This is a genomic window from uncultured Pontibacter sp., assembly GCF_947502515.1.
In the GTDB taxonomy this organism is placed as follows: Bacteria; Bacteroidota; Bacteroidia; order Cytophagales; family Hymenobacteraceae; genus Pontibacter.
This window is the reverse complement of sequence record NZ_CANNAI010000002.1, coordinates 230,686-346,028: the sequence shown is the minus strand read 5'-3', so window position 1 is coordinate 346,028 and position 115,343 is coordinate 230,686. Positions and strand designations below refer to the sequence as shown.

100 protein-coding genes and 1 tRNA gene (2 of these 101 only partly in view) are annotated in these 115,343 nt (G+C 49.4%); 30 read left to right on the top strand and 71 right to left on the bottom strand.

Annotated elements, in window-relative coordinates:
- The 8 genes from argH to Q1A54_RS06185 all read right to left on the bottom strand — a co-directional run.
- A protein-coding gene (gene argH / locus Q1A54_RS06220; protein ID WP_299985936.1) for an argininosuccinate lyase crosses the window boundary here: on the bottom strand, positions 1 to 883 show its 5' portion. Its footprint begins 449 nt before the window's first position; only the first 883 of its 1,332 coding nucleotides appear in the window; it begins with the start codon at positions 881 to 883; its stop codon lies off the left edge, out of view.
- 189 nt (positions 884 to 1,072) lie between these two features.
- Positions 1,073 to 2,137: a M20 family metallo-hydrolase gene (locus tag Q1A54_RS06215; RefSeq protein ID WP_299985934.1), complete on the bottom strand. Its 1,065-nt coding sequence runs from the start codon at positions 2,135 to 2,137 to the stop codon at positions 1,073 to 1,075.
- Positions 2,130 to 2,927, bottom strand: coding sequence for an acetylglutamate kinase (gene argB / locus Q1A54_RS06210; RefSeq protein ID WP_299985932.1), 798 nt, complete (start codon positions 2,925 to 2,927; stop codon positions 2,130 to 2,132). Before argB ends, Q1A54_RS06215 begins: the two co-directional genes overlap by 8 nt.
- Before the next feature lie 300 nt (positions 2,928 to 3,227).
- Positions 3,228 to 4,178, bottom strand: coding sequence for an acetylornithine carbamoyltransferase (locus Q1A54_RS06205; protein WP_299985930.1), 951 nt, complete (start codon positions 4,176 to 4,178; stop codon positions 3,228 to 3,230).
- Complete coding sequence (locus tag Q1A54_RS06200; protein ID WP_299985928.1) at positions 4,178 to 5,326, bottom strand: aminotransferase class III-fold pyridoxal phosphate-dependent enzyme; 1,149 nt, start codon at positions 5,324 to 5,326, stop codon at positions 4,178 to 4,180. Before Q1A54_RS06200 ends, Q1A54_RS06205 begins: the two co-directional genes overlap by 1 nt.
- A 333-nt stretch (positions 5,327 to 5,659) precedes the next feature.
- Positions 5,660 to 6,661: an N-acetyl-gamma-glutamyl-phosphate reductase gene (gene argC / locus Q1A54_RS06195; RefSeq protein WP_299985927.1), complete on the bottom strand. Its 1,002-nt coding sequence runs from the start codon at positions 6,659 to 6,661 to the stop codon at positions 5,660 to 5,662.
- Positions 6,661 to 7,857 (bottom strand): argininosuccinate synthase, encoded by a 1,197-nt coding sequence (gene argG / locus Q1A54_RS06190; protein ID WP_299985925.1) that lies wholly within the window; start codon positions 7,855 to 7,857, stop codon positions 6,661 to 6,663. The genes argC and argG overlap by 1 nt, the downstream gene beginning before the upstream one ends.
- Positions 7,858 to 7,864: 7 nt before the next feature.
- A complete protein-coding gene (locus Q1A54_RS06185; protein ID WP_299985923.1) occupies positions 7,865 to 8,533 on the bottom strand; it encodes a GNAT family N-acetyltransferase in 669 nt (222 codons plus the stop codon).
- A 551-nt stretch (positions 8,534 to 9,084) separates the two neighbouring features.
- On the opposite strand from Q1A54_RS06185, the gene Q1A54_RS06180 reads away from it, so the two are divergent.
- Positions 9,085 to 9,363, top strand: a complete 279-nt coding sequence (locus Q1A54_RS06180) for a hypothetical protein (RefSeq protein ID WP_299985921.1) — start codon at positions 9,085 to 9,087, stop codon at positions 9,361 to 9,363.
- 1 nt (position 9,364) lies between these two features.
- Here the strand turns inward: Q1A54_RS06180 and Q1A54_RS06175 are convergent, their stop codons facing one another.
- The 7 genes from Q1A54_RS06175 to Q1A54_RS06145 form a co-directional block, all read right to left on the bottom strand.
- Positions 9,365 to 10,612 (bottom strand): aspartyl protease family protein, encoded by a 1,248-nt coding sequence (locus tag Q1A54_RS06175; RefSeq protein WP_299985919.1) that lies wholly within the window; start codon positions 10,610 to 10,612, stop codon positions 9,365 to 9,367.
- Positions 10,613 to 10,849: 237 nt separating this feature from the next.
- Positions 10,850 to 13,471 (bottom strand): DUF5686 and carboxypeptidase regulatory-like domain-containing protein, encoded by a 2,622-nt coding sequence (locus tag Q1A54_RS06170; protein ID WP_299985917.1) that lies wholly within the window; start codon positions 13,469 to 13,471, stop codon positions 10,850 to 10,852.
- Between the two features lie 333 nt (positions 13,472 to 13,804).
- Complete coding sequence (locus tag Q1A54_RS06165; protein ID WP_299985915.1) at positions 13,805 to 14,539, bottom strand: acetolactate decarboxylase; 735 nt, start codon at positions 14,537 to 14,539, stop codon at positions 13,805 to 13,807.
- Between the two features lie 73 nt (positions 14,540 to 14,612).
- Complete coding sequence (locus tag Q1A54_RS06160) at positions 14,613 to 15,176, bottom strand: DUF4256 domain-containing protein (protein WP_299985914.1); 564 nt, start codon at positions 15,174 to 15,176, stop codon at positions 14,613 to 14,615.
- A gap of 23 nt (positions 15,177 to 15,199) precedes the next feature.
- Complete coding sequence (locus Q1A54_RS06155; RefSeq protein ID WP_299985912.1) at positions 15,200 to 15,682, bottom strand: hypothetical protein; 483 nt, start codon at positions 15,680 to 15,682, stop codon at positions 15,200 to 15,202.
- A 103-nt stretch (positions 15,683 to 15,785) separates the two neighbouring features.
- A complete protein-coding gene (locus Q1A54_RS06150) occupies positions 15,786 to 16,220 on the bottom strand; it encodes a hypothetical protein (protein WP_299985910.1) in 435 nt (144 codons plus the stop codon).
- Positions 16,221 to 16,309: 89 nt separating this feature from the next.
- Positions 16,310 to 16,825 (bottom strand): hypothetical protein, encoded by a 516-nt coding sequence (locus tag Q1A54_RS06145; RefSeq protein WP_299985908.1) that lies wholly within the window; start codon positions 16,823 to 16,825, stop codon positions 16,310 to 16,312.
- A 470-nt stretch (positions 16,826 to 17,295) separates the two neighbouring features.
- Between Q1A54_RS06145 and Q1A54_RS06140 the strand changes: the two genes are divergently transcribed.
- The 4 genes from Q1A54_RS06140 to Q1A54_RS06125 all read left to right on the top strand — a co-directional run bounded on the left by Q1A54_RS06140 (position 17,296) and on the right by Q1A54_RS06125 (position 21,804).
- Positions 17,296 to 18,903, top strand: coding sequence for a sodium:solute symporter (locus Q1A54_RS06140; RefSeq protein WP_299985906.1), 1,608 nt, complete (start codon positions 17,296 to 17,298; stop codon positions 18,901 to 18,903).
- On the top strand, positions 18,843 to 19,295 hold the full coding sequence (locus tag Q1A54_RS06135; protein WP_299985904.1) for a GNAT family N-acetyltransferase: 453 nt from the start codon (positions 18,843 to 18,845) through the stop codon (positions 19,293 to 19,295). Before Q1A54_RS06140 ends, Q1A54_RS06135 begins: the two co-directional genes overlap by 61 nt.
- A gap of 4 nt (positions 19,296 to 19,299) precedes the next feature.
- Positions 19,300 to 20,373, top strand: coding sequence for an alanine/ornithine racemase family PLP-dependent enzyme (locus Q1A54_RS06130; protein ID WP_299985902.1), 1,074 nt, complete (start codon positions 19,300 to 19,302; stop codon positions 20,371 to 20,373).
- Between the two features lie 84 nt (positions 20,374 to 20,457).
- On the top strand, positions 20,458 to 21,804 hold the full coding sequence (locus Q1A54_RS06125; protein ID WP_299985900.1) for a Na+/H+ antiporter NhaA: 1,347 nt from the start codon (positions 20,458 to 20,460) through the stop codon (positions 21,802 to 21,804).
- Between the two features lie 53 nt (positions 21,805 to 21,857).
- On the opposite strand, the gene Q1A54_RS06120 is transcribed toward Q1A54_RS06125, so the two are convergent.
- Positions 21,858 to 22,781 carry a universal stress protein gene (locus tag Q1A54_RS06120; protein ID WP_196114785.1) on the bottom strand — a complete coding sequence of 308 codons (924 nt, stop codon included), beginning with the start codon at positions 22,779 to 22,781 and terminating at the stop codon, positions 21,858 to 21,860.
- Between the two features lie 160 nt (positions 22,782 to 22,941).
- Here Q1A54_RS06120 and Q1A54_RS06115 point away from each other — a divergent pair, with 160 nt between their 5' ends.
- The 7 genes from Q1A54_RS06115 to mnhG are packed head-to-tail and all read left to right on the top strand — an operon-like array spanning position 22,942 to position 28,851.
- Complete coding sequence (locus Q1A54_RS06115) at positions 22,942 to 25,257, top strand: putative monovalent cation/H+ antiporter subunit A (protein WP_299985896.1); 2,316 nt, start codon at positions 22,942 to 22,944, stop codon at positions 25,255 to 25,257.
- Entirely contained in the window at positions 25,254 to 25,796 is a 543-nt protein-coding gene (locus tag Q1A54_RS06110; protein ID WP_299985894.1) for an MnhB domain-containing protein, read from the top strand. Before Q1A54_RS06115 ends, Q1A54_RS06110 begins: the two co-directional genes overlap by 4 nt.
- Positions 25,797 to 25,800: 4 nt before the next feature.
- Positions 25,801 to 26,163, top strand: a complete 363-nt coding sequence (locus Q1A54_RS06105) for a Na+/H+ antiporter subunit C (protein WP_007661047.1) — start codon at positions 25,801 to 25,803, stop codon at positions 26,161 to 26,163.
- Positions 26,164 to 26,172: 9 nt separating this feature from the next.
- Positions 26,173 to 27,681 (top strand): proton-conducting transporter membrane subunit, encoded by a 1,509-nt coding sequence (locus tag Q1A54_RS06100; protein ID WP_196114782.1) that lies wholly within the window; start codon positions 26,173 to 26,175, stop codon positions 27,679 to 27,681.
- A gap of 1 nt (position 27,682) precedes the next feature.
- Positions 27,683 to 28,180, top strand: coding sequence for a Na+/H+ antiporter subunit E (locus Q1A54_RS06095; protein WP_196114781.1), 498 nt, complete (start codon positions 27,683 to 27,685; stop codon positions 28,178 to 28,180).
- Entirely contained in the window at positions 28,177 to 28,446 is a 270-nt protein-coding gene (locus Q1A54_RS06090) for a monovalent cation/H+ antiporter complex subunit F (protein WP_076421763.1), read from the top strand. The genes Q1A54_RS06095 and Q1A54_RS06090 overlap by 4 nt, the downstream gene beginning before the upstream one ends.
- 3 nt (positions 28,447 to 28,449) lie before the next feature.
- On the top strand, positions 28,450 to 28,851 hold the full coding sequence (gene mnhG / locus Q1A54_RS06085) for a monovalent cation/H(+) antiporter subunit G (protein ID WP_196114780.1): 402 nt from the start codon (positions 28,450 to 28,452) through the stop codon (positions 28,849 to 28,851).
- A 5-nt stretch (positions 28,852 to 28,856) separates the two neighbouring features.
- On the opposite strand, the gene Q1A54_RS06080 is transcribed toward mnhG, so the two are convergent.
- On the bottom strand, positions 28,857 to 29,663 hold the full coding sequence (locus tag Q1A54_RS06080) for a metallophosphoesterase (protein WP_299985887.1): 807 nt from the start codon (positions 29,661 to 29,663) through the stop codon (positions 28,857 to 28,859).
- Between the two features lie 194 nt (positions 29,664 to 29,857).
- On the opposite strand from Q1A54_RS06080, the gene Q1A54_RS06075 reads away from it, so the two are divergent.
- Entirely contained in the window at positions 29,858 to 31,636 is a 1,779-nt protein-coding gene (locus tag Q1A54_RS06075) for a chloride channel protein (RefSeq protein WP_299985885.1), read from the top strand.
- Positions 31,637 to 31,644: 8 nt separating this feature from the next.
- Here the strand turns inward: Q1A54_RS06075 and Q1A54_RS06070 are convergent, their stop codons facing one another.
- Positions 31,645 to 33,348 (bottom strand): hypothetical protein, encoded by a 1,704-nt coding sequence (locus tag Q1A54_RS06070; protein WP_299985883.1) that lies wholly within the window; start codon positions 33,346 to 33,348, stop codon positions 31,645 to 31,647.
- 229 nt (positions 33,349 to 33,577) lie between these two features.
- Here Q1A54_RS06070 and Q1A54_RS06065 point away from each other — a divergent pair, with 229 nt between their 5' ends.
- The 3 genes from Q1A54_RS06065 to Q1A54_RS06055 all read left to right on the top strand — a co-directional run bounded on the left by Q1A54_RS06065 (position 33,578) and on the right by Q1A54_RS06055 (position 35,677).
- The gene (locus Q1A54_RS06065) at positions 33,578 to 34,132 is read left to right on the top strand and encodes a TetR/AcrR family transcriptional regulator (RefSeq protein ID WP_299985881.1); all 555 of its coding nucleotides are present in this window, start codon (positions 33,578 to 33,580) and stop codon (positions 34,130 to 34,132) included.
- A gap of 25 nt (positions 34,133 to 34,157) precedes the next feature.
- On the top strand, positions 34,158 to 35,015 hold the full coding sequence (locus tag Q1A54_RS06060) for an alpha/beta fold hydrolase (protein ID WP_299985879.1): 858 nt from the start codon (positions 34,158 to 34,160) through the stop codon (positions 35,013 to 35,015).
- Positions 35,016 to 35,080: 65 nt separating this feature from the next.
- A complete protein-coding gene (locus Q1A54_RS06055) occupies positions 35,081 to 35,677 on the top strand; it encodes a hypothetical protein (protein WP_299985877.1) in 597 nt (198 codons plus the stop codon).
- 51 nt (positions 35,678 to 35,728) lie between these two features.
- Here Q1A54_RS06055 and hisIE read toward each other — a convergent pair whose 3' ends face one another.
- The 4 genes from hisIE to hisH form a co-directional block, all read right to left on the bottom strand.
- Positions 35,729 to 36,346, bottom strand: a complete 618-nt coding sequence (hisIE, locus tag Q1A54_RS06050) for a bifunctional phosphoribosyl-AMP cyclohydrolase/phosphoribosyl-ATP diphosphatase HisIE (protein WP_299985875.1) — start codon at positions 36,344 to 36,346, stop codon at positions 35,729 to 35,731.
- 72 nt (positions 36,347 to 36,418) lie between these two features.
- The gene (gene hisF, locus Q1A54_RS06045) at positions 36,419 to 37,177 is read right to left on the bottom strand and encodes an imidazole glycerol phosphate synthase subunit HisF (protein ID WP_299985873.1); all 759 of its coding nucleotides are present in this window, start codon (positions 37,175 to 37,177) and stop codon (positions 36,419 to 36,421) included.
- Complete coding sequence (gene hisA, locus Q1A54_RS06040) at positions 37,171 to 37,893, bottom strand: 1-(5-phosphoribosyl)-5-[(5-phosphoribosylamino)methylideneamino]imidazole-4-carboxamide isomerase (RefSeq protein WP_299985871.1); 723 nt, start codon at positions 37,891 to 37,893, stop codon at positions 37,171 to 37,173. Before hisA ends, hisF begins: the two co-directional genes overlap by 7 nt.
- Complete coding sequence (hisH, locus tag Q1A54_RS06035; RefSeq protein ID WP_299985869.1) at positions 37,890 to 38,471, bottom strand: imidazole glycerol phosphate synthase subunit HisH; 582 nt, start codon at positions 38,469 to 38,471, stop codon at positions 37,890 to 37,892. Before hisH ends, hisA begins: the two co-directional genes overlap by 4 nt.
- 307 nt (positions 38,472 to 38,778) lie before the next feature.
- On the opposite strand from hisH, the gene Q1A54_RS06030 reads away from it, so the two are divergent.
- On the top strand, positions 38,779 to 40,827 hold the full coding sequence (locus Q1A54_RS06030) for a S9 family peptidase (protein ID WP_299985867.1): 2,049 nt from the start codon (positions 38,779 to 38,781) through the stop codon (positions 40,825 to 40,827).
- A gap of 232 nt (positions 40,828 to 41,059) precedes the next feature.
- On the opposite strand, the gene Q1A54_RS06025 is transcribed toward Q1A54_RS06030, so the two are convergent.
- The 9 genes from Q1A54_RS06025 to Q1A54_RS05985 all read right to left on the bottom strand — a co-directional run bounded on the left by Q1A54_RS06025 (position 41,060) and on the right by Q1A54_RS05985 (position 50,082).
- The gene (locus tag Q1A54_RS06025; RefSeq protein ID WP_299985865.1) at positions 41,060 to 41,806 is read right to left on the bottom strand and encodes a hypothetical protein; all 747 of its coding nucleotides are present in this window, start codon (positions 41,804 to 41,806) and stop codon (positions 41,060 to 41,062) included.
- 516 nt (positions 41,807 to 42,322) lie between these two features.
- Positions 42,323 to 43,333, bottom strand: a complete 1,011-nt coding sequence (aroF, locus tag Q1A54_RS06020) for a 3-deoxy-7-phosphoheptulonate synthase (RefSeq protein ID WP_299985864.1) — start codon at positions 43,331 to 43,333, stop codon at positions 42,323 to 42,325.
- On the bottom strand, positions 43,330 to 44,118 hold the full coding sequence (gene trpA / locus Q1A54_RS06015; RefSeq protein ID WP_299985862.1) for a tryptophan synthase subunit alpha: 789 nt from the start codon (positions 44,116 to 44,118) through the stop codon (positions 43,330 to 43,332). The genes aroF and trpA overlap by 4 nt, the downstream gene beginning before the upstream one ends.
- A complete protein-coding gene (gene trpB, locus Q1A54_RS06010) occupies positions 44,108 to 45,298 on the bottom strand; it encodes a tryptophan synthase subunit beta (protein WP_299985860.1) in 1,191 nt (396 codons plus the stop codon). Before trpB ends, trpA begins: the two co-directional genes overlap by 11 nt.
- Before the next feature lie 164 nt (positions 45,299 to 45,462).
- The gene (locus tag Q1A54_RS06005) at positions 45,463 to 46,104 is read right to left on the bottom strand and encodes a phosphoribosylanthranilate isomerase (protein ID WP_299985858.1); all 642 of its coding nucleotides are present in this window, start codon (positions 46,102 to 46,104) and stop codon (positions 45,463 to 45,465) included.
- Between the two features lie 39 nt (positions 46,105 to 46,143).
- Positions 46,144 to 46,968: an indole-3-glycerol phosphate synthase TrpC gene (gene trpC, locus Q1A54_RS06000; RefSeq protein ID WP_299985855.1), complete on the bottom strand. Its 825-nt coding sequence runs from the start codon at positions 46,966 to 46,968 to the stop codon at positions 46,144 to 46,146.
- A 44-nt stretch (positions 46,969 to 47,012) separates the two neighbouring features.
- Positions 47,013 to 48,023, bottom strand: a complete 1,011-nt coding sequence (gene trpD / locus Q1A54_RS05995; RefSeq protein WP_299985853.1) for an anthranilate phosphoribosyltransferase — start codon at positions 48,021 to 48,023, stop codon at positions 47,013 to 47,015.
- A gap of 84 nt (positions 48,024 to 48,107) precedes the next feature.
- The gene (locus Q1A54_RS05990) at positions 48,108 to 48,671 is read right to left on the bottom strand and encodes an aminodeoxychorismate/anthranilate synthase component II (protein ID WP_299985851.1); all 564 of its coding nucleotides are present in this window, start codon (positions 48,669 to 48,671) and stop codon (positions 48,108 to 48,110) included.
- A 1-nt stretch (position 48,672) separates the two neighbouring features.
- Positions 48,673 to 50,082 carry an anthranilate synthase component I family protein gene (locus tag Q1A54_RS05985; RefSeq protein ID WP_299985849.1) on the bottom strand — a complete coding sequence of 470 codons (1,410 nt, stop codon included), beginning with the start codon at positions 50,080 to 50,082 and terminating at the stop codon, positions 48,673 to 48,675.
- Between the two features lie 573 nt (positions 50,083 to 50,655).
- Between Q1A54_RS05985 and Q1A54_RS05980 the strand changes: the two genes are divergently transcribed.
- Complete coding sequence (locus Q1A54_RS05980; protein WP_196114761.1) at positions 50,656 to 51,063, top strand: hypothetical protein; 408 nt, start codon at positions 50,656 to 50,658, stop codon at positions 51,061 to 51,063.
- Between the two features lie 86 nt (positions 51,064 to 51,149).
- On the opposite strand, the gene hisB is transcribed toward Q1A54_RS05980, so the two are convergent.
- The 4 genes from hisB to hisG all read right to left on the bottom strand — a co-directional run bounded on the left by hisB (position 51,150) and on the right by hisG (position 55,497).
- Positions 51,150 to 52,244 (bottom strand): bifunctional histidinol-phosphatase/imidazoleglycerol-phosphate dehydratase HisB, encoded by a 1,095-nt coding sequence (hisB, locus tag Q1A54_RS05975; RefSeq protein ID WP_299985847.1) that lies wholly within the window; start codon positions 52,242 to 52,244, stop codon positions 51,150 to 51,152.
- Positions 52,245 to 52,317: 73 nt separating this feature from the next.
- Positions 52,318 to 53,364 (bottom strand): histidinol-phosphate transaminase, encoded by a 1,047-nt coding sequence (gene hisC, locus Q1A54_RS05970; protein WP_299985845.1) that lies wholly within the window; start codon positions 53,362 to 53,364, stop codon positions 52,318 to 52,320.
- Positions 53,357 to 54,646: a histidinol dehydrogenase gene (gene hisD / locus Q1A54_RS05965; protein WP_299986909.1), complete on the bottom strand. Its 1,290-nt coding sequence runs from the start codon at positions 54,644 to 54,646 to the stop codon at positions 53,357 to 53,359. Before hisD ends, hisC begins: the two co-directional genes overlap by 8 nt.
- Positions 54,646 to 55,497 (bottom strand): ATP phosphoribosyltransferase, encoded by an 852-nt coding sequence (gene hisG / locus Q1A54_RS05960; RefSeq protein WP_299985843.1) that lies wholly within the window; start codon positions 55,495 to 55,497, stop codon positions 54,646 to 54,648. Before hisG ends, hisD begins: the two co-directional genes overlap by 1 nt.
- 559 nt (positions 55,498 to 56,056) lie before the next feature.
- Between hisG and Q1A54_RS05955 the strand changes: the two genes are divergently transcribed.
- The gene (locus tag Q1A54_RS05955) at positions 56,057 to 56,926 is read left to right on the top strand and encodes a DUF2911 domain-containing protein (protein WP_299985841.1); all 870 of its coding nucleotides are present in this window, start codon (positions 56,057 to 56,059) and stop codon (positions 56,924 to 56,926) included.
- A 65-nt stretch (positions 56,927 to 56,991) separates the two neighbouring features.
- Here the strand turns inward: Q1A54_RS05955 and Q1A54_RS05950 are convergent, their stop codons facing one another.
- Genes Q1A54_RS05950 through mnmA form a run of 5 tightly spaced genes read right to left on the bottom strand, consistent with a single transcriptional unit; the run spans position 56,992 to position 63,654 of the window.
- Complete coding sequence (locus Q1A54_RS05950; protein WP_299985839.1) at positions 56,992 to 59,421, bottom strand: carboxypeptidase-like regulatory domain-containing protein; 2,430 nt, start codon at positions 59,419 to 59,421, stop codon at positions 56,992 to 56,994.
- 21 nt (positions 59,422 to 59,442) lie between these two features.
- Positions 59,443 to 60,096 carry a ribulose-phosphate 3-epimerase gene (gene rpe, locus Q1A54_RS05945; RefSeq protein WP_299985837.1) on the bottom strand — a complete coding sequence of 218 codons (654 nt, stop codon included), beginning with the start codon at positions 60,094 to 60,096 and terminating at the stop codon, positions 59,443 to 59,445.
- A 56-nt stretch (positions 60,097 to 60,152) separates the two neighbouring features.
- Positions 60,153 to 61,787: a S8 family serine peptidase gene (locus Q1A54_RS05940; RefSeq protein WP_299985835.1), complete on the bottom strand. Its 1,635-nt coding sequence runs from the start codon at positions 61,785 to 61,787 to the stop codon at positions 60,153 to 60,155.
- A 5-nt stretch (positions 61,788 to 61,792) separates the two neighbouring features.
- The gene (locus tag Q1A54_RS05935) at positions 61,793 to 62,527 is read right to left on the bottom strand and encodes a hypothetical protein (protein ID WP_299985833.1); all 735 of its coding nucleotides are present in this window, start codon (positions 62,525 to 62,527) and stop codon (positions 61,793 to 61,795) included.
- The gene (mnmA, locus tag Q1A54_RS05930; protein WP_299985831.1) at positions 62,527 to 63,654 is read right to left on the bottom strand and encodes a tRNA 2-thiouridine(34) synthase MnmA; all 1,128 of its coding nucleotides are present in this window, start codon (positions 63,652 to 63,654) and stop codon (positions 62,527 to 62,529) included. The genes Q1A54_RS05935 and mnmA overlap by 1 nt, the downstream gene beginning before the upstream one ends.
- 227 nt (positions 63,655 to 63,881) lie before the next feature.
- On the opposite strand from mnmA, the gene Q1A54_RS05925 reads away from it, so the two are divergent.
- A complete protein-coding gene (locus tag Q1A54_RS05925; protein WP_299985829.1) occupies positions 63,882 to 64,505 on the top strand; it encodes a hypothetical protein in 624 nt (207 codons plus the stop codon).
- A gap of 239 nt (positions 64,506 to 64,744) precedes the next feature.
- Here the strand turns inward: Q1A54_RS05925 and trmB are convergent, their stop codons facing one another.
- The 9 genes from trmB to holA all read right to left on the bottom strand — a co-directional run bounded on the left by trmB (position 64,745) and on the right by holA (position 75,929).
- On the bottom strand, positions 64,745 to 65,398 hold the full coding sequence (trmB, locus tag Q1A54_RS05920; protein ID WP_299985827.1) for a tRNA (guanosine(46)-N7)-methyltransferase TrmB: 654 nt from the start codon (positions 65,396 to 65,398) through the stop codon (positions 64,745 to 64,747).
- Between the two features lie 2 nt (positions 65,399 to 65,400).
- Complete coding sequence (locus tag Q1A54_RS05915; RefSeq protein WP_299985825.1) at positions 65,401 to 66,648, bottom strand: folylpolyglutamate synthase/dihydrofolate synthase family protein; 1,248 nt, start codon at positions 66,646 to 66,648, stop codon at positions 65,401 to 65,403.
- Between the two features lie 59 nt (positions 66,649 to 66,707).
- Positions 66,708 to 67,628, bottom strand: a complete 921-nt coding sequence (locus tag Q1A54_RS05910) for a hypothetical protein (protein ID WP_299985824.1) — start codon at positions 67,626 to 67,628, stop codon at positions 66,708 to 66,710.
- A gap of 13 nt (positions 67,629 to 67,641) precedes the next feature.
- The gene (locus Q1A54_RS05905) at positions 67,642 to 68,037 is read right to left on the bottom strand and encodes a biopolymer transporter ExbD (protein WP_007656468.1); all 396 of its coding nucleotides are present in this window, start codon (positions 68,035 to 68,037) and stop codon (positions 67,642 to 67,644) included.
- 2 nt (positions 68,038 to 68,039) lie between these two features.
- Entirely contained in the window at positions 68,040 to 68,744 is a 705-nt protein-coding gene (locus tag Q1A54_RS05900; protein ID WP_230391963.1) for a MotA/TolQ/ExbB proton channel family protein, read from the bottom strand.
- A 1-nt stretch (position 68,745) separates the two neighbouring features.
- Positions 68,746 to 69,867 carry an HU family DNA-binding protein gene (locus Q1A54_RS05895; protein WP_299985821.1) on the bottom strand — a complete coding sequence of 374 codons (1,122 nt, stop codon included), beginning with the start codon at positions 69,865 to 69,867 and terminating at the stop codon, positions 68,746 to 68,748.
- A gap of 6 nt (positions 69,868 to 69,873) precedes the next feature.
- Positions 69,874 to 71,598: a hypothetical protein gene (locus Q1A54_RS05890; RefSeq protein WP_299985819.1), complete on the bottom strand. Its 1,725-nt coding sequence runs from the start codon at positions 71,596 to 71,598 to the stop codon at positions 69,874 to 69,876.
- On the bottom strand, positions 71,598 to 74,648 hold the full coding sequence (locus tag Q1A54_RS05885) for a tetratricopeptide repeat protein (protein ID WP_299985817.1): 3,051 nt from the start codon (positions 74,646 to 74,648) through the stop codon (positions 71,598 to 71,600). Before Q1A54_RS05885 ends, Q1A54_RS05890 begins: the two co-directional genes overlap by 1 nt.
- 231 nt (positions 74,649 to 74,879) lie before the next feature.
- On the bottom strand, positions 74,880 to 75,929 hold the full coding sequence (gene holA, locus Q1A54_RS05880; RefSeq protein WP_299985816.1) for a DNA polymerase III subunit delta: 1,050 nt from the start codon (positions 75,927 to 75,929) through the stop codon (positions 74,880 to 74,882).
- 148 nt (positions 75,930 to 76,077) lie between these two features.
- Between holA and Q1A54_RS05875 the strand changes: the two genes are divergently transcribed.
- From Q1A54_RS05875 to tyrS, 4 genes are all read left to right on the top strand, one after another.
- Positions 76,078 to 76,797, top strand: coding sequence for a 3'-5' exonuclease (locus tag Q1A54_RS05875; protein WP_299985815.1), 720 nt, complete (start codon positions 76,078 to 76,080; stop codon positions 76,795 to 76,797).
- On the top strand, positions 76,794 to 78,698 hold the full coding sequence (locus Q1A54_RS05870; RefSeq protein WP_299985813.1) for a DUF294 nucleotidyltransferase-like domain-containing protein: 1,905 nt from the start codon (positions 76,794 to 76,796) through the stop codon (positions 78,696 to 78,698). The genes Q1A54_RS05875 and Q1A54_RS05870 overlap by 4 nt, the downstream gene beginning before the upstream one ends.
- Before the next feature lie 26 nt (positions 78,699 to 78,724).
- Positions 78,725 to 81,301, top strand: coding sequence for a cellulase family glycosylhydrolase (locus Q1A54_RS05865; RefSeq protein ID WP_299985812.1), 2,577 nt, complete (start codon positions 78,725 to 78,727; stop codon positions 81,299 to 81,301).
- A gap of 70 nt (positions 81,302 to 81,371) precedes the next feature.
- Positions 81,372 to 82,676 (top strand): tyrosine--tRNA ligase, encoded by a 1,305-nt coding sequence (gene tyrS / locus Q1A54_RS05860; RefSeq protein ID WP_299985810.1) that lies wholly within the window; start codon positions 81,372 to 81,374, stop codon positions 82,674 to 82,676.
- Between the two features lie 78 nt (positions 82,677 to 82,754).
- Here tyrS and Q1A54_RS05855 read toward each other — a convergent pair whose 3' ends face one another.
- A complete protein-coding gene (locus tag Q1A54_RS05855; protein ID WP_196114741.1) occupies positions 82,755 to 82,946 on the bottom strand; it encodes a histone H1 in 192 nt (63 codons plus the stop codon).
- Between the two features lie 106 nt (positions 82,947 to 83,052).
- Positions 83,053 to 84,291: a pyridoxal phosphate-dependent aminotransferase family protein gene (locus Q1A54_RS05850; RefSeq protein ID WP_299985807.1), complete on the bottom strand. Its 1,239-nt coding sequence runs from the start codon at positions 84,289 to 84,291 to the stop codon at positions 83,053 to 83,055.
- 208 nt (positions 84,292 to 84,499) lie between these two features.
- Between Q1A54_RS05850 and accC the strand changes: the two genes are divergently transcribed.
- A complete protein-coding gene (accC, locus tag Q1A54_RS05845) occupies positions 84,500 to 86,002 on the top strand; it encodes an acetyl-CoA carboxylase biotin carboxylase subunit (RefSeq protein WP_299985805.1) in 1,503 nt (500 codons plus the stop codon).
- Between the two features lie 76 nt (positions 86,003 to 86,078).
- Here the strand turns inward: accC and bshB1 are convergent, their stop codons facing one another.
- The 8 genes from bshB1 to Q1A54_RS05805 all read right to left on the bottom strand — a co-directional run bounded on the left by bshB1 (position 86,079) and on the right by Q1A54_RS05805 (position 94,772).
- Complete coding sequence (gene bshB1 / locus Q1A54_RS05840; RefSeq protein ID WP_299985803.1) at positions 86,079 to 86,798, bottom strand: bacillithiol biosynthesis deacetylase BshB1; 720 nt, start codon at positions 86,796 to 86,798, stop codon at positions 86,079 to 86,081.
- Between the two features lie 13 nt (positions 86,799 to 86,811).
- Positions 86,812 to 87,711, bottom strand: coding sequence for a M23 family metallopeptidase (locus tag Q1A54_RS05835; protein WP_230391960.1), 900 nt, complete (start codon positions 87,709 to 87,711; stop codon positions 86,812 to 86,814).
- Between the two features lie 286 nt (positions 87,712 to 87,997).
- Positions 87,998 to 88,936 carry a thioredoxin-disulfide reductase gene (gene trxB / locus Q1A54_RS05830; protein WP_299985801.1) on the bottom strand — a complete coding sequence of 313 codons (939 nt, stop codon included), beginning with the start codon at positions 88,934 to 88,936 and terminating at the stop codon, positions 87,998 to 88,000.
- A gap of 171 nt (positions 88,937 to 89,107) precedes the next feature.
- Positions 89,108 to 89,971 (bottom strand): sigma-70 family RNA polymerase sigma factor, encoded by an 864-nt coding sequence (locus tag Q1A54_RS05825; RefSeq protein WP_007656436.1) that lies wholly within the window; start codon positions 89,969 to 89,971, stop codon positions 89,108 to 89,110.
- A gap of 192 nt (positions 89,972 to 90,163) precedes the next feature.
- On the bottom strand, positions 90,164 to 92,302 hold the full coding sequence (locus Q1A54_RS05820; protein ID WP_196114735.1) for a polyribonucleotide nucleotidyltransferase: 2,139 nt from the start codon (positions 92,300 to 92,302) through the stop codon (positions 90,164 to 90,166).
- A gap of 147 nt (positions 92,303 to 92,449) precedes the next feature.
- Positions 92,450 to 92,725, bottom strand: coding sequence for a 30S ribosomal protein S15 (rpsO, locus tag Q1A54_RS05815; protein WP_007656434.1), 276 nt, complete (start codon positions 92,723 to 92,725; stop codon positions 92,450 to 92,452).
- A gap of 117 nt (positions 92,726 to 92,842) precedes the next feature.
- Positions 92,843 to 94,270, bottom strand: coding sequence for an LptF/LptG family permease (locus Q1A54_RS05810; protein ID WP_196114734.1), 1,428 nt, complete (start codon positions 94,268 to 94,270; stop codon positions 92,843 to 92,845).
- Positions 94,271 to 94,370: 100 nt separating this feature from the next.
- Complete coding sequence (locus Q1A54_RS05805) at positions 94,371 to 94,772, bottom strand: START-like domain-containing protein (RefSeq protein WP_196114733.1); 402 nt, start codon at positions 94,770 to 94,772, stop codon at positions 94,371 to 94,373.
- A 135-nt stretch (positions 94,773 to 94,907) separates the two neighbouring features.
- Here Q1A54_RS05805 and Q1A54_RS05800 point away from each other — a divergent pair.
- Together Q1A54_RS05800 and Q1A54_RS05795 are read left to right on the top strand one after the other, a co-directional pair.
- Positions 94,908 to 94,981: transfer RNA gene (locus Q1A54_RS05800), tRNA-Met, on the top strand.
- A 230-nt stretch (positions 94,982 to 95,211) separates the two neighbouring features.
- The gene (locus Q1A54_RS05795; protein WP_299985800.1) at positions 95,212 to 95,697 is read left to right on the top strand and encodes a DUF4168 domain-containing protein; all 486 of its coding nucleotides are present in this window, start codon (positions 95,212 to 95,214) and stop codon (positions 95,695 to 95,697) included.
- A 59-nt stretch (positions 95,698 to 95,756) separates the two neighbouring features.
- Here the strand turns inward: Q1A54_RS05795 and Q1A54_RS05790 are convergent, their stop codons facing one another.
- The 9 genes from Q1A54_RS05790 to Q1A54_RS05750 all read right to left on the bottom strand — a co-directional run bounded on the left by Q1A54_RS05790 (position 95,757) and on the right by Q1A54_RS05750 (position 107,209).
- Positions 95,757 to 97,031 carry an alginate export family protein gene (locus Q1A54_RS05790; protein WP_299985798.1) on the bottom strand — a complete coding sequence of 425 codons (1,275 nt, stop codon included), beginning with the start codon at positions 97,029 to 97,031 and terminating at the stop codon, positions 95,757 to 95,759.
- A gap of 229 nt (positions 97,032 to 97,260) precedes the next feature.
- Positions 97,261 to 97,605, bottom strand: coding sequence for a 50S ribosomal protein L20 (gene rplT / locus Q1A54_RS05785; protein ID WP_007656428.1), 345 nt, complete (start codon positions 97,603 to 97,605; stop codon positions 97,261 to 97,263).
- A 97-nt stretch (positions 97,606 to 97,702) separates the two neighbouring features.
- Entirely contained in the window at positions 97,703 to 97,897 is a 195-nt protein-coding gene (gene rpmI, locus Q1A54_RS05780; protein WP_007656420.1) for a 50S ribosomal protein L35, read from the bottom strand.
- Positions 97,898 to 97,920: 23 nt separating this feature from the next.
- Positions 97,921 to 98,445, bottom strand: a complete 525-nt coding sequence (gene infC, locus Q1A54_RS05775; RefSeq protein WP_007656418.1) for a translation initiation factor IF-3 — start codon at positions 98,443 to 98,445, stop codon at positions 97,921 to 97,923.
- Between the two features lie 119 nt (positions 98,446 to 98,564).
- Complete coding sequence (thrS, locus tag Q1A54_RS05770; protein ID WP_196114730.1) at positions 98,565 to 100,505, bottom strand: threonine--tRNA ligase; 1,941 nt, start codon at positions 100,503 to 100,505, stop codon at positions 98,565 to 98,567.
- A 20-nt stretch (positions 100,506 to 100,525) separates the two neighbouring features.
- Positions 100,526 to 101,605, bottom strand: coding sequence for a tetratricopeptide repeat protein (locus Q1A54_RS05765; RefSeq protein WP_299985795.1), 1,080 nt, complete (start codon positions 101,603 to 101,605; stop codon positions 100,526 to 100,528).
- 148 nt (positions 101,606 to 101,753) lie between these two features.
- Complete coding sequence (locus Q1A54_RS05760) at positions 101,754 to 102,545, bottom strand: hypothetical protein (protein ID WP_299985793.1); 792 nt, start codon at positions 102,543 to 102,545, stop codon at positions 101,754 to 101,756.
- Between the two features lie 61 nt (positions 102,546 to 102,606).
- On the bottom strand, positions 102,607 to 105,354 hold the full coding sequence (locus Q1A54_RS05755; RefSeq protein ID WP_299985791.1) for a DNA gyrase/topoisomerase IV subunit A: 2,748 nt from the start codon (positions 105,352 to 105,354) through the stop codon (positions 102,607 to 102,609).
- The gene (locus tag Q1A54_RS05750) at positions 105,347 to 107,209 is read right to left on the bottom strand and encodes a DNA topoisomerase IV subunit B (RefSeq protein WP_196114726.1); all 1,863 of its coding nucleotides are present in this window, start codon (positions 107,207 to 107,209) and stop codon (positions 105,347 to 105,349) included. The genes Q1A54_RS05755 and Q1A54_RS05750 overlap by 8 nt, the downstream gene beginning before the upstream one ends.
- A 346-nt stretch (positions 107,210 to 107,555) precedes the next feature.
- On the opposite strand from Q1A54_RS05750, the gene Q1A54_RS05745 reads away from it, so the two are divergent.
- The 3 genes from Q1A54_RS05745 (at position 107,556) to fbaA (ending at position 111,426) form a co-directional block, all read left to right on the top strand.
- A complete protein-coding gene (locus tag Q1A54_RS05745; RefSeq protein ID WP_299985788.1) occupies positions 107,556 to 108,704 on the top strand; it encodes an AI-2E family transporter in 1,149 nt (382 codons plus the stop codon).
- A gap of 137 nt (positions 108,705 to 108,841) precedes the next feature.
- On the top strand, positions 108,842 to 110,251 hold the full coding sequence (locus tag Q1A54_RS05740; RefSeq protein WP_299985786.1) for an exonuclease domain-containing protein: 1,410 nt from the start codon (positions 108,842 to 108,844) through the stop codon (positions 110,249 to 110,251).
- 104 nt (positions 110,252 to 110,355) lie between these two features.
- On the top strand, positions 110,356 to 111,426 hold the full coding sequence (gene fbaA, locus Q1A54_RS05735; RefSeq protein WP_299985784.1) for a class II fructose-bisphosphate aldolase: 1,071 nt from the start codon (positions 110,356 to 110,358) through the stop codon (positions 111,424 to 111,426).
- A gap of 55 nt (positions 111,427 to 111,481) precedes the next feature.
- Here fbaA and Q1A54_RS05730 read toward each other — a convergent pair whose 3' ends face one another.
- From Q1A54_RS05730 to otsB, 3 genes are all read right to left on the bottom strand, one after another.
- A complete protein-coding gene (locus Q1A54_RS05730) occupies positions 111,482 to 112,420 on the bottom strand; it encodes a hexose kinase (protein WP_299985782.1) in 939 nt (312 codons plus the stop codon).
- Between the two features lie 62 nt (positions 112,421 to 112,482).
- Positions 112,483 to 114,885, bottom strand: coding sequence for a glycosyl hydrolase family 65 protein (locus Q1A54_RS05725; RefSeq protein WP_299985780.1), 2,403 nt, complete (start codon positions 114,883 to 114,885; stop codon positions 112,483 to 112,485).
- Positions 114,878 to 115,343 carry the 3' portion of a trehalose-phosphatase gene (otsB, locus tag Q1A54_RS05720; protein WP_299985778.1) on the bottom strand. Its footprint extends 356 nt past the window's final position, so only the last 466 of its 822 coding nucleotides appear in the window; its start codon lies off the right edge, out of view; its stop codon occupies positions 114,878 to 114,880. Before otsB ends, Q1A54_RS05725 begins: the two co-directional genes overlap by 8 nt.

Sequence of the window (115,343 nt, the reverse complement as noted above, 5' to 3'; positions counted from 1 at the left end):
TGCCACGCATGATCTCAAACACGTCCGGGTTCTTCTTATGCGGCATGATGCTGGAGCCCGTGGTGAGGTTATCCGGCAGACGCACAAAAGCGAAGTTCTGGCTCATGTACAAGCACAGGTCCATGGCCATGCGGGCCAGCGTCGCGGCAACTGAGGCGATAGCTGTACTGACAACACGTTCAGTTTTACCACGGCCCATCTGCGCATACACCACATTGTAATTCATCGTGCTGAAACCTAATAAGTCAGTTGTCATCTGGCGGTTGAGCGGGAAAGATGAGCCATAACCGGCGGCTGAGCCCAGTGGGTTTTTGTCAGTCACTTTGTAAGCCGCCTGCAGCAAAAGCACATCATCTACCAGACTCTCGGCATAAGCACCAAACCACAAGCCGAAAGAAGATGGCATAGCCACCTGCAGGTGGGTATAGCCAGGTAAAAGCTTGTCTTTGTGACGCTCGCTCTGCTCCTGCAGCACATCAAAAAGCGACTTCACCTCTCCTACCAATTGCTGCAGTTCATAGCGTAGGTATAACTTCAGGTCAACGAGTACCTGGTCGTTACGTGAGCGGCCACTGTGGATCTTCTTTCCGGCTTCCCCCAGCTTGCGTGTCAGTTCCAGCTCTACCTGGGAGTGAATGTCCTCTACTCCCGACTCAATCTCAAAATCACCTGCCACGATGCGGTGGTAGATCGCCTTCATCTCCTGCTGCAGGGCATCCAGATCATCCTTCTCCAGCAAGCCTACCTGCTCCAGCATACGCGTATGCGCCAAAGATCCCAGCACATCAAAAGCAGCCAGCTGCATGTCAAATTCAGGGTCACGCCCCACGGTAAACTGCTCGATCTCTTTTTTGACGTCGGTGTTCTTTTGCCAGAGTTTCATGTTTTTGATTGAGTGAATTGGTGAATGAGTGAATTAGCGATTGGTTTTATTAATGCTTAGAACTGCCACTATTAATAGCGCGAGTCATAAATACCTGGTTTGATTTGGGTCGCTCAGACTCCTATTTATTTCTATAATCGAGTATATGGCCCTTAGTTGGTAGTAGGTTTGATTCCCGCTCCTGGTAATCTACTTAACTACTTTTTCAAGGATGTCAATGTATAAGCTTATACCCACTTCTATTTCATTTAGGTAGATATATTCATCCGCCATATGTGAACGGGCAGAGTCGCCGGGACCGAGTTTGAGAGAAGGTATAGAAAGTAGCGCCTGGTCAGAAGTGGTAGGTGAACCATAGGTGCTGCGACCGAGGGCTATACCTGTCTGTACCAGCGGGTGCTCCATCGGTATAGAGGAAGGCTTCAGCCGCATGGAACGGGGCGTCACTTCAGCTTTCACATGCTGCCGGATTACCTCCAGCACTTCTTCCATGCTATAGGCATCGGTCAGGCGCACGTCTACAGTGAACCTGCACTTGTCTGGTACCACGTTATGCTGTGTGCCCGCCTCTATCATCGTCACTGACATTTTCACCGGTCCCAGATGCTCAGACACTTTCGGGAAACGATAGGTCTGGAACCAGGTGATATCCGGTAAGGCTTCGTAAATGGCGTTCAAACCTTCTTCACGGGCAGCATGGCCGGAACGACCTTTGGCTTCACAGTCGAGTACTAACAAGCCTTTCTCGGCCACGGCCAGTTGCATCAAAGTCGGTTCGCCCACGATGGCTGCTTCCAATTCTCCCAGTTCAGGTAGTACCAGCTCCAGACCATTTCTGCCTGATATCTCTTCCTCAGCAGTAGCGGCATACACCAGGTTATATCGAAGCCCTTCCTGCTCATTGAAGTATAGAAAAGTCGCCAATAACGACACAAGGCAGCCCCCGGCATCATTGCTTCCTAAACCGTACAGTTTCCCATCATCTATAGTAGCTGCAAATGGATCGCGGGTATAACCGGTGTTGGGTTTTACGGTATCGTGGTGTGAGTTAAGCAGCAGCGTAGGCAGTACCGGATTGAAATGTTTGTTAAAAGCCCATACATTGTTGTGCTTCCGGTGCACCTCCACTCCTCTTAATTCCATGAAAGCAGCAATCGCATTAGCTGTTTTGTCTTCTTCTCTACTAAAAGAAGGTATAGCGATCAGCTGCTGCAACAGGTCCAATGCCTCTAGGTATAGGTTCTTCTTATCCATGTTTCAAAGCGATAGTCGTGCCTGTGAATCCTTGAGCTGTAGCAAGTGAGGGTAAAGCTTCTGCCTCCCCGATCAGTACCGCACTGACGCCATGTTGCAAGGCAGCAAAAGCGTTGTCGAGTTTTGGGATCATCCCGTCTTTCACCACACCATCGGCCTTCAGGCTGCTATACCTGTGCTGATCGATGTGCAGAATAACAGCATCATCATCTTCGGCATCAGCCAGTACACCCTTTTTCTCAAAGCAATATACCAGCTTCACCTCATAGTGTGGGGCCAGTGCCGTAGCTAACACGGAGGCGATGGTGTCGGCATTGGTGTTGAGCAAACTGCCTTGACCGTCATGTGTGAGCGGAGCAAACACAGGCGTGAGACCTGCCTGTAAAAGCGCTTTTATCGCATTTGCGTTTACAGTCTCCGGACCTGCTATGTCACCGGCAAAACCATAGTCTACCGTTTTAACAGGGCGCTTGGTAGCAGGTATAGCATTGGCATCGGCACCGGTCATACCGATGGCGTTGCAGCCGAGCGCCTGCAGTTGGGCTACCACGTTTTTATTGATGAGCCCAGCATAAACCATCGTCACCAACTTGAGTGTTTCGGCGTCGGTCAGGCGGCGGCCCTCTACGTATGCGGGCTGTATACCCAGTTGCAGTCCAATCGTAGAGGCAATTTTGCCGCCGCCATGCACAAGTAGTTTTGGACCAGGCAGCGAAGCGAAATCAATCAAAAAACGCTGCAACCGCTCCGGGTTATCCAAAACATTTCCGCCAATTTTTATGATGTACATATTGTAATTGAGTGATTTGGTGAATGAGTGAGTTTGTGATTTAGTGAATGAGTGATTAGGCGAATTAGTGATTGAAGGGTTTCCAATCTGTTCATGGAATAAAGCCGTGTATTACCTTATACCCTCGCTCGCGTCCCGCGAGTGTGAGCTATCCGGTGGCGTCCCGCCACATATGCCTTCGGACACAGATAAAAGCGACCAGAGTCAGCCCTATAGCTCAGACTCGCCAGAGGCGAGCGAGGGCTATAGGGTGAGTGTAAAGCCTATAATCACTCAACCACTCAATCAAAAACCACTAAATCATTTCCCCTCCAGCATCCGCTTCAACACAGCCTGCGCCGCATATAATCGGTTGTTCGCCTGCTCGATCACCAGTGAGTTCGGTCCATCAAGTACCTCGTGGCTCAGTTCCAGACCGCGGCGCACCGGCAGACAATGCATAACTTTGGCGTTGTTCGTCAGGGCAAGCTTTTCGTTGGTGATCATCCAACCTTCGCCGTCTGACAACACTTTGCCATACTGCTCGTAGCTTGACCAGTTTTTCACATACACAAAGTCCGCACCCTGCAGCGCTTCATCTTGATTGTGTAGCACCTGTGCGCCTTTTGTAAACTCGTCTGCCAAATCATAGCCTTCTGGGTTTGTGATCACAAGTTCCACATCCGCCTGCTGCATCCACTCTGCAAAAGAGTTGGCCACGCAGTGCGGAATGGGCTTGATGTGCGGTGCCCAACTGAGCACAACTTTTGGTCTTTTCCCAGCCGCAGCCTGCTCTTTGATGGTTACCAGGTCGGCCAGACTCTGCAGCGGGTGTCGCGTGGCCGACTCCAGGCTCACGATCGGAACGCCGGTCAGCTCAATGAATTTGTTTAACAGATCTTCGCTATAGTCCTCTTCTCTATCCTGCAGTTTTGGGAAAGAGCGGATGCCGATGATGTCGCAGTACTGTCCCATCACAGCAGCGGCCTCCCGGATGTGCTCCACCGTGGTGCCGTCCATGATCACGCCATCACGGGTTTCGAGTGCCCAACCCTCTTTGTCGAGGTTCATCACCATCACATTCATGCCCAGGTTCATACCTGCCTTTTGGGTACTCAGGCGGGTGCGCAGACTTGGATTCATGAAGATCAACCCGAGGGTTTTATCCTGACCAAGTGCTTTATGCGCGTAGGGATTCTTTTTGAGTTCGAGTGCTTCGTTCACCAGGGCGGCTACGTCCTGCACATCGTGTACGGAAGTGAATTGCTTCATTAGGCGGTTACTTTTTTACTAAGGATCGTAGAAAATGCTTTCAGAAATTGGTCGGCTTCTGATTTGCTGATGGTGAGTGCCGGCAACAAGCGTAGGGTATTCTTATTAGAAGAACTGCCCGTAAAGATGCCGAACTCATTCAGCAACAGCTTGCGTATACCTGCACAAGGCTCGTGCAGTTCTATCCCGATCATCAGACCCATTGCACGCACTTCTTTCACGCCCGTCATACCTTCGAGTTTCTCAAGTAGGTAATGCCCCATGATGGTCGTATTATATAGTAACTCTTCCTTCTCAATTACCTCCAGCACTGCTATGGCAGCCACACAAGCCAGATAATTGCCACCAAAGGTGGTACCCAGAAATCCATGACGCGCCTCTATTTCCGGGCTGATGAGCACACCACCCACTGGGAAACCATTGCCCATGCCTTTGGCTACGGTGATCAGATCTGGCTTGATGCCTGCATGCTGGTGTGCGAAGAATTTACCGGATCGGCCGTAGCCTGACTGCACTTCATCCAGAATCAGCAGCGCGCCCATCTGCTTGCAGCCGGCTTCCAATGCTTTCAAAAAATCCACACTTGGGATGTTTACCCCTCCTACGCCCTGTATACCTTCCACAATCACGGCAGCCAGTTCCTGTCCATGCTGCTGCAAGGCCTCATTCAAGGCAGCCACATCATTGAAAGGAAGGAAAATGATATTCTCGGTCTGGTTGATCGGCGCTACGATGCTCGGGTCATCAGTGGCAGCAACGGCAGCTGAGGTGCGGCCATGGAAAGATGCCTTAAAGGCGATGACCTTTTTGCGACCAGTCTGGAAGGAGGCCAGTTTCAGGGCGTTTTCATTCGCTTCGGCGCCGGAATTGCACAGGAAAAGGCTATAGTCTACGTAGCCGCTGAGCTTGCCCAGTTTCTCTGCCAGTTCTACCTGCAGCGGATTCTGAACAGCGTTGGAGTAGAAACCAATATCGTATAGCTGACGCGCGATGCGCTTCACATAGTGCGGGTGAGAGTGACCGATGGAGATAACAGCGTGACCGCCGTATAGGTCGAGGTATTTGCGGCCTTCTTTGTCCCAAACAGAAAGACCGGCGGCTCTTACAGGTTCGATATCGAAGAGCGGGTAAACATCAAAGAGGTTCATGGCTATGGAATTAGATGTAGGATGTTAGAAAATAGATGTAAAACAGGGTTCTTGGGTATTGTAGCATGGTTGCTTAAAGTGTTGATGGTTATTTTTTATTGTTAAAGGGTGCTTTTAAAAACAGCTCCCTTAGATTCTGACCCTCGCTCGCGTCCCGCGAGTGTGAGTTATTCAGTGGCGTCCCGCCACATATGCCTCTTGGCATAAATAAAAGCGTCCAGTTGAAAATCCCGAATACTTTCGGGAAGTCCGCCGCATAGCTCACACTCGCGGGACGCGAGCGAGGGTATTATAGAGAGCACGCGAAAGACGCTCGCGCTATAAAATTTACTTTTAAAACGCTGTAGCTTTCAGCTTCAATCCCGTCGTTTCCTCCAGCCCAAACACCAGATTCATGTTCTGCACGGCTTGACCGGCTGCTCCTTTCATCAGGTTGTCGATCAGGCTGGTGATGACAAGCATTTGGCCGTGTTTCTGCAGGTGTAGCACACATTTGTTTGTGTTCACTACCTGCTTCAAGTCCGGGTTCTGGTCTGTAACTAGCGTGAAAGGATGTCCTTTGTAATAGTCCTTGTATAAACCTTGGGCTTCCTCTAGCGATAGGTCCGTCTGCAAATAGGCCGTGATAAAAATGCCTCTTGCAAATGGCCCGCGGTAAGGTATAAAGTGAATCTCCGGCTGACCTTCTTCCTGCAAGCTTTGCAGACTGCGCTTGATCTCGCGCAGGTGCTGATGCTCCATCACTTTATAGGTCGAAATATTCTCAGTGCGCCAGCTGAAATGCGATGTCGCGCTCAGGCTCTGTCCGGCACCCGTTGAGCCCGTAATGCCACTTACATGTACATCAACGTTTAGCAGATTCTGCTTGGCAAGCGGCAGCAAAGCCAGCTGTATACCTGTGGCAAAGCAACCCGGATTGGCAATGTGCTGCGCCTGCTGTATCTGCTCTCGTTGCAATTCTGGCAAGCCGTACACAAAGCTTCTTTCTCCAGCTTCAACCATATCACTTGAAGTATTTTCATTCCAGCGGAAATCCTGACTTAAATCAATGATCTTGGTATCGGCAGGCACTTCGTTTTCAGCCAAAAACTTAGCAGCCTCCCCGTGACCGGCGCACAGGAAAAGCACGTCGACAGGTATAGTCGCATCAGCCGAGAACTTCATTTCGGTTTCGCCCAGCAGATCCGAGTGCGCGGCGTATACCGGCTTGCCCGCCTGACTTCGGCTCTGCACAAAGGCCAGCTCTACGTTCGGGTGCAGCAAGAGCAGACGCAGCAGCTCGCCACCGGCGTAGCCCGCCCCGCCTACTATACCTGCTTTTATCGTGACTGCCATTATAATTCGGTGTTGTTGATCTTGTGGTACATCATGGCCTGGTTGCCGAAAATCTTCGAGAAGCCTTTCACGTCCTCACCCGACCAGGCATTGTTCATCTCCCCGTAGCTGCCAAACTTCGACGACATCAGGTCATACTCTGATTCTATACCTTCTACTTGGAAGCGGTATGGCGCCAGCAGTACGTGCACTTTCCCGCTCACGTTCTCCTGCGTTTCCTGCAGGAAGGTTTCGATGTTGCGCATGGTTGGGTCAATAAACTGTCCCTCGTGCAGCCAGTTGCCGTACCAGGTCGCCAGTTGATCTTTCCAGTAAAGCTGCCACTTGGTGAGCACGTGCTTCTCCAAGGTATGGTGGGCCTTGATGATCACCATTGGGGCCGCGGCCTCAAAGCCAACTCGGCCCTTGATACCGATGATCGTGTCGCCCACGTGGATGTCACGGCCAATGGCAAAGGGGCCGGCTATACCTTGCAGCGCCTGAATTGCCTGTACCGGACTCTCGTATACCTTATCATTTATACCTGTCAGTTCACCTTTCTCAAAATGCAACGTCACACGCTCCGGCTGCTCTTTGGTCAGCTGCGTAGGGTAAGCTGATTCAGGCAATGGCTGATGCGAAGTCAGTGTCTCTTTGCCACCAACCGATGTGCCCCAGATACCTTTGTTGATGGAGTACTGCGCTTTCACGAAGTCGTATTCTACGCCATGCTGCTTCAGGTACTCAATCTCCTCCTCACGGGACAGTTTCATGTCACGGATCGGCGTGATGATCTCAATTTCCGGGATCATCACATGAAAGATCATATCAAAGCGCACCTGATCGTTACCGGCTCCTGTGCTGCCATGCGCCACGTAGTCTGCACCAAGGGCTTTGGCGTGACGGGCGATGGCCATAGCCTGCGTCACACGCTCAGCGCTCACCGACAGCGGATAAGTGTTGTTCTTCAGTACGTTCCCGAAGATCAGGTACTTGATGCAGCTCTGGTAGTAGTACTCCGTCTCGTCCAGATTTGTGTGCTGCGTTACGCCCAAGTCATAGGCACGCTGCTCGGTCTGCTGCAACTCCTCTTCTGAAAAACCTCCGGTGTTCACCAGAACGGAATGTACTTCCAAGCCCTTTTCCTCTTTCAGGTACTTTACACAGTAAGAAGTATCAAGGCCGCCACTAAAGGCTAAAACAACTTTCTTTTTCATGCTATCTTTAAATGCTTGTCGGGTTACTATTAGGATTAGAGTGGCTTTGCGCAAAGGTGCCGTAGCCAACAGGTATAGCCGGTTCTTCAATTGGCGTCAGGATCTGCAGTTGCTCGCGGGCGATCGGCTTTTGCTCACGCGCCGGATCGTAGAGCATGGCGGTGCAAAGGCAGTTGCTGCGGTTTTTCATCACCAGAATCTCGTAGTTTATACAGCTCTTGCATCCACTCCAGAAAGCGTCGTCGTCAGTCAGTTCCGAATACGTTACCGGACGGTAGCCAAGGTCAGAGTTGATCTTCATCACGGCCAAGCCCGTAGTCAGACCGAAGATCTTGGCATCCGGGTACTTGGTGCGCGACAATTCGAATATTTTTTGTTTGATCAGTTTGGCCAGTCCGCTTTTGCGAAGTTCAGGCGACACAATCAGACCAGAGTTAGCCACATACTTGCCATGGCTCCAGGTTTCGATGTAGCAGAAGCCCGCCCAAACACCGTTCATGTCCAGGGCGATCACGGCTTTGCCTTCCAGCATTTTCTGGGCGATATACTCCGGGGTACGCTTGGCAATACCTGTTCCTCTGGCTTTGGCAGATGACTCCATTTCGTCGCAGATCTGCGCCGCGTAGCCAGTATGTTGCACATCGGCAACGGTAATGATAAAAGGTGATGGATTCATTTTGGAAAATATATACCCCGGCTATGGCTGTGCATAACCAGCTGATACAGAACTAAAACAATCGGAAACAATGCTGTGGAAAGGTTATGCAGCTACGCATACCTTCGTCAGGCAACATGTTATCACTATAAGAAATGGGGAAGAATGACCACCACGTAAGCAGTCGGGAAGCACGTCGGCCTAGGGCCTGTAGCGGACCACGGCGTTAATAGCCCTCAAAACTATCCTGGCAGACAGGATAGAAAAAGACGCACCCTTCGGAGAAAGGTGATTTACCATCGCTGATGATAAAGTCGGCTTTTTTTTCATTTTAAAAATTCGGTTCGATCTGTTAAACAGGCCTCTGCCTGTTATGGAAAGCAAAGGTTTTGAAATAATATCGAATTAAACAACAAAGAGTTGTAGTTTATTGTAAAATTTACACAATCTGATAAAATGTTACAACATTTACCTCCCATAGTACTTTGACTCCACCTTAAATCCGGAATATTCAATCAACAGTGAGGTAAGGGCACCTGTGAAAAGACGGGTTTTGTGTATCTTGCGGCACCATGAAAAATCTGTCTTTAAGTGTCATCATCGGCATCCTTTTCTCTGCTATTGGCACTGCCTCCCTTTTCCTGACCCGTGACCCGCTCATGGCTGCCATCTGGCTCAGCTTCGGTAACGGACTTATCTTGTCGAATTTGCGTTTCAGCAGACCTGATGCAGCTGGCAATATGGTAGCAGTACCTGTCCCTAAGATTCGGTTCTATGTCGGCATTGCCCTGATCGTGATGGCTGTGGTGTTGCTAGGAGTACAGGTATACACGGATATGCAGCAGGCCTAAATCAGATCCTGCTCTGCAGAACCATTTCCACGTTTACTAATTTAGAGTCGCGCTTCAGCCTCATTCTCAGCTTGCGACCTGGCTTGGTGTCAAAGAGTTCGAGCAGTTCATCCAGCGCCAGTTCTTTGCAATCGCGGCCGTTGATGTTGATAAGCTGATCGCCGGGCAGCAGTCCGCTCTCCTTGGCCGGGGAGTCGTCTATCACATGCGACACAATGTAAAAGTTAGCACCAGGCAAAGGTGTACTAATCTCGAAACCTGTCATGTTGTAGTAGAACGGGTCGCGATATTTGCGGTTAGGAACGAGTATCATGCGCTCGTGCGGATAGTCAAAAATCACGGTGAATCGTTTCAGAATGTCGGAGCCCAGGTTACCATTGCGGTTCGCAAGGTTGAGCGCTACTTTGATCGACTCCTCGTCCGGAAAGGAAGCAGGCAGATCCTGCAGCTCATACTTTCCAAGTGAAAAACTATTGATCCGCCCGATCTTACCGTTGATGTCGCCGCTTAATCCGCGCCCCAGATAGGCCTCCATCACTTTGGGCGGCAATTGCAGGCGATCGTTCGTGGGTAGGTAGAGCGAAACCGAATGGCTTGCCCCCGTATCGATCACCAGCTTCACTTTAATCGAATCACCATTGTGCTGCCGCACCCCCGCCTCCACATAGGCTTTGGTATTTTCGATGTGGAGCGGGTATACTTCCCCTTTTTTCGGAATTTTGAGCTTAATGTCGGGTCGGTAGAGCGTTAGTGTTTTGCTGCTGTAGTTGATCTTGACAATAAAATTGCGGAAGATATCATACCCGATGATACCGTGTATGGACATACCCATACGGGTCGACAAATTGAAAACATCTTCCATCAGCACATATACCTCGTGGTTCATTCCCATGATGCCCGGCATGCGCATGAAGTTTCCTTTTGAGTAAAGCGCTTCTATCTCGTGCCCGGTGCCCAATCCCTGTATTGTAATTCGACCAGCTTCGTGCAGGCTGAGGGAATCAGAGTAATGCAGGCGTGTAATCAGTGTATTTTTCACACCGGAGTCCAGTATGAAGTTGAGCTGTTTGGAGTCGTTGATCTGCACCGGAATGATGATCAGATTGTGAACCAGCTTGAAGGGAATGGTAATGCTCTTGCGCTTTGATGTAAAGTAAACCGTATCGCTGGCAAAGGCCTGCCCTATTGCTTCGGAAAACAACAGACAGAAGCAAAGACAAAGCAGGATGAAGCGGGAAAACCTTGTCATGATAAAATATACATAAAACACAGACAATCAGTCTTATTAGTATACGTAGATTTTAGATCAAGATGGCATGGATACTGAATAATATTACTTTAGTGCAATATGGCGCAGATTTTTTCTTCCCTGAAAGCACTTTTACAAGGCAGATCGTAACAGAGAAGCGCTGTTATAGCTGTAGGTGACAAGTGGTGTAGCTTCACTTTACAGGTATAGCCAGCGCTTCAGTTCCTATTACGTTGCTTAATTCTGGTTAAACTTCAGAAGCGTAGCTATACCTATCCTGAAACCCATTTCCTGGAAGCTGCGGTCATTGAAAGAGGCCGCCGTTTCGATGCGGAACACCCTGAACACATTATCCAGCGAATAGCCAACTTCATAGTAGTGTGGAGATTGCTGCGTTTTGAGGTAGTTAAAGAAGATGTTCTCTTTTATACCTGTGAAACGCACCTCCGGTATCTGGGTGAGCAGGAACTTGCGGAACTGGTAGTGCGTGTGCGCCGAAAGGTAGCTGCCGTTAGTGCTGTACTGGTAGTAGTCGAGTAGGCGGAAAGATCCGGCCGGTTTGAGGCTACTCAGGATGGTGCGGTTGCCGTCGAAGTGGTTGTAGTCCATGAAGTACATGCTCTTGTTGTTGAGGAACGTGCCCCCGCGCAGCTCAAACTCCAGCTTGCCCCGCACCCCAAAGGCCAGCGCATGGTTGATGCCTAACTGCACCTGGTCAAAGTTCACGTCGCTTCCCAACACCCCTGACACGCCCTTGCGGTACATCAGCAACAGCTCTGGCGATCGCTCCATGATCGGAATTTTGCGGCCGTTGTACAGACGGTAGCGCTGCACAGGACGGTAGCTCACATTGGCCTGCAGCACCAGTGCCTCGTGCTTCGGAAATTCGGTACTTTCCAGCTCAATGTTGTCTGGTGTGCTGGGTGTAAAGAACCTGTCAGCATCGGAATAGAAGAAGCTGCGGTCGGTGTTGTTGTAGAGCTGATTGCGCTGCGACCACTCCAGATTGCCGCTTACTTTCAGCCATACCGAAGGCTTGTACTCAAAGCCGGTTTCGACAAAACTCTTCTCGTAGATCTTCATGTAATTGCGGCGGAATAGCAGCGTGCTGAGTGTGTTGATGTGCGGGTGGATCGGGTTCTCGCTGTTGAACTGCTCCACAAACTGCCCACCTTCTAGGTATAGCAGATGCGATTTACCTTTGTTCCTGACCGTATGCGTCAGCCTTGTCTTGGCATAGAACGTTTCGCTGTCGAAGCCATACCGGAGGGTTGGTGACACCTCAAAGCTGCGGCGCAAACTATCGTACTGGTGACGCAGTTTGCCACTCAGGTTCACGTTCCATCCCTCCACGGTATTGTAATACACGTTGGTGAACGTCGGATCGATGTTGAGGCGCGTGCGCGGCGAAAGCCTGTAACCGCCACCTGTCACGAGGTCCAGCGGCTTGAATTTCCGCTTTTTGATCACCTTGGTAGAGTCCTTGCCCGTCAGCTCAGCCGACCTGATTTGTGCCAGGGAGTCGTCGCGCTGATAACCTCTGAGTTCCTTTTCACTCAAGGGTACCGGACGCACGGAATCCCAGTAGGCGGAGTCACGCTTGGTAGCCAGCTTGTCAACCGTATACCTGCGCTCCGATACCACTTCCGGGTCTTTACGCTCTTTCAGGGCCTCCTTTTCCTGTTCCACGATCAGCTGCCGGAACTGCTTGCGCGTCAGTTTGTCCTGGTTAGCCAATGCTTCCAGATTTGGGTTTCTGTTGTTTGACTTGATAGCGGCAATCGCCTCCGGCACTTCCTCTACTTTCTCGTCGATGATCTCTTTTGGTGCCACCAGTTTTTTGTTGAGCACCACCTGGTAATCAGAGATGGAAGCCAGGTAGCGGAATTCTCCTCCGAAGCCCATCACTTTGCCCGAGAAATGAAACTGGTGCGTGGTCGGCATCCAGACGGCCGGGGCCACTTCGGCATAGTTTTGCTTCACCTTGATCGGGAAGCCCATCATGCTGGTTTTGAGGTCGAGGCTGTGAATGGCCCAGTAGCCCTCGATGATGTAGATGTAACCCTCAAACACATTGTCACCACGTGAACGCGGGGTAACCTTGATCTTGTTGACATCAATGTTGCCTTCCTGAAAACTGCCCTCGTACTGAAACTTGTAATAGGCAAAAGCAGAACGCGACAACGGTGATACCATCTCTACTACTTTATCATCATAGAAACTCGCACTCACAAACGACATCGGCGAAATGGTGCCCTTGTTGTCGCCGGATGTGCGGATGGAAATCACCTTCTCTTCAAACTTGTTCGGCTGCGCAAACTTGATCTCGCTCACCGATTCCATAGTATAAGCTTCGTTCAGCTTCACGCCTTCTTCTTTGAGCTTATTCTTGAGGAAGAAAGGTGCATTGGTCAGTTCGCCCGTACCCTTCACGTATACCTTCATTTTGTAACTGTCGTACTGCAGCTGGTGGTATTTTTTCTTGGAGATAGCCTTGCGCATGATGGTGTAGGCCGGGTCTTCCCCTTTTCCCTTTACCTGCACTTCTTTCAGCGCAAAGGACTGCTCTCCCAGTTTAAAGTCACGCTGCACCCAACTATCGGTGATCTCGACCTGCACCTGCTGTGCTTCGTAGCCAATGTACTTGACTACCACGGTATGCTTTCCTGCCGGCAGCTTGATCTCAAAGTCACCATTGGCATTACTCGAGGAACCGTTGTTGAGGTTCGTGATGTAAACCGAGGCAAAAGGCAGCGCCTCGCCTTGCTGGTTCTTAATGCTGCCGCGTATACCCTGGGCAGAAAGCGAAAGTTGTGACAGCAACAAGAAGAGGATAAGCCAACAGGATAATAAACGCATAGAAATGACGGTCAAATAAATAAGTTTGATTTAGAAGAGACAGATTGGAATCTAGTACCGCGTACAGTAACCGGAACAGATTGCAATACAGGCTTTGGAAAGAGAATAATGCAGAAGGGGCTTAAAGTTAGTTTTCATAAAAAGGGATTAGGGTAGAAGCAGCGCATAAAAGAATACTTACTGCAATATATAGTTAAGATGCTATTTAACCCCAACTGGTTGCATGATTTTCTGAAAAAAATTGAGGAAACACATAAAAAAAACAGCTGCTATACCTGAGGAGAAGCCCCAGGTATAACAGCTGTTATGAAAGCCATGGATTAGTGTGTCTTGTTATACCTCCGGCAGGTATAGCTTCAGCGTTCCGGGCTTGAATGTCACTGCATCCAGGTGCCCCATGTGGGAACGGTCTTTTGTGGTCAGATGCAGGTGCATGTAGGTGTCGTGGTGTGTGAAGACGGCTTTGTGCTCTGTGGAGAAAAAGCCCACCAGATCCACCTCCACCTGATGCAGTTCGTAATTTACCTGTCCCTGGTGCGCTTCGTCTGGTGAGCTGACCGTTGAGCCAGCCGGCAAATTCACGATGTGGATGGTAGCCTGTTCTACTTCGCCACTTACTCTGAATGCAAATGGCCGCTTGCTGTGCTGCGTCTCGCTGTCCAGGTATAGCTCCAACTGTTTAAGCGTGCGGATGGAGTCCGGCAGCATGCGCTCCCGCCAACTTGATACCTGCGCATAAACAAAAAACGGGGCTTTAACATCAAAAGTCTCCTCTACCCGCATACTTTTGTCGCTCGTCACCACCGATTTATAGGACTTGCCATCCAGGATTAGGAGTTCGCCAGCCAGGTACTCTACCGGTCCCAGTCCGTACAGGTGTGTTTTGTCTGAGAGGGAGTCCAGGTCAATGGTTCCGGCCAGTTCGCCTTTCCACATGACGTTGCGCATGGCACCCACTACCTGCACGTCACTTGTGGTAGCTGCATCATGCTGGGCAGCATCAGTCGTGCAGCTGCTCAGGTATAGCATGGCCAGCAGGCTGATCGTTGGAAGAAGTAGCTGTTTCATGATCAAATATAGAATATAACAACGGGTAATTCACAGAAAGTACAGTTCAGCTTTATGTTCTCAAATTTTCGGATCAAACTCTTAGGGAGCCCCGAAAAGCTCGGGCGGCATAGTACGATTGTGCTCCGTTGTGATACACGAAAACATGATCATAGCGTCGGTCGCAAAAAAGAGCACCTCCTAGCTTTCTGATCTCAGCAGGTGTTTGGATCCAGCTCGACGTCTTTAGATCGAATTTCCCAAGCTTTTGCAGCTCCCGGTATTGAGCCTCTGTTAACAGTTCAATACCCATCTCTGACGCCATATCTACGGCGTTATTTTCTGGCCGGTGCTCCTTTCTCGACTCCAAACCTTCGCGGTCATAGCACACGCTTCTGCGCCCTTTGGGACTCTCCGCTGCGCAGTCGTAAAAGATGTACTCTCCAGTCTGCTGATCGTGCCCTACCACATCCGGCTCACCTCCTGTGCGCTCCATTTCGTGCAGCGACCATAGTTTAGCGGGATTCGCCTCCAGTCTGGCTAGCACATCGGTCCAGGCTATACCTACATGGCGTTGCATGTTTTTTTCAAAGCGTGTTTTCAGGGTGCTGAGCAATTCCTCCTGTTGTTCTGGTGATAATCCTTTTGTATTCGCCATGGTTATATCTACTTGATTACTACTTACTTTTTCAAGGTAAAACCAACCGGTACTTTCAGTTTGGCAGAATCATACATGTTGATGTACAGTATGATTGGCTCAGCCAGTCCTTCGTAAGTGATGCTGTACTTGTCGAGCAGACCGCCACCCATCATGCCGTTTTTTGACTGGAAACTGCAGCAGCTCCCAAGCCGGTGATAACTGATGACCTCCCCGTCAGGACCTGCCAGCGCGTTCAGGAATCGTCTTTCATTAAGTGGTCCTTCCGATTTATCAGCACCTCCGACCATGATCGGATTTTTGCTGTCATAGCCGTAGGTTTTGTCCTCGCTAACTTCTGCTATCACGAAAGTAGTTTCATTCAGTAGCTTTTGCTCGTGCACCGGACTACCGTAGTCAACCATACCTTTGGCGGAGGCAGTATTTGAAGTGGAGCCGGTATTTTTGGAGGCGCTACAAGATATAGCCAGAAAAGCGATGGGAATGAGGTAATGTTTTAGCTTCATGTGATTTATGTGGGAGGGTTGTCTTTATGGGAACGGCCTCGTGCATGCGGAGCCTAAAGCGTTAGCGAAGGTTGAGCATGCATTGTGTTGGCAAATGTGATTCTTATTTTATTAGCTTAAAGTAGGTAATGAAGTTAATTGCATAATAGACTAAAAACATAGCAACTCCTATTCCTATACTTTCAATCACATCTTTGATTCCTAAGCGCATATCCCCAAAGAGTATTCCGCCAAAAAGTCCTGTTGAGATACTAAGGACAAGCCAAGTATAAACAAAGTTCTTTCTACTTAAGCTACCTTGATTTGTCAGGTAACTGAAAACAGGCCTTACTAAAATAAACTGTATAAAAGCGAAAGCTGCAAAAAACAGAATTAAAAGAACAATATCTGAAATCATGAATTCAGCAAGCTCTTGTAACTCTTCATTATAGCTTTCATTTCTAATCCTGTATATAAAACTTTCAAGTTTCAACAGCCCGTAAATCACAAGCGTGCCTAACAAGCAAGCAACTATATGTGAGCCTATTTTACTTTTCATACTTTACATATTTGCTAACGGCTCGTGCATAGTGTGGGCAAGGCATTGCCGAAGCCTAAACTATGAACTTTGTTGGTGTTTGTTTTTCTTTAGTCTGCTTGATGTATCCAAACGTACTTTCCTTCTTTCCAAGCTACCGTTGCACCGCCTTCTTCTTCCGTTCCAATATAAAAAGCTGGATTTTTTAGTTTGACTTCTTTTCCACCGTCAATATCTCCGTTTTCCATAAAAGTGACTTCATAAGTTACACTATCTGTAACGATGTTCCAGTTCTTTACCCAATCAAAGTCATCTCCACCATTTCCAAAATCATTGCCGGCACCAATCAGGTATTCTTTATTAGTGTTCCCGTGCTTGATTCTGATGCCCTTCTTATCATTGATGATAACAGCAAATGCCGTATCAATATATCCGTCACCGTTGAAGTCAGCAGATATGTATTTTGGATTGAGCCAGCTTGCTACTTTATCTGATGCCATTGCTTCTGTACTTCCTTCCATTTTAGTTGGTTCTGCTTCTGTTTTTGCAGCTTCTATTTTATTCTCCTGCTGTTCACAGGAAAGTAGGGCACCTAAGGCTATGAAGCAAAGGCTCTTTTTTATCATTTCTATAAATTTAAATACACACCAACTAGTGTATAGCAGGAGTACCTACTCCCACTATCTGCACTAAATCTGGTGAACCCCATCTACCCTCTATCCCTAAAACCTAGCTCACATAAATATAGCAACTACCCAATATAAACAATGCCTTGAAATTATACTTCAGTTTTTATCATTTTTATGGTAAAATACGCTTCCATTAACGGTCTGTATCATCAACCTGATTACGCACTCCAGCAACTCCTCCTAAATATTATTATCCTAACAAAATTTACCCTTTCATACCTTTTTTGCGTGCACTGTCTCCGCCTTACCTACTTAAACAATTTGCATAAAAACCACACACCATTTTAGCTAATCTTCGTCTTTAAGGCCACTTTTAACAACTAAAACAAGCTTTTCAGCACAATTTTGAGTATATTCATAATCAACGATACTAATAGCCAATACTCAAACTTATACTATTCTAATACATGCACATTCTCGACCTCACCATCTTTGTGCTCTACATGCTGGCCATGTTGGGCGTTGGATTTTACTTCCTCAAAAAGAACCAGGGTGCAGACGATTATTATGTGGGTGGCAGAGGCATGGGCAGCGGACACATTGGTCTGTCAGTAGTGGCAACGGATGTGGGCGGCGGCTTCTCCATCGGCTTAGGCGGACTAGGTTTTGTGATGGGCCTATCAGGCGCCTGGATGCTATTCACAGGACTGCTCGGTGCCTGGCTGGCGGCAGTTTTTCTTATACCTAAAGTGAAGCGCAACCCGGCATTCGACAAATTCCTCACCTTCCCACAGATTTTTGGCCACTACTTCAACGCTCGCGTGGCACTGCTGGCCGGCATCATCTCGGCCATCGGCTATACCGGCTTCACCAGCTCCCAAATACTGGCCGGGGCAAAGCTGGCAAGTGGCACATTCGTTAACCTCGATCTCAACACGGCCCTGCTGATCATGGGTATTATTGCAGTGGTCTATACTGTCATGGGCGGCCTTAAAGCGGTGATCTATACCGACACTGTGCAGTGGGCGATCCTGATGGGCGGACTTATCTTCATCGGTATACCTGTTTCCTTTCTGGCAGTCGGCGGCGGTGTGGAGCAGATCGGCTTTGGGCAGCTCACAGATTTTGCCTGGGTTTCCGAACAGTCCGGTCGCAGCATGGAAGCCATCCGCAGCACACTGCCTGCAGAGTTTCTTTCGCTGACTAACATCACCTGGCAGCAGATCGTGAACTGGGCCATCACTATTATCCCGATCTGGTTTGTAGGCATGACGCTCTACCAGCGCATCTACGCCTGCCGCGACGAAAAAACCGCCAAGCGTGCCTGGTACCTGGCCGGCTTGTTCGAATGGCCGATCATGGCATTTATGGGCGTGAGCCTGGGTATACTGGCAAGAGTGGCCGCGGAACAAGGTATGTTTGAAGCACTCGGCGTAGGCGCGGATGTTGACCCTGAATCAGGACTGCCGATGCTCCTGCGCTCAGTATTGCCGGTTGGCCTGATGGGATTGATGCTCTCAGCTTATTTCTCGGCGATTCTGTCAACTGCCGACAGCTGTCTGATGGCTTCGTCAGGCAATATTGTGACGGACGTGATCGGGCACTTTACTAAGTCAGATCCAGATTCACCTAAAATGCTGCGCCTGTCACAACTGATCACGCTGCTGGTGGGAGCCTTTGCGCTTTGGCTGGCCACTACCATGACCAACGTGCTCGACCTGATGCTCTACTCCTACGCCTTTATGGTGTCAGGCCTGTTTGTGCCGATCATCGGTGCTTTGTTCTGGAAACGCCGCAGCAGTGTGGCCGCATTCTGGGCGATGCTGGTGGGTGGCTTTACCACCATCCTGCTGCAGGTAACCGTGAATACCGAAGGCATCGTACACATGCCGTGGCTCGACCTGAGCTTTGGCTTGCCTTACGGCCTCGACCCCAATTTATTTGGCCTCATGGCTTCCCTTGTGCTTTACATTACGTTAACTATACTATACCCAAATAAAACTGGAAAAGAAAAATGGCAGAAAACAACTCCGTCCAATACGAGATCCACACCCCTACCAATCACCAGCAACTAAAACGCGACGAAGTACTTGACTTCCTCTTTGAGCACCTGGACCAGTACGGCGACGCCCGCCAAGACATCGCCAAGTGCATGGACTATGCGCTTTCGGATGCAGAGGGCAAAGGCGGTTCGGTGATCGTAGCCCGTGAAGCTGGCAAGGTAGTGGGCGCGCTGATTCTGAACAATACCGGCATGAGCGGGTATATACCGGAGAACATACTCGTATACGTAGCCGTGCATGGCAACCAGCGCGGCAAAGGTGTTGGCAAAAAGCTGGTGCAACTGGCCTCCGAAACTGCCGATGGCAGCATTGCACTGCACGTGGAGCCCGACAATCCGGCTCGCCACCTGTACGAAAAAATGGGCTTCACCAACAAATATTTAGAATACAGACTTATCAGATAATATAATGGCAGTCTTAAAACTGTGCCGCTCCAAACTCAGACACAATTACAACCACATTGACCAGGTGCTCCGTGAAAGGAACATCGACTGGGGCATTGTCACCAAGTTACTATGCGGCGAAGAGACTTTCCTGAAGGAGGTGCTTGACCTCGGCGTAAAGGAGGTGCACGACTCCAGGGTGACCAATCTGATCGCGATCAAGAACATGGCGCCTGATGTACAAACCGTCTACATCAAACCCGCTCCGAAACAAAGCATTCCCGACATTATCAAATATGCCGACGTGAGCTTTGAGACAGAGCTCGACATTATCCGGCTGCTGTCTGAAGAGGCGGAGCGGCAGAACAGAACGCATAAGATCATCATCATGATCGAGATGGGCGACCTGCGGGAAGGCGTAATGGGCGACGACCTGGTGGACTTCTATGAGCAGATCTTTAACCTGCCCGGCATTTCTGTGATTGGGCTTGGTGCGAATTTCAACTGCCTGCACGGCGTGATGCCCACACAGGACAAACTGATACAGTTGAGCCTGTACAAGCAAATCATCGAAGCGAAGTTCAACATCGAAATTCCCTGGGTGTCGGGTGGCACCTCGGTTACCATTCCGTTGCTCTTTAACCATCAGATGCCAAAGGGCATCAACCATTTCCGGATTGGCGAGGCCTTGTTTTTCGGACTCAACCTGTTTACCGGCGAAACCTTTGAAGGCATGCACGACGATGTGTTTGAGCTCAGCGCCGAAATCATTGAGCTGAACGAAAAGCCCATGATCCCGATCGGTATGCTGGCGGAGAACCCAAGTGGCGAGAGTTTCGAAATTGACGAGAGCCTTTACGGCAAAACCTCACACCGTGCCATCCTGGATGTTGGTCTGCTGGACATCAACCCGAAGTATCTTATACCCAAAGACGATGGCATGAGCGTGGTGGGTGCCAGCTCTGACATGCTGGTGGTAGAGCTTGGCGTAAACGAACAGAACTACAGGGTTGGCGATGTGCTGAACTTTAACCTGAAGTACATGGGGGCACTCAGCATCATGAACTCCCGCTACATCGCCAAAGAAGTGGTAGAATAGCAGAACAAGGTATAACAGCGCCAAAACCTTTCAGGACTTGCTACGTCTCTAAGGTGAATCTGAATATCGCTATTCCTTTATACCTTGGCTGCTCAACTCACTTTGCTCACTCGCATAACCTACTCCTTCGAAAAGTTCGAACAGGTGCTGGTGCGTGGAGGTACCCTGACACTGGTTGTTGCGCTACTGGCTCTGTCCTGGCTCAACTCCCCCTGGGGTGCCTCCTGGCTATACCTGTGGGAGAATCCGCTGACCATTTCTTTTGGAACCTACACCATAGCCAAAACGGTCAGCTATTGGGTGCAGCAGGTTTTGTTGCCTCTAGTATACCTTGTACTTGGTATGGAGCTGAAACGGGCGCTGCGTGTGGGTGAGCTGAAGGAAAGGTCCTCCATGATTTTTGCCTTAACAGCCGCTTTGGGAGGTATGCTTATCCCTGTTGCGATCTATCTATACCTGGTTCCCCCTGCTGCGCAGGAAGGCTGGCCGGTGGTGGCCACTACCGATGCGGCGGCAGTTCTGGCGCTGTTGGCGCTGGCAAGTAATTCACTGCCGCTATCCCTTCGTGTGCTTCTGTCTTCCACCGCGATCATGCAAGGTATAGGCAGTTTGTTGCTTAGCCAGGTGCTTTATACCTCCATCCAAAACCTGCTGGCGCTTTCGATTGCCACCGGTGTGTTTGGCCTGCTCGTGGTGCTGCGGGCGCTTCGCAACCGTACCATGTGGCTGTACCTTCTTCTGGGGCTTGTCATGCTGGTGAGTTTTTTGCTAGCGGGTGTGCAGGGAGCCGTGGCGGGTGTATTGCTGGCGCTGGTCATACCGATCCACTCGCGGGTGAGAGAAGAAGACTTTGTAACCTCTACTGATACTGTAATGGGACAGCTCCATGCCCTGCGCATGATGAAGCGCCCGGAACCAGGCGAAGAGATGGAAGAAGATTTTCAGGCGGCTGCGCATACCCTGCGGGCTAACTGCACAAGAGCACTGTCACCGCTGCGGCGTTTGCAGCAAAGGCTCCTGCCCTGGGCTGCTTACCTGGCCCTGCCCCTTTTTGCGCTGGCTTTTGTGCCCTTCGCCTACAACAGCTTTGCCTGGCGTGACTTGCTTGGCCCCGTACCAATGGGTGTATTCCTCGCCCTGGTCCTCGGCAAACCAATCGGTATGCTGCTTTTTGTCTGGCTGCTTTCACTCACAGGTATAGCACATAAACCTCCCGGGCTGCATTGGGGGCAACTGACAGGCGGCGCTTTGCTGCTGGGTGCTGGTTTTATACTGTCGCTCTTCCAGGCGCAGCAGGCCTTTGCTACCCCGGAGCAGCTCACGCTTGTCAAGATCAGTATTTATGCGGCCTCAGCACTGGCTGGTGTGCTCGGGATGTTGGTACTGGCAGTAGCTGGCAAGCAAAAAGACCTGCCACACCCTCAGGTATAGCAGGTCTTTAAACGCTATCGTATTTCCGCTTTAGAAGCAGGTATCAGCAGGTATTAATCGTTGCCCAGGAGAGCATCCAGGAAACCAAGCTCTTCTTTTTCCTTCTTGTAGACAATCATAGGCATGTCGTCGTTGTGGCGCAGGATTTTCTCTGTCACACTGCCCAACACAAAGAGAGCGGCGGCTGACTTTCCTTTGGCGCCAATCACCAGCATGTCGGCTCTGGCGCGCTTTGCTTCCACTACGATCAGTTCTCCCACGTCATCCTCATTTTCCTGCTTCACAAGACGCAGTGTGGCACGGTCACGCAGCTCAGGGAAACGGGCCAGTACTTGTTCAAACTTGTCGCGGGCGAAGCCTTGCATGCGTTCGTCAAAGTCTTCGTAGCTGATGCCCAGCGTAATGTAGCCGGTAGGCACTTCGTAAACATGCAGACAGGTAATGCGCACTTCCGGTCTTGTAAGCGCTGAGTGCAGGATGCGATCGAGCGCCATCAATGAGTATTCAGAGAAGTCAACGCTGACCATGATGTGGTTCAGGATCGGATCTTCATTCTCAGGCACGAACAGTACGCTCACGCGACCACTGCGCAGGATCTTCTGAGCCAGTACGCCGCTTCCGCGCAAATGGAACTTGCGGCCTACAACCACCATGTCGATCTGCTTTTCTTTCGACCAGTGCAACAGTTCTTTCAGCGGAGATCCTTCCACTACCTGCACTTCTACTTTCGAACGTTGCTCCGGTCCGAAGTAACTGTAAATCTTCTCCTCCATGGCCACACGGATCTTCTCATCGGCGGCCATGCCGTTCGGAATTCCCTTCAGCACCTCTGCAGGTATATCAAGGCTTTTCTCGGCGTGGATAAAGTATACTTTCTCTATTTCAGAAATGGAGCAAAGAAATGCGGTGTAGGAGATCAGGGTATCGTCCATTTCCGATAGGTCGAGCCCCACCATAATACGTTTCAGCGTGTTCATGATGATGTTTTGGTTTTGGGTTATCGTTTGCTGCGCTTGTCCTTTTCCTGCTCTCCCTCTCAATTTCGACCCTGACGTAACAATAAATGCGCAGATTGGTACTAAGTGTTAAATCAGCTACGAAATTAACAAGGATACATTTACAAACTAAGCATTTTTGATGTTTTTAGCTATACTCGCAGGTTTCCTGTTGGCATTTGCCGCGCCTATGCTCTACCGCTGGCTCGGCAAATGGGTATACGTGCCCATGGCCCTGCTGCCCTTATCTATTTTTATTTACCTGCTCACACTGGCTCCTGCCGTGCTGGGAGGCAACAATTTAGGCGAAGTGCAACAATGGGCTCCCTCTCTCAATATCAACCTGCACTTCTTTCTTGACGGACTCAGCCTGCTCTTTGCCCTGCTGATCACGGGCTTCGGTACACTCATTATGATATACGCGGGCGGCTACCTGAAAGGTCATCCCCTGCTTGGGCGTTTCTACCTGTACCTGACGCTGTTTATGACGGCAATGCTGGGACTGGTACTCGCAGGAAATATCATCTCGCTCTTCATTTTCTGGGAGCTCACCAGTATCAGCTCTTACTTGCTCATCGGCTTCGGGCATGACAAGGAAACATCCCGCAGTTCAGCCCTGCAGGCACTTCTCGTTACCGGGCTTGGCGGGCTGGCCCTGATGGCTGGCCTGATCCTGGTGGGCATGGCCGGCGAAACCTATACCTTGAGTGAACTGCTGGAACGGGGGCATGTGGTGACACAGCATGCGCTATACCTGCCGGCACTCGTGCTGATCCTGCTGGGTGCTTTTACCAAGTCGGCCCAGTTTCCATTTCATTTCTGGCTGCCCAATGCCATGGCGGCACCCACACCTGTCAGCGCCTACCTGCACTCGGCTACGATGGTGAAGGCGGGCGTATACCTGCTGGCCCGACTTACCCCCGTAATGGGAGGCACCGACGAATGGCAGTATACCTTAATGCTGATCGGTGGCGTCACGACCATACTGGGCGCCCTGCTCGCCACCCAGCATGTTGATCTCAAAGCCATTCTTGCCTACACTACCATCAGCGCACTGGGTCTGCTGGTGACCATGACCGGTATCGGCACCGCTCCTGCAATGGAGGCAATGGTCGTTTTTCTGCTGGCGCACGCACTCTACAAAGGCACCTTCTTCCTGGTGGCTGGCAACGTAGACCACGCCACCGGCACACGGGACCTGACCCAGCTCACCGGTCTGTCCGGCTCCATGCGCTTCACGGCTATTGCGGCACTGCTTGCCGGTATGTCCATGGCTGGCCTGCTGCCCTTCTTTGGCTTCATTGGCAAAGAGCTCGTGTATGAGGCCACCCTCGAGGAAAGTCCTTTTCGTTGGATGCTCTTTGCGGTTAGTTTCTTTTCGGGGATGGTATTTGTAGCCGTGGCGATTGCCATTGGATATGGCGTTTTCTGGCGTCGTGCTGTCAAGGCCACTCCCTTGCAGCATCCCGACAAAGCCATGCTCTACCTGCCACCGGTCATCCTGGCCAGCACCGGCCTGGTCTTTGGCCTGCTGCCGGGCTTTTTTGTAACGCCGCTGCTGCGCCGCGCCGCCGAGGCGATGCTGGGTGTGGAGCAGGTGTTTGAACTGGCGCTTTGGCATGGTTTTAACCTGGTGCTAGGCCTGAGTCTGCTCACGGTGGCGCTGGGATATATCGTTTACCGCTTTTCAAACCGACTGCTTAGCTACGCCAACCGTTTCAACGGAATCTATCGCTTTGGTCCGGCTAACCTGTACCAGCTCTCGCTCAAAGGTTTCCTGGCTGGCGCCACCAAAATTACAGCCGCCATCCAGAACGGTTACCTGCGCAGTTACATTGCTGCTATCATCACGGCACATATCGCCCTGATCGTGCTCTCCCTCTGGAAAGACGGGCCACGCCTGGAGCTCACGAATCGGCTACAGGAGCTCTCGCAATTGCGCATGTACGAGGTGGTCTTGCTACTGATGATCGTACCAGCGCTGATCTTCCTGTTTAAGTCACGCTCCCGCCTTACCTCTATTGCCGTAATGGGTATCATTGGTTATTCCATGGCGCTGTTTTACATCCTCTTCGGAGCGCCGGACGTGGCTGCCACGCAGCTGCTCATCGAAACGCTGACCGTCGTGATCTTCGTACTGATACTTCACAAACTACCGGCATTCCGCTACCTCTCACATGCCTCAGAGCGCTACAAGTATGTGCTGCTTTCACTGGCCTTCGGAGCCATGATGACTTATGTGATCCTGATCGTAAAGCAGTACCCGCTCGACTCGCAACTGAAAGCCTATTATGGCGAAAACAGCTACCTGCTCGGGCAGGGACGCAACATCGTGAACGTGATCTTGGTAGACTTCCGGGCACTGGATACGCTGGGTGAGATCGTGGTACTGGCCGTAGCAGCGATAGGTATACTGGCGATGCTGAAACTACGCATGCAGAAAGGAGACAAACCATGAAAACCGTCATTCTCGCGGTCGCCATCCGCATCCTCATACCGATCTTCATCATCTTTTCGGTCTATACCCTGTTTCGGGGCCACAACCACCCGGGCGGTGGCTTTATCGGGGGACTGATCGGGGCCATTGCCTTTGTATTTCATACTATGACGCATGGGCCGCAGCAAACCGTGGATACCTTCCTGAAGATAAATCTCTACGGCTACCCGAGGCAGCCCAACCAGAGCCGGTCCCTGTACCTGATGCGCATGATGCGGGTCAATGTGTGGCGCCGCAGAAAAATGGCTTACCATCCGGAAATTAAAGAGCGTATGATCCGCGTCGAGCCCATCTACATCATTGCCACCGGTCTGCTCCTGGCGGCTGGCAGTGGGGTCGTGGGTTTGGTACTTGGCCAGCCGTTCATGCATGCCTACTGGGCTGACTTTTACATCCCGATCATCGGCAAGCCGGGCACTCCGATCCTGTTCGATATTGGCGTTTACCTGCTGGTGATCGGGGTCGTGCTCAAAATAACTTTTGTGATGTCAGAAGAATAAAACCATGGAACTCATACTACCCTTTTTGATCGGTATCCTTTTTTCAGCGAGTCTATACCTGATTCTGCACCGGCATTTTTTTAAGCTTATTCTGGGGCTTATTTTGTTCGGCCTTGCCACTAACCTGTTCCTCTTTGTGATCGGGCGCCTCACCCGCGGGGGTTCGGCCATCATCGGGCAGGATGAGCGTGTCGCCACAGAACCTTTTGCCGATCCGGTGCCGCAGGCCCTGCTGCTCACGGCCATCGTCATCGGCTTCGGTATTCAGGCCTTCGCCATCGTGCTGATCAAGCGGGTATACCAGTCGTTCGGCACCACCGACCTCGACGACATGAACACCACCGACCAGATAGAAGAAAAACACTAAGCACACCCTATGAACCACCTGCTTATCATGTTGCCGCTGCTCATTCCGCTGTTTGGGGCTATCCTGAGCCTCTTCTCTTGGCGGTATGTGCGAGCGCAACAAGTTATCGGCATTCTGGCACAAGCCTTTATGCTGATTGCTTCCTTTCTGCTTCTCTTTGATGTGAATGACAATGGCATCCGGACAACCCAGATGGGGAGTTGGCCCGCGCCTTTCGGTATTTCCCTGGTGGCGGATCTGTTTAGCTCCATGATGGTGATCACCAGCTCGATCATCGGCATGGCCATCTACCTCTTCTCCATCAAAGGACTCGATAAAGCCCGCCAGACCTTTGGCTACTACCCGGTGCTGCTCATTCTGCAGATGGGTGTGTCCGGTGCCTGTCTGACCGGTGACCTGTTCAACCTCTTCGTGTGGTTTGAGGTGCTGCTGATCTGTTGCTTTGTGCTGATCGCGCTGGGTGGCACCAAACCGCAGTTGGAAGGGGCTATCAAGTATGTGACGATCAACTTTCTGGCATCTGGTTTTCTGCTAACAGGTATAGGCGTGGTGTACGGTATACTCGGCTCCCTCAATTTGGCGGAACTGGCTGTTCTCGTTCGTACGCCTGTATCGCACCCGGCCCTCATTACCATGGCGGGCATGTTTTTCCTGATTGCTTTCGGCATCAAGGCTGCTATATTTCCGCTGTTCTTTTGGCTGCCGGCTTCTTATCACACGCCGCCCATTGCCATCTCAGCCTTCATTGCGGGCATGCTCACCAAGGTAGGGATGTATGCGCTGATCCGCCTCTTCACGCTGGTATTTGTCACAGACCAGGAACTGACTATTCCACTTTTCACCGTGCTGGCCGGCTTCACGATGGTGATCGGGGTGTTTGGGGCGGCTTCCCAAAATGACTTCCGTAAGATCCTGTCATTTCACATCGTCAGCCAGATCGGGTATATGCTGATGGGGCTTGCACTATTCACACCACTGGCGATTGCAGGAAGTGTGTACTTTATCATCCACAATATTCTGGTCAAAACCAATCTGTTCCTGATCAGTGGTGTGGTGGCGCATAACCGGGGCACCTTCGCGCTCAAAAAGCTGGGTGGCGTATACCTGCAGCATCCTTTTCTGTCGGTGCTTTTTTTCATCTCGGCTTTCTCTCTGGCTGGCATACCGCCTTTTTCAGGTTTCTGGGGTAAGTTCATGCTGGCCAAGGCAGGCTTTGAAATCGACAGCTTTGTTATTGTGCTTGTTTCTTTGGCCGTCAGCCTGATCACTATCTTTTCGATGACTAAGATCTGGAATGAAGTTTTCTGGAAAAATAAACCCGAGACAGATCCGCTGGATGACGTGGTGACAGCACGCGAGAAAAAAGACAACCGCCTGCTCCATCTGCCAGTGCTGTTTCTGGTAATGTTCATTCTGTTTATCGGGGTGTATGCCGAGCCGGTGGTATCGATGGCGCAACTGGCAGCCGAGCAGCTCCTGAACAGCGAATTATACATCAACGCCGTATTGAAGAAATAGCATGAAAACATTTATCATCCACTTCCTGATCGCTTTCTTTGGCAGCTACATCTACTTCGAATATGGTCAGCCGATGTTTCCGTACAATGCGATCTGGGCGGTCGTGGTGGCCGTGTTCATTATGTTTATCCTGTGGCTGACCACGCCCTCCTACCATCGCTCCTACTTCCATAAACTACCGAAGGCTATCTCCTTTATCGTGTATTTTCTGAAGGAGCTGGTTGTGGCCAATCTCAAGGTAGCCTATGACATCCTGACGCCCAACTACCGTATGAAACCGACGGTGATTGCACTGCCTCTGGCAGCCTCTACCGATATGGAGATCACCTTGCTGTCGGGTATCATCACGCTCACGCCCGGCTCACTTTCCATTGATGTGAGTGCTGACCGGAAGGTGTTATACGTACATACGCTATACATCAAGCACAATGATCTGGAACTGGCCAAACAGACCATAAAACACGGTTTCGAACGCAGACTATTACAACTTACAAGATGAGTTTTTTTTCTTTCACACTGATATTTGCCATGGCTGCCCTGAGCCTCTGCCTGATCATGACCGGTATCCGGTTTGCCATTGGCCCTTCGCTGCCTGACCGCATCACGGCCTTCGACCTGTTCGTGGCCAATGTGATCGGCATCGTGGCTATTTATACTGAGCTTACTGGCAACGAAGACTTCATTGATGTTGCCATCATCTTATCCCTGTTCGGTTTTCTGGGCTCCATATCTTTTGCCTATTACCTCATGAAATCAACCCGTTAGCCTATGCTTGAAGACATTAATTTTCTACTCATCCGCGAGATTATCAGCTCGGTGCTCATCATCATCGGTGTAATGTTTATGCTGATATCCACGATCGGTCTCTTACGTTTCCCGGACTTCTACATCCGCATGTCAGCCATCACCAAAGGGGCCACACTGGGGCTGGGGCTCATTCTGTCAGGTATGGGTATCTATTTTAACGAGCCCGATATGTTTCTGAAAGTAGTGCTGATCATCGGCTTTACGTTCTTGACTTCTCCGGTAGCGGCACACGTAATCGGGCGGACCGCTGTGCGTAACAAGATCCCGTTCTGGGACCGTACCAATCTCGATGAGTTCAAGGATTACCTGCACAAGGAACACAATGTTCACCGCGACCATGAGCGTGACAATAAACAGGTATAGCTGGCTTAGTGCGTGGGATGATGAAGAAAGGGCCGGATAGACTCGGCATAGGTATTGAGGGCATCAACAGTAGTCAGGATATGATCGGGATAGGTCAGCGCGGTTAGCTTTCCTCCGAAAACGCAGCCCGTGTCAATGTTGATGGTGTTGTTTTTCCAGCGGGGCTCGCGAACCGGCGTGTGACCGTATACCACGACAGCTACGCCGGAGTAGTCAGCGGCCCAGTCGAGGCGGACAGGCAGGCCCTGGGCATCCAGCTCTCCTGTTGTGGGGCCATAGAGGCAAAGGTCGCGAACCGACTTGCTGTGCCGCCCATGCAGGCGCTCCTCCAGGCCGGCATGTGCTACCACCAGACGGCCCTCGTCCAGTATGATGTGGTGCGGCAGGTGACCCAGAAACTCTCTTACCCTTTCAATGAAGGCTTTGTTGTAATTTTCGAGCTGCGCCATGGTCAGCTCCAGACCGTGACGCACCTGCACATTGCGGCCCATCAGTTTGCGGTACAGCTTGTCGTCATGGTTGCCGCTTACACAAAGCGCTACATCCTGCTCCAGCATGTCCATTACCAGGCGCAGAACTTCCGGTGAGTTAGGCCCCCGATCCACCAGGTCGCCTACAAACACAGCCATGCAGCCATCTGGCGGCGTGACACGGTACCTGCCAGCAGCTTTGTCATCGTCTATCGTGTAGCCGAGCTTCTCGAGGAGGAGCACCAATTCGTCAAAACAGCCGTGCACATCTCCAATGACATGGAAATGGCCGTGCAAGTCTTTCAGTATCAGGTTTCCGCTTCTGTCTGGCTCGTGATGCATAGGCTGTTTTGTAATGTTTTCTGCTAGGTCTTAACCACTATATTAACTAAAAAACGGCCCTGCAGGTTAGATTTCCAATGTTATTTTTTTTCTAACGGACTAGAGTTTATACTTTTATGCGCAAGGTTTTTTTAAGACCGGACCTTTGATTGTATTTTCCGTAAACCCGGCTGACCTTTCGCGTATAGTCCCCCATGCCACAGTTCCGCAAGTATAAAATACCTCTTCTATGGCTTCGTCGCCATACTTCCACCCGTAACTTCATCCTGATTTCCAGTGTGCTGGTCGGTCTCACGGCAGGCCTTGCCGCCGTGGTGCTTAAAACGCTGGTGCATTACATTCAGCAGCTGCTGGCATATGGCAACCGCCTGCTTGAGGAGCCTGTCTGGCTGGTGGTGTTCCCGCTGGTGGGTATACTGCTGGTGGTGTTCCTGGTGCGGGTCATGTTCAACGGACAGTTGGGGCGTGGCACGGCCAGTATCCTGCATAGCATTTCGCAGAAGTCCAGCATGGTGGAGACGCATAAAATGTATTCGCATGTGCTCACTAGTGGCATTACGGCTGGCTTTGGAGGCTCGGCCGGTCTGGAGTCCCCGATTGTGGTGACAGGATCTGCCATCGGCTCCAATTTCGGACGGGAGTATCACTTGAATTACCGCGACCGTACCCTGCTACTGGCATGTGGCGCCGCGGCAGGTATAGCAGCTGTTTTTAATGCGCCTATTGCCGGTGTGCTTTTTGCCATCGAAGTCCTACTGACCGACATCAGCATTTCGGCCTTCATACCTTTGATCATTTCGGCGGTTGTGGGGGCGCTTTGCTCACGCATCATCCTGCGGGAAGAGCTGCTTTTCTTTGCAGATCAACTAGGCGTTTTCGCTGCTTCGCATGTGCCTTTCTATATCCTGCTGGGTGTACTCACCGGATTGATGTCTGTATACTATAGCCGCGCAGCCTGGCGTGTAGAAGCTCTTTTTGAGCCCTTCCAGGACCAGCCCTATCGCCGCGCCCTGGTTGGTGGTATTTTGCTCGGTTTGCTGATCATGTTGTTTCCTCCGCTTTTTGGGGAAGGCTACGGTGCTGTCAAACTCCTCGAAAGCGGCAAGCCTGAAGCACTGCTGCAAGACAGCTGGCTTTCGTTCTTTGGCACGAATGAATGGCTGGTGCTGGGCTTTGTCGGGATGCTGGCGCTGGTAAAAGTTGCGGCTACCACCTTCACCATTGCCGGTGGTGGTAACGGAGGCAACTTCGCTCCTTCCATGTTTGTGGGGGCGCACGTGGGTTTCTTTTTTAGCCGGCTCGTCAACATGCTGCAAATCCACAAATTACCGGAAGGCAGCTTTACCGTAGTCGGGATGGCCGGCATCCTGAGCGGTGTGATGCATGCTCCGCTGACCGCGGTTTTCCTGATTGCCGAAATATCTGGCGGCTATACCCTGATGATCCCGCTGATGATCGTATCGGCCTCTGCTTATGCTATGGTGAAGTACTTTGAACCCTTCTCGCTCGACACCAAGAAGCTGGCCCAGAAAGGAGAACTGCTTACCGCTAATAAAGACCGCACCGTACTGCGCATTATGCAGATCCGCCACCTGGTCGAGACTGACTTTCAACCTGTCAGGTATAGCGCCACACTGCGTGAACTGGTAGAGGTGATCGCCCACAGCCGCCGAAATTTATATCCGGTGGTGGACGAGCAGCAGAAACTAAGAGGCATCATCCTGCTCGAAGACGTGCGGGAGATCATGTTCAAGCAGGAAAAGTATGACAAGGTGCTGGTAACCGAACTGCTGTCGGCTCCGCCTGCCGTAGTGCGCCATAACGACACCATGGCTGAAGTGATGAAAAAATTTGACGAGACAGGTGCCTGGAACCTGCCCGTCCTCAAAGGTGAGCTATACCTGGGCTTCGTTTCCAAGTCAAGCATCTTTACCAAGTACCGCAAACTACTGATCAAAACGACTGGGAACTGAGCGGACGTTTACCTGTTTGGGTCGCTAAGGTCTGCGCCGATACCTTCGATACCGGCGGCTGTTCTGAAGCCGCTGACAAGGCAGTCTTTCCAGAAGTTGAAGACAGAGCGGCTTTTGGCGCGTACCACCTGAATGTCTCCGGGTCGCAGCTCTTCGCCTTTCTTCGGATTATCAGAGGTGATCACTATTTTGTTGGCTACTTTCGAGAGTATCTTCTTTCCGAATGACTGGCGCTTGTCTTCATCTTTGGTCAGTACATCCACTTTAAAGTTCTGGTAGCGAGCATTCAGGTTGCCAGTGGCTTTGTTGCGGTACAACTCCATGCTGAAATCACTTTTCTGCAGACTGCCTTCCTTCACGCTGATGAAAGTTGTAGGTTCCAGTATAGGGTTCAGCACAGCCGGATCGGCTGGTCCCGCAGTGCCCTGTATAGTATGATAGGCATTGGGATCCAGCAGGTCAAGCCGGATGGTAACGGCTATAGGCGCCTTTCCATATAGTTCCGCTTTGGCATCGATAACGGCCGGGTTGTCAGCCGACATGCGGTTCTTGTCATTGGTCACATTCGTGATGGTGGCATACAAATTCTCAAAGGTAATGATGCCTTTCTCGGTCGCTTCCTCTGCCAGTTCTTCGTAGCGGATGTGCATGCCCTGCACCTCTATTTTCGGAAGGGTCAGGCCGGTTTTCAATTGCTGGATGATGTCATGCGGCAATGGTTTGTTTCCTTTGGCCGTGAAGTTTTTCCGATCCATGTACGCGCTCAGAGACGGGTTCTTGATCACCATATGTTTAGCCACCAGGTTATTGTCCCGGGAGTGCGATGCAAAGTCTACGCCGCTCAGGTTGATCTCCGGTACCTCCAGCCGCATGGTTGACACGGCCTTGCCTTTCTGACGGGCAAGTGCCGCATTATCCAGAAGCGGGATGAGTTGCAGGTTGCCAATGTTGAGCGTCCCATCTTCCGTATTGGCTTTGAGGGCTGCAGCCTGTAAGCGATACGTTCCGTCAGGAAGGGAGAATTCAGCTTTTCCAGATTCAAACGCAATAAGCCGGGCATAATAGGCCCGCTCCTCATCTTCAAAAGCGGTACTGTCGAGCTGAAGATCTTTCACCTCCATGCTAAAGTCCCGTAAGGAGATGCGGTCTGTCTCTGCATCCTGGCCTTCACGGATACGTAGCGTCGCCTTCTCTACCTCAATCGTACCAATCTGCAGGTTTTTCATAATCCCGTCAACAGACTTGTGCAGTGGTTCGTGACTCTCTGTTGTATCCTGACGCATTTCGGTAATCAGCACGATAGGCTGAAGCACCCTAAGCTTGTTCAAATCGAGCGGCTTGCCTCTTAAGATGCCGATGAAGTTGATGCCTGCCAACACCAGTCTGTCTGTTTTGAGATCCATTAGTGTACGGGGCGCCGCTGCAACAGCAGTATCCTGCTGACTGATTTCATGTTGCTTTTCCCAAGCATCAAAGTCAGGTAACAGGTGGATGGAGTCTGCTGTGATGCGCCCGCTTAGCAGGGATGCATCAAGCCCGTTCAGCTTCAAGGTATAGAGGCCGTTTGATTCTTCTCGTACCCGCGACTCCAATTCATGCTGCAGCCAGGGGTTAAAATACTGAGATGTCAGAATAGCGGTGATTATAAAAAGAGAGGCGAGGATGAAGAGTAGCCATACCCACCATTTTTGAAAAAGCGTTTTAATTTCCACGTAGAGTCAGTTTGAGATGAATACGGGCACCTGCATTATGTGTTTATAACCTTGCTATCAGTTATATGTTCTGACCAAATGTGTATAGTTACCACATATTGCCCCTGTAGACGCTAGGTATACGCTTTTGTTAAATTATGCGTTAGATAAAATAGTGCAGGTGAAAACTCAACTTAATCTTTGAACGGACGTTCAATCATAATATATTTGAGCAAACGTTCACCCTCCCATGACCCGGTTTCAGGAAAAAAGAGAGCACAGCATTAACAGGTTAGTTGAAGTAGCCCTGAGGCTATTTGCATCGCAAGGCTATGAAGCCACCTCGATCCGCAGTATTGCCAATGAGGCAGGCATGTCACTCGGATTGCTTTACAATTACTTTAAAAGTAAAGACGAGTTGCTGGCAGAAATATTCCGCCGCGGCGTAGAAGACATCCATGCTTCCTTTGAACCCGCTTCTGAACAGGCTGGCTCAGGTATAGCGCAGCATATTCAGCAGACAGTGAAACTGCTGAAAGAAAAGAAAGACTTCTGGAAATTGCTGCACGGCATCCGGATGCAGTCAGAGGTCGTCAGGCAGTTGCTGTACGAGATGCAGGAGGAGACTGCTTACATCGAAGAGCGCATCCGACAGAATCTGATGGAGGCGGGTATTCCATTCCCTGAACTCGAAGCCAAACTTCTCTTCGCTTCCATCGATGGTATGGCCAGCCACTTTTTGTTTTACGACAATTACCCTATCGATGACGTGGCCTCCCTCCTGATCATGAAGTATAAGAAATGATTGTTGATCGTTAAAAAAACACAGGATGAAATCCCCCAAATGGCTTGACCGCATTTTATATCCCTTTGCACACCACACGCTGGCGCTGCAAGCCGGACAGATGCACTATGTAGATGAAGGGCAGGGCGAACCGATCATTTTTGTGCATGGTACGCCCACCTGGTCGTTCGTATGGCGACAGCAAATAAAAGCACTTAGCCGGACACACCGCTGCATTGCTCCTGACCATCTGGGCTTTGGCCTGTCCGACAAGCCAGATGACTTTGCCTATACACCCGAAGCTCACGCGCATAACCTGGAGCAGCTGATCGATCATCTGCAGCTGAGAGATATTACCCTTGTGGTACATGATTTTGGAGGCCCCATTGGTTTGAGTTATGCCCTGAAGCATCCGGAAAACGTTAAGCGGCTGGTCATACTGAACACCTGGATGTGGTCGCTGGAGGATGAAGCACAAATAATGAAGATCAGCGGTTTCCTCAATGGCGGCATAGGACGGTTCCTATACCTGAACCTGGGCTTTTCACCCCGCCTGCTCCTGCCTAGGGGCTATCACCAGAAACGCCACCTGAGTAAGGATGTGCACCAGCATTACTTAAAACCCCTCAGCAACAGCCGCAGCCGCATGGGCACCTGGCACTTTGCAATTTCACTCAAAGAATCGGGCCCTTGGTTTGCCAGCCTTTGGGAGCAGCATGAAAAGCTTCGTGCTATACCTAAACTGATTCTGTGGGGAGAAAAAGACAAACTGCTTCCGTTAAGCCTGCTTGAAAAGTGGCAGAACACATTCCCGGAAGCAAAAGTCAAGCGATTAGAGGCTGGTCATTTTGTGCAGGAGGAAAAGGGAGGCGAAATCGCTGACGCCATCAAAGATTTTATATAAAGAATATTTAATATTTATTGCAGCTAAAGTAATCTTTTTCATACCTTTATAGTCAAATTAAAACTATGAAAAAGATCATACTTTCTACATGGCTTTTAGTCATTACATTTCTTTCTGTATCGTGCGATAAAGAGAAGGATGAAAGCACCTCGATCATGCCAAAGGTGGAGGCTACGATGGAAAGATCTTTTAATTACCTGGAATCTGCAGAAGAGGAAAAGGCGGTCTATAGCCTTAGTCTGAAAGAGATGCAACTTGTGTCAGATGAAGAAAAGCTGCAGCTGAATTTTGCGCCGTCACAGCCCGCCACCATCGACGCGCTGGTATTTAACATCAAGCAAGCGGACCTGCTGCACGGCTATATCGGTACTTATACGGTGCGTTCCCTTTCAAATAACAAAACAGGGCGAGCGGACCTGACCTACTACCACTACTACAACAAGACCAGCAAAAGTGCCTTGTTTAGCAGCGGAAACCGTATGGAGGGGCAGATAGAGATCAAAGCTTACAATGCTACGACCGGCCTTGCAAGCGGCAACTTTGAAGTAACGATAATGAATGTCACCGATCCTACTTCCTACGGTAGCAATCAGGAAAAGCCCCGCAAGTGCAACATTACCCTGAAGGGGAAATTTAATAATCTGAATCTAGCTAACGCCTAAGCATAAGTAGAAAAAAGTATTTTGAAGACCAGTCGCCACCGCGACTGGTCTTTACTTTTTATGACGTTCTTCCAATACAGCCACCACATCGGCTAGCTCCAGACCCGTGGCTGCCAACAGCACCAGCAGGTGGTAAAGCAAGTCAGCAGCTTCCCCCTTCATCGTATCAGTTTTCCCGGCCACCGCATCAATCACGGTTTCCACGGCTTCCTCTCCTACTTTCTGGGCGATCTTGTTCACGCCTTTGTCAAACAGAAAATTGGTATAGGAAACCTCTGCCGGATTGGCCTTGCGTTGCTGTATCACCTCTTCAAGTCTGGCGATGAACTGAATCGCCGCCAAGCGTTTAGCTGATGGATCTTCGCCAAAGCAACTGGTGTCGCCGGTGTGGCAGGTAGGCCCGTTGGGGTTCACCTTGATCAAAAGCGAATCATTGTCACAATCTTCGGTGATGCTCACCACCTGTAAGGTATGGCCGGAGGTTTCGCCTTTCGTCCAGAGGCGATTTTTCGAGCGGGAGAAAAAAGTCACCAGTCCTTCTTTTTGCGTCTTGTCCAGCGCCTCCTGGTTCATGTATCCCAGCATCAGCACCTGGCTCGTAGCAGCGTCTTGTATCACAGCAGGCACTAGCCCACCCATTTTATCAAAGTCGATTTTCACGTTGTGCACGTTTAGCGTTAAATTTATGAGTCAAGTGTTTTAAAAATTCTGCACACTCACTCCATCACTCGTTCAAAATTATCAGATCCTCACTGCTATACCTTCCGTTTTCAGGTATGCCTTCAAGTCTGGAATATCAAGCTCGCGGAAGTGAAAGAGGCTGGCGGCTAGGGCAGCATCTGCATGGGCTTCCTGGAAAGCGTCGGCGAAGTGCTGCATGGTCCCTGCCCCGCCAGAAGCGATAACAGGCACGGAAACGGCTTCCGAAACGGCCTTGGTAATATCCAGCGCAAAGCCGGCCTTGGTGCCGTCGTTGTTCATGCTGGTCAGCAGGATCTCGCCTGCGCCCAACTCCACCACTTTTTTTGCCCAGTCCACGGTAGCATGTTCTGTTTCCACGGTTCCGGCGCGGGCGTATACCTTCCAGCCAGTGGCTTCAGTATACTTGGTGTCGATGGCCACGGTCACGCACTGACTGCCAAAGCGACGTGCTAAATCCTGCACCAGCTGTGGATTGCGTATAGCTGCGGAGTTAATCGACACTTTATCAGCACCGGCCTGTAACAACACCTCCACATCGGCCACGGCACTGATGCCGCCACCTACCGTGAAAGGTATGTCGATATGACGAGCAATGTCGCGCACCAGCTCAGCAAAGGTTTTGCGTTCTTCGTTGGTAGCAGTGATGTCCAGAAAAACCAGTTCGTCGGCACCCTGCTCGGCATACCACTTGGCCAACTCCACCGGGTCGCCAGCATCGCGGATATTCTCAAAACGGACTCCTTTTACGGTGCGGCCGTTTTTGATGTCCAGACAAGGTATAATGCGTTTAGTTAACATAAGAATCGCGCTAAGTCCTTTAGAGTAATCGTTCCTTCGTATATCGCCTTACCGATGATGGCACCGGTCACCCCGATCTCCTGCAGTTCCTCCAGATCCTGTACGGTTGTTACGCCGCCACTGGCAATCACTTGGGCATCCGGCAAGGTTAACTTGAGATGCCGATATGTGTTGGTCGATGGCCCCTGCAACTTGCCGTCTTTGCTAACATCGGTGCAGATGAAAAGTTTGGCCCCCGTCTTCAGATAACCTGACATAAAATCCTGCAGCGGGTATTTGCTCTCCTCGGTCCAGGCACTGATGGCGATGTTGGTGCCTTTAAAATCGGCTCCAATGATGATCTTGTCGGCTCCATACTGCAGTAGCCAGTTTTTCACTTTCTCCGGCTCACGCACCGCAATACTGCCCGCTGTGATTTGCGCTGCGCCCGCATCAAAAGCCTGTTTTACGGCTTCATCGGATTGCAAACCTCCACCAAAGTCGATGGTCAGGTTGGTATTAGCGGCAATGTTTTCGAGCACGTTTAGGTTCACCGGTTTACGGGCACGGGCACCGTCGAGGTCCACCAAATGCAGTCGCTTGATACCATTAGCTTCAAAACGTTTGGCTACTTCCAGCGGATTGCTGTCGTAGGTGGTTTGCTGGGAGAAGTCGCCTTCGGTGAGGCGCACGCATTGGCCGCCAATCAGGTCTATAGCTGGGATGATTTCCATCATAAGGCAAGGAAGTTTTTAAGGATCTGAGAACCGGCAGGACCGCTTTTTTCAGGGTGAAACTGCGCAGCGTAAAAGTTTTTGTAATGCAAAGCGGCCGAGAATGGCTCCGGATAAGAAGTCTGGGCTATGGTATACTCACTCAGCGGCACATAATAACTATGCACATAATAGGCGTATTCTCCTTCGGCTATACCTTCAAATAAAGGCGATTGCAGCTCCTCTAACTGGTTCCAGCCCATGTGCGGCACTTTCAGGTCTGTCTCGAAACGCTTCACCGGCAAAGGTATAATACCGAGCAAATCCGTGTCGCCTTCTTCAGAATGCTCGCAGAGTAACTGCATACCTAAGCAAACTCCGAAAAAAGGCTGCTCAAGTGTAGGCAGCAGCTTATCCAAGTTGCGGGCCCGTAGCTGTGCCATAGCCGAAGAGGCCTCTCCCACGCCCGGAAAGATCACTTTATCCGCCGCCTTGATCGCCTCAAAATCGCAGCTCAGCGTGGCCTGCACACCCAGCCGTTCCATCGCAAACTGCACCGACTGCACATTACCCGCCTTGTAATCAACTATAACTAGATCCATTATTTTTAATGTGTAATGAATAGTGACTAATGATTAATAAATCCTGATTTAGACAACAAAAAAAGCCTGACTCTGTTCGGAGTCAGGCTTTTGGAAAATATATTTTTAGCAAGCTAAATCAAGTCCATAGGCTAGCGGCTCCGAAACTTTTGTTTCGTGCATGATGATGATGCAGATGTGCCATTGTGCCTTTCATTGTGACAAATATAGGTTGTGGCTGGCGTAATACCATAACTATACCTGATTCTTTTTCACACACTATACGATTGTCATTTCAGAATGTCGGGTTTTCGGTTATTTTTGGAGCATGAAAAAGATAATGATACTGGCTGGTGTGTTTGCTGCAACGATGGTGCAGGCACAACAGCGTATGACCCCGGAAATACTCTGGCAACTGGGCCGTGTTTCTGCCGAAACCATTACTCCTGACGGTAAATCGGTGATCTACGGCGTGAGCTATCCCAATGTACAGGAAAACAACAGCGAGCGCAACCTGTATGCTATACCTGTAAGCGGCGGCCAGGCAACGCAGCTCACCTCTACCAAAGGCGGCGAAAGCGTGGTACACATCGACAAGGCCACAGGCAACATAGTATACCTGCACAAAGGTCAGCTGTGGCAGCTAAACGGCGGCAAAGGTGAGCCCAAGCAACTAACCAACGTGGAAGGCGGACTGAGTAACGTGCGCTTCTCTCCGGACGGAAAACATCTTTTATTCTCTCGCGAAGTAGAAGTGAAAAAGATGCACAGCACCGACATATACCCGGAGCTAAAAAAGTCCAATGCTTACGTGTATAATGATCTGAATTATCGTCACTGGGATGCGTGGGAAGACGGCAAGTTCCAGCACATTTTCTACGCCAGCTACAACAACGGTCAGGTAGGCAATCCGGTTGACCTGATGAAAGGTGAGCCATTTGATGCGCCGCAAAAGCCTTTCGGTGGCAAGGAAGACATGATCTGGAGTCCAGACAGCAAGGCGATCCTGTATGTGAGCAAGAAAAAGTTCGGCAAGGATTACGCCGTGAGCACCAACACCGATATCTATCGCTACGACATCGCCAGCGGCAAAACCACCAACCTCACCGAAGGCAATCTAGGTTACGATACCCATCCGATCTACAGCGCCGATGGCTCTAAACTGGCTTGGCTGGCAATGGACGAAGACGGTAACGAAGCCGACCAGAACGAACTGATCGTGATGGACACCAAGTCTGGCATAAAGCACAATCTGACCAAAGACTGGGACGAGACCATCAACGGATTTGAGTGGAGCAACGACGGCAGCAAAATCTGGTTCGTGGCCCCAACCAAAGGCACGATTCAGGTATACGAAATTGCGCTTCCGAAAAGTCTCGACAAGTTCACAGCCAAAGGAATACGCCAGGTTACCAAAGGACAGTTCGATGTGAACGGCATTGTGGGACAAGCCGGCAATAACCTGATCGTGACGCGAAACGACATGAACCGCGCCCCGGAGCTTTACCGTTTGGATACCAAATCGGGCAAGCTTACGCAACTCACCACGGTAAATGACGAAATATACGGCACATTGGCGAAGAGCAAAGTGGAGCCGCGTGTGACCAAAGCCAGTGATGGTAAGGACCTGTTCTCGTGGGTGGTATACCCGCAGGACTTCGACCCGAACAAAAAATACCCGACACTACTTTACTGCCAGGGCGGTCCGCAATCGGCCCTTACGCAGTTCTACTCTTACCGCTGGAACCTACAGCTGATCGCAGCACAGGGTTACATCGTAGTGGCACCGAACCGCCGCGGTATGCCAGGACATGGAGAAGAATGGAACCGTCAGATCAGCGGTGACTGGGGTGGTCAGCCTATCCGCGACTACCTGTCTGCCATCGACGATGTAGCCAAGGAGGCTTATGTAGACAAAGACCGACTGGGAGCGATTGGAGCGAGCTATGGAGGCTACTCTGTGTTTATGCTGGCTGGTTTACATGAAGGACGCTTCAAGACTTTCATCGCGCATGATGGTCTGTTTGATATGCGCAGCTGGTATGGCACCACCGAAGAAATGTTCTTTGCCAACAACGAATTGAAGGGTCCTTATTGGGATACGAAGTCACCTCAGAGCTATAAGGAGTACAACCCGATCGAGCTTTTTAATAAGTGGGACACGCCGATCCTGATCGTGCAGGGCGGGCAGGACTTCCGGGTAGGTATAGAGCAAGGCTTACAAGCTTTCCAACTAGCCCAGCTCAAAGGCATCAAGAGCCGCTTGCTATACCTGCCGGATGAAAACCACTGGGTACTGCAGCCGCAGAACGCCATGGTATGGCAGCACGAGTTCTTCAAGTGGTTAGATGAAACGCTAGACAAAAAAGCAAATTAAAACAGAAAGCCCGGTACCGTTCAGTACCGGGCTTTTTTATACACATTGATTTAGCTTGAAAACCGAAGTCTTATATTAATTAAGAAGATTGTCATTTCATTCAATTGTTCCTTGCCTTAAGTTCTTTTAAAGGTATGTAAAGGGTGTTTCACTAATCAAATTTTGGAAAAAGCTTTCGGCTGGCAAATGAAGTAAATTAAGCTTAATATCATTTCTATTTCGACGCAGCCCACTAGTTCAGGTTCAAGCCAAAAGCCAAACCTAACCACGGCTTGCGCTGATAAATCCAGTCGTGGCGATACTTATCGAGGAGATGATCGAAGCCCAGCGCCAGACCGAAGGTGAAATTGTTGATGCCGACAATGCCCGCCACCCCATTCAGCAACACAACGCCTTCATATTCATACCCTACCTGGCCGCCTGTTACGGCTTCGTTTACAGTGGTAGCGCCTATACCTGAAAACAGCCCGACACTATAACCGAAGTGGTTTAAAAACCGACGATGGTTACCAACTGGCGTCGCTTTGTAATTGATACGAAAAACATCCCGTCGTGCCCCTATAAACAGAGCACCTTGAAAAGTAGTGTTGAGTTGGTTGGGTGTACCTGCCGTTCCGGGACGGTATTTAAACGGAATGGTGAGTACATCCAGATCAAAGGAGGGCTTTGAGAAGGTATAGGTATGGCCTGGCGCCGCATCTAATTCCTCAGGTATAGCAAGAGTAATTTTGGTAGTCGTGTCAAGCTGTACCGCCTGTCCTCTTCTGTAATCTTGCGAGGGATATAGTCTGAGTGATTCTTCTCCCATATCCACGTATACCTTGGCCGCCGGTTCTCTTGAAATTTTGGCCTTGTAGATCCCTTCCGAAAATGAATACTTAGAGGATTCCTGAAGTGACGTGCAGCTGGTGAAAAACAGCGTAGCTGAAAGCACTGGGAATAAGATTTTAGATATTATCGGTAGGTATAGTTTCTGCATAAGCGGTTGTTGTATGCTTTAGTACGCAAAATGCGGAGTTGGTTATAGCTTGAAGTGCAAAAGCCTGACGCTGCCGCATCAGGCTTTTACAGCTTTAATATTGAAAAAAATAGTAATTCTTATTGATTCTGGTGATAGCGCCATTTCGGTTGATTTAAGAACCACAGCGCACAAACTGTCATCTCGAACAAAGTGAGAGATCTGCTTATTTCAGAGTTTTTTCAATACTTCAGATTTCTCCCAAATAGAGGGCCCCTACCCGCTACTGTTCGAAACCTGCAAAACAGCAGCCTTTTACACCCCTATAGTCCCCTCGAGAGGACAGCTTCGATTCCTGTATTCAGCCTTAATAGCCAGAAATAATTCTTTCACATGTTCCGAACAATAGTGGCCCCCTACCCCCAGTCGAAATGACAAAAGCCTAAATGAACCCAATTCCCTCGAAATCCTGTCAATCCTATAATCCTGAAAATCCTTGGGGAAGGGGCCCTATATGAAGATCCAGAAAGCTATACCTTAAAAGCTCTCCCGCAACGCAAAAGCCTGTCGCATACGCTTGATCAGACGCTCAGATTCCTGAAAGTTAACGGTCTGTTGTCCGTCAGAGAAGGCTTCTTCCGGCTTCTGGTGCGTTTCGTAGATCACGCCATCTGCACCGGCCATCACGGCTGCCAGCGACATAGGCTCTACATAGTCGCGCAAGCCGATGCCATGTGATGGGTCCACGATAACTGGCAGGTGGGTCTTGGCTTTGAGCACGGGCACAGCGTTCAGGTCGAGCACGTTACGATAGGCGTTTTCGTAGGATCGAATACCGCGTTCGCAGAGCATGATCTTTTCGTTTCCGTTCGAGAAAATGTATTCAGCAGCCTGCAGCAATTCCTCTATCGTTCCAGAAATGCCGCGCTTCAGCAGTACCGGCTTTTGGGCTTCACCCAGCGCATCCAGCAAATTAAAGTTCTGGCTGTTGCGGGCGCCTACCTGAAACACATCCACAAATTCCACCATGTCTTCGATCTGGGATACCTGCATGACCTCGGTAATGATCTTGATACCATTTTCGCTGCACAGCTGATGAAACATGCGCAGACCTTCCAGTCCCATACCCCGAAAGGCATAAGGCGAACTCCGTGGCTTGAACACGCCACCGCGCATGATCTTTACATCGTTGGCTTGCAAGTGCTCCACGACCAGCTCGATCTGCCGTTCGCTCTCGATAGAGCAAGGTCCTGCCATGATGCTGAAGTTACCCTCTCCTATCACCACGTCATCCCCTAAATCGATCAGCGTCGGATTTACGCGCCACTTGCGGGAGATCAGCTTGTACTCGTCTGACACGCGGTGAATATCTGCCATACCCGGCAACTGTCCCAGCGTACGGATATCAAAGTCCTTCTTGCCGATACCGACAATGTAGTGTGCCTCCTGCGTTTTTACTTCGTTGGCTTTGAAACCGACTTGCTTCACCTCCTTCAGTATTGCCTCCTTCAGTTCAGTAGGTATACCTTGTTGCAATTGTATGATCATGCTGTTTCTTTCTGTCTGATGCTTTGAATAAATGTACTGATGTTCACTTTAAGGCTGCCCTCTTTACTTAAAGCCTTTATAAAGGCACTGCCGATAATAGCGCCACTGGCGTGATTGCAGGCTTGCGTGAAAGTTTCATTATTATGTATGCCGAAACCGATGACACCGGGGTTGCGCAAGCCTAGACCGTTCACCCGATCAAAATAAGCGGTGTTCACTACCGACTGGCCCGTCGTGCTGCCCGTCACCGAAGCCGATGATACCATATAAATAAAGCCATTGGTATGGGTGTCAATCTCCCGGATGCGTTGTTCCGGTGTCTGGGGCGTGATCAGGAATATATTACTAAGACCGTACTGCTCGAACATTGCTTTATACTCCCGCACATAATCCGACAAAGGCAGGTCTGGCAGGATAAGGCCGTCTATACCTAGTTCACTGGCTTTTTGCAGAAAGCGCTCCACGCCGTATTGCATCACCGGATTGAGGTAGCCCATCAGCACCAAGGGAATCTGGGTATGCTGTCGAATATCTTTCAACTGCTCAAACAGTTTCGGAATGGTCATGCCGTTGCGTATCGCGGCTTCGCTGCTCTGCTGGATGGTCGGACCGTCTGCCAACGGATCCGAGAAGGGCATGCCTATTTCGATCAGGTCTACCCCGTTTTTCTCCAGTTCCAGTATGATCGGCACCGTGTCCTCTAAATTAGGGAAGCCGGCAGTGAAGTAAACCGAGAGCAAACCCTTAGGCTTTTGGGCGAATAGTTGTTTTATTCTATTTGTCATGGAAGTCGAATCTGTCTAAGTAAGTTGCCAAATCTTTGTCACCGCGGCCTGAAAGGTTAATAACCACCACCTCTTCCGGCTTTGCGCCCAATCTGCCGATCGCGGCCAAGGCATGTGCTGTTTCCAGCGCAGGTATAATCCCCTCAAGTCGGGTCAGCTCCAGCACAGCTTGCAAGGCTTCTTCGTCGGTAATGCTTTCGAAGATCGCACGGCCGGACTGGTGCAGGTGCGCATGCAAAGGCCCCACTCCCGGATAGTCCAGTCCTGCTGAAATAGAATAGGGCTCAGTCACCTGTCCGTCTTCGGTCTGCATTAACAGCGTGCGGCTGCCGTGGATGATGCCCTCTTTGCCCAACACCGAAGTTGCGGCGGATTCACCAGAATCTATACCTAATCCGGCAGCCTCCACGGCTACCAACTTCACTTCCGGCGTATCGAGATAGTGGTAAAAAGCACCTGCCGCATTGCTGCCACCTCCCACACAGGCCACGACAAAATCCGGGTTCTCGCTACCAGTTTTCTCCAGCAACTGCGCTTTCATTTCTTCTGAGATCACCGCCTGAAAACGGGCCACCATATCCGGATATGGGTGCGGCCCTACCACCGAACCAATGATATAATAAGTGTCTTCCGGATTGTTGATCCAGTCGCGGATGGCTTCGTTAGTCGCATCTTTCAGGGTGCGGCTGCCGCTGGTGGCAGGCGCTACGGTAGCACCTAACATCTTCATGCGGGCGACATTAGGGGCCTGTCTATCAATATCTACTTCACCCATGTACACGATACACTCGAGGTTCATCAGTGCGCAAACGGTAGCCGTGGCTACGCCATGCTGACCGGCACCTGTTTCCGCAATGATGCGGGTCTTACCTAGTCGCTTAGCTAGCAAAATCTGCCCGATGGTGTTGTTGATCTTGTGCGCGCCGGTATGGTTCAGGTCCTCGCGTTTGAGGTAGATATTGGTTTTATATTTTTCGGATAGGCGCTTGGCAAAGTATAGGGGCGTCGGGCGACCCACATAATCGCGGAGCAAACTCTGCATTTCCTCCTGAAAATCCGGCTCTGCCATGATCTTCAAATAGTTCTCCCGCAACTCCTCCACATTCGGGTATAGCATTTCAGGAACATAGGCCCCGCCGAACTTGCCGTAAAATCCGTTATCGTCTACTGAGTATTTCATGTAATATTTTTAACTTTTGTTAATCTCTGGCGCGAGCGTCCTCGCTCGTGACTTGCTATAGTGGGGCCTCCGGCCCCTATTATTATGCTGATAAAACTCACAACTGGGCCAGAGGCCCCTCTATATTAAACACGAGCGAGGACGCTCGCGCTATAGAAAAACTGTTAACTGTTAACTCTTAATTTACTGACCAACTCCTTAACCTTCTCCATATCCTTCAACCCCGGCTCCAACTCAAAACCACTGTTCACGTCGATCGCAAAGGGTTTAGGACGAAGCTTTTCAAATTCCTTGCTCTGCAGGTTTTCCAGATTCAGGCCGCCGCTCAGGAAATAAGGTATAGGTGAATAGTAGCCTTTCAGCATTTCCCAGTCGAAGACAGTCCCGTTGCCACCGTAATTGTTGCCGCGGGTGTCAAACAGAAAGAATTCGCAGTAGCGCTCGTATAACAAGGTGTTTTCGAAAGAAAAACGATCGTCAACCGAAAAGGCCTTGATCAGGCGTATACCTGCTTCCTGCAGCTCCCGGCACTGCCCCGGCGTTTCACGACCATGCAACTGCACCAGATCCAAGCCATACTTCTCTACTGTGGTCAGTATAACCTCTGTGGCTTCATTCACAAAAACACCCACTTTCTGTATACCTGCCGGCAGTTCAGCAAATAGCTCCGGTGTAATGTAGCCTTCGCAGTAGCGCTTAGAGCCTTCATAAAAAATAAAGCCCATGTAGTCGGGTTGAAGCGCAGCCACTTGCCGGATGTTTTCCGGTTCACGCATACCACATACTTTGATTTTCAGGTCTTTCATCTCTTCGTCATGCTTTAATAAAAAGCTTGTCATCTGCCCTTAAGCCTGTGACTGAGCTGGTATAAGGTCTTGCTGCAAGTGACGCAGCTCACGTATAAACTCAGCGGCGGCACGTTCCGGTCGGCCGTCTGTCATAAAGGTCTCCCCGATCAGAAAACCATTATAACCTGCCTGTTGCAACTCAACCAAGGTTTTAGGCGACTTCATTCCGCTTTCTGACACTTTGGTCATACCTGCCGGAATGTGCTGCGCCAACTCCAATGACAAAGCAACATCCGTTTGGAAAGTCTGGAGATTGCGGTTGTTCACGCCGACAATCGTTACATCCTCACAAAGGGTAGCTTCCAATTCATTCTGGTTATGTACTTCCAACAATACTTCGAGTCCAAAAGATCGGGCGAAGGCGGCTAGCTGTTTCAGCCTATTAGGCTCCAAAGCGGCGGCGATCAGCAAAATGGCATCAGCCCCGATCGACTTGGCTTCCACGATCTGGTACTCGTCCACTGTAAAGTCTTTCCTTAGGATCGGGCAGTAATTATACTTGCGGGCAACCATCAGGTCTTCGTTTTTGCCTCCGAAATAGTGCGAGTCCGTTAGTATCGATAAGGCCGAAGCACCCGCCTGCATATAGCCAATGGAAGTGCGCTCCACCGAAACATAAGGATTAATGTCGCCTTTGGAAGGTGATTTGCGCTTGATCTCGGCAATGATCCCACTCTTGTCAGGACGCAGTAAGTAGCGTTCCAGCGAAAGACAAGGTGTCTCGAAGTACAGGCTTTTCTCCAGCAATTTTACCGGGTAGAGCGCCTTGCGTTCTTCTACTTCCTTGTATTTATGGGCGATGATCTGGTCGAGTATGTTCATGTTTTTAGATTTGTAAATTTGAAGATTTTAAAATTTGAAAATGATTAGGCTGTAACCAGCTTGTTGTCATTTATCAACTTGTTAAATAAGGCATAAGCCTTGCCCGATTGAAGTGTTTCTTTAGCTAAAGCCACGGCATCAGGTATAGAGGATTGAGGACGGGCGCAGTTGATAGCCATACCGGCATTGGCAGCCACTACATCGGTTTGGGCAGCTGTGCCTTCGCCTTTTAGTACCTTCAGGAAAATCTCAGCGGACTCGGCTATACCTTCCCCGCCTTTGATCTGGCTGTGCTCCAGACGAACAAGGCCCAGATCCGAGGCATCGAGTAATTGCTCTTTGCTGTCGGCGATTACTTTAAATGGACTGGTCAGGGAGATCTCGTCATAACCGTCCAAAGTATGGAGGATGCTATATCGGATGTCTGGTTGCTGTTGGTAGAGGTAACCGTACATGCGGGCCAATTCCAGACTGAATACACCCACCAGCTGTTGTTTGGGGAAAGCCGGATTCACCATCGGGCCGAGCATGTTGAAGAATGTTTTCACCCCTAGGTCCTTGCGAATCGGTCCGACACTCTTCATAGCCGGGTGGAAAAGTGGGGCATGCAGAAAGCATATGTTATACTCTGCGATGCTGCGCTCTAGTTTGTCTTTATCAGTGGTGAACTGTATACCCAATGCCTCCAAGACATTAGAAGAGCCGCAGGAAGAAGACACGCCATAGTTACCGTGCTTGGCCACGGCAATTCTATTGGCCGCTACTACAAAAGAAGATAGCGTGGAAATGTTGAAGGTATCCTTTCCGTCGCCGCCCGTGCCACAAAGGTCTATCGGGTCGTATGCGTCCAGTTCTACGCGGTGGCAAAGCTCCAGCAAGGCATTGCGAAAACCCTCCAATTCCTCCACGGTGATGCTGCGCATCATGTAGACCGTCAGGAAGCTGGAGATCTGGCTTTGGTTATACCTGCCAGCGGCAATATTTTTCAGCACCTCCCTCGCTTGCTCCCGGCTCAGCGTTTTATGTTCAAATAAGTGATTTAGTATTTCTTTCATGGTTGCTATTTTTTTGTCTTCTCGGGCACAGCGAGAAATCAGCTGCATTTTAAAATCAGATCTCTTCTTTCGTCGAGATGACAGTTAGTGTGTTAACCAGTTTTTGATCAACTCCCGCCCATGCTCCGTTAGAACGGACTCTGGATGGAACTGCACGCCGCGTACATCATAGTCCCGGTGGCGCAGCGCCATGATATGACCGGTTTCATCCACTGCCGTTGGTACCAGACAGTCAGGTAAAGTTTGCTCGACAAGCCAAGAATGATAGCGGCCCGTGTTGAATTTTTGCGGCAGGTTCCGGAAGAGCTGTTCTTCCTCACAAACAACCGCGATCGGGGTAGCAATACCATGCCATACCTCATTGCTGTTAAACAACTTGCCTCCGTATACCTCACCTATTGCCTGATGTCCCAGACAGACCCCGAAAAGACTTTTGCTTGGGCCGAATTCACGAATGATTTCCTTCAGCATACCAGCCTCGTCAGGTATACCAGGCCCAGGAGAAAGCATGATCTTGTCAAACTGAGCTACTTCCTCCAGGCATGTTTTATCGTTTCGCCGCACGGTTACCTTTGCCCCCAGTTCCTGCAGCAAATGCACGAGGTTGTAGGTGAATGAGTCGTAATTGTCAATTACCAGAACTTCCATATTAGTTGATCTCCTGTGCTAAGGTGAGGGCTTTGCGCAAAGCCATAAGTTTGTTGTCCACTTCCTGCAGTTCACTGTTATCGTCAGAGGCAGCTACAATGCCGGCTCCAGCCTGGTAGAAGAGTTTGTAATCCTTGCTCAAGAAAGAGCGGATCATGATGGCGCTATTGAAGTTGCCGTTGAAGTCCATGAAGCCGATGCAGCCGCCGTAAAAAGAGCGGTTGGTTGTTTCGTATTGATCGATCAGCTGCATGGCCTTGTACTTGGGAGCGCCTGAAAGCGTACCGGCCGGGAACGTGCTGGCCACCATTTGCAGGGAGCTTTCCTGATCATGCAGCTGTCCTGAAACTTTGGACACTAAGTGAATGACGTGCGAGTAAAACTGTATCTCCCGGAAAGTCTCTACCTCTACACTATGACCATTGCGGCTCAGGTCGTTGCGGGCAAGATCCACCAGCATCACGTGCTCGGCGTTCTCTTTCGGGTCAGCCAGTAATTTTTCAGCCAGAGCGGCATCGGCGGCATCATCACCGGTTCTGCGGAAAGTGCCCGCTATCGGAAAAATGCTGGCTTTGCCGTCTTTGATCACTAATTGCGCCTCCGGAGAGGAACCGAAGATCTTGAAGCTTCCATAGTCGAAGTAGAACAGGTAAGGCGATGGGTTAATAGAACGCAGTGCCCGGTACACGTTAAAGTCGTCTCCCTGAAAGGCCTGTTCAAAGCGGCGGGAAAGCACCAGCTGAAACACATCGCCCCGGAAACAGTGCTCCTTCGCCCGCTTGATATTCTGCAGGAAAGCCTTACGTCCAATATTACAAGCCTCCTCGCCTATTGACTTAAAGGTATAGCTCGGTATGTTGCGACTATTGAGCAAAGCTTCGAGTTGCGCTATACCGCTCTCGTCTTTCTCTCCATAAGAATGCGAGAAAATATAAGCTTCGTTGGTGAAGTGGTTGATCGCAATAATGTAGCGATACACCGCGTAGTAAAGGTCCGGCATCTGTTGACGGTCAGCACGCAGATTCAGGTCAATGTCCTCAAAATAGCGCACCGCATCATAGTTCATGTAGCCAAACAAACCATTGCTGATAAAGTTGAAGCTATTTTGCTCCAACTCAAATCTGCTGGCAAACTCCGAAAGCCTTGCAGGTACATTTAGGTCTTTGGTGATGGCAGTCTGTAGTTTGTAGCCATCCGGGAAACTCTCCGTCAGCATTTCATTTTCAGCCTTGATACTCGCCATCGGGCTACAACAGATATAGGAGAAGCTGTTCTCTGCGCCATGATAGTCAGAGCTTTCCAATAAAATGCTGTTAGGAAAACGGTCGCGCAGCTTCAGGTATACACTTACTGGCGTGAGCGTATCGGCCAGCAGGCGCTTATGTGTGGTCGTGATTTTATATTTCTTCATCGATTCGGAGAGTGTTAAAAACAAAAAAAGCCTGCTGTTCAGGTGAACAGCAGGCTTTTATACCTTTGGCTATAGATTGTATTAGCTTCTAATATACAACATAGCGGGTCTGTTCACGATACCTTGCGTAACGTGCCACCACCATGCAGTATGAAGAAGATTTTGGATCATGTTCTCTTTAAAAGGGGTCAAAACAGCTCAACCCACTGCTGCAAAGGTAAAGGCTAAACTGAGGAATGCAAATTCTTTTGAAATAAATTTTAAATAATTGATAAGGGATTCATGCCTTCGTTTTCATAACAAAAGCTGTGTGTTGCCAGTATAAAATCAAAGCGACTGACTTTGGGATAAGAGTTTCCATAATTGGGAATTTGGTCGGAATTCACAGGAATGTTCTCTTTTACTTACCTGTTGTTTACCAAGCATTTAAGACATATTACAAGACCAGCAGTGATTAGGTCTGATTTTTGAGAAGTCTTTATCTCGCCAGCATTTATTTACCTGGTCCCACTGGTTTGCGACATAATCAGTGTGAACAAGATCGGTAAAGCTGAATGTACTTGAAATAGCTGTATGAAACTGGTTAGAAACGAAATTTTACATAGGCAAAGCAATATTCTGATAGAATTCAATCACGCAGAGGGTTGGCTCTATGTGAATTGGCGTGGGTACCAGAACTATGACACGGTGGTGGAGGGTTGTGAGAAAATTCTCGAGTTTCTGCTGGAAACCAACTGTACGAAGGTGCTGAATGACAACACAAACGTGGAAGGAATCTGGTCTGGCGCATCTAAATGGGTGGGCCAGGATTGGCTTCCAAGGATGCAGGCTGCCGGACTGGAATGCTTTGCCTGGGTATATTCCCCTAGCGCCTTTAGTAGACTATCAGCCGATAAGTCCCTGCAGCATACACAAGACCAGAGCTTTATTAAGACATTTGATGATATAGAGGCAGCCAGCGACTGGTTGCGCGCCTGCTGAACAACAACCAACCGCTTAATCAACCAGATAAAAAGGCTGACTGTTTTATTACAGTCAGCCCTTTTTGTTAAAGCAAATGCTCTTCCCTATAGCGTTCCCTTTGTACTAGGTATAGAGTTATCTTTCGGATTGCGTTTCACTGCCATCTGAATCGCTTTGGCAAATGCCTTGAAGATTGCTTCGATCTTATGGTGTTCGTTCTGCCCCTCCGCTTTTACATTGAGGTTGCATTTAGATGTGTCGCTGAATGACTTGAAGAAATGAAAGAACATTTCAGTCGGCATATCCCCTACTTTTTCACGCTTGAATTCAGCTTCCCAAACCGTCCAGGGCCTGCCGCTAAAGTCAATGGCTACCTGTGCCAGCACATCATCCATCGGAAGCAGGAAACCATAGCGGCTGATGCCTTTCTTGTTACCTAGTGCTGCCAGAAAAGCTTCTCCCAACGCCAATCCAGTATCTTCAATGGTGTGGTGCTCGTCAATGTGCAGGTCTCCATTAACCTGTATGTTCAGATCCAGTTTCCCATGCTTGGCCAGCTGCTCCAGCATGTGATCAAAAAAACCAAGGCCAGTATGGATGTTCATCTGTCCCGTACCATCCAGGTTGAGATCAATGGCAATGTCGGTCTCGTTTGTCTGGCGTCTGATTGTAGCGCGTCTGGCTGGCAGTTTCAGGAAGGTATAGATTTTATCCCAGTCATTCGTGCTCAGGGCTGCGTCTTCTACCTGGTTCTCCCCGATGAAAATGGCCTGAGCGCCTAAGTTCTTGGCAAGTTGGACGTCCGTCAGCCTGTCGCCTATTACATAAGAGTTTTCCAGGTCATACTCACCGGACAGGTATTTTTTCATCATGCCTATACCTGGTTTGCGGGTCTCCAGGCCTTCATGTTCAAAGCTCCGGTCGATCAGGATATCATCAAATATGATTCCCTCGCTCTTCAGTATATCGAGCATCTTATTCTGGTAGGGCCAGAAAGTGTCCTCCGGATAGGTGTCGGTGCCAAGACCGTCCTGATTGGTAACCATTACCAGTTCGTAATCCAGCTCAGAATAGATCTTGTATAGATTGCGAATCACCTTTGGCAGAAACTCGAACTTCTCGAAAGAATCTACCTGAAAATCCGTTTTAGGCTCGATCAAAATAGTGCCGTCACGGTCTATAAACAATGCTTTTTTCATTTTCAATAATGTATCTCGTAGCGTGTATCAGGCAAGGTGTTATAACTGTCCTTTTAACCTCGTAAGTCGCTTTTTATTTAAAATTAGAAATGGCTTGGAACAGCTGCTGGTTCTCGTCCACTGTTCCGATGGATATTCGCAGACAGCCCTCGCAGCCAGGCAAACTGGAGCGATTGCGCACCACGATGCCTTGATCTAACAGATAGTTATACAGACGATTAGCTTCTTTTACTTTCACCAGCAAAAAGTTAGCATCCGATGAGTATACCTGCTCCACTGCCTCGAGTGACGGAAGTGCCTGCACAAGCATCTCTCTTTCCTGAACAATTTCTTCGATCATGTATGCCAGTTGTTCGGTTTGCTCTAGTGCTTTCAGTGCCAGTTCCTGGGTCGCTTCGTTTATATTATAAGGCGGTTTAATCTTATCGAGTAACGCGATAATCTCTTCTGAGGCAAAGGCCATCCCCAGCCTTAAACCTGCCATACTCCAGGCTTTGGAAAATGTCTGTAGGATAACCAGGTTCGGATAATCGGCTAATCGGGTAGACCAGCTAGGCGAAACAGCAAAGTCTATGTAGGCTTCATCAACCACCACCAGACCATCAAAATTATCCAGTAGCGTTTCGATGCTTTCCGCTTCGATCATGTTACCGGTTGGGTTGTTAGGAGAGCAGACAAAGATCAGCTTGGTTGTGTCTTTCACCTGGCGCAGCACATCCCACACCGGAATTTGAAAATCAGGTGTCAGTTGTACAGCCTCCAGCTGTACTTCATTTAAGTTAGCCGATACTTCATACATGCCATACGTTGGCGGAAGGTGCAGCATGCTGTCCTGTCCCGGTCGGCAAACCATGCGGAACAGCAGATCGATGGCTTCATCAGATCCATTGCCCAGGAAAATCTGCTTTGGTGAAATGCCTTTGATTTCGGCTATCTTTTCCTTTAGCTTTCTCTGATGCGGGTCCGGATAGCGATTGTATCCTTCTCCGGCCAAACTGCCTAGATTATTTTCATTGGCATCGATGAAGACATTGGCTGTACCTTTAAACTCATCCCGAGCAGAAGAGTAAGCTTTCATTTTCAGTACGTTCGGGCGTACAATATTCTCCAGGTTAAACATTCTGCACCTCCTTCAGTCTGATACTTACTGCATTTTTGTGAGCTTCCAATCCCTCCGCTGCTGCCATCACTTCAATCGTTTTTCCGATATTCTGTAAACCTGTCGGCGTGATGTGCTGAAACGTAATTTTCTTGACAAAGCTATCAAGTGAAACCCCACTGTAGGCACGGGCATAGCCATTGGTAGGCAAGGTATGGTTGGTACCAGAGGCGTAATCACCTGCTGACTCCGGACTGTAGTTGCCCAGGAAAACCGAACCTGCATTGGTGATCTTATCCAGTACTTCTTCAAAATTCTGGATAGAAAGGATCAGGTGCTCCGGTGCATACAGGTTCGAAAAGCGCAGCATTTCTTCTACACTGTTGAGCAGTATACCTATGCTGTTCTCTAATGCTTTGGCTGCAAATTCTTTGCGCGGCAAGTTGCTCAACTGTACCTGTAACTCCTGCTCTACCCTTTTTAGCATTTCAGCAGATGTCGTCAGCAGCAGCACCTGCGAATCAGCACCGTGCTCCGCCTGTGACAGCAGATCAGCTGCCACAAAAGCCGGATTCGCTGAGTCATCTGCTATGACCAGCACTTCTGATGGACCAGCCGGTAAATCAATGGCCACGCCAGTCTTACTCAGCATCTGCTTGGCGACTGTTACATACTGGTTACCCGGGCCAAAAATTTTGTTCACGGCAGGTATAGACTCCGAACCAAAAGCCATGGCAGCAATAGCCTGCGCACCGCCCACCTTGACAATCTTATCAATACCTAGCAGCGATGCCGTGTAGCGAATGGCTGGGTGAATAGAGCCATCTTTGGCCGGAGGCGTACATAAAATCACTTCCGGACAACCGGCGAGTTTAGCGGGTACACCCAGCATGAGCAAAGTTGAGAACAACGGTGCCGTACCTCCGGGTATATACAAGCCAACCCGGTCTATAGGTACACTTTTTCGCCAGCAAGTCACACCAGGCATCGTCTCCACCTGCTTCGGCTGCTCCGCCTGCTGCGCATGAAAAAGCTGGATGTTGCTATAGGCCTGCAGTATGGCATCTTTCAGCTCAGCGGATAGTTGAGTTTCTGCTGTCGCTATCTCATCTTGGGAAGCAAAAAGGCTATCCAGTTTTACGCCGTCATACTTCTGTGTCAGCTCAAGCAAAGCGGCATCGCCTTGCTCCTGTACCAGCCCGAAAGTCCGGGCTATACCTGCTTCCAGGTCTTCGTAATTCTGGGTAGGCCGCTTCACCAGTTCCTTCCAGTCGGACTGGGCGGGGTATTCTATTCTGCGCATCATACGATCATCTTTTCAATAGGTACTACCAATATACCTTGTGCTCCGGCAGCCTTCAGTTTCTCAATGATCTCCCAGAAATCATCCTCGTTTACAACAGAATGTAGTGAGCTCCAGCCTTCTTCGGCCAGGGGCAAAATCGAGGGTGATTTAGCGCCAGGCAGCAACTCACTAATTTCTGCTATCTTATCATTCGGCGCATTAAGCAGAATATACTTGGCTTTCTGGGCACGTTGAACGGCATGGATACGGAACAGCAGTTTGTTTAGTATCTCCTGCTTTTCAGCATTGAGTCCCCCGTTCGCAATCAGCACCGCCTGTGACTTGAACACGCGCTCCACTTCACGCAAACCATTGCTAATTAAAGTACTGCCCGAACTCACAATATCGCAAATAGCATCAGCCAGGCCGATACTAGGCGCTATCTCTACAGAACCACTGATGGTGTGAATATTGGCCTGCACTCCTTTTTCTTCGAGGTATGCCTGCAGTAGTTTGGGATAAGATGTCGCAATGTTCTTCCCCTGCAGATCGCTGATGTCTTCGTACTGATCACCCTTCGGCACAGCCAGCGATAAACGGCATTTCGAAAAACCAAGCTGCTCTACAGCCAGCTGCTGCATGCCTTCTTCTACCAGTACATTTTCTCCTACGATGCCAATGTCGGCTACCCCATCGGCTACATAGCCAGGTATATCATCATCGCGCAGGTATAGGATCTCGAGCGGGAAATTAGTGGATTCAGTTTTGAGTTTTAGAGAGCTGGTTATGAAAGAGATACCGCACTCTCGGATCAGTTTAAGCGAGTCTTCACTCAGCCTACCGGATTTCTGGATTGCTAAACGTAGCATATGAGTTGAATGGATTAAATAGGTACAAAGAAGAATAACCTTGCTGCTGGCAAAGTATAATAAGGGTACGATGACCCTACAGGGGGCTATATGGTGCTATGATTCCTCTTACGAGGAATGATGGAAATGATGATGATGCGCAGCAGAACCACAGGCAACAGGCGCTGCCGTAGGAATGAAAGAAATGATATGTAGCGTGGTTTTGCTCATCTGCTGCTGCAAAGGTACAGTTGATTTTGGTTTTTACAAGTTTCAACTGATAATGTTTAATAGTAAATATGAATCAGTACTACACAATCTACAGAATGCTGACTTAAAGAATTCAATTGTATTGAATTCTTTAAGATAGTTTAATTAGTATAATACTATATTTACTTTCTAAAGTAATCCATTTGTAACAAGTCGCAATATCAATACTAAATAATAAGAGCCGTTGGATCAAAAAATAATTTTTAGCTAACTTTGTATCAGAATTTTGATATAATTTTTTTTTGAGATCTGGCATAGTTTTTTCAGTATTTGCCTATATTATCAAAGACGCATCACACGTATAATGATCATGAAGAAGTATCTGCTTAGCTTATTGACACTGGTTTTTTGCTTTGCGCTCAGTCAGCAGCACGCCGCTGCACAGATCAAACTGCCACAGGCCAGCCCGGAAGCAATGGTGCAACAAACCATTGGGCTAACAGAGATAAAAGTGCGCTATCATGCACCTGGTGTTAAAGGGCGCCAGATCTTCGGATCACTTGTACCGTATGGCACGCTATGGAGGGCTGGTGCTAACGAGGCTACTTTGATTACTTTCGAAGATGATCTTTTCCTGAACCACGAGCGTGTGCCGGCTGGTACCTACTCTTTCTTTATTTTGCCAGAAAATGAAACGGAGTGGAATATCGTCCTGAACAAAGACACGACCCTGTGGGGTCTCGAAGGGTATAGCGAACTAAACGATGTAGCTTACTTGCGTGTGACACCTAAGAAGGTGCCATTCCATGAGACGCTACAATTTTCATTCAGTGATATCAGCACCAACAAGGGTACGCTAAACCTAGCCTGGGAGAACTCACAGGTGTCAATCAACATTGAGACTGAGATCGAAAAAAAGGCTTTGGCCAATATCAATAAGGCAATTAAAGCCGCTGCTCCGGACGATTGGTATACCTGGGCGCAGGCAGCCAATTACCTGCTGGCACGTAGAGATCAGCACGAGAAGGCGTTGGAATACATCAACAAGTCCATTGCCATCAAAGAGAACTTCTACAATAACTGGGTAAAGGCCAGGCTCTATGCACTGAATAGAGAATACCTGGTAGCAGCCAACCTAAGTGCAAAGGCGATGCAGCTGGGACCTAAAGAACCAGAATCGTACCAAACCTATGCCCGTGAAATTGAGTCGGCTTATAATGAGTGGAAGAAACGGAGGTAGTAAAAAATCGCAATTCATAAGCGGGGCTTCGGTTGAAAAACTGAAGCCCCGCTCCTCTTTTATACCTAAAAACGGGCAATGAAACGTAGGTTAACTCGGCGACCTGTCAGGAAGTTAGGTATAGCGTAAGTCAGTTCATTTACGTCGGTCACATAGCTGTAAGAAATGCGGTTCTGGGCATCAATAATGTTGAGCACTTCCAAGCCAATCCACAGGCTTTCCAACGACACTTTCTTGCGATCCGTTAGGTCGTCACCTAAGGCGATCAGTTTCGAAAAACCAATGTCTACTCTTTTATAAGATTTACCGGAGAAGGCGTTGCGAAACTCCGGACGATTAGGCGGACCGAAAGGTAAACCACTGCCATACACAGCGTTCAAATACATCCGGATGGTCGGGTTATCAGGCAAATGGTCCTGGAAAAATACACCGATGTTCACTAACTGGTCGGTAGGACGTCGCATATAGCCCCGGTCCCTGCTTCCGATTATCTCACCTGAACTGCTGTATACCAGTGTCGAGTCCCCCTGTACATTTTCTCTTGTCTGCATCAGGCCTAAGCTCAGCCAGGATTCCGCTCCCTGTATAAATTCCCCGTTTACCCGCACATCCAAACCAGCTGCATATGCTTTCGCATTGTTCTGTCCGTAATAGCGCAATCGCACGTTGTCCAGATCATAAGGCACAACATTGGTCATGTGCTTGTAATAGGCCTCCGTGGTCAGTTTAAAATCACGGTCCCAGGCTTTGAAAAGGAAGTCACTTCCAATGACAGCATGAAGGGAGCGCTGCGCCTTCAGATTCGGGTTTAGCTCTCCCTGAAAGTTGCGTAACTCCCTATAGAAAGGCGGTTGGTAGTAGAGCCCCACAGCAGCTTTGAAGGAAAGGTCAGGGTTGTGACGGGTGATGAATGAGTATTGCACCCGCGGCGTAATGGTCAGTTCGTTGTTATAGCTCCAATAGCTGGCCCGGATGCCATAGGTGATCGTTTTGAGGGAATCTAGTTCGTAGGTATGCTGCACATAGCCATTGTAACGTTGCGTATGCAGGTCAAGCTCCGAATTAAGGTTGTAAGCCATCGTTACGAAGTCAGAAGAATCGACAAAGCCGTATTCAGACAAACGGTCATTGATACGCTCCAGACTCGCTTTGGCACCGGTCAGCACAGTGCTACGCGAACTAAGGCGCCAGGTATTACGGCTCTCCGCTGCCAGAACGAGCGCTTTCAGAGCATTGCGAGCATGATCAAACTGACTTCCAATGCCCCGGTCACGCAGGCATTCGCCCATGTCGTTACGCCCTAACGTGTTCACGTCGCAGAGGCGATAAGCGGCCTCTATATCACGAAACTCACGCTCCAGTGAGTGCACGCCTGACACAATAAACTCTGTCAACAGATTGTCAGATACCTGATGGCTTAGGTTAGCTCCAACCTGGTAGGTATCATATTCCATGTTCTCCTGTCCGTCGTAGGCGACAAGCAGTCGAAGCGGTGCCTGGCGGGTTCCGAAGGTGGTGGTGCGGGTTTCGGGTTCTACTCTGAAATTGTTGCGGGCATAGCTGCCTAACAGGCCCAGTGTAGTGCGCTCAGGTTGTTTCCCTAGGTCGAAACTCAGGTATACCTGCCCGTCTGTAAACACCGGCCGGTACTGCCCGTCGACCTGTAGCCCCTGCAGCATATACTGGCTATTCTTATGGCGTAAGCCCATCAGGTAGGATACGCGTTTGTTTTTAGAGGCTTCCTCCAAATGTATTGCACCGCCTGTCAGACTACTAGTCACAGAGCCTGCAAATGAAGTAGGTCGCTTATACTGGATGTTCAACACCGACGACAGCTTATCGCCATACTTGGGTTGCCAGCCGCCAGAAGAGAACTCAACATTGGCCACCAGATCAGGGTTGACAAAACTCAGGCCTTCCTGCTGGGCCGCCGAAATCAGAAAAGGACGGTAAATCTCGATACCGTTGACATAGACGAGGTTCTCGTCATAGTTGCCGCCGCGCACTGAGTAAGTGGAGGACAGCTCATTGTTGCTGGTCACGCCGGGCAGCGTAGCCAGTATCATATTGAAATCACCAAATGCAGATGGAAGTGTTTTGGTGAGTGTCGGATTAAGACGAGTCACGCTGACCTGCTCCCGGGTATCGTCTTCGCGTTTGCCCCGAACATCCACCTGGCGCAACTGCTGTGGATCGGCTTCTAACACAAAGTCGAGCACCAGTTCCTGCCTTGCTTCTACCCTCACACTCCGCTCCTGCTGCTTAAAGCCCAGGTAACGGACGACTAAAACTAGCTCTTCTGCAGCAGGTACTGATAGGCTAAACCTGCCCTGTGGATCCGTTTGAACACCAAGGGTACGGCCCTGCACCCCGACCGTCGCCATTTCAAGTGGCTGGCGATTGGAACCCTGAACCGTACCCTTTACAATACCCTGCTGTGCGAAGACACCTGCTGGCAGCAGCATTACAAGCCATACCGCAAGATATCGGAGCATAGAGGGTGTTTAGGTTATGAATTAAGCCTGGTTTTTCAGATTGGCGATGGTCTGCAACGGGTCGGCCGAGTTGAATACAAAACTGCCGGCTACTAAAGCATCAGCTCCTTTCTCCAACAACAAGGGAGCGTTCTGCTGATTCACACCGCCGTCTATTTCAATAAGCGCATTGGAGTTGCGGGAAATGATCAGGTTCTTCAGCGCTTCTATCTTGCGGTAGGTGTTTTCGATGAACTTCTGTCCACCAAAACCCGGGTTTACCGACATCACACATACCAGATCCACGTCAGCGATCACATCGTCGAGCAGTTGTACGGAAGTATGCGGGTTAAGGGCTATACCTGCCTTGGCTCCTGTTGCTTTTATTTGCTGAATAGTGCGGTGCAGGTGGTTGCAGGCTTCCAGGTGCACGGTAATGATCTCCGCTCCTGCTTCTCTGAACTGCTCGATGTAGAGCTCTGGTTCTACGATCATCAAATGCACATCCAGTGGCTTCTTGGCGTGGCGCTGAATGGCTTGCAGTACCGGAAAACCGAATGATATGTTCGGCACAAAGCGGCCGTCCATGATGTCGATATGCAGCCAGTCGGCCTGGCTTTCGTTCAGCATTTCTACTTCAGACTGCAGGTTGGCAAAATCAGAAGCTAGTACAGAGGGGGCGATAATTGGTTTCATGAAGCAAATATAGAAATTAAGATAGAATCCTTCGTTTGAAAATCATTAGCGCGGCATCAGAGTCTGACAAAGCGCAAAGTAACGTTTCTACTGCTGGAGCTCACCTGGCAAAGGTATATACCTTTCTTGAGCCCTGATGGTCTGATTCTGAGCGTGTGGACTGCTTGTTGGGCAGGCAATAATTGAGTATGTACCAGTTTTCCGGAAGCATCATAGAGTTGCACCAGCGCATGCTCCTTCTGCCAGTTCTCGTCCATGCGCAGCACTATAGGCTCTTGTGCTACTGGGTTGGTGATGCTTATTCCTGCTGTCTGCTCATCGGTCAGACTTGTGACAAGTCGGCTGTAGCTAGGCAAACCATACCCGGTTGAATTGTTCGGGTTGTTGTAATTACTGCCCAGCTGGCGCATTAGCTCCAGCAATTGCATGTTGGTAAGCTTCGGTCGGGCCTGCCAGATACAGGCGACCATACCTGCCATGATGGGTCCCGAAAATGAAGTACCGCTTGACCGGCCAAGAGCGCCTGAAGACGACAGCACGTATACCTGCTGCCCCATCGCTACCACATCCGGTTTAAGCCTTTGATCGGCGGTAGGGCCAACCGAGCTGAACAGTGCATGTACGGCAAGCGAGTCTACTGCCCCCACCGTCAGGACTGAGTCGGCATCGGCGGGTGCCGAGATATAGCGCCAGGCTTTGTTGCCTTCGTTGCCGGCACTCGTCACCACCAGCATGCCGGTGGCAGCAGCCAGGTCAGCCGCTCGTGTCACAATGGTGGTATTGCCATTCAGTTCACTATAGGTATAGCTATAAGATGGAGCATCGAACAAGGTATAGCCAAGCGAAGAATTGATCACATCAACCCCGGCACTATCTGCAAACTCAGCGGCCAGCAGCCAGTTCACCTCTTCAATGTTATGTTCAGTGGCAGCGTCTTCCGTACGGAACAGGTAATAGTTTGCTTTGGGAGCCGTGCCTATGATGCGGCCCGGATCGTAGGCGGCCATCGTAGAAAGCACGGAGGTACCGTGCTGGCTGTGGCCATAGACATCGGTCTTTTTGCCAACAAAGTCGTAAGTTCCTTTAATCTGACCGTTCTGGAAAAGGTGTGAGAAAGCACCGATGCTGTTCACCCCCGGGAAACCTGCATCGAATACAGCAATGGTGATGCCTTCGCCCTGGTAGCCAGTTGCATGCAACTCAGGTATACCCAGCATATTGGACTGGTGAAAGGATGGTCCAAAATAAGAGGGATCGAACGAAACCTTAGCAACCGCCAGACTATCGTTTGATTGCGTGGCTTTTTTAGTTGAAGCAGGCAGGCGATTGAGTTGTTGCGTCCCCTTCACAAAGGCAAGCGTCTGCAGTTCCGTCAGCTTTTGAGGGGAGCACTGCACGACGGCCGCATTGAACCAGCGGGAGGTATAGAGTACCGTAGCACCTGTCGCCTTGAGGTCGCTCACATAAGCAGGATCGACAGGCAGGTCACGAACAGAAAGCGCTATACCCTGCTTGCTGCGGCGTTCGATCGCCTTGGCAGAAAGGTATAGCGCTGGTTCTGTTATTGTATAGGGAGAATTGTTCTTGTCAGTAAAGTAGATCAGATGCTTCTGCTCTGCGCCGTCGCTTCCCTGCGCCCTTGCATGAAGGGCCATCGTCAGGAGTAAGACAAGCAGATACAGATATCGCATAAGTTTTAGAGTTTACCGTGCTCGATTAAGATTTCGTGGCGCTCATGGCCAACATCTCTCCATTCTTCATATTTCGGACAGTCATTTCTATTAGCCAACTCACAATAAGTTACTTTATTGTAAATGCGATAAACTAGTCCAATATTTCTAGAATAAACTTCACGTCTATCATCCAACCTACCCACTATAATAGGCACTTCGGGTTTAACAGTAACAGTATTTGAAAATTCAGTACCATTAATAACAAAAGGTTCACCAACATTGTCGTAAACGTACTGTTGCTTAATTACATAAAGCCTCGCAATTGAATCAATTACAACTCTACTGTTAAAGGCATCCATTTCCCACTTTTTATTTCTACTAACTGGAAAGACCATTTTAACATACTTCGTATTGTCTTTTGTAGTCAATAGCATACGTTCAGTCTTATTGACGATTAACACAGAGTCATCTAACCATTCGTTTTTGTCGTTTGGCCTGATGGAGCGAATAACTTTATAGACAAGCTGGCCAGTCTGATCGTGGAAACTTGTATCTACCCGTTCGCGCAATTGAAAGCGGTTAGTATCACCTATATTGTTAGAAAACCGGATATCCATAACATTGTATACCCGGTATTGCCCTACTTCCAATGGATAGTAGTCGTAACCCATCACCTGCGGGTCAGGGTCTTTGTATTTACTTTCGCAGCTGGCTACAAAAGCAGCCAGCACAACCAGAAGCAAAAGGGCTCTTCTCATTATTGCAACACGTTCAGGTTATAGTCTGAGTTATAGTTTGACTCGATCCAGCCGCCACCCACTACGTCGTTGCCTTCGTAGAATACGGCTGCCTGACCAGGAGCGATCGCATGCACACCACTCAGGAAGTGTACTTTCATCTTATCTCCTTCTTGCTCGATAATAGCTTCTGTACCGGGGTCGTTATACCTAACTTTCGTAATGGTAGGTATAGGCTGACCAATCAGGTTCTCATACTTCACCATGTTAAGCTTACCTACGGTCATGGCATTTTTGGCAAGATCTTCGTAGTTACCCAAAATTACACGGTTAGTGTCTTTCTCAATACGGGTCACATAAGCCGGGAAACCAAGTGCTATACCCAGACCCTTACGCTGCCCGATGGTATAGAATGGATAACCTTCATGCTTGCCCACTACAGTTCCGTCTTCCAGCACAAACTCACCACCGGCTACCTGCTCCTCCAGTCCCTCAACTCGGCGCTTCAGGAAGCCACGGTAGTCGTTGTCAGGTATAAAGCAGATTTCATAAGACTCAGGCTTATTCACCAGTTCCGTGAAGCCACGGTCCATGGCCATCTGACGAATCTCTGTTTTACGCAATTTCCCAAGTGGGAACATCGTACGGCTCAGGCTCTCCTGCGAAATACCCCACAGCGCATAAGATTGGTCTTTGTTTTCGTCCAGACCTTTCGATATCACATAGCGGCCATTTTCTTCCCGGATGTTAGCATAGTGCCCGGTCGCGATAAAGTCACAACCCAATTGATCGGCACGACGCAATAGTGCATCCCACTTGATGTGTGTATTACACAACACACATGGGTTTGGCGTACGGCCTGCAATGTATTCGTCAGTGAAGTGGTTGATCACATAGTCACCAAACTCTTCGCGTATGTCTATAATATAATGCGGGAAGCCGAGCTGTACCGCTATGTTTCGGGCGTCGTTGATGGAGTCGAGGCTGCAGCAACCGGTCTCTTTCTTGCTGGCGCCGCTCGATGCATAATCCCATGTCTTCATGGTCATACCCACCACTTCATAGCCTTGCTCGTGCAACATCACAGCCGCCACGGAGCTATCAATGCCGCCGCTCATGGCTACCAATACCCTTCCTAACTTACTCATTTATCTTCAGAATTGTAATTCGAAATGCTATAATTTTTCTACAAAGATAGTAACATCGGGGCACTAATAAAGATTCAGCCGGGCAAATATTGTAGCAACAACTGTTTAAAAGATGCTGTCGCATTAAAAAAAACATTAAAAAATATGGCATCGTACCCGATAAGGAACTTACTTTGGAATTCAATAGGATTAACTGAACCGACCCGGTTTTTAAAAGATAGATTGCTATGGGCTTACGTACCTCTGTAATAGTAAATGGTATTAACAATTTAAGTGATGCGCGTTACTGCGCTGGCATGGGCGTAGATATTATCAGCTTCAACCTGAAACTGGACGATAAGGAGCGTATGTCTTCCGATACGCTGAAGGAAATCGTTGGCTGGGTATCCGGAGTAAAACTGGCTGGTGAGTTCGAGCGTGCCAAGCCCGATATTATCAACCAGTATGCCGATGACTTCGGTCTGGATTATATTCAATTAGATACACCATACCTGATCGATGAGATTGAAGAGATCAACCGCCCGGTTATTCAGAAGGTATTCATCAATAAGGACACCGTAGAGAGCGAGTTACTGGAGATGATGGAGCTGTACGGTCCTTCTGTTGACAGTTTCCTGATTTACTCATCAGATTTTGAAAACATCGACGACACCAATACCAAGTTTCTCAAAAACCTTGCAAAGCGCTTTCAGATATACCTGGGCTTCGGCGTGCACCGCCAAAACATCAACTCGGTGCTGAAAGACATCAAACCTGCTGGAATTGGCCTTCGTGGTGGTCACGAGATTAAACCCGGTCTGAAAGACTTTGACGAATTGCAGGAGATCTTCGAAGAAATAGAGGAAAACTAGAAAGTCAGAGAGTTTAAGAGTTGAGGAATTAAAAGGTAGCGGTGCTGCACTTAAATGCATTTTGTGCAGGATTAGGTTGTGGCTTGAATCACACGAAACTGACCTACCGCTTTCTCAAATCATTCTGACTATACTTGGAAACGAAATTGAAAATTCAATTCTTGGATAATAAAACGGTCCGCTATACATGAGTACGGCGGACCGTCTTGTTTTGAATACAGGCAATTACATTGGGTGACCTATACCTTGAACTGCAGGTATTTAATAGTTATTCCCTCAGACAGGTAGCGTTTCTCATAGGTGGTGTAGATACCCATCGTGTGATCTTGCAGATCAGACTGGTACAGATCGTGCGTGAAGAGCAACTCTTTCGGGTTACGCTCTTGCAGCACTTCCAAAGTATAGTCAAATAGCATCTGGTTATCAGTCTTGAGGTGCAGAACCCCGCCCGGCTTTAGAATTTTAGCATACAGGTCCAGGAAACGCGGCGATGTGAGGCGACGCTTGATGTCACGATCCTTTGGTCGAGGATCTGGGAAAGTAACCCAAATCTCGTCAACTTCTCCTTCAGCAAAGTTATCTTCCAGATTCTCAATGAAAGTGCGCAGGAAAGCCACATTGTGCAGGTCTTCCTCTTCCGCAAGAGAGCTGCCTTTCCAGATCCGTGCTCCCTTAATATCGAGTCCCAGAAAGTTTTTGTCCGGAAAAAGCCGCGCCATACCTACCGTATATTCCCCGCGGCCACAACCGATCTCCAGGATCAAAGGCTTCTCATTCTCAAAAAACTCATCTCGCCATCTGCCTTTCAATTGACCATAAAGCTCTCCTTCTGGTTCTATTACATTCTCACGCTCCGCTATAGCGGCAAACTTTGCTAATTTACTTCTTCCCATTTTTATAGTTCGTCAATCTCTGCGACCACAAAGGTACTACCTCCAATAAAAATTACCTCATCCGGCTTCGCATTTCCCCTGGAAGCAGCGATGGCTTCGCTCACAGTTGGATAGGAATCCCCTTTCAACCCGACCAGTTTTGCTTTTTCCTGAAGCTCCTCCACAGGCAAAGCGCGTGGTATCTGCGCCTGACAGAAGTAATAGGTATAATCTTTCGGAAGTAGCTGAAGGATAGTGGTTACGTCCTTGTCATTCACAGCACCAAAAACGAAGTGTACCTGCTTGGGTGCTAAAGCAGCTAATTGAGTAAGTATTTGTTTAATACCATCTATATTATGGCCTGTATCACAAATAGTTAAAGGCTGATTACCCAATACCTGCCATCGTCCTTTCAGACCTGTAATTGTTTTAGTTTGAGCTATACCTTGGCGGATGGCATCTTCTGAAATAGTAAAACCCTGCTCACGAAGTAATAACAGAGACTTAAGTACACCGGGCAGGTTAAATTGCTGGTATACTCCCGCCAGATCAGACTGCAATGACTGCAGCCAAGGCTTCCCATCCAGGTATACATCGTATAACTGCCCCTCCAAATGCTGGTCCAATACCTGTACTGTTATGCTGTCGGTGGCAAAATAAAGCGGTGCCTGCTCAGCAGCGGCCTTTTGCTCAAACACGTGTGTGATCTCTGACTGCTTGGTACTGACTACAGCAGGTATATGGGGTTTAATAATACCGGACTTCTCTCCTGCTATCTCTGCTAAGCTATCACCCAACAGTGCCTGGTGGTCAAAACCAATGTTGGTGATCAGCGACAGCTCCGGGGTGATGATGTTAGTAGAATCGAGTCTTCCGCCCAGCCCCACCTCGATGACAGCGACATCCACCTGCTCGTCAGCAAAATACTGAAAGGCAAGTGCCACCGTCATTTCAAAAAAGGAAGGCTTTACCTGTTCGAACAGCTCCTTATGCCGCTCTACAAAAGAAATCAGGTAATCCTGTGGCAGCTCTGCTCCGTTCACACGCACCCTTTCAGTAAATGACTTAAGGTGTGGTGAGGTATAGAGGCCCGTTTTATAGCCTGCGCTCTGCAGTACGGCAGCCAGCATGTGTGAACTGCTCCCCTTGCCGTTTGTACCAGCCACATGCACCGTCTTGAACCTATGCTGTGGCTGCCCAAGTGCGTCGCAAAGAGCAATTATGTTGTCAAGGCTCTTCTTAAAAGCAGCATTGCCGATGCGTTGATACATCGGCAATTGCTGGTATAGGTAATCAAGACACTCTTGATAAGTCATGAAATCAATAGAAATTAGCGTGATCTGATCACAAAAGTAACGGTACCCGTGGCGCCTGTTGTGCTTCTGCCTCCACCCGTGCGGCTAAAGGTTGTTTTCTGAAGCTGCTCACGGTACCACTTTTCTACGTGCGGCGAAACAGTGCTTTCCAGTCGGTCGATACCGATCAGGTTACCATCAGAGTCGATACGGATGCGGAACTTCACGAAACCTGTTTCATTTTCGTAAGGGTCACGCTTTGGTGAGATGTCGTAACGCCAGCCGGCCATATCCAGACCGTCACCGCCACCACCACCGCCTGGTGTACCTTCGTAGTTCTTGGCAGTCATCTGACCGCGTGGGTCACCTTTATCCCCTACTTTATTGGCGTCATCACCATTGTTGTTGCCAGTAGCCTCGTTTGATGTGCCGGCTTTACCAGTACCAGTGCTCTCAGTAGGCTTGCCAGGGTATAGCGTACGTGGCTTCTCAGGTTCAGGCTTCTTCACTTCTTCCTTAGGCTGTTCTACCGGCTTCTTTACTTCTTCTACTTTAGGCGTAGGCTTCGGCTGTGGCTTTACTTCCTCTTTCACCGACACCGGCGACTCCACAGGGGCAGTTACCACTTTTGGGGTTTCTACAGGAGTGGGCGGTGTTGGAGTAGCAGCTGCTACAGGCTTAGGTTCAGGAAGCGGATCCGGCTGCGTGGGTGCTGGCTTGCTGTCCTGGACGTTCTTCGACTCGTTTGGAGTAGCCTTCGACTGCACGTCTCCGCTGCCCATGGCATCAGTGCCATAGTTTATCTCAATGCCGATCTCCTCGTCCGGATTGCCAGGGGCACCATTCCAGGCCAGCAGGAAAAAGAGCAGCAATAGAATGATGATATGCAGGGTGATACTGATCCCTGCAGCAATCTTCTTATTCTTTTCCTCTTCCTGTGATAATGCTATCTCCATGTGTAATTCAATGCTACTTTGTAGGCTCTGTGGCCAAAGTTACTTTCGCTTTCAGGCTGGCAGCTATACCTGCCACCTTAGCCAGATACTCCACCGGCACGGTCTTGTCTACGTTCAACACCACCACACCTTCTTCTGTTCCCTGCAAAAGTGCTGCCAACTGTGACTCCAGCTGCGACTCGTCAATTTGCTTACCGTTCAGAAAATACTGTATGTCTTTCGTAATCGTGATATTGACCTTCTCCATCACGATGTTAGACACCTTGCTGGAAGGTAAGCTAACCGGCAAACCGGTAGGCGTCACAAAATTCGAGGTAAGCATGAAGAAAATAAGCAACAGGAAGATGATGTCCGTCATAGAGGACATGTTGAAATCGGGGTTGATCCTGTTTTTAGAGCGTAAATTCATGCTTAAAGTTGTGGTTCTTGTAACAGATCAATGAATTCAATAGAAGAGTACTCCATGGCATGCACGATGTTATCGATCTTAGACACCAGGTAATTGTACCCCACGTAAGCTGGCAGACCGATCATCAGACCTGTAGCTGTTGTTACCATCGCCTGGTAGATACCAGCTGACAGCAACTGCGGGCTTACAGAACCTTCAGCTTGTGCGATAGCGATGAAGGCCTGGATCATACCTGTTACTGTACCTAGGAAGCCCAGCATCGGAGCAGCACCGGCAATAGTTGCCAAGGCAGCCAGGTTACGCTCCAAACGGCTGATCTCAATTTTACCTACGTTCTCGATTGAGGTTTCAATGTTTTTGAGTGGGTTACCTATACGGCTAACACCCTTGCCCAGCATGCGGGATACTGGCGTGTTGGTCTGTGCGCACAGCATACGGGCACCATTGATGTCACCGGCTAATACCATGCTCTTGATGCGATCACTGAAACCATCAGGGTTTTTGGCAGCCTTCTTAAGCGTCAGGTAGCGCTCAAAGAAGATGTAAACGGCAGCCAGCGACAAAAGCAGCAGTGGGATCATGGCCCAACCACCTGCCATTGCCAGGTCCAGTAAGGATACCGAGCTTTCCGCTGTTTCTGCTCCATCAGCCAACATAGAAGTCGTGTCAGCAGGAGTTGTCGTAATTTGTAAGAAGAGAGATGTCATGTTAATTATTAAAAACCCAAATATTTTCTCCGAATGTTTGTCTATAAGTGTCCATGGCAGCCTGTGCCTCCTCTGCTGATGCAAAGTCAGCAACAGATACTTTAAAGAGCCTGCTGCCTTTGCCAGGCTCCAAAACTTTGGCCTCGTGGCCAAACTCCGCAATTTCCTGACGGCTGAACTCTGCGTTCAGCATCCGGGCATAACCGCCTGTAATAATATAAAAGCGTCCGTCCTTCCCGCTAACCGTAGTGCTGGCCACAGCTGGTGCAGCTACTTCCGCAACAGGCTCGTCTTTCTCATTAACGAATTCATCTGTAGCATATTGGCTATCGGAGTCAGAAGTACTGCTAGAAGCATCACCCCAGGCGTCAGCTTCACTTTCCATACCTGCATCTGTTGCATCAAATCCAGCGATTCCAGCATCTTGCCCTAAAGTGGCTTTGTTCTGAACAGGTAGTGTAGTTGCTGTCTGCTCAGCAGCCGCCTGCTTATCGCCACTGATCAGCGATATTGGGTTCAGGCTGCTGAGGTTATAGTCCGTTTGCAGGGAGAGCATGTAAAGTGTTGCTCCAACCAAACCAGTTAAGGCCAGTCCTGCAGCTACGTGGTAGGCGCGCTTCAGACGGGCTTTGAATGGCTTTCTGGCAGGTACAGCCTCTGCTGCCTGACGCTCCTTGATCAGGGTGCGCAGGACTGCCGGTTCTTCATGGCGAATCGGTCTGGCAACAATCTCGGGCAGGCCGAAGCTTGCCTCCAACAGGTTATCGCCTTCTGTATAGTCAAACACCAACTTTCGTTCGTGGTTGTACTTGAACACGCCGATATCAGTCAGTTCAAACCGCTGCTCATTATCCAGCCTATTGCGAACTTCATGCACAAAAGCCATCACCTGTTGTCTGGCCTCTTCTTTTGTGATGTTGTTGGCATAGGCGATGGTACTGATTAGCAGTCCATCGTTTAGCACGAGTTTCTCGTTGAAAGCGATTTTTTTGGACGGTGGCACCAGCGAATGCTTTACCGGGTTGATCCGGGCAGGCACATAGCGTGTGATCAACCCGCCAAAATCAGGTATGATCACGCAGTCGTGATTGTAGAGCAGGTGCTTAATGTGCTTTTCTACCATAGGCACTTAGAATGAATAAGAGACGCCTCCTATCAGGTTTATACTTTTGTTCGGGTAATTTACAAACCTTTCGTACTTCTGCGCAAACAAATTATTTACCATCAGGAAAGTCGTGAATCTGTTGGAGAATCTGTAATCCGCCTTCAGGTTCAGGTCCACGATCGTATCTGTCTCCCGCAGCACAAATGTGCCGTCAGGACGGGTAATGCGCCCGAAAGAACTTCCAATATAGTAAAGTTCTGAATTAAAGAGAATCTTATCATAAAAGTTGTAAGTGGCAAAAACACTCGCCATCAACTCCGGACGGTGAAACGGCTGCTCTAAGGTAGCTGTGCTATATTTGTTATAATCAGCCTTTAATCCGATGCGCAGTTCGTCTGAATAATTAAAAGTAGCCTCCCCATAAATATTCAAAACATTTGTCACGCCGTCATCATACACCAGGTCAAACTTAGTTGAGTCGCTTGCCGAGTTGTTATAGAAATACATGTTGCGTAAGTTCTGGTAGGCCACACGTCCTGTCAGGTGCACAAAGTTGGCAATATTGGCCTGCATACCGCCGTATACCTCCAGTCCTTTGTTCTGATCCGCCACTCGTACATTAGGCGCCAGGAATGGGTTCTCCTGTGTCAGCTGATATAAAGTAACTCTTTGCAAGTCACCCCCTATACCTGCATAGATCAACAAGTTATCCTTAATAGGTTCTACTCCTACACGTACTGTTGGGTATACATTGAACTTGCGCGCGTCGTTCACGGTATCGCTTGTGTAAGCGACATTGGCACCAATAGATAGACGGATCGCATTCAGCTGACGCTCGTACTGCGGATGCAGTTTAAACATGGTACGGCCTACAGAAGCAGAGTCTTTATGCGACACCACTGACAGGTCCGCATCAACTTTGAAAGCTGACACATCATCCAGGCCATACTCGGTGTTCAACTTTGCTGCGATGTTTGTCTCCCGCATATCGTAGCGGTCGTTCAGGTAGTTCACGTTCAAACCGGCTTTGAACAGAAGGGGCATACCTGCACCGTGATTATGCATATACCCTTCGGCATGCACGCGGTTGAATACCTGGCTGATAGTATCGCGGTCCACGGTCGTTTCCTGCACCGGGCTGTATCCATAGAAATGATACTTGTCGCGTCCGTAGCCCAGCTTGCCACCTAAGGTGAGGCCTTGCAGGTAACTCTCGCCGTTCAGGTTGATCGCCGAGTTGGTTACGGCAGAATTTCGGCCGTCCACCGGACCTCTGGCAGAAGTGATATGGCTGACATCCGCTCCATATGAAGCCACATTGCTGCGCTTGTTGTGGAAGTAGCCTTTCAGGTAGAGCGTACCGTAGTTGCCTATACCTGCCTTTACATAATTGCCGTACAGTTTGGTCAGTTCGTCCTGCTTGATGGTGAGTACACGCACCTGCAGGTCCACATCCTGGTCCTCCAGGCGGTAATCATTGAAACGGTAGCGCACATTTCGTTCGCCCGGCTCTGGCTGCACCACCGCAAATTTTTGGTAGTTGCGTGAAGCTCTCGGCAACTCGATCTTACGATCCTTTTCTACCACTACTTCCGCATCCTGTAGTTTGGCACCTTCGCCCCAGCCTGTTGTCTGTGCCTGAGCACTGTTCAGAAAGCTGTATCCAGCACACAGCACAATAGCTGCTAAGGAAGCTTTTTTCAATCTATTCTTCATGTTGATGTTTCTCTTCAGCTTGATCTGATGCATTATCTTTTTCTTCCCTTCACTGTGTCAGCTGGGGCCGTACTCGGTGAACCACCCAACTTAGCCAGCTTTTGCTTCGCTTCTGCTACAATCTCCGGAACTGGCGAGTGCTCAATAATGGAGTTCAGTGTTGAAGTGGCCTGGAAAGTTTCGTTTTGCGCCACATAGTTGTCGGCGATGATCAGGAAGGACTTGCCCAGCCAGAAATCGTAGCTGGAGAACTTCGTGTTGAAGTCAAAGGCCACATCGATCGACTCCGCATACTTTTTCTGCTTGTACAGGATCTCGGCTACCAGGTAATGTGCCTCCGCTCCGTTTTCATCAGTTGCAGACGAGGCCGCTTCACGCAGCTCTTTCAAGGCCTGCTCCAAATTACCTTCGGCATAAGTTGCTTTGCCTTTGTACAGCTGAGCTGTGTTGAAGACATAAAGCGCGGAATTACCCTGGCTGATCAGTTCGTTTGCAATTCGCTTCGATGCCGCATAGTCTTTCGACAGGAAGTGGCTCTTCATCAGACCAGTCAAGGCAGTTTGCTGCTCACGACGGTTGATGGCCGTGTCGCGCAGACGGCTGTAGTACTTGATCGCTTCCGCGTAGTTCTTATTCTCAAACTCCGCATCAGCCACTTTCTGGATGGCACGGTTCACATACTCGCTCTTGTTCTCTTCTACAACGGCTTTCATGCGCTGTAAGCCCTGCTCCGTCTGGTTGGTGCGCAAATACGAATCAGCCAGGAAGTAACGGGCGTCACTTACAAACGGACTGTTTGGATACGTCTTCAGATAACTCTCTAGTTTAGTCAGCGCCTGATCGTATTTCTCGTTGAAATAAAGCGTTTTAGATGCCTCGAATTCAATGCTTTCTAACGCATTACTTTCAGGGTTAGCTGTTCTGAATTTCTCCGCATAGGTATCAAATTCACTGCTGCGGTTCTGTGTAGCAAGTACCTCCTGCAGACTGTAAAGTGATCCACTGGCAGAACGTGAGTTCGGGAACTCGTCGAGTACGCGCTTGTAGTCAGCGGCAGCTTCAGCGTTTTTGCCCAGGTTAGCATAGGCTATACCTCTTTTCTCGAGTGCATTCGGCACCAGGCGGCTTTGAGGTTTCCCCTGAATAAGCGCCGTAAAACCTGATACTGCTGATTCGTAATTGCCAGATTCGAACTCGATGATAGCACGTTGATAAATAGCAGGTTCTACGTAGCGCGATTTCTGGTACTGGCTATACACGGTTTGAAGATTCTGCTTCGCCGCTTCTTTATTGCCCATCAGACTCAGCACAATACCTTTCTGGAAGTATACATAGTCTTTGTCATTGGAATTAGAAGCCAGTACTTTGTCATAAAGTGCCAGAGCAGGTGCATACTGCTTGTTCACGTAATGCAGGTCCGCCAGTCGCATCATGGCATCGTAGTGGTTGGGGTCGCTTGGGCTGGTGCCGTCCACATAAGCCTTGAAGTGCGGCATTGCCTTGTCGTACTCCTTGTTATTGTAGTAGGCATAGCCTATACCGTAGCGCGACTTCATGTAGTACTCCGACTTGCGGGCATCACTGTTACGGAACACAGCTGCGTAACTGTTGATGGCATCCACGTAACGCTGTCCCATAGAGTAAGCCTCACCTTTCACAAAGTGGCTGGCTGCTGTGATTTCCTTATCATATGGATACTGCAGCGACTTGTCCAACAGGGAAACCGCCGTCGGGAACTTGCCTTCGTTGAAAAGGTTGACACCATACAAGTGCGTAACGCGCTGGTAGGTTTCCAGCATTTTATAGCTCTTGTTCGGCATGCTCTCGATGTGACGAATAGCCTCCGAATAGTTATTAGAGTTGAAGTAAGCCTCTGTCAGCAGGTTGTCGACATCGGCGGCGTGTGCTGACTTAGGGAACTCCTGGTTGAAATTCTGCAGCGAGTTGAATACGTCGCGGAAGTTACCAAGCTCATAGCTTACCTGTGCAAACTTAACGGTTGCTGCTTCGGTGATAGTTTTGTCCTGGTCATTTTTGCGAGCCTGATCAAAAGCAGTAAGGGCATACTGCTTATTATCCTCGCGCAGGTAACTCATACCTAGGTAATAAGCAGCATTCTGACCGAGGGCGTCTTTCTTGCTGGCTACTTCTTTGAAATTGGCAATCGCATTTTTAAAGTTACCGTTCTTGTAGTCGGTATAGGCAATCTTATACTGAATTACCGGATCCAGCTTGCGCTTCCCCTGTGCATATTGGCTGAAGTACTGCTCTGCAGTCTTGTACTCAGCACGCTGGTAATAGGAGTCACCTACCAACAAAGCAATTTCGTCGGCCTGCTGTACCTTAGGGGTTTTAGCAAGTGCTGCCTCCCCGTATCGGATCACTTCGAAGATATCGTTTTCCTTATACAGGATCTCTGTGATCATGTAAGGCACGATCTGGGCGTAGGCTTCGTTTTTCTCGGCGATCAAGAGATCCGCTTTCGCTGCATCATAATCACCTTCGCGGTAAGCTATATAGCCCGCGTAGTAGTTCGATGCATAAGCAAAACGGTGCTCATCCTCTCTAAAGCCGGTCGTCTTGTTCTTGTCAAACCAGATCTTGGCGTTTTTGAAATCCTTGTTGGCGAAATAAGAATAGCCGAGTTTGAACTCCAGCTCTTTGTTCTGCTTGATACTCAGAAGATGCGTCGGCGCACTCTCGAGCTTCTCTACCGCCTTCTTGTAATCCTTGTTCTCGAAGTAGTACAGACCCAACTCGTAATTTGCCAGGGCCGTTTTCGGGTGGGTCGGGAATTTGCGGGTGAAGTTGAGGATCAGCTGCTCGGCGTCAGGGTGCAACAGGTATAGCCCGCTCAATGCATAGTAATACTGTGCGTCCGCCGTCTTGGCATCGTCACCGATCAGGTTGATGTACTTGCGGAAGGCCTCCTGTGCCGCTCCGTACTTGGCTCGGTCAAACAACTCCACGCCTTTATGGTAGTGCTTGTCTTTTGCGGTGAACACCTGTGTGTGCTGAGCCACCGTTATGTGGCTTCCTCCAGCCAAAACCGATGCCAGCGCTACTTTATAGGCTATCTTCATATGTATCTTACTGCTCGTTAGAGCTATTCTTATGACTTATATCTTAGAAAACAGGTATATGCACCAGACGGCGCCATGCCTTACAGGCAAATTCAAAGTTAGTTAAAATTCGATAACCGCACGAACCAAAGGCGATAAACATCCTGCCGAAAAGGCCTGACGCCCCCCCCCCACACCTTTATACAATGCAGCATCAATAGCAAATATTGTGCTGATCGTGCAAAATTGTACTTATTTATAAGCCAAAGCTCGTGGAACAGGATGCAATATCTTGAATACCAGCTCCTTTAAAATTTCAGATTCGCTCATATCGCCGCCACTTATGCCTTTCACCTGCAGATCGGCCACCCGGATATGGTGAATGATATCTACGACACGCACCAGCGGGAACACCCGAAGCGCCTGCATGTACTCCTTCACCAGGAAGCCCCGGTTGCCTAGGCTCTTTCTCACGCCGGACTCTGACTTGTCAGCTGACTGGTGCAAGGTCAAAAGCTTGGTGAAAAACGTAAAGAGCAGACTCAGGTTAGGTATAAGCGGGTTATTTTTAGGATTGGCCTCAAAATACTGGATAATCCGGTTGGCCTTGAGCGCATCCTGGGCTATCAAGGCTGACTGCAGCTCGAAAATATTGTATTCCTTGCTGATGCCTACGTTCTCCTGCACTACCCTTTCGTCTATCGCCTGTCCTGGCTTCAGATTAATCAGCAGCTTATCGATCTCGTTTGCCTGCCGCGACAGGTCAGCCCCGATAAACTCACTTAGCAGCAGCACCGCTTTGGGGCTGATCTGCACACCTTTGCTCTTCACATAGCCCGTGATCCAGGCAGGTATCTGGTTGTCATACAGCTTTTTGGTAGTCAGTAGCACGGCATGCTTCTGCACAGCTTTGCCCAGTGCCTTGCGCCCATCAAGGGTTTTGTGCTTGTGACAAAATACCAGTATGGTAGAAGGCAACGGGTTTTGCAGGTATGCCTCCAATTGCTTCATGCCTTCTTCCCGTTCCAGGTCCACAATGCTCTGCGCCTCCTTCACGATCACCACCTGGCGCTCCGCCATCATCGGGAAACGCTTGGCTTGCAGCAACACTGTGGCCACATCTACATCCTTACCGTATACCACAACCTGGTTGAAACCCTTTTCATGCTCCTGCAGGGCGTGTGCCTCTATAAAATCGGCAATCTGGTCAATGTAAAAAGGCTCCTCTCCCTGCAGAAAATACACAGGGGCGAACTGCCTCTTCTTTAATTGCTCCATGATGCCCTCTGGGGTATGCGACATGCTGTTTGAAAGGTATAGATTGGTGATCGATCAGGTATACAGACATCAAATATACTGGTATCTGCGCTGCAAATGAAAGGTAGAAGCGCCAAAAAAGAATAAAATCCAATATATTCTGACTGTCCTGAATATTGTCTAATTTTATACAGTGAACACCTATCTGCTCTTTGTCGACACCGAAACCTCGGGTTTGCCCAAGGACTGGAGCATGCCCTATTCGGCCCGCGACAACTGGCCCCATATCGTACAGGTCGCCTGGGAAGTCTATACCCGACAAGGCGAGTTCATTAAGTCTGAAAACTTTTATATAAAGCCCTCAGACTACGAAATGAATGCTGTTTCGGAACGCATACATGGTATCAGCCTGGATTTTCTGGAAAAGAATGGAACAGGTCGCTACGAGGCCTTACACCTTTTGCAGCAGGACCTGGCTCACTATCAGCCATTGGTTGTGGGGCACTTCATGCAGCTTGACTACAAAATGCTGGGCCTGGGCTTTTACAGAGCGGGGCTTGACAATCCGTTGGAGCATTTGCCTTCTTTCTGTACCATGCTCGCCACAAATCACTTTGTACGGGAAGCAAGGCACCGGCATATGCGTCTGGGAGAGCTGTACATGCGCCTGTTCGGCGAAGCCCTGCAAAAAGAACACGATGCACGCAACGATGCCCATGCCACGGCACGCTGTTTCTTTGAGCTGTGGCGCAGAGGCGACATTGACGAACAATCTGTACAACTACAGCAGGAACCTCCTCCTCCACAGCCGCTTCGACGAAAGCCGCGCAGTCACCAGCGCAGATTGATGTACTTCATCGGGTTTCTGCTATTGATCATCCTCTTATACCTTATCGCCCTACTGCTGACATGAATCCTAAATATGAATTTCTAAAAACCGTCAGGCCTTTTGATGTGCTGCCTGATGAAGTGCTGCATGGGGTAGCAGAGCTGCTTCAGGAGGTGCAGCATCCAAAAGAAAGCATCCTATACCTGCAAGACGAGTCTAAGTTACGTGGGGTGGATCTGATCGTGCGGGGCGCTTATGAAGTATTTTTTTACGACAGCGAACAAAACAAACGACTTGTAACAAACTACACTAGTGGCACTTGCTACGGGGGAGCCTCACTCCTGCTCAACCGGCGCCGATCGTTCCGAACTGTTATTTCCCGCAAAGGCACTGTAGTCTATACCTTGCACCGCAAGGAGTTTTTAGCGCTTTGTCAGGCATATGAAGCCTTCTTTCATTATTTCACGGCCGAATACGGTCGACGGATGCTGGATGAGGAGTACGCCCATTTTATAAGGCCATCGCGCATTCAGCCTGAAAACAATATAGCCGCTGACCAACTCTATTCCCGTAAGCTCGAAACCATAGAGCCGCGCACCATAGTAGCCTGCCCCGGTAGTACCTCTATTGCCGAAGCCGCTCAACTGATGATCAGCCAAAAAGTGAGTTGCCTCTTTGTACAGGACGAGCACAGCCAGATCAAGGGCTATGTAACGGACCTCACGCTGCGCAACAACGTGGTGGCCAGGCAGGTGCCCTATACCCAGCCAGTGCAGGATATTATGGATCAGCCTATTATCTCTATTGGGTCTCAGGCTTATATCTATGAAGCGGTTCTGCTGATGTTTCAGACACGAGCCCGCTACCTACTGATCACAGATGGCGCTGGCTATACTGGTTTTATCAGTCGAAACAAATTACTGAGTAGCCTGGCTCAGTCTCCGTTTATGTTTATTCAGTCTGTCAAACTAGCCCGTAGCGTACCCGAGCTGAGGCAGCGCTGGCAGAAAGTGCCGGAGCAGGTATACCAGTTGCTTAACCGCGGTGTCAAGTCAGAAATTGTGAACCAGGTCATTACGACAGTGGCCGATACGATTGCAATCAATGTGATAGAGGGCGTCATCGAAGAAATGGGGCCGCCGCCCGCCAAATTTGTGTTCATGGTGCTGGGCAGCGAGGGACGAAAAGAGCAAACCTTACGCACCGACCAGGACAATGCCATCATTTACGAAGACAAGGCGAATGAGCAACGGGAGATGGTGCGGGAGTACTTTCTGGCATTCGCCACCACTGTATCCGAGCGGCTTGATCATATTGGCTTTAGTTTCTGTGAAGGTGGCTTTATGGCCAAAAACTCAAAGTGGACCCACTCCCTCTCCCACTGGAAGCGCAATTACAGCAACTGGCTGCAGGAATCTGACCCGGAGGCGGTGCTTAAAGTAGCCACCTTCTTTGATTGTCGCTTCCTGTATGGGGAACAAAGCATCATGGATGACCTCAAAGGCTTTCTGCATGAAGAGTTAGAGCGCCCCAGGTATAAGTTTTTGCATCACATGGCCCAGAACGCCCTGCAATATGAACCGCCGCTTACCTTCTTCAACAACATCAAAACGTTCAGCAAGGGAAGCCAGCAAGTGTTTAACCTGAAAAAAACCATGACACCAATTGTGGATCTTGTCAGGGCTTATGCGCTGCGTAACCGTATATTCCTGACCAATACGGGGGAAAGACTGGAAGCCCTTGCCAGCGTGGGCATCTTCACTGAAAAGGAGCGCCAGGAATTGCTGCAAGCTTATTATTACCTGATGGGGATGCGCCTGAAAAAACAGGCTATCCAGATCATCGATGACCGCAAAGAACCTGATAACTTGCTTGACCCAAGGACACTGACTAAAATTGAACAGGTAACACTGAAAGAAATCTTCAAGGTTATCAGCGACTTCCAGACCAAAATACGGGTCGGCTTTATGGAAACACTTTACTAAATAAGTTAGACCCTAAGAAAGAAAATATGCGAAACAGCCTGCGGATAGGTATAGCGCTAGTGTTCATACTCTGGATAGGAAGTACGCTGACGGCCAACAGCCAGGGCAGCAATGCCGTGTTCGTAGATAAACAAGGTGTGCTGCGCTGGCAGAAAGACAAGACCGAAGCCAATTTTTTTGGTGTTAACTATACAGTACCTTTCGCCTATGGCTACCGTTCACACAAAGCTATAGGTATAGACATTGAAAAAGCTATAGACCAGGATGTTTACCATATGGCTAGACTTGGTTTTAATGCTTTTCGGGTGCATGTCTGGGACACCGAGATCAGTGACTCGCTGGGTAACTTGTTAGAGAACGAACACCTGCGCTTGTTTGACTACCTGATCTATAAACTGAAGGAGCGGAATATCAAAATCCTGATCACCCCCATCGCCTTTTGGGGACCTGGCTACCCGGAACCGGATTATAAAACCGGTGGCTTTTCGAGCATTTACAACAAGCAACAGGCCGTAACGGAAGAGGCAGCTTTCCAGGCGCAGGAGCGCTACCTGACGCAATTTTTTGAGCATGTTAACCCTTACACCAAGGTTTCTTACCAGAATGACCCGGATGTAATCGCAGCTGAGGTAAACAATGAACCGCACCACACAGGACCAAAAGCACGCGCTACCGAATATGTCAACCGCATGGTGAAGGCCATCAGAGGCACAGACTGGACCAAGCCGATCTTCTACAACATCAGCGAATCGCCGCGCTACGCCGATGCGGTGGCCAACGCTAATATCGACGGGGTTAGCTTCCAATGGTACCCGACCGGACTGGTTGCAAATCGTACCCTGCAGGGCAATTACCTGCCTCACGTGGACAGGTATAGCATCCCTTTTGACACCATACCTGCCTTTGCAGGCAAAGCTCGCATGGTATATGAGTTTGATGCGGGCGACATTGCCTCGCCAACGATGTACCCGGCTATGTCCCGAAGTTTCCGGGATGCGGGCTTTCAGTGGGCCACGCAGTTTGCTTATGACCCCATGGCAACTGCTTACGCCAACACTGAGTACCAGACGCATTACGTTAACCTGGCCTATACCCCCGAGAAAGCTATCAGTTTATTAATCGCCTCCAAAGCCTTCCAGAAACTACCCCGCCTGAAAAACTATGGTACTTACCCAGCCGATAGTGTGTTTGATGTATTCCATGTGAGTCACCGGCAGCAGTTGAGCGAAATGAACACCCCTCAGGAGTTTTATTACGCTAACACAACCAGCACCAGACCTACTAACTTAAACAAACTCGAGCGTCTGGCTGGTGTAGGCTACTCACCAGTTGTGCGTTATGGCGGTCGCGGTGCCTACTTTCTTGACAAACTTGAGAATGGGGTGTGGCGCCTTGAAGTAATGCCGGACGCTATACCTGTCACCGATCCCTTTGCGAAGGCCTCACCACAGAAAGAGGTCGTGCGCATTCAATGGCGTGCCCATACCATGCAGGTTAGACTTCCTGAATTGGGTGATGCCTTTACAGTTGAAGCATTGAACGAGGGTAACAGGTATAGCACGAGAGCCAGCCAAGGAAGTATTACGATACAACCGGGCACCTACCTGCTCATCAGAAGCGGCAAAAGGTATAAACGCAGCCAAAGCAGTCTTCATAATCTGCAGCTCAGTGAATTTGTAGCCCCGCAGCCGCAGTCTCCTGAGCCTACTGTTTATCATCAACCAAAACAGGAAGTAACTGCCAACAAATCCCTATCTATCAGTGCAGTAATAGCATGTATAGATCCTGGCGACAAGGTGACGCTGCTAATGAACAACTTTTCAGGGGTATGGAAAACGATTGACATGCAAGAGAAAGTGGCTTATACCTGGCAAGCTGAAGTACCTGTCGATATACTGACGCCTGGTCTGGTACAGTACCGCATTCTGGTGCAGAAAGGACAGAACGACTTTACTACCTACCCTGGTGGCCACAAAGGCAACCCCCATGCCTGGGACTATACGCAGCAGGATTATTGGCAAATGAGAGTGGCCGCTGAAAATAGTGCGCTGGAGCTGTTTAATGCAGCGTACGACAGGAACCTTACCGTATACCCCAACCTCTGGCGGAGCGAAGAAAGACAGTTGATCACAATCCAAACGCCGGGGCAGATGGCCTTAAAACTCAGCCGGCCAAATCTTAAAGAAGGTGAACCCATTATCGCATGGCAGCACTTCGTCGGCAGTAAGCTGCAAAACAGACGAGCTGAGTTAGCAGATTTCAAACGCATCATTGTCAAAGCACGAACAGAGAATAAGGTGCCATTACAAATGAAAGTCACCTTGGTCTCAAAAGATGCAGCCGCCTATTCCGCTACTGTAGAGCTTAAACAGCAGTTACAGGAGATTGAAATCCCACTGGAGTCGCTCCAGCCGGACAGTTTTATCTTACTGCCAAGGCCTTACCCGGGCTTTCATCCATTCCGGCTTAAATCCGCATCTGCTGGCCAATTTGACCTGAGTCAGGTTGAGAAAATAGAAGTCTCCATAGGGGAAGGTATAGCGCCTGCAGCTTATGGACAACCCTATACCTTTGAAGTAGCTTCCATTTGGTTGGGCCGTTAAGCCAGGACAGACCACTATTCTGCCAACTCTTTCCTATATTTGCTCTGAACTGATGATTTTTTAGGCTTACATGAATCTGATAGAAGAATTAAGATGGAGAGGCATGCTCCACGATTTCATGCCTGGTACAGAAGAGCAACTTGCTTCCGGTATGACCACGGGTTATATCGGTTTTGACCCGACTGCGTCGTCCCTGCACATCGGCAACCTGGCAACGATCATGCTGCTCGTGCACCTACAGCGTGCCGGCCACAAGCCCGTAGCGCTGGTAGGCGGCGCCACCGGTATGATTGGTGATCCATCGGGCAAATCAGCGGAGCGAAATCTGCTGGATGAAACTACCCTGCTGGCAAACCAGGCAGGTATACGCAAGCAGCTAGAGAAATTTCTGGATTTCAACTGCGGCGAAAAATCAGCCGAGATCGTGAACAACTACGACTGGTTCAAAGAGTTCAGTTTCCTGGGTTTCCTTAGAGAGGTAGGCAAGCACCTTACGGTAAACTATATGATGGCCAAGGACTCGGTAAAGAAGCGCATCAGCGCAGACGAGGATGGCAATCGTGCCGAAGGACTTTCATTCACTGAGTTTTCATACCAGCTTATTCAAGGTTACGATTTTTACCATCTTTACAAGAATAAGAACGTGCGTCTGCAGATGGGTGCGTCTGACCAATGGGGAAATATCACCACGGGTACTGAGCTGATCCGCCGTATCGACGATGGCAAAGCCTTCGCCCTGGTAGGTAAATTGGTGACCAAATCGGATGGTACTAAATTTGGCAAGTCTGAGGGTGGCAATGTTTGGCTTGACCCGGCATATACCTCTCCTTACAAGTTTTACCAGTTCTGGCTCAACCTGTCGGATGAAGAGGCAGAAAAGCTGATCAAGGTATACACCCTATTGCCACAGGACGAGATTGAGCGCTTGACAGAAGAGCACAAACAGGCTCCTCACCTGCGTGTATTGCAGAAAGCCCTGGCTAAAGATGTTACAATTCGCGTTCATTCCGAAGAAGACTACAAATCAGCAGTAGATGCATCTGAAATTTTATTTGGAAAAGGCGATTTAGAGACGCTGAAAGGCCTAAAAGAGGATGTTTTGCTATCTGTGTTTGAGGGTGTGCCGCAAATAGAAGTGAGCAAAGGCAACTACGAAGAAGCAGCTACGGTAAGCGATTTGCTTTCTGACGTAACTGGAGGGCAGATTTTCGAATCGAAGGGGGAAGCTAAGCGCATGATCAAGAATGGAGGCGTGAGCATCAACCGCCAGAAGGTGCAGGGTACGGAAGAGCCGGTTAACTACGAGCTGCTACAGGAGAAATACCTGGTGGTGCAGAAAGGAAAGAAAAACTATTTCCTGGTATCAGTTAACTAACTAATATACAGTTACTTAAAAACAAAAAAGGTGATCTTTTCAGATCACCTTTTTTGTTGCTATTGCTTAAAGAGTTACTTATTTAGTCTCTGTAGCGCTGTTTTTCATGTCCTGAACTTCCTTACGGATGTCCTGAGCCATGTTTTTCAGGTCCTGCATGCCTTTACGTACGCGAGTACCGGCAGCTGCATTGTTCTTGTCGTAGAATTTCTCGAAGTCAGCTTCAAGAGACATTACTAGGTCCTTGAGTTTGCCAAAGTTGTTGTTCATTTGAGGTGTTTATTATAGTGAAACATTTGTTTTTACTGCTCCAATATACACATTAAATGATAACATGCAAAGATTAGCAAACTTTAATATATGCCTTTAGAGCAAATTAAGCGGACACAGAGGCCTTTGAGTATAGACCTTTATCTAGTTTTTGTGCAATCTTTTCGAAAGCGTCGATCGTCTCCTTCACATCATCGAGCGTGTGCACGGCTGTTGGAATTAGACGTAGCATGATCACATCCTTCGGCACTACTGGATACACCACGATAGAGCAGAAGATGTTGTAGTTCTCACGAAGATCGAGCGTCAGCTGGGTCGCATCCGGAATTTGACCGTTCAGGAATACTGGTGTAACAGGCGACTCAGTTGTACCGATATTGAAGCCTTTTTCGCGCAGACCAGTCTGCAGCGCATTTACCACCTCCCACAGTTTGTCTTTCAGCTCTGGCTGCGTGCGCAGCAACTCCAGACGCTTGATAGCACCTACTGTCAAAGGCATTGGAAGCGACTTGGCAAAAATCTGCGAACGCATGTTATAGCGCAGGTACTCTACCACCTGCTCGTCGGCAGCCACGAAGGCACCGATGCTGGCCATAGACTTGGCAAAAGTAGAGAAGTATACGTCGACACCGTCCTGCACACCCAGGTGCTCACCTGTACCGGCACCAGTCTTACCCATTGTACCGAAACCATGTGCATCGTCAACGAGCAGTCTGAACTGGAATTTCTTCTTCAGCTCCACCACTTCTTTCAGTTTGCCCAGGTTACCAGACATACCGAAAACACCTTCCGTGATCACCAAAATGGCCCCACCTGTGTTCTCAGCCCAGCGTGTAGCACGCTCGAGTTGCTTCTCAAGGCTGGCCATGTCGTTGTGGCCGTATACAAAGCGCTTACCCTGGTGCAGACGCACCCCATCAATGATACAAGCGTGTGATTCTGCGTCGTACACGATCACATCATGGCGATCTACCAGCGCATCAATGATCGACACAACACCTTGGTAACCGAAGTTCAACAACAGGGCGTCAGGCTTCTGCACAAATTCAGCCAGATCAGACTCCAGCTTTTCATGCATGTTTGAGTTTCCAGACATAATACGGGCACCCATCGGGTAGGCCATACCCCACTCAGCAGCGGCTTCAGCATCAGCTTTACGCACTTCCGGGTGATTTGCCAGACCCAGGTAGTTGTTAAGGCTCCAGGTAAGTACCTCCTTGCCCCTGAACTTCATGCGCGGAGCGATCTCCCCCTCAAGCTTTGGAAACGTGAAATAGCCATGCGCATAATGTGAGTGGCTGCCTAACGGACCTCTGTTGGTCAACAACTTTTCAAATAAATCCACCTTGTGTTTAATTAAGTTTCGGGATAATTTAAGGTTCTTATATAGCTAGTTATACTATATATTCAGTTCTAAGTATAATGCCTGCAAATTTATGATTTTATAGATTCATAAACAATTTCTAATACTCCTACCGCTCCTTTTTCGGGTGCTCATTTTTAAGTTTGCCTGTTATACTGTTTCTTTGAAGAAAATAAAGCTTAGCTCCTGCATGAGAAAAATCAAGAAGATACTGGTAGCAAACCGTGGTGAAATCGCGCTTCGTGTGATGCGCTCCGCCAAAGAAATGGGTATCAGCACAGTAGCCATCTACAGCGAGGCTGACCGTAACGCCCTGCATGTGCGCTATGCTGACGAGGCTGTTTGCGTAGGTGGACCCAAGTCAAATGAATCATACCTGCGGGGTGATGTGATCATTGATGTCTGCAAGCGCCTACAGGTAGATGCGATCCATCCAGGCTATGGCTTCCTTTCTGAGAACGCAAATTTTGCACGTAAAGTGCAGGAGGCGGGTCTGATCTTTATCGGTCCCTCACCTGAAGCCATCGAGCTGATGGGTAGTAAGCTGGCCGCCAAAGCCGCTGTATCCAAGTATAAGATTCCGATGGTACCGGGCACGGAAGAGGCTATTTCGGATGTGGAAGAAGCCAAGGAAATTGCTTCAAACGTAGGTTTCCCGATCCTGATCAAGGCCAGTGCCGGTGGTGGCGGTAAGGGTATGCGCGTAGTGGAAAGCGTGGATGTATTTGAAGAGCAAATGAAACTGGCTGTGAGCGAAGCGACATCTGCCTTTGGCGACGGCTCTGTCTTCATTGAAAAATACATTGGCTCTCCCCGTCACATCGAAATACAGGTACTGGGCGATACGCACGGCAACATCGTCCATCTTTTTGAGCGTGAATGCTCCATACAGCGTCGTCATCAGAAAGTGATCGAGGAAGCTCCTTCTGCTGTCCTCACGCCTGAGCTTCGCGATGAAATGGGCCGTTGCGCCGTGGACGTAGCCAAGGCCTGTGACTATGTGGGTGCTGGTACAGTGGAGTTCCTGGTGGATGAGAACCTGAACTTCTACTTCCTGGAAATGAACACCCGTCTGCAGGTAGAGCACCCGGTAACAGAGCAGATCACAGGTTTGGACCTGGTAAAAGAGCAGATATTAATTGCAGAAGGCAACCCACTTAGTTTCCGACAGGAAGACCTGACCATAAACGGCCATGCCCTGGAACTGCGGGTATACGCTGAAGACCCTGCTAATAACTTCCTGCCTGATATAGGACGTTTGGAAACTTACGCGCGTCCACAAGGGCTTGGTGTACGCGTAGATGATGGCTTTGAGCAAGGTATGGACATTCCGATCTACTATGACCCAATGATCGCGAAACTGGTCACGTTCGGAAAAGACCGTCAGGAAGCCATTGAGAAAATGCTGCGTGCCATTGATGAGTACAAGATTACAGGTATAGAGACTACTCTTCCTTTCGGCACATTCGTGTTGCAGCACGAAGCTTTTGTTTCAGGTAATTTTGACACCAAATTCATTGAGCGCTACTTTAGCCCGAGCGTACTGGAGACGAAGCCAACTGAAGACGCAGATGAAATAGCTGCAGTACTGGCCGCTATGCTACTAGGAAACAACAAGCCTAAAGCAAGTGCGCCGAGCACCGGCACACAAAACGGCACAGTTTCTAACTGGCGCAAAAACAGAGTGAAATAAGGTATAGCCTATTCTAAAATAGCAGAAGGGGCCGGTCAAATGACCGGCCCCTTCTGTTTGTATACTTATTTAAAAATTAAATCAGATCAAAAAGGTTACGTACCCCTACCTGCTTAGCCGAGGTAAAACCCTCCCCAAAGGTTACCCCAATGGCATGCCCATACTCGCGGGCCCTGGCTTCGATGAAATCCAGAAACTCAGGCGACGAGATGTAGGTATTCGGAGAATTATCATCAGGATTATAGAACTGCGTTCTGAAAGCACGGATGGTTTCAATTTTCTTTTCCCAATGAGGCGTCACATCCATCACAAAATCAGGCTTTATGTAACGATCCTGAATGAAGTTGTACATCGCCTTCGGTCTCCAGGCCTGCTGCTCTAGCCCGTCATCACCCAAAGTCTTGATCATCTTCAAACCAGCAAGGAAGCAAGCCTCAGCTACTACAGCCGCTCCGCGACCATGGTCCGGGTGCCTGTCGTGCAGCGCATTCATCAGTACGATGTCCGGTTGGTACTGCCGCACCTTGCGTACAATCTGCAACTGGTGCTCCTTGTCGTTGGAGAAAAAACCATCTGCAAAGCCAAGGTTGTCACGAACAGAGAGGCCCATGATCCTGGCGGCTTCCTCTGCTTCTTCCACTCGCTCAGCAGGTGTGCCCCTCGTTCCGAGTTCACCACGTGTCAGGTCCACTACCCCAGCCTTCTTGCCTGCGGCAATATGGGCTATCAGTGTACCTGCACAGCCAAGCTCTACATCATCCGGGTGTGAGGCAAAGGCAAGTATATCTAACTTCATTTTCAATTAATTCTTATTTGATTCTGAGCGAACGCCCAACCTTCAGGGTGGTACGCGTGCTGATGCCGTTCAGTTTAGTGATCTGGCTCACAGACACACCATAGCGCTTTGCTATACCTGACAGGGTATCCCCGCTTCGTACTTTGTGGTAAGAGGCTTTGCGGGAGCCGCTGCTGCTACTGCCCTTTGCCCTGTTGTAATAGTTGAACAAGGCAGAGGTGATAACGAAGCTCTGTCCTTTGAGCAAATAGTCAGGAAAGTCATACATCAGCTCCGGATCAAGCGGATTACCCTGGTAACGTACTTCATAGTGCAGGTGAGGACCTGAACTTCGCCCAGTGCTGCCCCCTAAACCAATCACTTCGCCGGCTTTCACAAACTGTCCCGTCTCTGCGATGGTTCTGCTCATGTGCCCGTAAAGGGTCTCCAAGCCGTTGTAATGGCGCAGCACAATGTAGTTACCATATCCTCCGCCATCCCACTTGTTGATGCGTACAACCCCGTCAAAAGCGGCATAAATGGAGTCACCGGTGTTCAGGTCAATGTCAGTACCATAATGCCAGCGATAACCTCTGTGTCCGAAACGGCTTGTAACAGGCGTTTTCTCCAGTGGCATTTTGTAATCGCGGTTAGACCTTGGGTCATACAGGGTGATATCCACTGTATCTTTGAGCTGACGGCCATCCATCCGATACGGGTTGATATTCCGCGTATCCCAGATGGCATAGTAACCAGCTATCTTGATCCAGGCCGAGTCGATCAGCACCTCTTCCGATACTTCTACAATGTGCTGCTCTCCTAAATCAAGCTCTGAGGTATCTTCACTAACAATCGAAAGCTCTCTCTTCGGATTAAAAAAGATCGATTTGCCTGCATCCGATTCATCTTCCGGAAACTCCTCGTACTTAATCAAGATAGTGGTGTCAGGCCGAACATAATCTATCTTAGGTGACTTTACCTTAAATAGATCCTTGACCTTACCCTGAGCAAAGGCACTGTCAGTCCCGGCTATAAGACAGAGCAAAAAGAGTGCAATCGTAAGGGGTGCTTTATACTTTAGCATTATATTGGATATTAGGCGGAGCAGTATCAGTAGGGCTAATTCACGCAAAACTAACTATAGCAACGCCATTTTATTGTGGTCAGTCCTTACCAAACTAAAAAGATTATGCTTGGCAGGCTTGACTTATAGGTGATTTTTAGTGCAAATCCTGAGCAGCCAGATAGCGTTCCGCATCCAGGGCAGCCATACAACCTGTACCAGCCGCTGTCACAGCCTGGCGGTAGGTGAAGTCCTGCACATCGCCACAGGCAAACACGCCGTCAATGTTGGTTTTGCTTGTTCCAGGAATGGTGCGGATATAACCGTTCTCGTCCAGGTTCAGGTAATCAGCGAAGATATCGGAGTTCGGTTTGTGACCGATCGCCACGAAAAAGCCCTTGACAGGAATCTCGCGCAGCTCGTCTGTCAGCACGTTTCGCACGCGCACAGCTTCTACTACCTCCTCGCCCAGTATCTCGTCGGTTACAGAGTTCCAGAGAATCTCGATGTTTTTAGTTTTCTTCACGCGCTCCTGCATGATAGTGGAGGCACGCATTTCGTCGCGGCGTACGATCATGTATACCTTGTTGCAGATGTTTGAAAGGTAGGTCGCCTCTTCAGCCGCCGTGTCGCCGGCGCCTACAATGGCCACGTCCTGTCCACGGTAAAAGAAGCCATCGCAAACAGCACAAGCACTCACACCATTACCATTCAGGCGAGCTTCCGACTCCATGCCCAGCCACTTGGCAGATGCACCGGTTGAGATGATCACGGTATGTGCCTCAATTACTTTCTGATCGTCAATGGTCACTTTGTGCGGCTGCGACGAAAAATCCACGGCAGTCGCGATGCCATACCTGACATCAGTGCCGAAACGCTCCGCCTGTCGCTTAAAGTCCTCCATCATCTGAGGGCCGTTGATGCCGTCCGGGTAGCCAGGGTAGTTTTCTACATCATTGGTAATGGTCAGCTGTCCGCCTGGCTGCAATCCCTGATACAATACAGGGTTCAATCCGGCACGGGAAGCATATATAGCTGCTGTATACCCAGCGGGACCTGAACCGATGATCAGGCATTTTACTTTTTCTATTTCCATGTTTATGTAGCGCTTTATCGAAATTGGTTGCAAGTATACAAAATTTCTCATGCTCTGCCTGCATACTTCCTATGTTAATTAGCCTGAACACGGCAGACAGCATGCCTGTATAGCCTGAAATGCAAAGAGCCCTGACCTTACGGACAGGGCTCTTTGTCATGTTACTATTGCTTAACCCAGGTAAGGCTTCAATGCCTTGCTCCTAGATGTATGACGCAGTCTGCGAATGGCTTTTTCCTTGATCTGGCGTACACGCTCACGGGTCAGGTTGAACTTCTCCCCGATCTCCTCCAGTGTCAGTGAATGCTCACCGTTCAGGCCGAAGTAAAGCGTAATCACATCGGCCTCACGCTTGGTAAGGGTCGAAAGTGCGCGCTGCACTTCTTTACGAAGCGAGTCGTTCATCAAACCAGTGTCAGGTGACTCTTCGTCTTCATTCTCCAGCACGTCCAGCAGGCGGTTTTCCTCGCCCTGCACGAACGGAGCATCTACAGATACGTGGCGTCCAGAGATCTTAAGCGTATCCACAACCTCAGCGGTTGTCAGCTCCAGCACCTCCGCGATCTCTTCCGGAGAAGGCTCACGCTCAAATTTCTGCTCCAGTTCAGAGAAAGACTTAGAGATCTTGTTAAGAGAACCAACACGGTTCAGCGGCAGACGTACAATACGAGACTGCTCGGCCAATGCCTGCAGAATAGACTGACGGATCCACCAAACTGCATAAGAGATGAATTTGAAACCTCTTGTTTCGTCGAAGCGCTTGGCAGCTTTGATCAGACCCAGGTTACCTTCGTTGATAAGGTCGCCTAGTGAAAGGCCTTGGTTCTGGTACTGCTTGGCAACCGACACAACGAAACGCAAGTTGGCTTTCGTCAATTTCTCAAGTGCAAACTGATCTCCCTCTTTGATTCTCTGAGCAAGCGATACCTCCTCATCTGGTGTAAGCAAATCAACTTTACCAATCTCCTGAAGGTACTTGTCCAGCGACTGGCTTTCGCGGTTGGTGATCTGTTTGCTTATCTTGAGTTGTCTCATCAGAGTATGTTGTTATTACAAAAAATGTGAAAATCTTAATTCCGGGCTCGGAGTGGTAACATCAGAAAATCGCGCAAAGTTCTTACATTTTAAGAATAAAATCAAGAAGCTAGTACGCGACAGCAAAACATAATACTCCTGACACCACTCCGCCTTATACGGAACGGGCATCAGGAGTATTAAATTGTTTGATTATTGTTGCGCTTCAGCGCCCGGCTTTGGTAAAATAGCCTTACGGGAAAGCTTAAATTTACCTGTTTTCTTATCGACGTCGATGAGTTTCACTTTCACTTCTTCGCCGATCTCCAACACGCCGTCCATCGTTTCGAGGCGTTCGTGCTTGATCTCTGAAATGTGCAGCAAACCATCTTTGCCGGCCATGAACTCAACGAATGCACCGTAAGGCTGAATCGATTTCACTTTACCAATGTACACCTCTCCTATCTCAGGTTGCGCCACGATCGCTTTGACCTTGCTCACGGCACTGTTCATAGAATCCTGGTTGCTGGCGAAAATGTTTACATGGCCTTTCTCGTTCTTCTCCTCGATGATGATCGTAGCTCCAGTGTCTTTCTGGATCTGCTGGATCACTTTACCACCTGGTCCGATTACTGCACCAATGAACTCCTTGTCGATCACCATGTTGAATGAACGTGGCGTATGCGGCTTGTAGTCTGCAGCTGGAGCTGAGATTGTCTTGTTCATCTCACCGAGAATGTGCAGACGACCGTCTTTTGCCTGAGCCAAAGCCTGGCTTAGCACTTCATGTGACAAGCCCTGTACTTTGATGTCCATCTGGCAGGCCGTGATACCTTTGCTGGTACCAGCTACTTTGAAGTCCATATCACCAAGGTGGTCTTCATCACCCAGGATATCAGAAAGAACGGCAAAGTTACCAGTGCGCTCATCCGTGATCAGACCCATTGCTATACCTGATACGGCATCCTTTACAGGAACACCTGCATCCATCAGTGCCAGGGAGCCGGCACATACGGTAGCCATAGAAGAAGAACCGTTAGATTCCAGGATATCGGAAACGATACGGATTGTATATGGGTTCTCAGCGTCAGCTGGAAGTACTTTCTTAAGTGCACGCAGTGCCAGGTTACCGTGACCAATCTCACGACGTCCAGGGCCTCTGTTTGGCTTCACCTCACCAGTAGAAAAGGCAGGGAAGTTATAGTGCAACAGGAATTTGTTTGAACCTGATACCATGGCACTGTCGATCATCTGCTCATCCAGTTTGGTACCAAGTGTCACAGTTGTCAGCGACTGTGTTTCACCGCGGGTAAATACAGCAGAACCGTGTGTAGCTGGTAGATAGTTTACTTCTGACCAGATTTGACGAATCTCGTTCAGCTGACGACCATCCAGACGAACGCGGTCGTTCAGGATCATGTTGCGAACCGCTTCTTTCTCCACATCGTGGTAGTAAGTCTTGATCAGGCCAAGGTCAAACTCGTGCTCCTCACCCAGCGATTCGATAAATTCATTCAATACAGAAGCAAATCCTTCTTTACGTTCAGATTTGTTTGCACGGCCACGCTTTGCAACTTCGTAAGCTTTCTCGTAAGTGGCATCGTATACCTTCTGGCGCAACTCGTCGTTGTGCGTTTCGTGTGAGTACTCACGCTTCTGCAGTTTTCCAACCATTTCGGCCAGCTCCAGCTGTGCCTGGCACTGCACTTTGATCGCTTCGTGTGCAAAGGCAATTGCTTCGAGCATCTCTTCTTCAGACACTTCGTTCATTTCACCTTCCACCATGGCTACGCTGTCCATAGAAGCACCTACGATCATGTCAATGTCGGCGCGCTGCAGATCAGACGCCAGCGGGTTGATCACCAGCTGACCGTCGATACGGGCAACACGAACCTCAGAGATCGGGCCGTTGAAAGGGATATCAGAAACTGCCAGTGCGGCAGAGGCAGCCAAGGCAGCAAGCGCATCAGGCAGGATCTCTGTATCAGCAGAGATCATATGTATAGTCATTTGCGTTTCGGCATGGTAGTCACCCGGGAACATAGGGCGCAGAATGCGGTCTACCAGGCGCGAAATCAGAATTTCGTAGTCAGAAAGGCGAGCCTCTCTTTTCAGGAAGCCTCCAGGTATCTTGCCAGAAGAAGCGAATTTCTCCTGATAGTCTACAGATAGAGGCAAAAAGTCAACTCCTTCGCGGGCTTCTTTGTTAGAAACAACGGCTGCCAATAGCATGGTGTTACCCATCTTTACTACCACAGATCCGTCAGCCTGCTTGGCTAATTTACCAGTTTCGATTATGATCTCCCGGCCATCCGGAAGAATGATTGTTTTAGTGATCGCGTTTTGTGACATCTTCAATTATTGTTTTTAGCATCAAATAGAACAGGGCTACCGTTTGCAGCCGCTGCTGGGGTACTGGCAAAGAGGAAGGGGGAAATACAAAAGGGGGCAGAAAAAATTAGGGAATCCCTGTAAGAAATTCCCTAACTCAATATAAGCTTATTTACGGATACCAAGCTCGGCGATGATCGCTCTGTATCTTTCAATGTCATTTTTCTGCAGGTAGTTCAGAAGTCTTCTTCTCTTACCTACCAGCTTAAGAAGTCCAAGGCGAGTGCCGAAGTCTTTTCTATGAACTTTCAGGTGCTCTGTCAGATCAGCAATGCGCGTAGTGAACAGCGCGATCTGGCCTTCTGCAGAACCAGTGTCAGTCTTAGACTTGGTCAGGCTGTACTTCTCAAAAATTTCTTGTTTCGCTTCAGTAGTTAATTTCATTGCGTATAAAAAATATCAATCTGTTATATTCAGTGGATAGTTTCCCGTATAAGCCGCAAAGTTAAATAAAATATCTATATTAAAAAACTATTTGCGTCGAGTTATTTTAACGCAGGGCTATATTTTGCTGCGCTTTAGTCGGGTCATGAGTTTGCGCCAGAAGTCTACCTCCAGCAGGCTGGAGTCATTCTGTGCCTGATACAGGAAAAACATGCCGATTGGCAGCAGGATAGCGTTTGCTCCCCACATCCCCGCCTCTACAGAGACGAGCCCCTCTCTGGCCCATTTCTCCCCTAGTATGCCCAGCACATACATCACGATAAAAAACATGATCGAGATGATCACAGGTACTCCCAGACCACCTTTCTTAATGATAGCTCCTAATGGGGCTCCGATCAGGAACATGATCAGGATGGCAAATGACTGCGTATACTTGCGCCAGATCTCAATCTCATAGTTGTTAGCATCACGACTAAGTGTTGTCACCCGCTCTTTGTAGCTACCTGTAAAGCTTTTCACGTTACGGGCTTTATTTGCTGCTGCCAGCATCACATCAGCCGTAATCGGTGACAGATCCTTCCGCTCATGTACCGAATCAGGCAGCACCTTGGTCACCGGCAGTCCGTTTTTAACCTGCCCTGTGTCAGCTTTGAAGTACATGTAGAACGGGTCCACATTTGGAGCATACATCTGCCGCTCCCGTACACCCGAGCGACGCAGGGAATCCGTTACCGATGTCAGCTGCCCAATGTTCTTCATCATCTTGTTGTCAGAGAAGAGTTCTTCACGGGTACGCCCCAACTCAAAAGAAGCAAGGCTGAAGATGATTTTAGTGGCGTCAAACTTCTCCCGCACAAACTGCTCAGACGAATTACGGAACCCACCGTTGTTCTGGTCCACATAGGTATTCCCCCTGAAAAGCTCCAGAATCAGGTAATTGTCATCGTGTTCGGTATACATCTGCCCTGAGTCGGCCAGTATAACGGTGGTATTGTTGCCGCCCTTCGAGTGATCATAGATCATGATGTCACGCAGTGAGCGGCCATCATTTAACTTCTCGTTAATCTTGATGCTGTAGCCAGGCAATCCATTGTAAAAAGCGCCTTCTTTGAAGTTCATGGCAGGCTTTTTCTGTCTGATGTCCCATAGCAGACTATAAGCCTTCAGGTTAGCCTTCGGAACCACGTAGTTGTTAAAGAAGAAGGCTCCAATGGAAAGCGAAACCACAAAAAAGGCAACCGGACGCAAAATACGCGGCAGCGCTATACCTGACGTTTTAATAGCTGTGAGCTCATGGTGCTCTCCCAGCGTACCAAATGTCATAAGCGCCGAAAGCAGCACTGCCAATGGCAGGGCCACAGGTGCCATGTTGATGCTGAAATAAAACAGCAGTTCTGCAAAAACGTCGTACCCAAGGTCTTTGCCCACTAACTCATCGAGGTATTTGAGCATATACTGCGTAAGCAGGATAAACTCCACGATGGCAAACGTGAGCAAGAATGGTCCGGCAAATGATTTAAGTATTAGCTTATCTAGTTTCTTCATGTGGGCCAATTGGCATGCGGGCATCAAAAATCCCGGTTTTTTTCTTTAACACCGGACTTTCAAAAATCGTGCAAAGATAAGCCTTTGAAGCTAAGATGTGCTACCCTCCCACTATTTCACGAAGTTTCTGCAGCAAGTGCTCCCATAACTCTTCCAGCTCTTCTTCGTCATTTTCCTCTGAGTAGTCCACTACCTTCAGATACTGCTCCTGCGTCAGTTCACTTGTTTCGATAGAGAAGTCGATATAAGATGGATCGGAAGCGTGTGATTTGTCCTCGTTGAGAAACAAGAAGCGCACAGAGCGATTCGTGCGGTGGTTTGTCATTTCAGCATAATGATTGCGACCATCCCAGAAGAAGTTGAACACTTTGTCTTCGTTTACCGAAACATCGTCAGAAAACCACTGGGCCAGTCCACTTGGAGTGCTCAGGTATGGGTATAGCAAGCGGGCAGATGCATTTATTGGGTACTCATGCACAAATTTCGTCTTTGTAGCTTTCATTGTCTGGTATTGTAAGTGACTGAGTAAGTATAGTATTAATTTCTGATTTGCTAAATATACAGAAAATAAAATATTTTTTTGTGCATCAATTGTTGCTTTTTTAAAAAGTTACCCCTTATATTTGCACCACAATTCGGCGGGGTAGCTCAGATGGTTAGAGCGCAGGATTCATAACCCTGAGGTCGGCAGTTCGATTCTGCTCCCCGCTACAAAGCTCCAGACTATGTCTGGGGCTTTTTTTATGCCCTCTTACTTATACTCCCCATCCCTCCCGCCTTTTGCATAATCCGGCAATTGTGTTGACCTCTCAGAAGAGATTTATTTTTCTTTTGGCACTGGCCCCTCTTTTTACTATCTTAAAATTTATGGGCTCCTGCAGTCGACCTGCCAGGAGCTTTTTGTGACTCTTTTTTAACCTAATCCCTTAAAACAACCGATCATGAAAATGAAAAAGATTTTGTCAGGTGCTCTCGTTCTCTTCGCCCTTGGGTACGCTCAATCCGCATCAGCACAGCAGGCAGATGAAGTAACTCAGCAGGAACAGCTTCAGCAGGACAGATTCTCTGAAGAGGAACTCAAAAAGTTTTTGCAGGCAAATGCAAAAGTGACGGCAATTCAGAAGGAAGGTCAACAGAACATGCTCAATATTATTCAAGAAGCAGGTATGGATGTAGAGCAGTTCAATAAGTACGCACAGGCACAGCGGGAGCAGAAACTCGCAGAATCAGGTGCAAGCCCGGAGCAACTGGCCGCTTTTGACAAAGCTGCGCAGAAGATCGTGGAGATACAGCCTACTGTAAAAGAAAATGTAAAAAAGGCTCTTGAAGAAGAAGGCCTTACCGAAGACAAATACAGAGAGATCGTGACGGCCTACCAGCAGGACGAAGCCGTGAAGGCAAAAGTACACGAACTGATGGCGAAATAGAGCTGATACCAGCAGACGAAAGGCCCTTGCCAGAATTTGGCAAGGGCCTTTTTTATACCTTATCTATCTTTCTCAAACGACTTTAGCAGGATGCGCGGCTGGATGTTGACCATCACCCACCCCCAATCGGCATAGGCAGCAGCACTGCCCGGCTTTATCGCTTCCATGGAGCTGCCCGCAAACAATGTACTGTACCCAATAAAAAACTGAATTTGATCAGAGTGCTTGTAGTGGACTACTGCATCCAGCTCTGATCCCAAATAACGATCGCTGGGGCCGGGAAGTGTCTCCGTAGCGCCCAGGTTTTTGGCCAGTGCAAAATAGTGGTAGTCCAATGAAAGGCTGTACTTACCCTTTAAATTATAGCTGGTTTTAAAGTAGCTGTTATGCAATCCGCCCTGTCGCGTGTCGGCCGGAACATTGATAAAGTAATCCATGAAGCCATAGAACTTATGATTGGTCGCATACAGCGTGTTAAAGGAACGAACTTTGCTGTTATGACCTGCCATACCGGACAGATAAGTGGTGCCGATGGTGAAGCGCAAAGGCTGTAAGGTATAGGATGCTTCTGCCACCGCCAGGTAGGCTGATATGCGCTTGCCACTGCCGTGCTCGCCTGACTGCCTGTACAGGGCACCGTTGAACTGCGCTTGCTCATGCTGGTAATTCAGGTCCAGACCGTAGGTATGACGGAAGTTAACCCCCCCTACTGTATCAGGTAGCTGAAAGCCGTCGCTAATGTGCATAGCGGACACTGTGAACTGGTCATTCAGCTGTTTCTGTGCCCACAGGAAGCCAAGCACTTTATAGTTGTTCATACTGTAATGGGTATCAAACAGCGCTTCTCTCTCCTGGTTAAAAGCACCGCCTGCATCAAGGCTTATCCCCTGCCACCTTGCTTTGAGCAGCACCCCGTCATGACTTCGAGCCTGCTGTACCCAGTCCACATTGCCAAGCAGGCGATCGTTGTTGTAAACGAACTCTTGCCGGCCTATCCTGACAGCGAACTTATCTGTCAATGCAAATTCTCCCCAGGCCTCGTGCATGGCCGTGGAAGGTAAGTCTTTCAGGTGTGGCTCATCGCCCCATACCCTGACGTCCTGCAAACTAAATTTCATCTGCACCTTATCTTGCTTGTAATCAAGTGTGAGCCGGGAGCGCTGGTTCACAAAGAAGGCTCCATTCTGACCATCAGGCAAGCTTTGGTAGCCATTGCGCCACTCAGCTCTTGGCCTGACCTGGGGTGTCAGGTATAGCTGAGCCCAGGCTGCTTGCAGGGGCAGCCAGATAAAAGCCGCTAACAGCAGCAGTTTTCGGGTAAAACTCTTTTCCATGTCCGCATCGGTTTGAAGTTGGGAAAAGCAGGTCAACGGACGCCAGGCTAGTATGACTTACCTGATCATTTGTGTTTGACCGCTATGATGCGAAGTAGCGCAACTTCCTACCCATGCGCGATGACAGCAGTCATACGCAAAGATGACTTTGGTTAGTTTGCAGACAGGTATAAACGCAAAGAGGGCCTGACTTGCGCCAGACCCTCTTTTGTAATATATCTAAAGTAAATTACTTTACTTTGTCAACGATGCTCTTGAAAGCTTCCGGATGGTTCATCGCCAGGTCAGCAAGTACTTTGCGGTTCAGGTCGATATTCGCCTTTTTCAAAGCGCCCATTAGCTGAGAGTAAGACATGCCATGCTCACGTGCACCTGCGTTGATACGCTGGATCCAAAGGGCGCGGAAATCTCTCTTTTTCGCTTTTCTGTCGCGGTAAGCATAAAGCAAACCTTTTTCAATTGCGTTTTTCGCAACGGTCCAGACATTCTTGCGACGGCCAAAGTAACCTTTGGCCATTTTCATCATTTTTTTTCTTCTGTGTCGCGCTGCGACAACGTTTACCGATCTAGGCATTTCTAAAAAGTTTTGGCGGCTGGTGATTAAATTTTAATCTTCAAAAGACCAGATACCGGGTTCGTACTAAATAATTAACCGTTCTAACTCCGGGGAATTAGATTTGAAGCATCAGCTTCACTCTGTCCATGTCAGCTGAGCTTACAAGGCCAGTGTGTGTCAAGTTACGCTTCTGCTTAGTCGTCTTCTTGGTCAGGATGTGGCTTTTGTAAGCGTGCTTACGCTTAATCTTGCCAGTACCTGTCAAAGAAAAACGCTTCTTTGCACCAGATTTTGTTTTAACTTTTGGCATGTGTATATAATTAATGAAACAAATTACTTTTTAGCGGGAGGTGCCACTTTCGGAGAAAGAATCAAAAACATTCTCTTTCCTTCCAGTTTAGGCAGTTGCTCCACCTTGGCAATGTCCTCAAGCGCCTGCGCGAACTTCAGCAACAGGATCTCGCCTCTTTCCTTGAACACGATCGTACGACCGACGAAGTGTACATAAGACTTGATCTTGAAACCGCTTTCAAGGAAGGACTTGGCGTGCTTCAGCTTGAACTCAAAGTCGTGGTCATCTGTGTTAGGGCCGAAACGGATCTCCTTGATGACAACTTTCTGAGCCTTCGCTTTCATCTCACGGGTTTTCTTCTTCTGCTCGTACTTGAATTTCGAGTAGTCGATGATTCGGCATACCGGTGGATTAGCAGTTGGCGAAATCTCAACCAGGTCAAGATTCTGCTCATTCGCTATTTTCTGAGCATCTCTGGTCGAGAATACCCCCTGCTCTACATTGTCACCAACTAACCGGACCTCTCTGGCAGTTATTTTATCATTGACTTTGTATGGCTCTTCCACTTTTCCGCGTGGGATGTAGCGCTTGTTTGGCGTAGCTATAGTTTTACCTCCTTAAATTTAGTTTCTACAATCAGGGTGCGAATATCGCACTTTTTATATCAAGAAAAAAATATCTTTCTTTAATTGTTCAGCATCTCAGCAACTTTTGACTGAAAGCTAGAGATGAACTCCTCCACTGTCATCGTGCCCAGATCACCTTCTCCGTGCTTGCGAACAGAGACAGCTCCGTTTTCCTGCTCTTTCTCTCCAACGATCAGCATATAAGGCACTTTGCTCACTTCTGCGTCACGGATCTTACGCCCGATCTTCTCATCGCGGTTATCCACGAAGCCACGGATATCTTCCTGCTGCAGTCGGTCATATACCTGCTGTGCAAAGTCCTGGTACTTCTCTGAGATAGGCAGGATCGCAAACTGCTCCGGGCTCAGCCACAGCGGGAAGTTACCACCGCAGTGCTCGATCAGAACAGCCACGAAACGCTCCAGTGAACCGAAAGGCGCACGGTGGATCATAACAGGGCGATGTTTCTGATTATCAGCACCAATGTATTCCAATTGGAAGCGTTCCGGTAACTGATAATCTACCTGAATAGTTCCAAGCTGCCACTTGCGGCCCAAGGCGTCGCGTACCATAAAGTCGAGCTTTGGTCCGTAAAACGCAGCCTCACCCAGTTCGGTTACAGTGCGCAGTCCTTTCTCCTCAGCAGCCTCTATGATCGCGCTCTCAGCCTTTTCCCAAGCTTCGTCGCCACCTATGTACTTCTGTTTGTTTTCCGGATCACGCAAGGATATCTGAGCAGTGTAGTCTTCAAAACCAAGGGCATTGAACACGTACAACACGAGGTCAATTACTTTTTTGAACTCATCCTTTACCTGGTCCGGACGGCAGAAGATATGGGCGTCATCCTGCGTAAAGCCACGCACACGAGTTAAGCCGTGTAGCTCGCCACTTTGCTCGTAACGGTATACAGTACCAAACTCAGCCAGACGCACCGGCAACTCCTTATAGGAACGCGGACGAGTCTTGTAGATCTCGCAGTGGTGCGGACAGTTCATTGGCTTCAGGAAGAACTCCTCCCCTTCATTCGGCGTTTTGATTGGCTGGAACGAGTCAGCTCCATACTTCTCGTAGTGGCCGGAAGTGATGTAAAGCTCCTTGCTACCAATGTGTGGCGTTACCACTGGCTGGTAACCGGCTTTCACCTGGGCCTTACGCATAAACTGTTCGAGGCGCTCGCGCAGCAGCGTACCCTTCGGCAACCACAGCGGCAAGCCCATACCTACTTTCTCAGAGAAAGCGAATAGCTCCAGCTCCTTACCTAATTTACGGTGGTCACGCTTCTTGGCTTCTTCCAGGCGCTCCAGGTATTCTGTCAGCTCTTTCTGCTTCGGGAAAGTAACACCATAGATACGAGTCAGCTGCTTGCTTTTCTCGTCGCCTCTCCAATAAGCACCGGCAACGTTCATCAGCTTAGCTGCTTTGATGAAGCCAGTGTTTGGGATGTGCGGTCCACGGCAAAGGTCTACGAAATTGCCTTGGGTATAGAAGGTAATAGAACCGTCTTCCAGATCCTTGATCAGGTCCAGCTTGTACTGGTCGCCTTTCTCAGTGAAATACTTAATGGCGTCGGCTTTTGATACTTCCTCACGCTTGTATTCATTTTTGGCGCGTGCCAGTTCCAGCATTTTCTGCTCTACTTTGGCGAAGTCATCCTGCGAGAAAGTTCTGCCCTCACCCAGGTCCACGTCATAGTAAAAGCCGTTCTCAACAGGAGGACCTATACCGAATTTTATACCTGGGTATAGCTCTTCCAGTGCTTCGGCCAACAAGTGGGCGGAAGAGTGCCAGAACGTATTTTTGCCCAGATCGTCGTTCCAGGTGAGCAGCTGCACATTGGCATCTTCTTCAATGGGGCGAGACAGATCCCAAACGGAATCGTTCACCTTTACGGCCAAAACATTGCGGGCAAGGCCCTCGCTAATGCTGCTGGCGATCTCGAGGCCTGTTACACCTTTCTGATACTGGCGTACAGAGCCGTCTGGCAAAGTGATGTTGATCATGTTTTCTTCTTAGTATCAAGTTAAAAGCCCCGCTGCCTGACAGCCATACTGTCGAGCTGGGGTCTGGGTCTTTCCAATCTGTATCTCAACCTGGCAACGCTCTGCAGCGCATACGTATGCTTCGGCTCAATGGTCAGCATGCGTTCGTAAGTTCGCAGTGCTGCCAGGTTCTCTCCGAGTCGTTCCAGGCTACTTGCCCGCACAGACAGGTACTTGAGCACATTGCTATACCTTGGAGCACTCTCCAGGTGTTGCAAGGCCAGCTCGTAGGCTCCCATGCCATGCTGCAGCTGCGCCATCTGAAAATGGGCTGCCTGCATCGTATCTGCTAAAGACAGTACCTTTTCAAAACTAGCCAGGGCGCTGTCCTTTCGTGCCGACTGCAACTGTAGCATTCCTTTGTAATGCCAAAGTTGTGGATCCTCCGGTGACTGGCGCAATCCCTGTTGCGTATGCTTTCTGGCCTGCGCCAGGTCCTGCTGCGCCAGGTATAGCCCAGCCAGTGATCGGTGCGTCTCCGCAAAGTCAGGCTTTAGCTCCAAGGCCTGCTGGTAATGCCTGATGGCAACAGCTGTATCACCGGTCACTTCTAGCACTCTACCCTTGAAGTAGATTGCATGCGGATCGTCCGGTGACAACTCAAGCGCCTGTCGTGCAAAATGAGAAGCCTTTGCATATGCTCCTCTGTCAAGGTATAGCTCTGTTAAAAGCACGTAAAGTGATGAACTTTCATACGAGTTACGCTCCGCCTGTAGCGCAAGTGGCAGGGCTTCTTCATGATGCCCCATCAGGTATAGCACCTGCGCTTTCACAAAAAAGTTAGCAGGCTCCTTCGACAGCTTAATCGCTTCGTTTACATCACTTAAGGCTCTGTCCAGTTCCCCCTGCCGCAGCAGCACCATAGCTCTGCGTGCATACAAGCTGCCGTCGCGCTTTGACCGATCGATCGCTTCGCTCAGGCTTACCAGCTGTTTGGCCGGGTCCTCAACAGCCACGGCCTCCAGGTCTACCATCTGCTCCCGGGTACCTTCTTCTTTGCCGCAACCGGAAAGGGTCAACATCCCCAACACTACCCAACTTAAGACCCAACGAGACATCATGTGCTGTCTTTTCTTACAATCTAGAATGGCGCTAAATTATAGATAATTTGCCTAAATACCGACAATTCGCCTGCCTTATAGTTTTCAAGCAATGCAAAGGGCCTGCCACCATCCGGAAGCAGGCCCTTTGCGTTGCAGCTCTATCAAGTTACTTCTGATATTCTTGCAGCATAATTTTACAGCGCCTGCTCAACTCCAGCTCCTCCTTCGTTTGCAAGTCAAGGTTCTGGGCCATGGCACGCTGTAGCGTATAGACACAGGCTTCTTTATTTTTCATTTCCTGATAAATGTTGGCCAGATCAAAGTAATAGCGCAGGTTATTTGGGTTGTGCAGGATAGCCATTTCCATAGCGTAAATAGCATCCTTGTTGGTAGCAGGTTTATCTGCCATACCGCCCAGCATCACTTTGTAAGCTGTGATCTCGGCAAAATTGAGGTTCGCCATTTTAAAATACCAGCGTCCCAGCAAGTGCCAGGCATCTGCATGCCTCAAATCTGCCGCCAGGGCCCCATCCAAGTAGGGTTTTAACTGGCTGAAAGTCGCCAGTCGCTGCTTCGGTCCTGAGATTGTTGCCAATGAGGACAGCGAAAGTGCCATGGCATAATTTGATCGGGCATCGGTGGAATCCATCTGATAGGCGCGCTGGGCATAAGACTTTGCAGTACTAAAGTGATTCAGTTTGCGGCTGTCATCTGTAAAACGGTGACCCATCAAATTATGTAGCACACTGGCCTGGCACAGTGCTTCATAATTTAACTCATCAGCAGCTAAGATCTGCTCATATACCGCCAGTGCTTCTGTTTCCTTGTACTGCTCTTTCAGCTCGTAGGCCTTCTTTAAAAGCACATCATGCCCGGAATCTCCCAGTACCTCCAGAGGAGTTATCAGGAAACCGAGCATGATGAACAAAATGGGTATGACTTTGAAAAGTATTCGCATAATTTGTAATAAGCAACCTAATATATTGCTTTAAAACGACTTATGCAAAAAAGGATTTAATTTAGAACAAATCCAGCTGTTTCTTTTTCTTCAAAGCCTCTCTTGCACTGCCGTCTTCTGTAAGTTCTTCTACGGTTTCGAGCGCATCAAGTTGAGCCCCACTCACCTTGGCTGCCTCCTCTGCCAACTCCTTCAGTTCGGAAGGCAGTGTTACGGGCTCTCGCTTGGTGGTAACTTTCTTAGTTTTAGGCTTTTCTTCCTGCTCGACTTCCTCTTGTCTCGGCACTTTCACATCGAAGATCTTGAAGTAGCTCAGCTTATTGCCCATGGCCTTCCAACCCTTCACATCAATGAATTCACTCAGCAGTAGTTTCTCCGTTTCCTTCTCCCCTCGGAGCGAACGTTTGAAGCTAATAGTGGCCATCGGAAGTGAATGTGTAGATACAGCCTCAAGCCTGGAGTTTTTGGTTTCAGGTATAAAGCTGAACTTCTTACCTACTGTGGAAGTCTCGATCTTGAATCGCTTCACATAGTATGTTTTATTTTCGCCTTCATAATAGATAGCGGATACAACCAACTCCGGATCGAACTTCTGCAGCACTTTGATTTTCTCTACAGTATAGTGGTTGGCCAGATCAAAGGTGGTCTGCTCGTAAGTACCATCTTCGTAAATCACCAGGATTGTATCATCGGTATTAAACGAACCCAAGTAACGGCCGCGGCTTTCAGTGTTCAGACGACCGATCACTTCGTCGTAGAAGATCTCGCGTCCACCCAAGGTAGACTCACCCAGGCTCTTCTGCACCACCTTCTTAACCGGGTACTTCGTCACGATATTACCATTTGATCCTTTGCCTTTTATCATCAGTTCGGCAAAGTCATAATCGAAGGTTTTGATACGGGCTGAAGCCTGTGGGGAAAGCGTGATGCTCACCACTTCTGACTCTGAGTTCGGGTTGGCGGTCAGGTAATGTACCTTGGAGTTTTTGTTACCCTTTGTCAGGTCGTATTCCTTGTCGCGGGTGATAGACTTCACAGAGAAGCGCTTCGCATAGGACACACCGGTCTTGCCGTCCACATAGATCATATTGTAGACCATGTGCTCATCGTTCTTGTTATAAACGCCGGCCATAATGATATCTTTGCCTACAAAGGTTTTCTCAGCAACTTTCGTCACGGTGAACTTACCATCCTTACGGAACACAATGATATCGTCCATATCAGAGCAGTCGCACACAAACTCGTCTTTGCGCAAACCTGTACCGATGAAGCCATCCTTGGCATTCATGTAAAGCTTCTGGTTGGCGATCGCAACTTTCTGTGCAGTAATTACATCAAAGGTCTTCACCTGCGTCTTGCGGTCACGTCCCTGTCCGTATTTCTTCAGTAAGCCTTCAAAGTAGGCGATGGCGTAACGGATCAGGTTAGCCAGGTTATCGTCTACCTCGGCCATCTCCTCTTCCAGCTTCTTGATATACTCGTCGGCCTTGAAAGAGTCGAACTTAGAGATACGCTTGATCTTGATCTCCGTTAGACGAATGATATCATCTTGCGTAACTTCACGTCGCAGCAGCTTCTTGAACGGATCCAAGCCCTTGTCAATCGCTTCGAGTACAGCTTCCCAGGTCTCGCATTCCTCGATGTCACGGTAAATGCGGTTCTCGATGAAGATTTTCTCCAGCGATGAATAGTGCCACCTATCTTCCAGTTCACCTTTGCGGATCTCGAGCTCACGCTTGAGCAGGTCTACTGTCTTGAAAGTAGAAATGCGCAGCAGTTCGTCTACACTCAGGAAGTGCGGCTTGTCGTCAATAATCACGCAGGTATTCGGCGAGATGGACACTTCGCAGTCCGTGAAGGCATACAGCGCATCCATGGTCAGGTCAGGTGATACTCCCGGCGGCAACTGTACCTGTATTTCCACATCAGCAGCCGTATTGTCGATCACCTTCTTGATCTTGATCTTGTTATTCTCGCTCGCTTTCACGATCGATTCCATCAGGCCTGTGGTTGTAATACCGTAAGGCACGTCACGGATGATCAGCATCGTCTTGTCCACCTTCTCAATCGTGGCACGCACCCGGATCTTACCGCCGCGCATACCATTGTTGTAGTTGGTCACATCTACCATACCTCCGTTCGGGAAGTCTGGCAGCAATGTCGTCTTACGACCTTTCAGCACCTCAATAGAGCCTTTGATTAACTCTTTGAAGTTGTGCGGCATGATCTTGGTCGAAAGACCAACGGCTATACCTTCCACACCCTGCGCAAGCAGCAGCGGAAATTTTACCGGCAAGGTTACAGGCTCGTTCTTACGGCCGTCATAGCTCAGCTGCCAGAGTGTCGTCTGCGGGTTGAAAACCACATCGAGCGCAAACTTCGACAGACGGGCTTCAATGTAACGCGGCGCAGCTGCACTGTCACCAGTGCGCACATCACCCCAGTTACCCTGCGTCTCAATCAGAAGATCTTTCTGACCCAGATTCACCATGGCATCGCCAATCGAGGCGTCGCCGTGCGGGTGGTACTGCATGGTCTGACCGATTACGTTGGCCACTTTGTTAAAGCGACCATCGTCCATCTCCTTCATCGCGTGCAGGATACGGCGCTGCACAGGCTTCAAACCGTCCTCGATGGCAGGAACGGCACGCTCTAATATTACATAAGAAGCATAGTCGAGGAACCAGTTTTCGTACAGACCGGATACCGGCGTCACATTATGGATCACTTCTTCATCACCGTCTGTAAATGCAACCTCTAGCTCTTCTTCTCTTTCTATACCTTCGTTGTTTAGTTCGTCGTTATGCATATACTTCCTCAACTATGTCTTTCTCAATCTTCAGGTTCTCAATAATAAATGACTGGCGTTCCGGCGTGTTTTTGCCCATGTAATAGCTCAGCATTTTCTGTATCGTCGTGTCTTTTTGCAGGAAAACCGGCTTCAACTTGATGTTGTCGCCAATGAATTTACCAAACTCGTCCGGCGAGATCTCACCAAGACCCTTAAATCGGGTGATCTCCGGACGTTTGCCCAGCTTCTCAATGGCCGCCTGTTTCTCGGTCTCGTTGTAGCAATAGATCGTTTCTTTCTTATTGCGCACCCGGAAGAGCGGCGTCTCCAGAATGTACACGTGGCCATTTTTCACCAGATCCGGGAAGAACTGCAGGAAGAAAGTGAGCAGCAGCAGTCGGATGTGCATACCGTCCACATCGGCATCTGTGGCGATTACCACACGGTTGTAACGCAAGCCTTCCAGGCCTTCCTCAATGTTCAGGGCATGCTGCAAGAGGTTAAACTCTTCATTTTCGTATACCACCTTTTTCTTCAGACCAAAGCAGTTCAGGGGCTTACCTCTCAAACTGAATACCGCCTCTGTATCCACGTTGCGTGATTTGGTGATGGAACCACTCGCAGAGTCACCCTCCGTGATGAAGAGCGTCGATAGCAGCGAGTTCTCGTGCTTGTCTTCGTTGAAGTGCAGGCGGCAGTCGCGCAGCTTGCGGTTGTGGAGGTTGGCTTTCTTGGCGCGCTGGTTGGCCAGTTTCTTCACGCCGGCCATGTCCTTACGCTCGCGCTCACTTTGCTCGATACGCTTCTTCAGCGCCTCGGCCGTCGTCGGGTTCTTATGCAGGTAGTTGTCGAGCGCCTCTTTTACAAACTCGTTGATATAAGCACGTACGGCAGGACCATCAGGCCCCATCTCAATGGAACCAAGCTTGGTTTTAGTCTGCGATTCAAACACTGGCTCCTGCACACGCAGCGATATGGCACCTACAATCGAGCCGCGGATATCAGCCGCGTCGTAGTCTTTCTTATAGAAGTCGCGCACCGTCTTCACGATCGCCTCACGGAAAGCCGCTAAGTGCGTACCGCCCATGGTCGTGTACTGACCGTTCACAAACGAGTAGTACTCCTCACCATAGTCGTTACCATGTGTTAGGGCCAGCTCGATGTCATTTCCTTTCAGGTGAATGATAGGGTAGCGCATGCTCTCCTCGTCGGCTTTGTTTCGGAGCAAATCCAGCAGGCCGTTCTCAGAGTAAAATTTCTTGCCATTGAAGTTGATCGTCAGACCAGCGTTCAGGTATACATAGTTCCAGATCTGGTTTTCCAGATAGTCCGGGTTGAACTGGTAGTTCTTAAAAATGGTATCGTCTGGCGTGAAAACAGTTAGCGTACCGTTGCGCTGCGAAGTAGCTTCCAAAGGAAGATCGTTTGTTAAAACGCCACGCTCAAACTCAGCGGCTTTCACCTGCCCGTCGCGCACAGACTGAATTCGGAAATGGCTCGAAAGGGCGTTCACCGCCTTCGTACCCACACCGTTCAGACCAACCGACTTCTGGAAAGCCTTGCTATCGTACTTACCACCGGTGTTAATCTTACTCACACAGTCAATCACCTTGCCAAGCGGAATACCGCGGCCATAGTCGCGCACCTGCACCTTGTGGTCTGATATCTTGATGTCGATGGTCTTGCCGAAACCCATCACGTGTTCGTCGATGGAATTGTCGATCACCTCTTTCACCAAAATGTAAATACCATCATCGGCCGAAGAACCGTCTCCCAGTTTGCCGATGTACATACCGGGGCGTAGCCTGATGTGTTCGCGGGGCTCCAGCGAGCGAATGCTGTCTTCGTTGTAATTATGCTCTAACTCTGCCATTCTGTAAGCGTAAGTGTATTTGATTTAGTGGAATCACTCGGAAATATAGAAAAATAAAAGAAATCAGACGCTACAAATAGTTCCGGCGCCCGATCGATTCATCTTTCAAAAGAAGATATTGCTAATATTTTTAGTCAGCAAATATAGCCAATATTATCGGATCTGTCAACTAATCTATACAACCATTCCACGAAGCTTACAGTTCACAAAATAAGAAGAAATCACTAGGTTTTATTTGGCTAATTTTATTAGCATAAAAATATTTAGATTTAACTATACTTGAGCACAACATTTGCTTAATTGCACATGACTAAACGGCCAGTATTCTCTTACACAAACACACCCTATGGAAATTAAATTACCCCAGTATGTCAAGTACGTGATGATCTTACTGGGATTCTTTCTGGCGATCTGGGTTTTGCAGACTTTCAAGGCAATCCTTATGCCGCTGGTATTTGCGCTTCTGTTTGCCCTGCTCCTGCTGCCCCTCACCCGTGACCTCGAAAAGTTTCGTATCCCAAGGGCGCTGGCTATTCTCTGTAGCATTGTGATGGTGGTGATCGTACTCGGGCTTGTGGTTTGGTTTCTTTCCATGCAGATGATGAGTCTGACGTCAGAACTGGACACGATCGGCAAAAATTTTGACGCCCTGCTCATGAAAGTGCAGGACTACCTCTACCATAATTTTGGCATACAGCCGGCCAACAAAAGTGAACTGTTCCGCAACATGGTAGGCGGACTGCGGGAGATGTCTACTACTTTTGTTGGCAGCACGATCTCTCTGACCACAGGAGCGCTCACCGTCATCACCATCGTACCAATTTTCGTATTCTGTTTTCTTTACTACCGCAACCACCTCGAGCAGTTCATGTACAAGTTTGTTTCCAAGGAACGCCGTGGTAGTTTGAACCACACCATCGACAACATACAGGTGGTGGCACAGAGCTATATCTCAGGTCTGATGATCGTGATCGTGATCGTGGCCTTGCTCAACTCAGCAGGCTTGCTCTTGCTGGGGGTGAAGTATGCGATCTTCTTCGGCGTGTTTGCCTCTATCCTGACCATCATACCTTACATAGGCATACTGATCGGGGCCATGCTCCCGGCGCTCTTCACACTGGCTACCACGGGTCGCCTGATTGACGCGGTACTGGTGGTGCTGGTGTTCATGTTTGTGCAGTTTCTGGAGGGCAACTTCATTACACCCTATGTCGTGGGTTCAAAGGTGAGTATCAACCCTTTTGCCGCCATTATTGCCTTGCTCATTGGCGGTGAGATCTGGGGAGCGGCGGGTATGATCATCTCCATACCGATGATCGCCATTCTGAAAGTGCTTTTCGACGCCTATGAACCACTGCGTCCTTTTGGCTTTTTGCTGGCTGATATAGATGAAGTGAAGGAGAAGAAGTCAGGGCGGTTCCGGAAGATGTTCGACAAGTTGCGGGAGAAGGCGAAAAGAGAGCGCTACGAGGACGATCAGGAGGCTGAGCAATAGAGGGCCTTTGCTAAATCTATTTGCACAAGGTATGGCATAAGCGTGATTTGAAACGTATTGCTAAGAATATTGGTTTACAGGATAACCCTCTGGAACAGACCAGAGGCTGCTTCAAAAAGCCATAAAAAAGAATCAGCTTGTACGCCATCATCGACATTGAGACGACGGGTAGCCAACCCACGCAGGACAGAATCACAGAGATTGCCATTTTCATACATGATGGCAAAGAGATCGTTGACAAGTATAGCACCCTGATCAATCCGCAGCGGCCTATACCTTACTATATCTCCCAACTCACCGGCATTACCGACGACATGGTGCAGGACGCCCCGAAGTTCTACGAGGTGGCCAAGGAGATCGTGCAGTTCACAGAGGGAATGGTATTCGTAGCCCACAACGTGCGCTTCGACTATTCCTTTATCAAGAAAGAGTTTGCAGATCTGGGCTTCACTTTTCAGCGAAAAACCCTTTGTACCGTACGCCTGAGCCGTTCGCTTATACCTGGCTTGCCGTCTTACTCTTTGGGTAAGCTTTGCAAGAGCATTGACATTCCGCTACAAATGCGCCACCGCGCCATTGGCGACGCGGAAGCTACGGCCAAGCTGTTCGATAAACTGATCAAAATCAATCGTCCCGTTATAGACGGGACGCACCACGTGGCGGACCCGGCCGAGCAGCTCAAGAACGAGATCAAGGCTTCCCTTCTTCCACCAGCCATCAGCAAGGAACAGGTAGACGCCTTACCGACAGTCCCGGGGGTATACTACTTCTACAACGAAGCGGGTGAAGTCATCTATGTGGGCAAGAGTATCAATATAAAGAAGCGCATTATCCAGCACTTCAACATCGACTACAAAAGCCGCAAATCCATTGAGTTCAAGAACCAGATCGCTGATATCACCTACGAACTGATGGGCAACGAACTAGTGGCGTTGTTGTTTGAGTCGGCGGAGATAAAGCGTATGAAGCCGCACTACAACCGGCAGCAACGTCGCAGTGTGTTCAACACCGGCATCTTCACGTACGAAGATGAAAAAGGCTATAAGCGCCTGACCTTTGGCAGCATAAACAAAGCCGATGACGTGAACATGACCCCGATCATTGCGCTTTCAAATCAGTTCAAGGCCAAAGGTTTCCTTTTCCATAAAGTATCCAAGTATAACCTGTGTCAGAAGCTGTGCGACCTGTACAAAACGCCGGGTGCCTGTTTCGATTACCAGGTACACATCTGCAAAGGCGCCTGTATTGGTGCAGAGACACCAGAGGAGTACAATGCCCGTGTGGATGCCGCTATTGAGTCTTTCACTTACGAGCACAACAGCTTTGTAATTGTGGGGAAAGGCCGCGAGCTGGGCGAGAAGTCCATTGTTGTGGTGGAGCATGGTACTTACCTTGGCTTTGGCTTTGTAGACGAATATTTCTCAGCCAACTCATTAGAGGACTTTAAGTCAGAAATCCAGCGCTACAACGACAACAAGGATATACAGCAGATCATACGCGGCCACATGCGCGGCAAGAATAAAGACAAAGTACTTGTGTTTGATTGAGCTTTGGTCAGGTATAGACCTGCTTTTCTGAAGCTCCTGCCATCTATTTTCGGTTTACAACATATTTATGTTTAATTTCAAATCGAAATAAAACTTAAACATTCATGGAAAAACGTTTCAGATCAGGGGTTTTGTTCGGCGATGAAGTTACAGAGCTGTTCAAGTATGCCAATGAGAATAACTTTGCACTGCCAGCCGTTAACGTGATTGGCACAAACTCTATCAACGCTGTGCTGGAAACAGCTAAGTCGCTTAATTCACCTGTTATCATTCAGTTCTCGCACGGTGGCGCCACATTCTTCGCTGGCAAAGGCCTTGAGAACGACAACCAGAGAGCCGCCATTGCAGGCGCTGTTTCCGGTGCCCAGCACGTGCACCTGATGGCCGAAGCCTACGGCGTACCAGTAGTGCTGCACACTGACCACGCTGCCAAGAAATTGCTTCCATGGATCGACGGTCTGTTGGACGCCGGTGAGAAATACTATGAGCAACACGGCAAGCCGCTTTACAGCTCCCACATGCTCGACCTTTCTGAGGAAGAGATCAAAGAAAACATCGAGACTTGCGCCAGCTACCTGAAGCGCATGAACAAGATCGGTATGACCGTAGAGATCGAACTCGGTGTAACCGGTGGCGAAGAAGACGGCGTGGACAACACAGGCGTGGACAGCTCTCGTCTTTATACCCAGCCTGACGAAGTAGCCTATGCTTATGAGGAACTGAAGAAAGTAAGCGATCGCTTTACGATTGCAGCTGCTTTCGGTAACGTGCACGGCGTATACAAGCCGGGTAACGTAGAGCTGCGCCCTGAGATCCTGAAAAACTCACAGGATTTCATCAAAGAGAAATTCGGAACTGGCGACAACCCGGTGAACTTCGTATTCCACGGTGGTTCAGGTTCTGAGAAAGCCAAGATCACGGAAGCGATCGGTTACGGTGCTATCAAAATGAACATCGACACAGACATGCAGTGGGCGTTCTGGGACGGCGTGAAAAACTACTACGAGTCGAAAAAGGACTACCTGCAAGGCCAGCTCGGCAATCCGGATGGTGCTGACTCTCCAAACAAGAAGTACTACGACCCACGCGTATGGCTGCGTAAAGGTGAAGAAAACTTCATCGCCAGACTGAAAGAGGCCTTTGAGGACCTGAACTGCGTAAATCGCAATGCTTAATCAGTATAGATTATAATAGAAAGGGTGAGGCGAGAGCTTCACCCTTTTTTATTTACTACCTATGCTCCATTAACCACTGGTAAATCTCCTCAGTATCTTCTTTGCGACACAGCTCCGATCCGGGTGTCATGGTAGCGGCGGTGCCGGCGGCTACGCCGTAACTCACCACTTCCTCCAGTGAACACCCTCTGAGCAAACTCATAACAATACCAGCAACCATGCTGTCCCCGGCGCCTACGGCGCTTTGTTGCTTTACGGTAGGCGGTACCACATAGTGTATACCTGATTCTTTGGACGCCAGCATGGCGCCGCGTGGACCGAGCGATACTACCAGCACTTTACACTTGCCCTCGTTCAGCACCTGCATGGCGAACTCTTCCTGTTCCATTGCTGATATGTGATCTTTTCCGGCCAGTTTGGCTAACTCACCCAGATTTGGTTTGATCAGGTATAGCCCCTCTCCTGCCGCCTTCACCAATGCCTCACCCGAAGTATCCACGATCAACTTGAAATTGCGCTCGTGCGCGATCACCGCCATCCGGAGGTAAAAGTCATCGGGCACACCTGGAGGAAGACTGCCGCTGGCTACCACATACTCGGGTACCTGCTCCAGCTTCTCCAGTTTATCCAGCACCTGCTGCCACTCCGACTCTTCGATGTAGGGACCTGGCATGCCAAAGCGGAACTGGTCGCCCGTGCTGTCCTCCATCACCATCAGGTTCTCCCGGGTCCAGCTTTTGGTTTGGCCAGACCAATATTCCACACCTTCTTCCTTTAGCAGGTCACACAGCTTTTCACCGGCTGGTCCTCCGGAGAGCAACCAGGCCCAGGAGCTTCCACCAAGTTTACGGATAGCGCGAGAAACATTGATGCCTCCTCCCCCCGGCTCGTATACGGGCTCGTCGCAGCGGAGCTTCTTCTCAGGCAGCACCCGCTTCACATGGGTGCTCTTGTCTAAGGCGGGGTTGATCGTGATGGTTAGAATTTTGTGCATGCTTCTTCAGGTATAATGGGTTCTGGTGAGGGTATAGGTATAGCGTTGGGCTCTGAATGAGTTTACCGTTGAATATCAAACTCCTTCTGATCACCTGTCTGGAAGGTATAGACTTTGCCTTGAACACCTATTTTTACTTCTTTGGACCAACCTTTGTCAAAAGTGATGATCATTTTCCTGGTGGTAATATTCAGCTGCAGCCAATGTCCCCGATAGCGCAGCTGCATGTTGAGGCAGGGCATCTCATCGGGAAGCACCGGATTCAGCCACAGCACATCATCGCGGATCTCGAGCCCGGTATAGGCGCGTTGCGCTAAGTCTACCGTACCCGCCATGGCACCGAGGTGTATACCTTCAGCCGTGGTGCCACCCTGTATATCCTCCAGGTCGCTCATCAGAGCCATTTCAAAATTAGCCCAGGAACGCTTGCGGTCTGAACGGGCCAGCACCCATGCGTGTACGATCTTACTTAATGTGGATCCGTGGGAAGTGCGCTGTTCGTAGTAGGCGATGTTATCCGGTATGCTCTCAGGTTTGAAATCGTAGTCTAGCTGCTTGAAGATGGAAAGCAGTTCTTCAGATGAAAACAGATAAAAAAGCATCAGCACATCTGCCTGTTTGCTGGCTTTGTACTTATTCACGTTGTCACCTTCACTCTCCAGAATGCGGTCGAGGCGCATGGCCTCACCGTGTTTGGCTCTGTATGTCTCCCAGTCGAACTCCTGCAGCTGATCGTAGCCATCAAACTGCGCGATGATCTTCGTGTCCTCCAGAAAAGGAACATACATCCGCTTGCTGATCTCCTCCCAGCGTGTCAGATCATCCGGGCTGAGGTGCAGCTTGGTGAGCAGCTCTTCGAAGCGCGAGTCATCGAACACATCCTTCAGCTGCAGCGCCTTCTGAATCACCCACACAGCCAGCACATTGGTATAGGCGTTGTTGTTGAGGCCGATTTCATCTGAATCAGGATATTCGGTATGGTATTCGTCAGGCCCCACCACATGCAGGATTTCGTAGCGCCCGGTTTGTTTATTCAGTGTGGCGATGGTTGACCAGAACTGTGCGATGTCCAGTAACAGCTCAGCGCCGTGATAGCTGAGGAAATCGATGTCTTCAGTAGCCTGGTAGTAATTCCACACATTGTATGCCACTGCCGAGCTGATGTGCCGCTGCAGGTAAGTGTTGTCCGGCAGCCACCGACCGGATTGCGGATTGAGGTGAATGACCTGACTTTCCTCACGGCCATTGCTGCCGCTTTGCCACGGAAACATCGCCCCTTTGTACCCTGACTCTTTCGCAGCGCTTCGGGCTTCGTTCAGGCGACGATAGCGGTACATGAGCAGTTCCCGCGTGATGGCAGGCAGGTGCAGGTTGAGGAAAGGAAAGATAAACAGTTCATCCCAGAAAATGTGTCCTCTATAAGCCTCTCCGTGCCACCCCCGGGCAGGTACGCCTACGTCGAGGTCGACGGTATGGCCGGAAACAGTTTGCAGCAGATGAAATACGTGCAGCCGCAAAACAGACTGCACCTTCGTGTTGCAGGCCGTGTCGAGGTCGCAGCGGTTCCAGAGCCGCTGCCATGCCCGCTTGTGCACCTCCATTGCTTCCTCAAAGTTCCCTTGCCTGGTGATGTTGACACAGGCATCCAGTAAAGGTTCGGAGGTGGCCCAGTCGCGTGAGGTATAGAGCAGCACGCTCTTTTCGAGGCGAAGCGGCTGGCCTTCGGTAGCCTGCAGCTTAAATTGATGCTCCACATAGCCCTGCTCGATCCTGGTCTGAGGCATAATACCGCTGGCGTCGCCGTTCAGGTATACCCGAGTGCGGGCCACCTGCGCCATACGCGTTTTAGACTGCACTGTCTGCACCACCAGGTACATGCACTCTTCATCATACTGCCCCTGATCCAAGGTTTCCAGGTGCTGACTAGCGAGTTCGCGATAACGGGCTACGCCGCTGTTGATGACCCGTCCGTCCAGAGCGGCACGCAACTCTACTTCTCCCGACCAGTTGATGGGGGTCATTTGCCACTCCAGCGCGGCGAGGTGTGGGTTGGCCATGCTGACAATGCGGCGGGTATTCAGTTTGGACTCACGGCCTTTGCTGTCGCGGAAATACACTGTGCGACAAAGTGTGCCGTGTTTCATATCCAGCTGCTGTTTGAAATCCAGCACCTCCACATTACTCATATGAAACCACTCTTCACCGGACTGCCGGAAGGAAACCGGAAGCCAGTTAGGCCAGTTCACTAGATCTTCGTTTTCGATCTCCTTTCCGGCCACTTCGGAGGTAAGTCTGTTATAGCCACCGGCCAGATAGGTACCGGGGTAATAAATGTCTGCTTCGGCACGGGCTTCTTCAAATGCGCCACGGGTGGCAATGTAGCCGTTACCTAAGGTGCAGAGTGCTTCGCGCAGGCTTTGCTCCTTGGGGACCCACTTATCGTAAATGATGCTCCAGTCAGCCATGATTTATCTTTTTGATAGAGTCTGTCAGGTCTTCCAGAAAAACACGCACTTCATCCACACCTTCCAGGCGGTAGGTAGCAGCCGTCTTATCATCATGCTCCCCTACCAGTATCCCTATACCTTGTCCCTGCAGCTCAGCAAAAGCATCCTCGTCGGTTATATCGTCGCCAATGTAGAGCGGGATATAGTTGCCCTTGTTCAGGCCCAGTTCCTCCATCAGCCACATCACCGCTTTTCCTTTGTGCCAGTCAATATTCGGTTTGAGTTCGTAGATTTTTTTCCCTAAGCCAATTTTCAGCTCCGGCATGGAGTCGAGCACCTCATCTACAGCTTTTCGCACCATCTCTACCTGATCGTCGGCCACGTTTCGGTAGTGCACCGCTATAGCGTAGCGCTTGCGTTCGACCTGGCTTCCTTCCACTTGTCTGAGCTTTTCCTGAAGCATGGTATCCGCTTTG

Coding starts and splice junctions, on each gene's coding strand:
- Q1A54_RS06215 (WP_299985934.1), bottom strand. CDS start 2,137: ATGGATAAGAAGAACCTATACCTAGAGGCATTGGACCTGTTGCAGCAG.
- argB (WP_299985932.1), bottom strand. CDS start 2,927: ATGTACATCATAAAAATTGGCGGAAATGTTTTGGATAACCCGGAGCGG.
- Q1A54_RS06205 (WP_299985930.1), bottom strand. CDS start 4,178: ATGAAGCAATTCACTTCCGTACACGATGTGCAGGACGTAGCCGCCCTG.
- Q1A54_RS06200 (WP_299985928.1), bottom strand. CDS start 5,326: ATGAACCTCTTTGATGTTTACCCGCTCTTCGATATCGAACCTGTAAGA.
- argC (WP_299985927.1), bottom strand. CDS start 6,661: ATGGCAGTCACGATAAAAGCAGGTATAGTAGGCGGGGCGGGCTACGCC.
- argG (WP_299985925.1), bottom strand. CDS start 7,857: ATGAAAAAGAAAGTTGTTTTAGCCTTTAGTGGCGGCCTTGATACTTCT.
- Q1A54_RS06185 (WP_299985923.1), bottom strand. CDS start 8,533: ATGAATCCATCACCTTTTATCATTACCGTTGCCGATGTGCAACATACT.
- Q1A54_RS06180 (WP_299985921.1), top strand. CDS start 9,085: ATGAAAAATCTGTCTTTAAGTGTCATCATCGGCATCCTTTTCTCTGCT.
- Q1A54_RS06175 (WP_299985919.1), bottom strand. CDS start 10,612: ATGACAAGGTTTTCCCGCTTCATCCTGCTTTGTCTTTGCTTCTGTCTG.
- Q1A54_RS06170 (WP_299985917.1), bottom strand. CDS start 13,471: ATGCGTTTATTATCCTGTTGGCTTATCCTCTTCTTGTTGCTGTCACAA.
- Q1A54_RS06165 (WP_299985915.1), bottom strand. CDS start 14,539: ATGAAACAGCTACTTCTTCCAACGATCAGCCTGCTGGCCATGCTATAC.
- Q1A54_RS06160 (WP_299985914.1), bottom strand. CDS start 15,176: ATGGCGAATACAAAAGGATTATCACCAGAACAACAGGAGGAATTGCTC.
- Q1A54_RS06155 (WP_299985912.1), bottom strand. CDS start 15,682: ATGAAGCTAAAACATTACCTCATTCCCATCGCTTTTCTGGCTATATCT.
- Q1A54_RS06150 (WP_299985910.1), bottom strand. CDS start 16,220: ATGAAAAGTAAAATAGGCTCACATATAGTTGCTTGCTTGTTAGGCACG.
- Q1A54_RS06145 (WP_299985908.1), bottom strand. CDS start 16,825: ATGATAAAAAAGAGCCTTTGCTTCATAGCCTTAGGTGCCCTACTTTCC.
- Q1A54_RS06140 (WP_299985906.1), top strand. CDS start 17,296: ATGCACATTCTCGACCTCACCATCTTTGTGCTCTACATGCTGGCCATG.
- Q1A54_RS06135 (WP_299985904.1), top strand. CDS start 18,843: ATGGCAGAAAACAACTCCGTCCAATACGAGATCCACACCCCTACCAAT.
- Q1A54_RS06130 (WP_299985902.1), top strand. CDS start 19,300: ATGGCAGTCTTAAAACTGTGCCGCTCCAAACTCAGACACAATTACAAC.
- Q1A54_RS06120 (WP_196114785.1), bottom strand. CDS start 22,781: ATGAACACGCTGAAACGTATTATGGTGGGGCTCGACCTATCGGAAATG.
- Q1A54_RS06115 (WP_299985896.1), top strand. CDS start 22,942: ATGTTTTTAGCTATACTCGCAGGTTTCCTGTTGGCATTTGCCGCGCCT.
- Q1A54_RS06110 (WP_299985894.1), top strand. CDS start 25,254: ATGAAAACCGTCATTCTCGCGGTCGCCATCCGCATCCTCATACCGATC.
- Q1A54_RS06105 (WP_007661047.1), top strand. CDS start 25,801: ATGGAACTCATACTACCCTTTTTGATCGGTATCCTTTTTTCAGCGAGT.
- Q1A54_RS06100 (WP_196114782.1), top strand. CDS start 26,173: ATGAACCACCTGCTTATCATGTTGCCGCTGCTCATTCCGCTGTTTGGG.
- Q1A54_RS06095 (WP_196114781.1), top strand. CDS start 27,683: ATGAAAACATTTATCATCCACTTCCTGATCGCTTTCTTTGGCAGCTAC.
- Q1A54_RS06090 (WP_076421763.1), top strand. CDS start 28,177: ATGAGTTTTTTTTCTTTCACACTGATATTTGCCATGGCTGCCCTGAGC.
- mnhG (WP_196114780.1), top strand. CDS start 28,450: ATGCTTGAAGACATTAATTTTCTACTCATCCGCGAGATTATCAGCTCG.
- Q1A54_RS06080 (WP_299985887.1), bottom strand. CDS start 29,663: ATGCATCACGAGCCAGACAGAAGCGGAAACCTGATACTGAAAGACTTG.
- Q1A54_RS06075 (WP_299985885.1), top strand. CDS start 29,858: ATGCCACAGTTCCGCAAGTATAAAATACCTCTTCTATGGCTTCGTCGC.
- Q1A54_RS06065 (WP_299985881.1), top strand. CDS start 33,578: ATGACCCGGTTTCAGGAAAAAAGAGAGCACAGCATTAACAGGTTAGTT.
- Q1A54_RS06060 (WP_299985879.1), top strand. CDS start 34,158: ATGAAATCCCCCAAATGGCTTGACCGCATTTTATATCCCTTTGCACAC.
- Q1A54_RS06055 (WP_299985877.1), top strand. CDS start 35,081: ATGAAAAAGATCATACTTTCTACATGGCTTTTAGTCATTACATTTCTT.
- hisF (WP_299985873.1), bottom strand. CDS start 37,177: ATGTTAACTAAACGCATTATACCTTGTCTGGACATCAAAAACGGCCGC.
- hisA (WP_299985871.1), bottom strand. CDS start 37,893: ATGATGGAAATCATCCCAGCTATAGACCTGATTGGCGGCCAATGCGTG.
- hisH (WP_299985869.1), bottom strand. CDS start 38,471: ATGGATCTAGTTATAGTTGATTACAAGGCGGGTAATGTGCAGTCGGTG.
- Q1A54_RS06030 (WP_299985867.1), top strand. CDS start 38,779: ATGAAAAAGATAATGATACTGGCTGGTGTGTTTGCTGCAACGATGGTG.
- Q1A54_RS06025 (WP_299985865.1), bottom strand. CDS start 41,806: ATGCAGAAACTATACCTACCGATAATATCTAAAATCTTATTCCCAGTG.
- aroF (WP_299985864.1), bottom strand. CDS start 43,333: ATGATCATACAATTGCAACAAGGTATACCTACTGAACTGAAGGAGGCA.
- trpA (WP_299985862.1), bottom strand. CDS start 44,118: ATGACAAATAGAATAAAACAACTATTCGCCCAAAAGCCTAAGGGTTTG.
- trpB (WP_299985860.1), bottom strand. CDS start 45,298: ATGAAATACTCAGTAGACGATAACGGATTTTACGGCAAGTTCGGCGGG.
- Q1A54_RS06005 (WP_299985858.1), bottom strand. CDS start 46,104: ATGAAAGACCTGAAAATCAAAGTATGTGGTATGCGTGAACCGGAAAAC.
- trpC (WP_299985855.1), bottom strand. CDS start 46,968: ATGAACATACTCGACCAGATCATCGCCCATAAATACAAGGAAGTAGAA.
- trpD (WP_299985853.1), bottom strand. CDS start 48,023: ATGAAAGAAATACTAAATCACTTATTTGAACATAAAACGCTGAGCCGG.
- Q1A54_RS05990 (WP_299985851.1), bottom strand. CDS start 48,671: ATGGAAGTTCTGGTAATTGACAATTACGACTCATTCACCTACAACCTC.
- Q1A54_RS05985 (WP_299985849.1), bottom strand. CDS start 50,082: ATGAAGAAATATAAAATCACGACCACACATAAGCGCCTGCTGGCCGAT.
- Q1A54_RS05980 (WP_196114761.1), top strand. CDS start 50,656: ATGAAACTGGTTAGAAACGAAATTTTACATAGGCAAAGCAATATTCTG.
- hisB (WP_299985847.1), bottom strand. CDS start 52,244: ATGAAAAAAGCATTGTTTATAGACCGTGACGGCACTATTTTGATCGAG.
- hisC (WP_299985845.1), bottom strand. CDS start 53,364: ATGTTTAACCTGGAGAATATTGTACGCCCGAACGTACTGAAAATGAAA.
- hisD (WP_299986909.1), bottom strand. CDS start 54,646: ATGCGCAGAATAGAATACCCCGCCCAGTCCGACTGGAAGGAACTGGTG.
- hisG (WP_299985843.1), bottom strand. CDS start 55,497: ATGCTACGTTTAGCAATCCAGAAATCCGGTAGGCTGAGTGAAGACTCG.
- Q1A54_RS05955 (WP_299985841.1), top strand. CDS start 56,057: ATGAAGAAGTATCTGCTTAGCTTATTGACACTGGTTTTTTGCTTTGCG.
- Q1A54_RS05950 (WP_299985839.1), bottom strand. CDS start 59,421: ATGCTCCGATATCTTGCGGTATGGCTTGTAATGCTGCTGCCAGCAGGT.
- rpe (WP_299985837.1), bottom strand. CDS start 60,096: ATGAAACCAATTATCGCCCCCTCTGTACTAGCTTCTGATTTTGCCAAC.
- Q1A54_RS05940 (WP_299985835.1), bottom strand. CDS start 61,787: ATGCGATATCTGTATCTGCTTGTCTTACTCCTGACGATGGCCCTTCAT.
- Q1A54_RS05935 (WP_299985833.1), bottom strand. CDS start 62,527: ATGAGAAGAGCCCTTTTGCTTCTGGTTGTGCTGGCTGCTTTTGTAGCC.
- mnmA (WP_299985831.1), bottom strand. CDS start 63,654: ATGAGTAAGTTAGGAAGGGTATTGGTAGCCATGAGCGGCGGCATTGAT.
- Q1A54_RS05925 (WP_299985829.1), top strand. CDS start 63,882: ATGGGCTTACGTACCTCTGTAATAGTAAATGGTATTAACAATTTAAGT.
- trmB (WP_299985827.1), bottom strand. CDS start 65,398: ATGGGAAGAAGTAAATTAGCAAAGTTTGCCGCTATAGCGGAGCGTGAG.
- Q1A54_RS05915 (WP_299985825.1), bottom strand. CDS start 66,648: ATGTATCAACGCATCGGCAATGCTGCTTTTAAGAAGAGCCTTGACAAC.
- Q1A54_RS05910 (WP_299985824.1), bottom strand. CDS start 67,628: ATGGAGATAGCATTATCACAGGAAGAGGAAAAGAATAAGAAGATTGCT.
- Q1A54_RS05905 (WP_007656468.1), bottom strand. CDS start 68,037: ATGAATTTACGCTCTAAAAACAGGATCAACCCCGATTTCAACATGTCC.
- Q1A54_RS05900 (WP_230391963.1), bottom strand. CDS start 68,744: ATGACATCTCTCTTCTTACAAATTACGACAACTCCTGCTGACACGACT.
- Q1A54_RS05895 (WP_299985821.1), bottom strand. CDS start 69,867: ATGGTAGAAAAGCACATTAAGCACCTGCTCTACAATCACGACTGCGTG.
- Q1A54_RS05890 (WP_299985819.1), bottom strand. CDS start 71,598: ATGCATCAGATCAAGCTGAAGAGAAACATCAACATGAAGAATAGATTG.
- Q1A54_RS05885 (WP_299985817.1), bottom strand. CDS start 74,648: ATGAAGATAGCCTATAAAGTAGCGCTGGCATCGGTTTTGGCTGGAGGA.
- holA (WP_299985816.1), bottom strand. CDS start 75,929: ATGTCGCATACCCCAGAGGGCATCATGGAGCAATTAAAGAAGAGGCAG.
- Q1A54_RS05870 (WP_299985813.1), top strand. CDS start 76,794: ATGAATCCTAAATATGAATTTCTAAAAACCGTCAGGCCTTTTGATGTG.
- Q1A54_RS05865 (WP_299985812.1), top strand. CDS start 78,725: ATGCGAAACAGCCTGCGGATAGGTATAGCGCTAGTGTTCATACTCTGG.
- tyrS (WP_299985810.1), top strand. CDS start 81,372: ATGAATCTGATAGAAGAATTAAGATGGAGAGGCATGCTCCACGATTTC.
- Q1A54_RS05855 (WP_196114741.1), bottom strand. CDS start 82,946: ATGAACAACAACTTTGGCAAACTCAAGGACCTAGTAATGTCTCTTGAA.
- accC (WP_299985805.1), top strand. CDS start 84,500: ATGAGAAAAATCAAGAAGATACTGGTAGCAAACCGTGGTGAAATCGCG.
- bshB1 (WP_299985803.1), bottom strand. CDS start 86,798: ATGAAGTTAGATATACTTGCCTTTGCCTCACACCCGGATGATGTAGAG.
- trxB (WP_299985801.1), bottom strand. CDS start 88,936: ATGGAAATAGAAAAAGTAAAATGCCTGATCATCGGTTCAGGTCCCGCT.
- Q1A54_RS05825 (WP_007656436.1), bottom strand. CDS start 89,971: ATGAGACAACTCAAGATAAGCAAACAGATCACCAACCGCGAAAGCCAG.
- Q1A54_RS05820 (WP_196114735.1), bottom strand. CDS start 92,302: ATGTCACAAAACGCGATCACTAAAACAATCATTCTTCCGGATGGCCGG.
- rpsO (WP_007656434.1), bottom strand. CDS start 92,725: ATGAAATTAACTACTGAAGCGAAACAAGAAATTTTTGAGAAGTACAGC.
- Q1A54_RS05810 (WP_196114734.1), bottom strand. CDS start 94,270: ATGAAGAAACTAGATAAGCTAATACTTAAATCATTTGCCGGACCATTC.
- Q1A54_RS05805 (WP_196114733.1), bottom strand. CDS start 94,772: ATGAAAGCTACAAAGACGAAATTTGTGCATGAGTACCCAATAAATGCA.
- Q1A54_RS05795 (WP_299985800.1), top strand. CDS start 95,212: ATGAAAATGAAAAAGATTTTGTCAGGTGCTCTCGTTCTCTTCGCCCTT.
- Q1A54_RS05790 (WP_299985798.1), bottom strand. CDS start 97,031: ATGGAAAAGAGTTTTACCCGAAAACTGCTGCTGTTAGCGGCTTTTATC.
- rplT (WP_007656428.1), bottom strand. CDS start 97,605: ATGCCTAGATCGGTAAACGTTGTCGCAGCGCGACACAGAAGAAAAAAA.
- rpmI (WP_007656420.1), bottom strand. CDS start 97,897: ATGCCAAAAGTTAAAACAAAATCTGGTGCAAAGAAGCGTTTTTCTTTG.
- thrS (WP_196114730.1), bottom strand. CDS start 100,505: ATGATCAACATCACTTTGCCAGACGGCTCTGTACGCCAGTATCAGAAA.
- Q1A54_RS05765 (WP_299985795.1), bottom strand. CDS start 101,605: ATGATGTCTCGTTGGGTCTTAAGTTGGGTAGTGTTGGGGATGTTGACC.
- Q1A54_RS05760 (WP_299985793.1), bottom strand. CDS start 102,545: ATGCGAATACTTTTCAAAGTCATACCCATTTTGTTCATCATGCTCGGT.
- Q1A54_RS05755 (WP_299985791.1), bottom strand. CDS start 105,354: ATGCATAACGACGAACTAAACAACGAAGGTATAGAAAGAGAAGAAGAG.
- Q1A54_RS05750 (WP_196114726.1), bottom strand. CDS start 107,209: ATGGCAGAGTTAGAGCATAATTACAACGAAGACAGCATTCGCTCGCTG.
- Q1A54_RS05745 (WP_299985788.1), top strand. CDS start 107,556: ATGGAAATTAAATTACCCCAGTATGTCAAGTACGTGATGATCTTACTG.
- fbaA (WP_299985784.1), top strand. CDS start 110,356: ATGGAAAAACGTTTCAGATCAGGGGTTTTGTTCGGCGATGAAGTTACA.
- Q1A54_RS05730 (WP_299985782.1), bottom strand. CDS start 112,420: ATGCACAAAATTCTAACCATCACGATCAACCCCGCCTTAGACAAGAGC.
- Q1A54_RS05725 (WP_299985780.1), bottom strand. CDS start 114,885: ATGGCTGACTGGAGCATCATTTACGATAAGTGGGTCCCCAAGGAGCAA.